Source organism: Caulobacter segnis, assembly GCF_029543125.1.
Lineage (GTDB): Bacteria > Pseudomonadota > Alphaproteobacteria > Caulobacterales > Caulobacteraceae > Caulobacter > Caulobacter segnis_D.
The window spans coordinates 110,057-220,561 of sequence record NZ_JARQWW010000003.1; the positions used below are offsets into that span (position 1 = coordinate 110,057).

Consider the following 110,505-nt stretch of genomic DNA (forward strand, 5'->3'; position numbering starts at 1 on the left):
GCTCGGTCCTGTTGGGCGAGAAGCTGGCGATCCACGACTTCGGCATGATCGCCGACCGCGCCTTTGTGCGGACGACCTCGGGCATCAACCCCATCGGCGCGCCGACGCTGGAGGTGGTGACGCCTGTCCGCGACGATACCCGGGCGACGCTGGTGCGCCTGCGCGACGCTGTGGCGGCCCGGCTCGACGCCCCGGTGGCCCTGGGCTCGCTGATCACCGCCGACTATTTCCTGAACTGTGCGGCGACCCGTGACGACCTGCACGCGGCGCTGGGCGCCGACGCCATCGACATGGAATCCGGCGCGGTGGCGCAGGTGGCCGCTGCCTGGGGCGCGCCGCTCTATGTGATCCGGACCCTGTCGGACCAGGCGGGCGATGACAGCCATCTGAGCTTCACCCAGATGGCCGACATGGCCTCCCGCAACAGCGCCCTCTGCGTGACGGCGCTGCTGGAGATTCTCGACTAAGCCTCGGCCGCCTTCTTCTTCGGGGCAGCTTTCTTGGCCGGAGCCTTCTTGGCGGCCGGCTTCTTGGCCGCCGCGGTCTTCGGCTTGGCTTCAGCCTTGGGCTTGGCCGCCTTCTTCGCCGGCTTCTTGCCGCCGCCCTTGGCCTCGCGCTCCGCCAGAAGCTGGACGGCCACTTCGAGCGTCAGCTCCTGAGGATCGGACCCGCGGGGCACGTTGGCGTTGGTGGAGCCGTGCTTGATGTACGGGCCAAAGCGGCCCGACAACACCCGCACCGGCGCGCCGTCCGCCGGGTGAGCGCCCAGCTCCTTCAGAGCCGCCGCCGCAGCGCGGCCACGTCCGCCGCCTGCGCGCTTTTCGGCCAGGACAGCCACGGCGCGGTTGATGCCCACCTCGAACACTTCATCGGCGTTCTCCAGGTTGGCGTAGGTGCCATCGTGCTGAACATAGGGGCCGAAGCGGCCAAGATTGGCGATGATCGGCTTTCCATCCTCGGGGTGCGTGCCGACCTCACGGGGAAGGGACAGCAGGCGCAGGGCCTTGTCGATGTCGATGCTAGCCGGGGCCCAGCCCTTGGGAATGCTGCCGCGCTTGGGTTTCTCGCCCTCGCCGGCCATCTCCTCAACATAGGGGCCGAAGCGGCCGACCTTCAGCCACACGGCCTGGCCGGTCGCCGGGTTGACGCCCAGCTCCTTGTCGGCGGCCTGCTCCTCGCCTTCGCCCTCGGAGGTGGCGATGGGGCGGGTGAAGCGGCATTCGGGATAGTTGGAGCAACCAATGAAGGCGCCGAACTTGCCAGTCTTCAGCGACAGGCGGCCGGTGCCGCAGGTCGGGCAGGCGCGCGGATCGGTCCCGTCGCCCTTGTCCGGGAAGATGTGCGGGCCGAGCGCGTCGTTCAGGGCGTCCAGCACCTGGGTGGTGCGCAGCTCGCTGATCTCGCCGACCTGCGCCTTGAAGTCCTTCCAGAACTCGCGAAGGAAGTCCTTCCAGTCCAGGTCGCCGGACGAGACGAGGTCGAGCTTCTCCTCCAGCGAGGCGGTGAAGTCGTACTCCACGTAGCGCTCGAAGAACTGCTCCAGGAAGGCGGTGACTAGGCGGCCCTTGTCCTCCGGGATGAAGCGCTGTTTCTCCATGCGGACATAGGCGCGGTCGCGCAGCACGGTCAGGACCGAGGCGTAGGTGGACGGACGCCCGATGCCGAGCTCCTCCATCTTCTTGACCAGGCTGGCTTCCGAATAGCGCGGCGGCGGTTCGGTGAAGTGCTGGTCGGCGCGCGCCTCGCGCACCTGGGCGGTGGAGCCCTCGTTGATGACGGGCAGGCGGCCGCCATCCTCATCGGCCCAATCACTTTCCTGACCGGATCCGCTCCGCGGATCCGGAGCGTCGCGGCCTTCTTCATAGACGGCGAGGTAGCCCGGGAACTGCACTACCTGGCCGGTGGCGCGCAGGCCGGTCTTGCCGTCGGCGCTGTCCAGATCGACGGTTGTGCGCTCGATGCGGGCGCTCTCCATCTGCGACGCGATCATCCGCTTCCAGATCAACTCGTACAGGCGGCCGAGATCGGCCTCCAGACGCAGGGAGCCGGGGTTGCGGGTCAGGGACGTCGGGCGGATCGCCTCGTGCGCTTCCTGGGCGTTCTTGGCCTTGGTCTTGTAGATGCGGGCGCTCTCGGGGACGTAGTCGGCCCCATAGACGTTGCCGATGACCTTGCGCGCTTCATCCAGCGCTTCGGGCGCGGCCTGCACGCCGTCGGTACGCATGTAGGTGATCAGGCCGACGGTCTCGCCGCCGATGTCGATGCCTTCGTACAGCTTCTGGGCCGCCTGCATGGTGCGCTGGGCCGAGAAGCCCAGCTTGCGGGCGGCTTCCTGCTGCAGGGTCGAGGTGGTGAAGGGCGGGGGCGGGGAGCGCTTGCCAGGCTTCTTCTCGACGGCGGTCACCTTGAACGAAGCGGCCTGCACGGCGGCCTTGGCCGTCGTGGCGGCGGCCTCGTTCGGCAGGTCGAACTTGGTGAGCTTCTTGCCGTCGTGCTTGACCAGACGGGCCAAGAACGGGTCGGCGCCGGCGCTCACATCGGCTTCGACGGTCCAGTATTCCTGGGTCTTGAAGCGCTCGATCTCCAGCTCGCGGTCCACGACCAGGCGCAGGGCCACCGACTGCACGCGGCCGGCCGAGCGCGAACCCGGCAGCTTGCGCCACAGCACCGGCGAAAGGGTGAAGCCCACCAGATAGTCCAGGGCGCGGCGGGCCAGATAGGCCTCCACCAGCTCCATGTCGATCTGGCGTGGATGGCGCATGGCCTCCGACACGGCGGACTTGGTGATGGCGTTGAAGGTGACGCGTTCGACCGCCTTATCCTTCAGCACCTTCTTCTTCTGGAGAACCTCCAGAACGTGCCAGCTGATCGCCTCGCCCTCGCGATCCGGGTCGGTGGCGAGGATCAGGCGGTCGGACTTCTTCACCGCCTCCGCGATGTCCGACAGGCGTTTGGCGGACTTGGCGTCCACGTCCCACAACATGGCGAAGTCGTGCTCGGGATCCACGGAGCCGTCCTTGGACGGCAGATCGCGGACGTGACCGTAGGACGCGAGGACCGTGTAGTCGGAGCCCAGGTACTTGTTGATGGTCTTGGCCTTGGCCGGGCTTTCGACGACGACGACGTTCATGCGGTGATGGCGACTTTCAAGGTGGCAAGGGCGGGAGGACCCGAGCGAGCCGGGAAAGTGGGGGCGTGGAACCCGTTCTGTCAACGCGTGCGACGTCGCGTCATGGTTTACAACCCTTGGGGGCGAATATAGCGTTTAACGTAGGGGTTGAGTGAGGAATCGGCATGGGGATGTCTACCGTGGGTCTTGATACGCCGCCGGGAAGCGTGGAGGCGTATATAGAAGAGATGCTCGGTGAACTCAGTGTCATGGCGGCCCGGCAGGGGCATCGTCACTTGGCTTCGCTCCTCCAGATCGCCGCTTTGGAAGCCGCCCGCATGGCGCCGGACATCGACGCCGAGTAGCCGCTATGAGCGGCTGACGAGCCCGCTGGCGGAGATTGACGCCCGTCCCGCCAGAACCAGCTCCACCAGCGCCGCCAGGACCAGAGGCGCGGGTTCGCCCACGGCGCGGATCAGATCATCCCGTGAGATTTCGGTAGGCGACAGCAACGCCTCCACCTTGCCGCGCAGCCGGTCCGCGGCCGCGTCCAGTGCGCGTTGGTCAGGCGGCGGTCCGGCATAGGCCGGCCGTTCGTTTTCGCTCAGAGACCGTATGCCTTCCAGGGTGCGCAGCACGTCCTCGGCGCTCTCGCACAGGGCGGCGCCCTGGCGAATCAGATCGTTGGTTCCCTTGGCTCTGGGGTCGAGCGGCGAGCCCGGCACGGCGAACACCTCGCGCCCCTGTTCCGCCGCCAGCCGCGCGGTGATCAGGGAGCCGGATTTCAGCTCCGCCTCGACCACCACCACACCCAGCGACAGGCCGGAGATTATCCGGTTGCGGCGGGGAAAGTCCTTGGCCTGCGCCCGATGACCCGGCCGGCTTTCAGAGACGATGCAGCCCTCCGCCGCGATGCGGGCATGCAGCTCGGCGTGCTCGGGGGGATAGATGTCGTCCATGCCGCCGCCCAGGACGGCGACTGTGCCGGTGGCGAGCGCGCCTTCATGGGCCGCGCCGTCGATGCCCCTGGCGAGGCCGGAGACGACGACCTGACCCGCCTTGCCTAGATCGACCGCCAGGGTGCGGGCGAAACGCTGGCCGGCGGCGGAGGCGATCCGCGCGCCGACGATGGCGATGTTGGGCCGGTTGAGCAGTTCGATGCGGCCCAAGGCCCAGATCAGGGGCGGCGGCGGGTCCAGCGCCGCCAATCGGCGTGGAAAAGCGGGTTCGCAAGCGGCCAGCAGGCGCGCGCCAAGCCGGTCGCCCGCCGCCAGCTCATCCTCGGCCTGAGCGACGGTGGGAATGGTCAGGGGATTGATGCGCCCGCCACGCCGGGCGAGGTCGGGGAGGGCGGATAGTGCCGCGCCGGCTGAGCCGAAGCGCATGACAAGCTGTTCAAAAGTGACGGGGCCGACGTTCTCGGTGCGCGACAGGCGCAGCCAGGCGACTCGTTCTCGGTCGCTTAGCGGCCCCGCCGTCATTCGGCCGGTTTGTCCTTCTTCGAGCCGATCTTCGGCTCCTGGCCCTTCATCAGGCGGCTGATGTTCTCGTGGTGGCGGATGAACACCAGCACCGCCATGAACAGGGTCAGGCCGACCATGGGCCAGCCGCTGTCGGTGGCGAGGGCGAACAGCGGGGCGAGGGCGGTGGCCGTCAGGGCCGCCAGGGACGAGATTCGGAAAATGGCGGCCATGGCCAGCCAGGTCACCGCCGCCATCACGCCGATGGGCCAGGCGGCGGCCAGAAGCACGCCGTAGAAGGTGGCTACGCCCTTGCCGCCCTTGAAGCCGAGCCAGACGGGGAACAGGTGGCCCAGGAAGGCCGCGCCGCCGGCCAGGGCGACCATGGCGGCGCTGTCGTTGGTGAGCCAGCGGGCGAGGAACACGGCCAGAACCCCTTTGCCCGCGTCGCCCATCAGGGTGATCGCCGCCAGGTCCTTGCGGCCCGAGCGCAGGACGTTGGTCGCCCCGATGTTGCCGGAGCCGATCTTGCGGATGTCGCCCGCGCCGCCCAAACGGGTGGCGATCAGGCCGAACGGGATCGAGCCCAGCAGATAACCGCCGACGACCACCAGTCCGAGGGTGAGCCACACGGCTCCGGCCAGGGATTCCACCTTACGTCTCTCCCGTAACGTCGTTCATGTGAGGGGCTTCGCGCCCTGTTGGCAAGGCTGAGCTTATTGCTGCGCCTGATGCACGATGCGCCCTTCGACCACCGTCGTCAGCACCCGTCCTTGCAGGCGACGCCCGTCAAAGGGTGAGTTCTTGGACTTGGACAGCAGCTTGTCGGCGTCGATGACCACCGGCGCGTTCAGGTCGGCCAGCAGCAGGTCGGCAGGAGCGCCGACGGCCAGCCGGCCGGCTTTCAGGCCGATCAGGTCGGCCGGCTTGACGGTGACCGCCGCGATCAAGTCGATTAGCGGGATGCGCCCGTCGTGATGCAGGGCCAGCAGCGCTGGCAGCAGCGTCTCCAGACCCACGGCGCCCGGCGCGGCCTCGTCATAGGGCAGGCGCTTGTCTTCGGCGGGGGCGGGGCTGTGAGCCGACACCACCACGTCGATCAGGCCCGAGGCGAGCGCCTCGATCAGGGCTTGGCGGTCGTCCTCGCCCCGCAGGGGCGGGTTCACCTTGGCGAAGGTGCGGTAGTCGCCGATGTCCAGCTCGTTGAAGGACAGGTGGTTGATCGACACCGTGGCGGCGACCTTCACGCCCTTGGCCTTGGCGCGCTTCAGGCTTTCCAGGGCGTCGGCGCAGGTGATCTGGTCCACCAGCAGCTTGGAGCCGGTGGCTTCGGCCAGGGCGAGATCGCGCTCCAGCATGATGCGCTCGGCATAGGGCGACACGGACGGCAGGCCCATGCGGCCGGCGAACTCGCCGCCGATCGCCGCGCCGCCCTTGGATAGCCACGGATCAATCGGGCGGTGCGCCACCCAAAGGTCGAAGGCCTTGGCGTAGGTCAGGACCCGCTGGAACACCTTGGAGTCAACGATCGGGCGATCCGCGTCGGTGACATAAACGCAACCGGCCTCGCGCATCAGGCCCAGTTCGGCCATCCGCTCGCCGCCCAGTCCGACGGTGGCGGCGCCGGCGGGATAGACATGCACCAGCTCCACGTCGCGGGCGCGGCGCAGGATGAAATCGACCATGGCCGGGTCGTCCACGGCCGGATCGGTGTCCGGCTGCACGACCATGGACGTGACGCCCCCGGCCGCGGCGGCGCGGGAGGCGGATTTCAGGGTCTCCTTGGGCTCCGAGCCGGGCTCGCCGGTCTTCACCCGCAGATCAACCAGGCCAGGGGCCAGCATGGCGCCGGAGGCGTCGATCACCTGCACGTCGTCGGGCAGGGAGAGCGCTTCGCCCTGAGCGACCTTGGCGATCAGCCCGTCCTTGGTCAGCAGGGCGCCGGGGCCGTCATAACCGCTGGCCGGATCGACCAGGCGCGCGTTGACGATGGCGAGGGGGCGGGTGGTCGTGGCCATCAGGCGTTCTCCAGCCGGGCGGCCAGCGAGGCGAGGACGGCCATGCGCATGGCCACGCCCATCTCCACCTGGTTCTGGATCAGGCTCACTTCGGGATCGTCGGCAACCTCGGAGTCGATCTCGACCCCACGGTTCATGGGGCCGGGGTGCATGACCCGCACGCCCGGGGCGGCGAAGGCCAGCTTCTCGCGGTCCAGGCCCCAGAAGCGGAAATACTCGCGGGTGGAGGGGACAAGCGCGCCCTGCATCCGCTCCAGCTGCAGGCGCAGCATCATCACCACCTCGGCCCCGGCGATCCCCTTTCGGAAATCGTGATGCACCTCGGCGCCCCAGCGGTCGGCGGCCGACGGCATCAGGGTCGGCGGGCCTACCAGGCGGACATGCGCGCCCAGGGTGTTGAGCAAAGCGACGTTCGAGCGGGCCACCCGGCTGTGCAGGATGTCGCCGCAGATCGCGACCGTCAGGCCGGAGACCCGGCCGAAGGCGCGGCGGATCGACAGAGCATCGAGCAGGGCCTGGGTCGGATGCTCATGCTGGCCGTCGCCGGCGTTGATCACGCTGCAGCCGACCTTCTGCGACAGCAGGGCCGCCGCACCGGAGGACGAATGGCGCACCACCAGCAGGTCCGGCCGCATGGCGTTCAGGGTCACGGCGGTGTCGATCAGGGTCTCGCCCTTGGCCACCGAGGACGTCTTGGCGTTCATGTTGACCACGTCCGCGCCCAGGCGCTTGCCGGCCAGCTCGAACGAGCTTTGCGTGCGGGTCGAGTTCTCGAAGAACAGGTTCATCAGCGTCCGACCCTTGAGCAGGTCGAGCGTCTTGTTGGTCTGCCGGTTCAAGGCCACGAACTGGTCGGCCAGATCGAGCAGATCCGCCGCTTGTACGGCGTTCAGGTCGCCGGCCGACAATAGGTGCCGACTGTGGAAGGGGAACATGCGATCCGTGATCGCCTCGATGCCTTGCGCGGTGGCCGTCATGAGCCCGCCTTCTAGGCGGGTTCGATGGAGAAGGGAAGTTGGCTGGGCCGTGCGTGCTTCGACTGGTCGCTGCGCTCCCGCTCAGCATGACGAGGTCTTTGCACTGAATCGTCACCCTGAGCTGTCCGCGCTAGCGGACAAGTCGAAGGACGCTAGGCCTTACAAGCCCCGCAACCGCTCCAGAGCCCCTTGCAGGATCCAGACGGCGGCCAGTTTGTCGACCACCTCGCCCCGGCGTTTGCGGGTCACGTCATGCTCGTCGATCAGCATGCGGTTGATGGCCATGGTCGACATCCGCTCGTCCCAGAAGGCGATCGGCAGGTCGCGGAAGCGGAACAGGTTCCGGGCGAAGGCGCGGTTGGACTGGCAGCGCGTTCCTTCGGTCCCGTCCATGTTCACCGGCAGGCCGATGACGATTCCCGCCGCGTTCCGACCGTCCATGATCTTGAACAGGGCGTTGGCGTCATCGGTGAACTTGCCCTTGTGGAGCGTCTGAACGGGGCTCGCGACAGTGCGTGTAGCGTCGCTGACGGCCACGCCGATGGTCTTCTCCCCCAGGTCCAGGCCGATGATCGGCGCGTAGGCGGGCAGGGCGGCGGGCAGGTTGATTAGGTCCAGAACGGGCATGTCTCTGTAATAGCGGCATCCGCACGCTTGAAACCAGCCGTTACCGCGAGTAACCCCTGCCGTTCGAATTCAAGGAGAGGCCCATGGCCATTGACGCCGCGACCGTCCGCAAGGTCGCCAGGCTCGCCCGCATCGCCGAACCCGAGGAGCGCGTCGAAGCGCTGGCCCAGGAACTGAACGGCATCATGCAGTGGATCGAGCAGCTGGCTGAAGTCGACACCGACGGTGTCGAGCCGATGACCTCGGTGGTGGCCCAGGCCCTGCCGCTGCGCGCCGACGTCGTGACCGACGGCGGCGACGCCGCTGTCGTGACCAAGAATGCTCCCAAGTCTGTGGACGGCTTCTTCGTCGTCCCGAAGGTGGTGGAATGACCGCGCTTACCTCCCTGACCCTCAAGGCCGCGCTCGACGGTCTGAAGGCCAAGCAATTCTCGTCCATGGAGCTGACCAAGGCGCACATCGCCGCCGTGGAGGCCGCGCGTCCGCTGAACGCCTACATCCTGGAGACTCCGGAGGCCGCCCTGGCCTCGGCCGAGGCCTCCGACGCCCGTCTCGCCAAGGGTGAGGCCGGCGCCCTGGAAGGCGCGCCGCTGGGCATCAAGGACCTGTTCTGCACCAAGGACGTGCGGGCCACGGCCTGCTCCAAGATCCTCGGCGACTTCCAGCCGCCGTATGAGAGTACGGTGACGTCCAACCTGTGGCGCGACGGCGCCCTGATGCTGGGCAAGCTGAACATGGACGAATTCGCCATGGGCTCGTCCAACGAGACGAGCGCGTTTGGTCCGGTGGTGAACCCCTGGCGTATTGCGGGCTCCAACAAGTCCCTGACCCCCGGCGGTTCGTCGGGCGGTTCGGCCTCGGCCGTGGCCGCCGACCTGTGCCTGGGCGCCACGGCGACCGACACCGGCGGCTCGATCCGCCAGCCGGCCGCCTTCACCGGCACGGTCGGCATCAAGCCGACCTACGGCCGCTGCTCGCGCTGGGGCGTCGTCGCCTTCGCCAGCTCGCTGGACCAGGCCGGCCCGATCGCCAAGACGGTCGAGGACGCGGCCATCCTGCTGAAGTCCATGTCGGGCCACGATCCAAAGGACTCCACCAGCCTCGACATCGAGGTGCCGGACTTCGCCAGCTTCGTCGGCAAGTCGGTGAAGGGCCTGCGCATCGGCGTGCCCAAGGAATACCGCGTCGACGGCATGCCGGCCGAGATCGAGAAGCTCTGGCAGGACGGCATCAACTGGCTGAAGGAGGCCGGCTGCGAGATCGTCGAGGTCTCCCTGCCGCACACCAAGTACGCCTTGCCGGCTTACTACATCGTGGCCCCGGCCGAGGCGTCCTCGAACCTCGCCCGCTATGACGGCATGCGCTACGGCCTCCGCGCCGAGGGCGGCAACCTGACCGAGATCTACGAGAACACCCGCGCCGAAGGCTTCGGCGCGGAGGTGAAGCGCCGCATCCTGATCGGCACGTACGTGCTGAGCGCGGGCTATTACGACGCCTACTATCTGAAGGCCCAAAAGGTCCGCCGGCGCATCGCCGACGACTTCGAACAGGCCTGGCAAAAGTGCGACGCCCTGCTGACCCCGACGGCCCCGTCGGCGGCCTTCGGCCTGGGTGAAAACAGCAACGATCCGATCGCCATGTACCTGAACGACGTCTTCACGGTGACGACGAACCTGGCCGGCCTGCCGTCCATGAGCGTCCCGGCCGGTCTGGACGCCCAGGGCCTGCCGCTCGGCCTGCAGATTATCGGCCGTCCCCTGGACGAAGGCACGGTGTTCAGCATCGGCGGCGCGATCGAGAAGGCGGCGGGCTTCGCCGGCAAGAAGGCGGAGCGTTGGTGGTAAGATGACTGAGACCTTCACACTCAAAGGCCGCACCGGTGACTGGGAGATCGTTCTCGGTCTCGAGGTCCACGCCCAAGTGGCGTCCAACTCCAAGCTGTTCAGCGGCGCGGCCGTCGGCTTCGGCGCGGGTCCGAACGAGCAGGTCTCGCTCGTGGACGCAGCCATGCCGGGCATGCTGCCGGTGCTGAACAAGTTCTGCGTCGAGCAGGCGGTCCGCACGGGCCTCGGCCTGAAGGCCCAGATCAACCTGAAGAGCCGCTTCGACCGGAAGAACTACTTCTATCCGGATCTGCCGCAGGGCTATCAGATCAGCCAGTTCGAGTTCCCGATCGTGGGTGAGGGCGAAGTGACTGTCGACCGCATCGACGGCACCAGCTTCACCGTGCGCATCGAGCGTCTCCACCTGGAGCAGGACGCCGGCAAGTCGATCCACGATCTCGATCCGAAGGCGACCTATGTCGACCTGAACCGTTCGGGCACGGCGCTGATGGAGATCGTCAGCAAGCCGGACATGCGCTCGCCGGAAGACGCCGCCGCCTACGTCAAGAAGCTGCGCGCCATCCTGGTCACCCTCGGCACCTGCGACGGCGACATGGAGAAGGGCAACCTTCGCGCCGATGTGAACGTCTCTGTCTGCCGTCCTGGCGACTACGAGAAGTTCCGCGAGACGGGCAGCTTCAAGCATCTCGGCACGCGCTGCGAGATCAAGAACGTCAACAGCTACCGCTTCATCCAGCAGGCCATCAACTACGAGGCCCGCCGCCAGATCGAGATCCTCGAGGACGGCGGCAAGGTCGATCAGGAGACCCGCCTGTTCGATCCGGGCAAGGGCGAGACCCGGTCGATGCGTTCGAAGGAAGAGGCGCACGACTACCGCTACTTCCCCGATCCCGACCTGTTGCCGCTGGAGATTGACGCGGCCTGGGTGAAAGAGATCGAGGCGGGCCTGCCGGAGCTTCCGGACGCCAAGAAGGCCCGCCTGATGGCCGACTACGGCTTGTCGGCCTACGACGCCTCGGTGCTGATCTCGGACGCCGACGTGGCCGCCTTCTTCGAGGAAGCCGCCAAGGGCCGCGACGCCAAGCTGGTCGCCAACTGGACCCTGAACGACCTGATGGGCCGTCTGGGCAAGGACGGGCTGGAGATCACCGCCTCGCCGATCAGCGCGGCCGACATCGGCGCCCTGGTGGCCCTGATCGAGGACGGCACCATCTCGGGCAAGATCGCCCGGACGGTGTTCGACCACATGTGGGCGGGCGAGGGGGCTCCAGCCGCCATCGTCGAGAAGCACGGCCTGGTCCAGATCACCGACACCGGCGCCATCGAGGCGGCGGTGGACAAGCTGATCGCCGCCAATCCCGACAAGGCGGAAGCCGTGAAGGAAAAGCCGCAGGCCATTGGCTGGTTCGTCGGCCAGGTCATGAAGGAAACCGGCGGCAAGGCCAACCCGGCCGCCGTCAACGACATCCTGAAGGCGAAGCTGGGCCTGTAGTGCGTGCTTCGACTGGTCGCTGCGCTCCCGCTCAGCATGACGAAGTCTTTGCATTGAACACGTCATCCTGAGCCGCGCGCAGCGCGAGTCGAAGGACGCAAACAAAACGCCCCGGAGAGCGATCTCCGGGGCGTTCTTTCTTGAGAGAATTCGACGACTAAATCGAAGCGAATTCAGAGACTAAACGGTGACTTCGACTATCGAGTGATGATGTCGAAGATCAGGCCCGAGGCGGCGGCGGCCATCAGATAGTCGTCGCCGGCGCGGTACCAGTAGTAGCCCCGCGGCGGCGGACGCAGGCCGTAGCGGCCGTAGTCGTAGACGCGGTAGTCACGATAGTACGGGGGCAGGTAGCCGCCCGGACGCCAGGACGAGTAGCCCACGCTGAAGCCCGGGCGGCCGTAATAGGCCTGGGGCGGCGGGCCGTAGAACCAGCGGTTGTTCCAGTAGTAGCCGTTGTGCCGGCCACGATCCCAGCGGCCGCTGTCGCGGTAGCCCTGGCGATAGCCGCGGTCGTAGTTGCGGCGGTCGTCGCGGTATTCACGACGCCATTCGCGACGGTCGCGGCGGTCATCCCAGCGGTCACGCTCCCAACGGGGTTGGGCGGCGGCCTGGGTCGCCGTGGCGGCGATCGGACCGGCGACGGCCGCGGCTGCGGCGAGGGTCAGCAGCAACTTTTTCATGGGTGACCTCTCCTTCTTGTTCAGCGGCGGGGCCGCGTCATTCGATGAAGCCACCATGACAAGGGCCGCCTGAACCCCACCTGAACATGATCGTCAGCAACCGCTCTTGCAGCGAAAGCAGGCATCGCCATGTTGAAGCGGCGCAAGAAGACGGAGGAGCGAACGCATGGCTGGCGAGATCGAACTGCACTACTGGCCCACCCCCAATGGCTGGAAAATCTCCATCGCCCTGGAGGAGATGGGCCTGCCGTACCGGATGATCCCGGTGAACATCGGCAAGGGCGATCAGTTCGAACCCGGCTTCCAGGCAATCAGCCCCAACGGCCGCATGCCGGCGATCGTCGATCCCGACGGCCCGGATGGAAAGCCGGTGTCGATCTTCGAATCCGGGGCGATCCTTCAGTACCTCGCCCGCAAGAGCGGCCAGTTCTATGGCGCTGGCGCCCGCGACCAGATCGAGATCGATCAGTGGCTGTTCTGGCAGGTCGGCGGCCTGGGCCCCATGGCCGGCCAGACGCATCACTTCCGCCAGTACGCCCCGGCCATGATCAAGGACCAGCGGCAGGTGGCCTACGGCGCCATCCGCTACACCAACGAGACGCACCGTCTCTATGGCGTCCTGAACAAGCGCCTGGCGGATCGAGATTTCATCGCCGGCGACTATTCCATTGCCGACATGGCGTCCTGGCCCTGGGTCGTGCCGTGGAAGAACCAGGGCATCCAGATCGAGGAGTTCCCGCATCTGAAGGCCTGGTTCGAGCGGGTGGGGGAGCGCGCCGCGGTCCAGACCGGCTTCAAGCTGGGCGCCGAACTGCGCAACGCCGCCCTGACCAATTCCAGCAAGGCCGGCGACCAGGCCCGCAGCGTTTTGTTCGGCCAGCGGGCTCGTTGAAGCCTGGCGCCCGGGATTCGTGACGATTCAGGGTGTCCGCCCATTAACCCTATGTTCAGCGACCCTCGTCTTTCCTTGAGTCTGACGGAGGCCAGAAGGGCGTCCTGAACAAGGGACCACGATCATGCTGGCAAGCATGGAAACGGAAATGGGCGGCGAAATTCCTCTGCCGACCGCGACTTCCTCCGGCGACGAGCTGTTCCGCATGGGCCTGCTCTACTCCACGGGTCAGGGCGGCGCGCCGCTCGACTACGTCTCGGCGCACATGCTGTTCAATCTGGCCGCCATGCGCGGTTCGATGGAAGCCAAGGTGTACCGCAAGGAACTGAGCGCCGAGATGGACACCGAAGAGGTGGCCGAGGCCCAGCGCGCCGCGCGCGAGTGGCTGCAGCGGGCCTGATCCCGCCGCCCGCCGACGGTTGAAGCCGCCCCGACAACGCCTTTGTCGGGGATAGGCGTATTATTCGTGTTCAGGCGCGTTGCAACGGCGCGGCGAACACGCTATCGGGACCATCCCCAAGCGGGGAGACGTGGCCGAGTGGCTGAAGGCACCGCTTTGCTAAAGCGGCATACCTCTAAAGGGTATCGAGGGTTCGAATCCCTCCGTCTCCGCCAGCATCTTCAGAAAATCACCCGATGATGGCGGGCTGCTCACAAGCACGGTGAGCATTCAGACCTCTAGGGTCCTGTCAGGCTTGGGCGGCCTTCTGCGTCCGCAAGCCGTCAGCCACCAAGTTCACCGCCAGCGCCGCCGTGAATCCCGCCGCCACGAAGCACGCGGGGCAATGGCCGGCGAAGGCGAACAGGTCGTTGTTCGAGGTGCAGATCGGGCCGGCCATCAGGCGGGGGAGGGACTGCCACAGGGCGACGCCCCAGCTGACCAGGGACGCGGCCGCAAGCCAGGGGGTGAGCTGGCGGTGAAGGGGGGCGGACATCGCCGGCATGAGGGACTCCCAGGGTGACGACTCACCATCTGCCCTTTGCCGGAGCTGGGCTTTGATGCGGATCAATGTGGTGAACGCCGCATCATGGGACTCGGCGGACAGGTTCGCTCAACGGAGTCCGAATGTCCGCCCCGCCTCTAAAGTCCGGCGCCCCACCCGAGGGTTCGGCGACGCTTCTCATCTTCTGCGTGATCGGCGCCTTTCTGGCGATCGTCGGCGCGGGCGTGAGCAGCGACCCCATCTTCCGCCTGCAGTTCGAGACCATCGCGATCGCCGGCGTCATCGCCGCCTTCGTGCTGAACGGAAAGCTGGCGGGCGGCACGCTGGTAGACCAGCCTGACCGCTATTCCGACAACGTCATCAAGGCGGGCGTGATCGCCACCATGTTCTGGGCGGCCGCCGGTCTCCTGGCCGGGGTGGTGGTCGCCGCACAGCTCGCCTGGCCGCGGATATTCTACTTCCCTGAGCTGGGCTTCCTGAACTTCGGACGGCTGCGTCCTCTGCACACCTCGGCGGTGATCTTCGCCTTCGGGGGCAACGCCCTGATCGCCACGTCCTTCTGGGTCGTGCAGCGCACCTGCAAGGCGCGGCTGGGTCTGGGGATCACCCCGTGGTTCGTGTTCTGGGGCTATCAGCTGTTCATCGTGCTGGCCGCCACCGGCTATCTGATGGGCGCGACCCAGGGCAAGGAATACGCCGAACCCCAGTGGTACACCGACCTGTGGCTGACCATCGTCTGGGTCGCCTACCTGCTGGTCTTCCTGGCCACGATCTGGAAGCGCAAGGAGCCGCATATCTATGTGGCCAACTGGTTCTACCTGGCGTTCATCGTCACCATCGCCCTGCTGCACCTGGTCAACAACGCCGGGGTGCCGGTCGGCCTGCTGAACCACCGGTCCTACGGCGTGTTCGCCGGGGTCCAGGATGCCCTGACCCAGTGGTGGTACGGCCACAACGCCGTCGGCTTCTTCCTGACCGCCGGCTTCCTGGCCATGATGTACTACTTCGTGCCCAAGCGCGTTGAGCGGCCGGTCTACAGCTACCGCCTGTCCATCGTTCACTTCTGGGCGTTGATCTTCATCTACATCTGGGCTGGCCCGCACCACCTGCACTACACGGCCCTGCCGCAGTGGGCGCAGACCCTGGGCATGACCTTCTCGATCATGCTGTGGATGCCGTCCTGGGGCGGCATGATCAACGGCCTGATGACCCTGTCGGGGGCGTGGGACAAGCTGCGCACCGACCCGGTGGTCCGGATGATGGTCGTCGCCATCGCCTTCTACGGCATGGCCACCTTCGAAGGTCCGGTGATGTCGATCCGCGCGGTCAACGCGCTGTCGCACTACACCGACTGGACCATCGGCCACGTCCATTCCGGCGCCCTGGGCTGGAACGGCTTCATCACCTTCGGCGCGATCTACTGCATGGTGCCGTGGCTGTGGAAGAAGCCGGCCATGTACTCGAACAAGCTGATCGAGTGGCACTTCTGGATCGCGACCACGGGCATCCTGCTCTACATCGCTGCGATGTGGGTGTCGGGCATCATGGAAGGCCTGATGTGGCGCGAATACACGCCGCAAGGGTTCCTGGCCTACAGCTTCATCGAGACGGTCTCGGCCAAGCACATCGAGAACATCATCCGCACCATCGGCGGCCTGATGTTCCTGACCGGCGCGCTGATCATGATCTTCAACATCTGGAAGACGATCACGATGCCCACCCCCGAAACGGCTGGGACCCAGTCGGCCGACGACATGCCGGCCGCTCCCGCCCACGCGATCGCCTGAGGTTCCGATGTCTCTCTGGAAACACCACGCCAATTTCGAGCGGCATTCGCTGCTGCTCATCATCGGCATCGTCGTGGTCGTCTCGATCGGCGGCCTCGTGGAGATCGCCCCGTTGTTCTGGCTGAAGAGCACGGTCGAGAAGGTGGAGGGCGTCCGTCCCTACACCCCGCTCGAACAGGCGGGCCGCGACATCTACATCCGCGAGGGCTGCTACGTCTGCCACTCGCAGATGGTCCGCCCCCTGCGTGACGAGGTCGAACGCTATGGCCACTACAGCCTGGCGGCCGAGAGCATGTACGACCACCCGTTCCAGTGGGGGTCCAAGCGCACCGGTCCCGACCTGGCCCGCGTGGGCGGCAAGTACTCGGACTCCTGGCACGTCGACCACATGATCGACCCGCGCTCGGTCGTGCCGGAATCCATCATGCCGCCGTACAAGTTCCTGGCGGAGAAGGAGCTGGACTTCCACGACATCGACGCCCGCATGAAGGCGCTGCGTGTCGTGGGCGTGCCCTACAGCGACGAGGACATCGCCAAGGCGAAACAGGATCTGGTCGCCCAGGCCGATCCGTACTCCACCGACGCCATCGACCTGCGCAAGCGCTACGGCGCCAAGGTGGTCAATCGCGACTTCGACGGCGATCCCAACAAGATCACCGAGATGGATGCGGTCATCGCCTACCTGCAGATGCTCGGCACGCTGGTCGACTTCGACTCCTACAAGGCCCAGGCCCCGGAGAACCGTCGATGAGCGATCTCTCCTACGAAACCGTGGCGCGGTTCGCCCAGCAGGGAGGGCTGATCTACTTCGGCCTGATCTTCCTCGCCGGATGCGTCTACGCCCTGCTGCCCTCCAAGAAGGCTGAATTCAAACACGCCGCGCGCATGCCGCTGGACGACGAGGAGCTGCTCTGATGGCGGTCGAACGTGAAACCGACGAAGCCACCGGCGTCGAGACGACCGGTCACGAATGGGACGGCATCCGCGAGCTGGACAACCCGCTGCCCCGCTGGTGGCTGTGGGTCTGGTACGGCAGCATCATCTGGGCGATCGCCTATTGGGTGGTGATGCCGGCCTGGCCGGGTCTGACCGGCTACACCAAGGGCCTGTGGAACCAGTCCGACCGGGCAAACGTGGCCAAGGAGCTGAGCGCGCTGGAAGTCCAGCGGGGCGAGAGCGCGGCCATGCTGCGCTCGGCCAGCCTCCAGCAGATCGAAAGCGACCCGAAGCTGCAGGCCTACGCCCAGCAGGTCGGGCAGTCGGTCTTCGGCGACAACTGCGCCACCTGCCATGGCATCGGCGGCACGGGCGGGAAGGGCTATCCCAACCTGCGCGACGACGTCTGGCTGTGGGGCGGTTCGCTGGAGGACATCCAGCACACCCTGACGGTGGGCATCCGCTCGGGTCACCCGGAGGCGCGCATGTCGCAGATGCCGGCCTTCGGCCGTGACGAGATGCTGCCCCCGGCGATGATCGACGACCTGACCGAGTATGTGGTCCGGCTGTCGGGCCGTCCGGCGGACAACGCCGCCGTGGCCCGCGCCGCGCCGGTCTTCGCCACCCAGTGCGTCGCCTGCCATGGCGCGGATGGTCGTGGGATGAAGGCGGTGGGCGGACCGGATCTGACCGACAGCGAATGGCTGTACGGCGCGGATCGCGAGTCCATCCACGAGCAGATCTTCTCGGGCAAGGGCGGCGTCATGCCGGCCTGGAGCGGCCGTCTCAGCCCCGAGACCATCAAGGCGCTGGCCGTCTACGTCCACGCGAACGCGGGTGGTCAGTAGGGGCCGTGCCCACGCTCATCGACAATACGCGTCCCAAGCCTGAAACCCGCCCGGCGATCTCGGTCGCCGCGCGGGCCAAGGGCAAAGGAGAGGTCAAGGGGCAGCTCTACAAGCCGCGCCAGCAGATCTACCCCAAGCTCGTCCACGGCCGCTGGCGGACCGTGAAATGGGCTCTGCTGATCCTCACCCTGGCGATCTACTACGTGACGCCATGGATTCGCTGGAACCGGCCGGGCGACCTGCCGGACCAGGCGGTGCTGGTGGATTTCACTGGTCGCCGCTTCTACTTCTTCGACATCCAGCTGTGGCCGCAGGAGGTGTACATCTTCACCGGCCTGCTGGTGGCCGCGGCCCTGGCGCTGTTCCTGGTGACGGCGCTGTTCGGGCGGCTGTGGTGCGGCTACGCCTGCCCGCAGACGGTGTGGACCGACCTCTACATCGTGGTCGAGCGCCTGTTCGAGGGCGACCGCAACGCCCGCATGCGCCTGGACGCCCAGCCCCTGTCCTTCAACAAGGCTTGGCGCAAGGGCGGCAAGCATCTCGTCTGGCTCGGCATCGCCTTCGGCACCGGTGGGGCCTGGATCTTCTACTTCCATGACGCGCCGACCCTGATCCGCACCTTCTGGATCGGGCAGGGGGCGGTCACCGCCTATGTGTCCTGCGCCCTGCTGACGGCGACCACCTACGTCTTCGCCGGCTGGATGCGCGAACAGGTCTGCACCTACATGTGCCCGTGGCCCCGCATCCAGGGCGCCATGCTGGACCAGCACTCCCTGCAGGTGACCTATCTGCGCGACCGCGGCGAAACCCGTGGCCCGCACAAGAAGGGCCAGAGCTGGGAAGGGCGCGGCGACTGCATCGACTGCCGCCAGTGCGTGGTCGTCTGCCCCATGGGCATCGACATCCGCGACGGCAGCCAGATGGAGTGCATCAACTGCGGCCTATGCGTCGACGCCTGCGACGACATCCTCAGCCGCATCGGCCGCCCCACGGGCCTGATCGCCTATGACACCGACGCCGCCGTGGCGGCCCGCGCCTGCGGCCAGAAGGTGGTCTACAAGCCGATCCGCTCGCGAACGATCTACTACACCCTGGCCCTGGCGCTTGTTTCGGGCCTGACCTTGTGGGCGCTGCTTGGCCGGCCCGACGCCGAGCTTCACGTGATCCGCGACCGCAATCCGATCTTCGTCCGAATGCACGATGGCGCGGTGCGCGACGGCTACACCCTGAAGATCGCCAACCGGACCTTCGAGGACCGCACTTTCGACATCGCGTTCGAAGGGGTGCCGGGTGTCCGCATCAGCCAGCCCGGCCATCCGGGTGAGAAGGTGCGGGTGACGGCCCCCGCCGACGAGGTCGTCTCCGTCCGCGTCTTCGTCACCGCGCCGCCGGACGCCGAGCGCCCCTCCAGCCTGGACGCGCGCGTCATCGCCCGCTCGGGCGACATCCAGACCGAAGCCAAGACCGTCTTCCTTTCAGGAGCCGCGAACCCGCAATGACCGTCGCCGCAACCCCGCCGTCCCCCAAGGGACAGATCACCGGCTGGCATGTGCTGGCCGCCATGGTGGCCTTCTTCGCCCTGATCATCGCCGTGGACGCGCTGTTCATCGTGAAGGCCTACCGCAGCTTCTCCGGCCAAGTGGCTTCCAACCCCTATGAGGCAGGGCTCGCCTTCAACCGCACCCTGGAGGAGCGGCGGCGGGAGGCGGCCCTGGGCTGGGCGGCCACGGTCGATACGCCCCGTCCGGGCGTGGTGGTCGTGCGGATGACGGACAAGGCCGGACAGCCCATGACGAGCCTGTCGCTCACCGGCACGCTGGAGCGGCCCGCCACCGAGGTCGGTCGCCAGACCCTGAACTTCAAACCGATCGGCGACGGGCGTTATGAGGCGTCCGCCCGCCTGGACGGCGCCTGGGACCTGAAGGCGGTCGCGCGCGACGCCAAGGACAAGTTCCAGGTCGAAACCCGTCTGGTGGCGCCATGACCGCCGCCGTCGCCGGACACAGGGACCTTGAGGCCTTCGTCCGCCGTGACGAAGCCGGGAAGGGCCGCCTGGAGCTGCTGGTCACCGGCGCCCGCTGCGCCGCCTGCATCGGCAAGATCGAGAAGGCCGTGCGCGAACTGCCGGGGGTTAATGGCGCACGCCTGAACCTCACCACCGGCAAGCTGGCCGTGGATCTGACCGGCCGGGCCGCCGATCCGGACCGTGTGGTCGAGACGGTCGAGGGCCTGGGCTATCGCGCCTGCCTGTTCGATCCTAGCGAAGCCGCCGCCGCCCAGGACCGCGAGGGTCGTGACCTAGCCATCGCCCTTGGTGTGGCCGGCTTCGGGGCCGGCAACGTCATGATGTTCACCGTGCCCGCCTGGGCCGGTCTGTTCGGGCAGGAGCTGAACGCCCCGACCCTGACGGTCATGTACTGGATGGCGGCCATCGTCGCGACGCCTTGCGCCCTGTTCGCCGGGCGGCCGTTCTTCCGCTCCGCCTGGGCGTCGGTGAAGCGCGGCAAGGCCAACATGGACGTGCCGATCTCCATCGGCGTGATCCTGACCCTGATCGTCAGCTTCTCCGAGACCATTCTGGGCGGGCAGCACGCCTATTTCGACGCGGCGGTGACGCTGCTGTTCCTGCTGCTGATCGGCCGCTACCTGGATCACCGCCTGCGGGCCAGCGCCCGGTCGGCGGCGCGGGACCTGTTGGCGCTCCAATCTCCAGTCGCCATGCGTCTGCAGGGTGACGTGGAGCGCGGCGTGCCGGTGGCCGAGGTCCGCGTGGGCGACCGCCTTGTCCTGGCGCCCGGCGACCGCGTTCCCGTGGACGGCAAGGTCGAGAGCGGCGTCTCCGAACTCGACAACGCCCTGATCACCGGCGAGACGGCGTTGGTCCCGGTCGAGGCCGGCGCGATGCTTCACGCCGGCGCCCTGAACCTCAGCGGCCGGCTGGTCATGACCGCCACGGCGCGGAGCGAGGACTCCACGCTGGCCGCCATCGCCCGCCTGATGGAGGCGGGAACCCAGAGCCGCTCGGCCTATGTTCGATTGGCCGACAAGGCGGCGGCGCTTTACGTGCCTATCGTCCACACGGCGGCGGCCCTGACCTTCGTGGGCGTCTGGGCCCTGGGCATGGGCCCGCGCGAGGCGCTGCTGCGCGCCGCGGCCGTGCTTATCGTCACCTGTCCGTGCGCCCTGGGCCTGGCGGTTCCGGCCGTGCAGGTTGCCGCCAGCAGCCGCCTTTTTCGCAGGGGTGTGCTGGTCAAGTCGGGCGCGGCGTTGGAGCGTCTGTCCGAGGTCGACCACATCGTCTTCGACAAGACCGGCGTGCTGACCCAGGGCCAGCCCCACCTGATCGACGCCCCCCGTCAGGTGATCGCCATGGCGGCGCCGCTGGCGCGGGCTTCGCGTCATCCCCTGGCGCGCGCCCTGGCGGCTGCAGCGGGCCGGGGACCCGTCGCCACCGACTGCGTGGAGACGCCGGGGCAAGGGGTGGAGGGCCTGATCGACGGCCGCCGCGCCCGGTTGGGCCGCGCGTCCTTCGTCGGGGTCCACGCCCACGCCTCGCACGAGACGGAGTTCTGGTTCGGCTTCGAGGGCGACACCAAGATCCGCTTCACCTTCGAGGACCAGCCCCGCGCCGACGCGGCCAAGGCCATCGCCGACCTGCGCCGTCTGGGCCTCAGCATCGAGGTGCTGTCCGGCGATCTCGAGGACCCCGTTGGCCGCATCGCCCGCGAGGTCGGCATCGACGACTGGCGCGCCGGTCTGACCCCCTTCGAGAAGTCGGAGATCATCGACGGCCTGAAAGCCCAGGGCCGCAAGGTGCTGATGGTCGGCGACGGCCTGAACGACGCCGCCGCCCTGGCCCGCGCCCACGCCTCCATGGCGCCCGGAGCGGCGGTGGACGCGGCCCAGAACGCGGCCGACCTGGTCTTCACCGGCGAGGATCTGGGCGCGGTGACCGAGGCGATCGCCGTGGCCCGCACTTCCCGCCGGCGGGCGTTGGAGAACTTCGGTTTCTCGGCGCTCTACAACCTCGTGGCCACGCCGGCCGCCATGTTCGGGCTGATCAATCCGTTCATCGCCGCCCTGGCCATGTCTGGCTCGTCGATCGTGGTGCTGCTCAACGCGGTTCGTCCGGGATGGAGGCGTCGATGAACATCCTGCTCTTCCTGGCTCCGGCCTCGGTGGCGCTGGGCGCCATGGGTCTGCTCGCGTTCCTGTGGACGATGAGGGCCGGTCAGTATGACGACCCGAAGGGCGCCGCCGAGCGCGTGCTCTACGACCATCTGGAGGACCTGCCGCTCTCCACAAAGGCGGAATGATCCCATGACGCGACCCTGGCTGCGCGCCGTGCCGATGTTCGCTCCGCTGGACGCGGAGGTGCTCGCGGCCCTTGAGGCGGCGGGCGAGACGCGGACCTTCGGCAAGAACCATCTGGTGGACATCCACTGTGAGGATGACCTGATTGTGCTGCTGTCCGGCGCCGTGGCGCTCAGTGTGGCGGAGGCGGGACGCCAGGCGGTGCTGTCCACGATCTCCGGGGCGAGCGCCCTGAACCTGGCCTGTGCGATGACCAAGGCGCGGTGCGAGGTGCGTTGGCGGACGCTCGGACCCTGCGCGGTGTTCATCCTGCCGGGCCATCTGTTCCGCGAGGCGCTGGCGGCGGACGCGGGCTTCGCCGCACGGGCCTATGAGGCTCTGGCCGTGGCCTATCACCAGCTGCTGTCCACGGCGGCTGATCAGCGGCTCCGTTCGGCGCAGGGCAGGGTGGTCAGCTACCTGCTGTCCTTGATCCCGGCGTCCAGCGGCGGCGCGCGGGTGCGTCTGCCTTATGAGAAGGGTCTGGTGGCGTCGCTGCTCGGCATGACGCCGGAGAACCTGTCTCGCGCCCTGGGGCGTCTGACGTCGCACGGCGTGTCGATCCGAGGGGCATCGGTGATCGTGGAGGAGGTGGCGCGTCTCCAGACATTGCAGGACGCCGAAACCGGCCCTCGTCGAGGCATGCGCGCCTCAGCGACCGAAGAAACGAACTGCAAAGCGTGACGGCTTGGTCCACTTAAGGCGGATAAGGAATCTGCTGGGTGGAGAAAGAGCCGATGACGAACGTGATAAACCGACGTGACGTGCTGGCCGGCGCGGCCGCTGTCGGACTGGCCTTGCCGTCGGTCGTCGCCGCCAAGCCCGCTCAACGTGTCTGGCGCTTCGACAATCTGAAGTCGGTCGGCGGAAACGCCCTGCGCATCGAGGGCGCTCCCACGCTCGTCGCCGGCCCGTCCGGCAAGGCCGTGAAGTTCGACGGCGTGGACGACGCCCTGTTCATCGGCGAGCATCCCCTGGCCGGGGCCAAGACCTTCACCTTCGAGGCGGTGTTCCGCCCGGACGGCGGCGCCTTCGAGCAGCGGTGGTTCCACCTGGAGTCAGACGAGAACCCGCCAGTGGAGCCGGGGCGCGGCACGACCCGCATCCTGTTCGAAATCCGCGTGCTGGAGGACAGGTGGTACCTCGACGCCTTCATGCGCGGGCCCGGCTACAACAAGCCGATGCTGGTCCCCGAAAAGCTGCATCCCATCGGCAAGTGGGCTCACGTGGCCCAGACCTATGACGGGGCCATGTACCGCTCCTACGTCAACGGCGTGCTGCAGATGGAGGCCCCGGTGACGTTCACGCCGCAGGGCCCCGGCTCGGCGTCGGTGGGGGTGCGGATGAATCGGGTGAATTACTTCAACGGCGCGGTGCATTCGGCGCGCTTCACCTACGCGGCGCTTCAGCCCTCGCAGTTCAAGGGCGTCATCAAGCGCTGAGGCGGATTCAGGCGTCCCGCGAACCGCGGCGCTTGCTGAAGGCCTGGATCAGCTCCTGCGCCTTCACCACGAACGCGTCGGCCCCGCCATCGCGGCCGAGCAGGGCGCTGAGCGTCGTGGCGGGGATTTCGTGGTGCTCGCACACCTCGTCGCCCCGCATAATGCTGAACACCCAGGTCAGATCCGCGGATCGCTGACCGATGTGGATCTCGTGCGCCACGTGATCGACGAAGAAGGTGATGACCCGATAGGGCAGCGTCGGCATCGAAGGTCCAGTCAGGCTCGAAGCTCCGCCCCTTACCGTGCAATTGTGACGGTTGTTCTGGGGGGCGGGTGAGTTCTAGGCCGCTCCGGCGCGGGCGAAGGAGTTTTCGGCCTCCAGCATGGCCATGATCTCGGCCGGGGCCTTGGGCGGGCTGATTAGGTAGCCCTGGATCTCGCGGCAGCCCTGGCGGCGCAGTTCGTCGAACTGTTCGGTGGTCTCCACGCCCTCGGCGGTGGTGACGATGCCCAGGCGCTCGCCCAGGTCCGCCACGGCCCGGATGATGGCCAGGGCGTCGGCGTCGCGCGGGATGTCGCGCACGAAGGTCTGGTCGATCTTGATCTTGTCGAAGGGGAAGCTGCGCAGATAGCTCAGCGACGAGTAGCCGGTCCCGAAGTCGTCCATGGAGATTCGGACGCCCAGCTTCCGCAGGTCGTGCAGCAGCTCCAGATTGGCGGCGTTGTCGGCCAGCAGCACGGACTCGGTGATCTCAAGCTGCAGCCGCTGCGGCGACAGTCCCGAGCCGTCCAGCGCACCCTTCACCGTGTCCAGCAGGCGGCGGTCGCGGAACTGGATCGGCGACAGGTTCACCGCCAGGCTGACGCTCTCCGGCCAGCGCGACGCCTCGGCGCAGGCCTGGCGCAGCACCCACTCGCCCATGGGCAGGATCAGGCCGATCTCCTCGGCCAGGGGGATGAAGTCGGCGGGCGACACCAGCCCACGCTCCGGGTGACGCCAGCGCAGCAGCGCCTCGCAGCCCGTCACCCGTTCATGCTCCAGATCGTAGAGCGGCTGATACAACAGCTCGAACTGGTTCAGCTCCAGCGCCTCGCGCAGGTCCAGCTCCAGGCGGCGGCGGTTCTGCAGCACCTCGTCCATGGCGCGCTCGAAGAAGCGGTAGCCGCGTCGGCCGTCGCCCTTCACCCGGTACATGGCCATGTCGGCCTTCATCAGCAGTTCGTCCGGCTCACGGCCGTCCATGGGCGCCACGGCCACCCCGACGCTGGCGCTGGCCACCACCGCGTGGCCGTGCAGGTCGAGCGGGGCGTTCATGGTCTCCACCACGCGCGCGGCCAGATGCTGGGCGTCGTCGGGGCTGGAGAGGCCGGTCTGCACGATGGCGAACTCGTCGCCGCCCATCCGGGCCACGGTGTCGCCTTCGCGCACGCAGGAGCGCAGACGTTGGGCCGCCGCGCGCAGCAGCTCGTCGCCCACGGCGTGGCCCAGGGTGTCGTTGACGGTCTTGAAGCGGTCCAGGTCGATATGCAGCACGGCGACCTCGCCGCCCCCCCGCGCGGCGCGGGCCAGGGCCTCGCGAAGCTGCTTGTGAAACAGCACCCGGTTGGGCAGGCCGGTGAGGGGGTCATAGTGCGCCAGCTGCACGAAAGCGCGGTTGGCGGCGTGCAGCAGGGCGATGACCGTGCCGACGCCGAGGTAGCGGCCGTTGTCATGGACGATGAAGCCGCGCAGCAGCTCCGACGGCTTGTCCGACAGGGCCTCGGTGGTGAACTGCGCCAGCGGCAGTTCGGCCTCGACCAGCAACGGGACGGTGTCCATCAGACGCTCGATGGGACGCTCGGCATAGATGGCGCGGCCATACTCGGCGGCCATCTTCAGGAAGAAGGCGTTGCGCTCCAGGATGCCGACCGGACGCTCGTCGGCGTCAACGACGGGCAAGATCAGCAGGTCAGGCTCGCTGCGGAAGCGGTCATAGACGTGCTTGCCGAGCTCCCCCGGGCTGACGGGAATGGCCGGTTCGGCGATGTCGCGCAGGGTCGGCATGAAGCAAGGCGGCTCTGGAAATACAACGCCGCGCAGGGAGCCGATTTTCGCCTAATGACTTGCTAATTGAATCGCGAAAATCCCTTGTTTCACAAAGGTTTCGCAATAACATCGCAATCATTGACCGAAGTTATCCATGACCTGTGCCAAAGCGGAGCGTAACGGCCTGTCCGCCCCGCTTTGACCGAACCCTAGGACCCCGCGGGCAGGGCGTAGGCGATCACCGCGTCGCCGATCGGCGTCTCCATGAAGTGGTGTCCGCCGGCCATGATGACCAGGTACTGACGGCCGCCGAACTCATAGGTCATGGGCGTGGCCTGGCCGCCGGCGGGAAGCACGTCCTTCCACACCGTCTTGCCGGTCTTCAGGTCTATGGCGCGAATCAGATCGTCGGTGGCGGCGGCGATGAAGATCAGGCCGCCTGCGGTGACCACCGCGCCGCCGTTGTTCGGCGTGCCGATCTCGAACGGCATGTGCGAGGCGATGCCGAACGGGCCGTTCTTGCGCGCTGTGCCGAACGGCCGGTCCCACAGGGTCTTCCCGCTGGCCAGGTCGATGGCGCGGATGCCGCCGTAAGGCGGCTCCTTGCACAGCAGGCCGGTCAGGGGCAGGCGCCAGCCGGCGTTGACGTCGATGGCGTAAGGCGTTCCAGCCTGCGGATCACCCGCACCCTCGGCGCCCGCCTTCATGCCGCCGCCGCGGGCCTGGCCGCGCGGGGCCCAGCCCTTGCGGTCAGCCTCGGCGCGGGGGACCAGGCGGTTGTAGTTCGGCATATCATTGTAATTGGCGACGATGATCCCGCGCTGGGCGTCCACCGCCACGCCGCCCCAGTCGGAGCCGCCGTTGTAGCCCGGATACTCCACCGAGCGCTGGGCGCTGGTCGGCGGGGTGTAGAAACCGTCGTACTTGGCGCGCTTGAACTGAATGCGGCAGATCATCTGGTCGATGGGCGACATGCCCCACATCGACCGTTCGGTCAGGTCGGCCTTGCGCAGGGTGTGGTACAGCGAGAACGGCTGGGTGCGAGAGCGCTGCTCCGGCTCCACGCCGCCCTGCGGAACGGGACGCTCCTGCACCGGCGTCAACGGACGGCCGGTGCGCCGATCCAGCACATAGATGTCGCCCTGCTTGCTGGGCAGTACGATGGCGGGGACCGGGCCGTTGGGCGTGGGGAAGTCCACCAGGGTGCCCTGGGAGCCCAGGTCATAGTCCCAGACATCCTTGCGGACGGTCTGGAACGACCAGGCCGGCTTGCCCGTGGTCACGTCCAAGGCGACCAGCGCGGTGGAGTACTGGTTCTCCGCCTCCGACCGCATGCCGCTCCAATAGTCGACCGCAGAGTTGCCCATGGGCAGATAGACCAGGCCCAGCGCCTCGTCGCCCGAGGCGGTGGTCCACATGTTCGGCGTTCCCTTGGTCCAGGTCTGGCCTGGCGGAGGATAGCCGGTCAGGTCAGGACGGGTCATGTCCCAGGCCCAGCGCAATGTTCCGGTCACGGCGTCGAAGCCCTGGATCACGCCGGACGGCGCCGCGCGCATCTGGCCGTCCAGCACCTGGTGTCCGGTGACGATGATCCCGCGCACGATGGTGGGCGGCGAGGTGATCGAGACCATGCCGGGGACGACCTCACCCATGCCGGCCTTGATGTCCACATGGCCGTTCTGGCCGAAGCCGGGGCAGGGGACGCCGGTCTTGGCGTCCACGGCGATCAGGCGGCCGTCCAGGGCGCCCTCGATGATGCGGGTGGAGCATTGGGTCGCCGGATCCGCCCCGGGGACGGCGTAATAGGTCACGCCTCGGCAGGCGGCGGTGTAGGGGATGGCCTCATCCGCGACCTTGGGGTCGTAGCGCCAACGCTGCTTGCCCGTCGCCGGATCCAGGGACATCAGGATGTTCTTGGCTGAGCACAGATAGAGGCTGTCGCCGATCTTCAGGGGCGTGGTCTCGGCGCCGTACTTGCCCTTCGCGGCCTCGCTGGGCATGTCGCCGGTATTGTAGGTCCAGACCCGCTCCAGCTTGCCGACGTTCTCGGCGTTGATCTGGGTGAGAGGCGAGAAGCGTCGTGCGCCGTGGGTGCCGCCATAGGCCGGCCAGTCCTGGCCGACGCTCATCAGGGACGGCTCGGTCATGGACATCCGGGCGTCCGGCAAGGCTTCGGGCCGCATCGGCCGATCCGTCACGCCGACCGCAATCCAGCCAATAGCGCCGATCACCACAAAGCCCGCGAACCCGCCCAAGGCCGTCCGCCGCGCCAGGCGCGAACGGGTCAGCAGCGGCGTGGCGGCCAGTGCGAGCACCAACAGCACGGCGGGCGCGATGACGCGCGGGACGAGGGGCCAGCCCCTGAGGCCGACTTCCCAAAGGGCCCAGATCACCGTGGCCACGAAGACCCCGGCATAGACCCAGACGCCGGTCACCCGTCGCAGGAACAGCAGCCCGCCGGAGACCAGCAATCCGATCCCGGCCAGCAGATAGTAGGGAGAACCGCCCAGCGTCAGAAGCCACAGGCCGCCCACCGCCAGCACCACGCCGATCAGCGCGAAGATGATCCCGAGCGCCTGCGCCGCCCACGGCGCAGGTCCCAGGTCGCTTCGTTCGAAAGCCATATCCAGCCCTCCCGTCGCCAAGCTTCAGGGAGGTAAACTGGAAAGCGGCCGTGCTTGTTCCGGGTCAGTCGGCCCGATGCACCCAGCCGTGCTTGTCTTCCGCCTTGCCGCGCTGGATGTCGCTGAGCTCCTGGCGCAGGCTTTCGGTTTGGGCCCCCGAGCCGCCGTTGCCGATGGTGAAGTCGCCGTTGGCCGACTTCACCTGGCCGATGGGCGTAAGCACCGCCGCCGTGCCGCAGGCGAAGGTCTCGCGCAGCTTGCCGCTGGCCGCGTCCGCGCGCCACTGGTCGATGGAGTAGGGCTCCTCGCGCACGGTCAGGCCGCGCTCCCGGGCCAGGGTGATCACCGAGTCGCGGGTGATGCCCTCCAGGATCGTGCCGCCCTTGGGCGGGGTGACCATGCTGCCGTCCTCGAACACGAAGAAGACGTTCATGCCGCCCAACTCCTCGATCCAGCGGCGCTCCGCCGCGTCGAGGAACACCACCTGGTCGCAGCCGTGCTCATAGGCCTCGGCCTGGGCGATCAGGCTGCCGGCGTAGTTGCCGCCGCACTTGGCCGCGCCGGTGCCGCCCGGCGCCGCGCGGGTGAAGTCCTGAGAAACCCAGACCGACACGGCAGGAGCCTTGTTCTTGAAGTACGCGCCCACGGACGAGGCGATGACCATGAACAGGTATTCGTGCGACGGGCGCACGCCGAGGAAGGTCTCGTTGGCGAACATGAAGGGACGAAGATAGAGGCTGCCTTCACCGTCCGGGATCCAGGCGCGGTCGATGTTCACGAGGCGGTCGATGGCTTCGATGAACAGGCTCTCCGGAAGCTCCGGCATGGCCATGCGCTTGGCCGACCGGTTGAACCGCTTGGCGTTCTCCTCCGGGCGGAACAGCACCGCGCCGCCGTCGGGCGCGCGATAGGCCTTCATGCCTTCGAAGATGGTCTGCGAGTAGTGCAGCACGGCCGCGGCGGGGTCGAGGCTGATGGCCGCGCGGGGCTCGAGCTTCGCGTCGTGCCAGCCTTTGTCCAGCGACCAGCGGATGGTCACCATGTGGTCGGTGAACACCTTGCCGAAGCCGGGGTCGGCCAGCAGGGCGGCGCGGTCGGCGTCAGAGATCGGATCGGCCCGGCGCTCAATGGTGAAAGCGGGCGTAGGGCGGTTCAACATGGTCGTCTCCGGATCGAAGGACTAGGCAATGGCGCCGACGCAGCCGTGCATCAAGCGTTGGCTTTGCATGAATGCCGTTTGGCGACGTCGGCGAACGTCGTGCGCCTGGCTCATCAGCAGCATTCCGCGGGCGTCGAAGGCCCGCATCTGCAGGGTTTCGGCCAGGGGTGAGTCCTGGGCGCTCTCATCGAAGATCAGGTCGCGCAGCGGGTGCATCGGCGCGCGGCCGTCCAGTCCGCGCAGCAGCGCCCTGGCCAGGCCTGAGTGCGGCGTCGAGAAAACAGTGGCCTCCAGACGGACGGCGTGACCGGCCAGGCCCTCGCGCGTCAGGGCTTCGGCGAAGGCGCTGGCCGCCCTGGCGGCGGCGGTAGTTGAGACGGGGTGGAGCAAGTTCATGGATCAGGTTCCTTCTTGGTTGGGAACCGACCGACCGCACGACAAAAAACCCCGCGGAGCGTGTGCTCTGCGGGGTTCCGGATCTTGCGATCTGGTCGGCGGTCTTAAGACGCGCTCGTTCGCCCCACAGGTGCAGGAATAATTACGACGGCGAGCGAAAGTACGGAGACGCGCGAAGACGCAACCTGGGCGGTGAAGCCAAGGGCGCGAGTTGCGGCGATGTCGAGCGCGTTGCGCATATCGACGGACGTCTCCGAAAGAGCGGACCCTCAATGGCCCTGTTTCGGGCCGCAGGCAACCCCCGCGGCCCGATTGGCGATCATTTCGCCTTGTTCTCCAGGACCGCGCCGCCGAAGCGGATAGGGCTGTTGTACTCCCGCGCCTTGACCGCGACGTAGTCGGCGAAGGCTTCCTGGGTCTTCAGAACTGCACCCTCGCTCCAGCCGGCGGCCAGCATGTACTCGTACCGGTCGTCCGCGGTGCGGGGCATCTTGTACAGGTGGTTGCCCTTGCGCTCCGGGCTGAAGATGTAGGTCGCCTTGGCCGCGTCCTTCACCACCAGGGCGGTGCCGGCGTAGTCCACCATCAGGTCGGTCTGGAAGCTTTCGCGATCGTCCGGATTGCGGATCGCTTCGGGGGCCGCCGAGACGACCGTTCCGCCTTTCTGCATGAGGAACTTCTCGTTGGGCCGCTTGCGGATGCCGACGCCGAAGGCGGCGCCGGGCGTCTTGCTGTCGAACTGGTCGAACTTCACCCGCGCGGTGGTGAAGTTCTCGCCGGCATAGGCGGTGTACTCCTGAGACAGGGCGTAGCGGCCGTGGCCGGTGTCCCAGTTCAGGGTCTTGATGCGGATGATGCTTCGCGCCGGGCCGTTGGTGACCACCTCGAAGGCGTAGCGGGTGTCCGCCGCCGGTCCGGCGTTGAAGTTGACCTTGCCGCCATGCCTGGGCGTGAAGCGCGGGCGGGCCACCTTGTTCGGATCGGCCGGGTCGTCGAACATCCCCACGCCGCCGCCGCCCATGGTGTCGGCCACATCCATGATGTCCGAACCCAGGCCCTGGTCGATCTGGCCGACGCCGTAGCCGTCCAGGTTCTCCATGTAGAGCCGGCGCGACATCAACTGCGGCGTGCGCTTGCCATAGACGTCGATGTCGGTGGGGTACCAGAGCTTCCAGCCCACGTTCTCGGACTCCCAGAACGGAACCTGGTGCCGCATGTAGCTGCCGATGGCCGCGTGGCTGCCATGGGCGTTCCAGCCTCGGTCCTGGTGGCCCAGATAGATGTAGACCGTCTTGGTCTCCTTGGCCTTCAGGTCGGTCATGAAGAACAGCTCGTCCCACAGGCCGTCCTTGTCCAGGTCGTCGAACTGGTAGTGGACCCAGCGGCCGTTGGTCTCGGCGCGGATCTCATGCCCGCCCTGAACCGCCAGCTGCGCCGTCGACGGCTGAGGGCGGCCCTGCATCGTCGGATCGACCACGGTGTAGGACAGCTCATGCAGGTCCGGCAGCACGCCTTCCAACTGCTGGCGGGTGATGATCACCGGGTTGTTCTTGCGGTCGCTGTCCAGGTCGTTGACCAGCTTGATCGCCACCCGCTGGACGGGGGACCAGTCACCCTGGGCGTACCAGGGGGATTGGGCGCTGGCGCCCTGGGCGGCGGCGAGGCTGGCGGTCAGGACGGCGAGGGACGGGAATATCTTCAACGGCTCGTCTCCAGGTGCTGGATGAGGATGCTCATGTTGCGGATGTAGGTCCCGGTCGAGATGCCCATGGGTCCGGTGGGCTCCGTGAAGGGCGACGTGTCCCAGGCGTCGCCCACCTGGCCGCGATCCTTGAACCCGGGCGGGGGCGCCGCCGGGCCGTCGCCGCGGTAAGGATGGCTGGTGGTCCGCAGCTCCGTGGGCCAGTAGCCCTCGGCGTTGAGGCCTGCGATCAGCTCGGCCGTGCGGCGGTCGTTGGCCGCTCGGCTGGTGGTGGTGTCCATGTTGAGGTCGGAGCCGACGATGTCGTCGATGACGAAGAAGCGGGGCAGGGGGCGCGGCCCCTTGGCCTTCAGGACCGAGTTCTTCGACGCCTCCGCCGGGGGCGTGGCGACCAGCTTGCGGTAGCGCGCCCACAGCGCCTTTGTGTTCGGATTGCGCTGGCCCATTTCGTCGCCCTTGGCCGGGCCGACATAGTACTCGCCGTTCTGGGCGTTGGACCCGCGCCGATGGACGTGGATCGGCTGGTTGGTCTCCGGGTCGTAGTGAGTGAAATGCGTCCGCCCGTCCTTGGTGTGCTTGGCCTTGGGCAGCTCGATGCTGTCCAGCCAGGTCAGGGCCTCGGGGATGCGGGCCAGGTACTTGGTGTCCCCGGTCAGCTCGTAGAAATCCATCAGGTTGGACAGGTTCGCCGCCGTGGTGTGGGTGGCGATGGAGCGGGGCTCATAGGTGCGCGCCCCGGCGGGCTGCAGGTCCTTGGTGTACTGCAGCGACCAGCCCGGCGTCGGCTGGCCATGCTGGCTGGCCACCACCACGTTCATGGCGCGGTTGATCGTGTCCAGCACCCGGCTGTCGCCCAGCGTCTGGTAGATCAGCAGCAGGAAGCCGACGTTCTCGGTCAGGACCTCATCATTGAAGGTCACGTATCCGGTGTAGTCGGGCTTGCCGTGGTTCTGGAATTCGCCCGCCCACGGATAGCGCTGCGGCCAGCCGCCGTTGGGATACTGGCTCTCGCGGATGAAGCTGACGGCCTTCTCCAGGGCCGGCCGCCACTTCGGATCGCGCTTCTCCAGATAGAGCCGCAGCAGGAGCTTGCCGGACTCCACCGTGGCGTGATCGTCGAAGGTGGCGTTGCCGTAGTAGTGCTGGAATTCCTCCAGCCGCCATCCGTTCTTGCCGATGGTCTCGTACCAGTCGCGCAGCGACGCTTCGCCCGCGAAGTCGATGATGTAGTTCCAGCCACCCGTGGGATGCTGGCCGAAGATCAACGCCTCGGCGGTCCGTTCGGCGGCCTGGTAATAGGTCTCGTCCCCGGTGGCGTGATAAGCGTCCAGGAACAGCTGGCCCATTTCCGGCGTGCCCGGCGCCTGGGTCCAGATCATGGTGGGCTTGGCCTCCATCTCGCCCCAGCGGCGCGAGAAGTCGGGCAGGTAGGACCAGACATAGCCCCCGTTGGTCGCCACCTTGTCCGTCATGAAGGCGGTGGCGCGCTTCATGGCGTCCGTCACCTCGGCGCGGGTAGGGGCCTTGGCGGGCGCTTGGGCCATCGCCGTTCCGGCCAGAATGAAGGCAAGCGCGGCCCCCGCCGCAAAGCTGCGTCGCAACATGGTCGTTCTCCTCCACGGCCGCGCTTTGCGCGGTCCCATCCGGCCTCTCGAAACCCTTCTGAACAAGGGAGCGGAGGCCGCTTGCGGTCAGAAAGCCCGTGATCGCGATCAACGGTCAAGCAAATAATGACACCGGTAACATTGCCTCACGAAAGGCGGCGTCATACGGTTGGTACCGGTACCTTTCCCATAACCGGGTTACAGGTCCAGAGTGACGCGACCGCGCCTATAGGCGGGCCGGTCGATGCGGAAGGCAGCCGTCAGAGCTGTCCGCCGTGGAGGAGCCTGAAGGACTGACCATGACCAAACTGACTCGCCGCGGCGCCCTGGGCGCGACTCTGCTGGGAGCCGGCGCAGCCGCTCTGCCGCCCGTGGCCGCGGAGGCGCAGACCGGCCTAGGACGGCTGCCGTCGAAGACCCCGGGCGGACCCCGCTGGGGCAAGACCTTCGAGGGGCAGCGCAAGGCCGATCTCGGGAACGGCACGTTCCTCAATCCGATCATGGCCGGCGACCACCCCGATCCTTCGATCCTGAAGGACGGCGCCGACTACTACATGACCTTCTCGTCGTTCGACGCCTATCCGGGCGTGCCGATCTGGCATAGCCGCGACCTGGTCAACTGGAAGCCGGTGACCACCGCCCTGACCAAAAATGTCGGCTCGATCTGGGCGCCGGAGCTGATCAAGCACCAGGGCCGGTTCTACATCTACCTGCCGGCCAAGTTCCCGGACAACAACACCAGCTACGTGATCTGGGCGGACAAGATCGAGGGGCCGTGGAGCGAGCCCATCGACCTGAAGCTGCCGCGTTATATCGACCCCGGCCACGCGGTGGACGCGGACGGCACGCGCTGGCTGTTCCTGTCGGGCGGCGACCGCATCAAGCTGGCGCCGGACGGCCTGTCGACCGTAGGCAAGCCCGAGCACGTCTATGACCCCTGGCGCTATCCGGAGGACTGGGAGGTCGAGGGTTTCTCGCCCGAAGGCCCCAAGATCACCAAGCACGGCGACTACTACTACCTGATCACCGCCGTGGGCGGCACGGCGGGTCCGCCGACCGGCCACATGGTCATCGTCGCGCGCTCCAAGTCCCTGGCCGGCCCGTGGGAGGATGATCCCAAGAACCCGGTGGTCCGCACCGAGGACAATTCGGAGATGTGGTGGTCGCGCGGCCATGCCACCCTGGTCCAGGGCCCGGCGGGCGACTGGTGGTGCGTGTATCACGGCTACGAAAACGGCTTCTACACCCTGGGCCGCCAGACCCTGCTGGCCCCGGTGACCTGGACCAAGGACGGCTGGTTCACCGTCGGCGGCGGCGATCTGTCCAAGCCCATGCCCAAGCCCAAGGGCGGCCAGGCCGTGCCGCACGGCATGGCCCTGTCGGACGACTTCTCCACCGACAAGTACGGCATGCAGTGGAACTTCTTCGATCCGGGCAAGGACGAGGGCAAGCGCATCAAGCGCGCCAACGGCGTGCTGGAGCTGACCGCCACGGGCGAGGCGCCGTCAACCTCATCGCCGCTGATCTTCATCAATGGCGACCAGGCCTATGAGATCGAGTGCGAGATCGAGATCGACCCCGGCGTCCGCGCCGGCCTGATCCTGTTCTACGACCGCAAGCTATATTGCGGCCTGGGCTTCGACCCCAAGAACTTCGTCACCCATCAGTACGGCATCGAGCGGGGCCGTCCGGCCAATCCGCACGGCCAGCGCATGATCATGCGCCTGCGCAACAACCGCCACATCGTCAGCTTCCACACCAGCGGCGACGGCGGAAAGACCTGGAAGCGGTTCGACCGGGGCATGGAGGTCAGCGGCTATCACCACAACGTCCGCGGCGGCTTCATGATGCTGAAGCCCGGCCTCTACGCCGCCGGCCAGGGCTCGGCCCGCTTCCGCAACTTCAAGTACCGGGCGCTCGACTGATGAAGCCGATGATCGCAAGCGCCGTCGCCAGCCTCGCCCTGGCCGGCTCCGCCATGGCTCAGGCCCCGGCCGCGCCGCCCCAGTTCCGGGCGGTGAAGATCGTGCTGGTGGGCGACTCCACCACCGCCGTGCAGGGCGGCTGGGGTCCCAGCTTCTGCGGCAAGCACGTGATGTCCGCCGTGGCCTGCGTGAACCTCGCCCGGGGCGGCCGCAGCAGCGGCAGCTACCGCACCGAGGGTTCGTGGAACGTGGCGCTGAGCGAGATGAAGTCGGGCGGCTTCGTCGCCACCTACGTCCTCATCCAGTTTGGCCACAACGACCAGCCGGGCAAGCCCGGCCGCTCCACCGACCTCGCCACCGAGTTCCCGGTCTTCCTGAAGCGCTATGTGGAGGAGGTCCGCGCCGCCGGGGCGACTCCCGTGCTGCTCACGCCCCTGACGCGTCGCCAGTTCAAGGACGGCAAGCTGATCCGTGATCTGGAGCTGTGGGCTGAGGCGACGCGCAAGGTGGCGGCCGAGACGGGAACCCCTCTGGTCGATCTGCACCAGGCCAGCGCCGATGCGGTGGACGCCATGGGCGCGGCGGCGGCGACCCGCTTCGCCCAGGCGCCGCCTTCGGCCGAGATCCTAGCCGCGGCCCGCGCGGGCACGACCATCTCGTCTCAGCCGGCGACGCCGGCCGCGGCCGTGGCCGCCGCCAACGCGCCCAACCCGCCGCAGCAGAACAACGCGGCGGTGGAGCCCATGGGCGCGGCCAAGCTGTCCTTCGACTACACCCACCTGGGTGTCGAGGGGGCGGACTACTTCGCCACCATGGTCACGGCGGGTCTGGCGCAGGCGGTTCCCGCCCTGCGGGGCGACCTGATCCCCTAGGCCTTCTTGAAGCCGCGCAGGATGTTCGCCTCGGTGCTGAGCTGCAGCTGTCCGTAGTCGATGCGGCGGCACTCGGCGAACATCAGGTAGTAGTACTTCATCTGCTCCGACCACCAGTAGCCGGGGCAGTTGTCGCACTGCTTCATGGGCCGGGTGGTGATGTCCTCCAGCGCTGTGTAGCCGAAGGGCGCGCGGCTGGTGGCCTTCATCTGGCGATAGTGGATGGCGGTCAGCTGGCGATACCGCTCATCCCGGTCGCCGAGCCACAGGTTCAGGCAGGCGTCGGGATATTCCGGGCGGAGGCCGGTGTGCTTGCGGCGCGGCTGGCGGGTGGCGACGTCGATGGACTCCGGAATAATCCCGTAGGTCGCCTGCATCTCGGTGAAGGAGGCGAGGTAGTCGTCGCCCTCCTTCTTCTTGCCGACTTGACCCAGCAGGCCGGCCAGATAGGCGGCCAGCTCGCTCTGGGCGGTGGAAGTCGTCTCGCCGGTCTCGAAATCCACCTGCGGGAACCACAGGCGCCCATCGAAGCGCTTGGCCTGGTGCTTCAGGATCGCTTCGGTGGTCTCCAGCGACCAGCGGCGGCAGTCCTCGTCCCCGAACAGCTCCCAGGCGTCCCACAAATATTCGTAGAAGCTGTCGGCATAGACATCGATGCTGGCGACGCGGCTTGTGAACTCGCCCGTCTCGGCATGGATATTCGCCGCCATCAGCCCGATCTTCGAGCGACGATCCAGGGCGTGCTTCATGGCCCGCTTGGCCATGTTGAAGTACTTCGGATCCCCCGTCAGGCGGCTCAGCACCCCGAACTCGGTGATGTAGGTGCCGATCTCCGCCAGATTGGTCATGGGATCGCGCACCGCTCCGGTGCGCAGGTTCACGTAGCGCCAGGGCAGGCCGTGCGGCGAGGCGTCGAACGCCTTGGCCAGCCGGTCCGCCAGATCCTTGGCCTTGGCGAGCAGCATCGGATCACCACAGGCCAGGTGGGCGGAGATCAGGCCGCCGACCAGACGGATGTTGGTCTCGAAGACCTGGGCGTCGCCGTCCACGTCGAAGTTCAGACTGGTCTTCACCCAGTCGAGGCCCTGCTGGAACTCCTCGTCCAGCTCCATGACCCACAGGGTGTCCAGCGCCTCGACGAGCGACAGGCCCAGGTCATGTCCCTTGATGAAGAAGGACTGCGAGGTCCCGCTGACCGGATTGATCTCGTCCTTGCCCCACGCCTTGGCGACGTAGTTGCGCCAGGCCCACTGGAACTCGCGCTTCACGTCGGCGCCGAGGGCGGCCCAGTCCTCGGACGGAGCGGCGAAGGCGGGCGCGGCGCTGGACGCGGCGAGCAGGGCGAGGGCGTGGCGGCGCGTGAGGGGACTCAGCTTCATGCGGCGACCTTAGGGGGCGATCCCGCTGCGCGCCAAGCTAGTCGCGTTGCTTCGGCCGACCACGCGTCCGAGGCGCCTCGCGTTCGATGGCGACCGCGCCGACCAAGCGGTGATCAGCGTCCATGATGGGATAGAAGGTGATGGCGCAGCGATAGGTCTCGCCGTTCTTGCGATAGTTCAGAATGGTCGTGTCGTGCGGCTTGCCGGCCCGCAGCGCCTTGCGGATGTCCGCTCGCGCGGCGGGGCTCGTCTGCGGGCCCTGGAACATCTTCGGCGACTGTCCCAGCATCTCGGCCAGGCTGTAGCCGGTCATGCGTTCAAAGGCGGGGTTGGCATAGGTGATGTACGGGCCATCGTCGTCGATGCGGCCGTCAGTGACGACCACGCCGTAGTCGGCGTCGTGGGCCAGGGCGGTGACAAGATCAGCAAACGACATGGTTTCGGCGGATACGACACTTTGGTTAATTAGGAAATTGGTAACTATACTTTTTAGGCTCTATTGGAGTGTTTTTCCCATCTAGAGTTGTGGATAACATTGATATTGGTCTCGAAGGCCCTGTAATTAGGGTCTTTTTAACAAACTTGACTGCACTAGCGGCTCCAATGAACGCCGGAAACCTACCGCGGCGGTTGCCAGGAGCTGACAATGGCGTTCTTCAAAACGAGCCGAGTCGATCGGGATCTCGCGGCGCGAGTTGCTGAGTTGGAGGCGTCCAACGCCGCTATCGACCGCTCGCAAGCCGTCATCGAGTTCAACCTCGACGGCGCCATCCTGACGGCGAACAAGAACTTCCTCGATACGATGGGCTACGCCCTGCCCGAGATTCAGGGCAAGCATCACCGTATGTTCGTCTCGAACGAATATGCCCTGACCGAGGAGTATCGCGGTTTCTGGACGCGTCTCGCCCAGGGCGAGTTCTTCTCCGGCAAGTTCCAGCGCGTGGGCAAGGGCGGTTCCGAGGTCTGGATCCAGGGCGCCTACAACCCGATCTTCGACGCCGACGGCAAGCCGTACAAGGTCATCAAGTTCGCCAACAACATCTCCGATGTCGAGGCCGAGCGCGCGCGTAATGACGCCGAGCGGAAGCGTTCGGAAGCGGAGCAGGAAGGCGTGGTCAACGCCATGGCCGACGGCCTGGCCCGCCTGGCGGCCGGTGACCTGCAGGCGCGGATCGACGTGGCCATGCAGGGCCGCTACCAGCGCATCAAGGACGACTTCAACAGCGCCGCCGCCAGTCTGCGCGAAGCCATGATGGGCATCGCCGTGGCCGCCGGCGGCCTGCGCCGCGGCTCCGACGAGATCGCCGAGGTTACGGACGACCTTGCCCGCCGCACCGAGCAGCAGGCCGCGCGTCTGGAAGAGACCGCCGCCACCCTCGACGAGATCACCGTCACCGTGAAACGCAGCGCCCAAGGCGCGGTCCAGGCCTCATCCGCCGCCACCGCCGCCCGCACCGACGCCGAGAACTCCGGCGCCGTCATGCGCGATGCGGTCAACGCTATGGGCGAGATCAAGCAGAGCTCGGGCCAGATCGGCAACATCATCGGCGTCATCGACGAGATCGCCTTCCAGACTAACCTGCTGGCCCTGAACGCCGGCGTCGAAGCCGCCCGTGCGGGTGAAGCCGGCAAAGGCTTTGCGGTCGTGGCGTCGGAAGTGCGGGCCCTGGCCCAGCGCTCCGCCGAAGCCGCCAAGGAGATCAAGACCCTGATCGCCAACAGCTCGGCCCAGGTCGAGCGCGGCGTGAAGCTGGTGGCCGACACCGGTCAGGCCTTGGGCGACATCGTCGGCAAGGTGGCCGAGATCGACGCCTTGATCTCCGAGATCGCCAGCTCCTCGCAGGAGCAATCCACCGGCCTGCACGAGGTGAACTCGGCGGTGAACCAGATGGACCAGGTCACCCAGCAGAACGCCGCCATGGTCGAGGAGGTCGCCGCTTCGGCCAGCAGCCTCAAGGCCGAAGCCGTTGAGCTGGCGGGTCTGGTGGGTCGGTTCGAGACCGGGCGTTCGGAGTTCGCAGACGCCGTCCCGGGTCGTCGCGCGGCCTAGGGTTGTCTTGATTTAATAGAGCAACTCTATTCTATCGACTACGAGTAGTGTTTGCAGTCAAGCTGTGATCCGTCAGGCATAAAGGGCGTTCAGTCCTTTGCGTCTCCACGGCGTTCCTTGAACTCAACAGCATACGGCGGACGCATGCGCTCCATACGCGCCACCTTCACCTACCTGTCGCTCAGCATCAGCGGGCTGATCGCCCTCGGCTTCATTCTGGGCGGTCTGTACATGGTCGCGCGCGCCATGCAGTTCATCACCACCGCAGGCGGCTTCTTCCTGATGATCGTCGGCCTGTGGGGGATGCTGGAGACGGTCCGCCAGTTGCTGATCACCTGGAAGTACGCCCACATGCCGCGCCATTTCTGGAAGCAGCGCGCGGACTGACCGCGTCTAGTGCTGGCTGGCCAGCACCACGCCCAGCAGCACCGCGACATAGTGCAGGCAGGCGCCGCCGATCACATGGCCGTGCCAGATCGCCCGGCGGAAGCGCAGCTTCTTCATCAGGTAGAAGACCACGCCCGTGGAATAGATCACGCCGCCCAGGGCCAGCATCAGCAGGGCGGGCCAGGACAGGCCCTGGATCATCGGCTTGATCGCCACCAGCACCAGCCAGCCCAGGGCGAGGTACAGCACCACCCAGAAGCGACGATCCAGCCCCGACAGGAACAGCTTTCCCAGCGCTCCGATCCCCGCGATGGTCCATACCGCCGCCGTCATGCCGATCGACCAGGCGCCGGTCAGGTTGTGCAGGGTGAAGGGCGTGTAGGAGCCGGCGATCATCAGGAAGATGCCCGCATGGTCCAGCCGGCGCAGGGTCGGGCGCCATTCCGGCTTGGCGAAGTTGTACGCCGTGGAGAAGCCCAGCATCGCCACCAGGCCGGCGGCGTAGATCGACACCGCCACGATCTGGTCCAGCGAGCCGCGGCCGACCGCCAGACCCAGCAAGGTCCCGCCGCCGAACAGCGCCAACACCAGGCCGGAGATGTGGACGATCAGGTCGGCGCACTTGGCGCCGGGCGTGGGATAGTGGCGGGGCGGAATGACGCTGGGCAGGGACATGGGAAGTGACTCGACTGGAAACGCTGTCGTTTCTAGTGGGCACTCTGGACCATTTTGCGACGCAGCACACCCCGGCTGCGACAAGATCAACCCTTCAGGGTCAGCGGCAGTCCTGCTGCGACGAAAATCACACGCTCGACCGCTTTGGCCAGACGCTGATGCAGCCGCCCGGCCCCGTCCCTGAACCGCCGCGCCAGGGCGTTCTCCGGCACGATGCCCAGGCCCACCTCGTTGGACACCAGCCACAGCGGGCAGGGAGCTTTGCCGACAGCGGCGACCAGGGCGTCCGCCGCTGTCTCCATATCCTGCTCCGCCAGCATCAGGTTGCTGAGCCACAGGGTCAGGCAGTCCACCACCACCACATCGTCCGCCGTCAGATTCTCCAGAGCGGCGGGCAGGTCATGAGTCGCCTCCACCGTGCGCCACAGGCCGCCGCGATCCTCGCGATGCCTGGCGATCCGCGCCGCCATCTCGTCGTCGAAGGGCTGGGCGGTGACGATCATCGCCAGCCGCCCGCCGTGCTCCCGCGCATGGCTTTCAGCTGCCGTTTGCGCGAGGGCGCTTTTGCCCGAACGGGCGCCGCCGAGAACAAGGGTGGTCGTCATGGCGTCACATTGACCGTTTGCGCCGCAGCATAGTAGGGCTTGTTCTGCGACAGGTTCCCCGAGCGATCGGGGATGAAAAGGGAACTCGGGTGAGAAACCCGGGCTGCCCCCGCAACTGTAAGCGGCGAGCCTGCGCGTCATAAGCCACTGGACCTCGGTCTGGGAAGGCGACGCGCAACAGGTGACGACCCGCGAAGCCAGGAGACCTGCCTGCCGCAGTCGTTCTTCGAGCCGCCGGGGTGCGCGGTCCGAACGGGTCTTCCCGCGTGACGACAACAAGAAAAACCTGCGCTGGGCGCGGGCGTTGTCGGCTGTCCGCCATCGTCCCGCGTCACGGCGCATCACGATGGGACTACCTGATGAACCGACTGATCTATTCCGTTTCCGCCGCCGCGCTTCTGTTCGCGGCCGCGCCCGCTTTCGCCGACCAGATCGCGCCCGAGGCCGACGTCGCCGGCCGCGCCGGCACCAACGCCACCGCCGTGGACCAGGTGGTGGTCACCGCCACCCGCTCGCCCGTGAAGGCCGAGAAGATCGGCTCCACCGTCACGGTGCTGGACGAAGAGTACATCGAAGACAGCCAGCGCCTGGCCGTGGTCGAGCTGCTGCAGGAGACGCCGGGCGTCACCTTCGTCCGCAACGGCGGTCCGGGCGCCACCACCAGCGTCTTCATCCGCGGCGCCGAAAGCCAGCACACCGTCGCCATCATCGACGGCGTGAAGCTGAACGACCCGTCGTCCACCCAGGGCGGCTTCAACTTCGGCAACCTGCTGATCGGGGACGTGTCGCGCATCGAAATCCTGCGCGGCGCCCAGTCGACCCTGTGGGGCAGCCAGGCCATCGGCGGCGTGGTCAACATCGTCACCCGCGAACCCTCCAAGCCGTTCGAGGCCTCGGCCGATGTCGAAGGCGGCGCCCGTGACACCGCCTCGGTGCGCGGCGGTCTGGGCGGCGCCGGTGAGCGGCTGAGCTGGCGCGTGGCCGGCAGCTACTTCACCACCGACGGTTTCTCGGCCTACGCCACGGGCAAGGAAGCCGACGGCTATCAGAACACCGGCCTGTCGGGCCGCGCCCGCCTGAAGATCACCGAGGATGTCTCGGCCGAGGTCCGCTCCGTCTGGTCCAAGGGCAAGAACGACTTCGACGCCTTCAACGGCGACTCCGCCGAGTTCGCGCGCACCGAAGAGCTGGTGGTCTACACCGGTCTGAACGTCGCCCTGCTGGAAGGCCGCCTGCAGAACCGCCTGGCCTTCGCCTACACCGACACCGACCGCGAGAACCTGAACCCGGGCCGACCGGTCCAGCCGCTGACCTTCGACGCGGCGGGCAAGAACAAGCGCTGGGAATACCAGGGCGTCTTCGCCATCACCGACGGCTTCAACGCCGTGTTCGGCGCCGAGACCGAAAGCTCGCGCATGCGCACCCGCTCGCCCACGGCGACCAACGCCAACACCCCGTTCGTGCGCGGCAAGGCGGGCATCGACAGCGTCTATGTCCAGCTTCAGGGCGAGGTCGCTCCGGGCCTGACCCTGACCGGCGGCCTGCGCTATGACGACCACGAAACCTATGGCGACAAGACCCTGGGTTCCGCCGCCGTCGCCTGGGCCCTGAACGAGGGGAACACGGTCCTGCGCGCCAGCTTCGGCCAGGGCTTCCGCGCCCCCGGGCTGTACGAGCTCTACAGCGAGTACGGCAATCTGGACCTGAGCCCGGAATCCTTCGACGCCTGGGACGCTGGCATCGAGCAGAAGCTGCTGGGCGGCGCGGCCACTGTGTCGGCCACCTACTTCCACCGCGAGGCGGACAACGAGATCCGCTACAACGGCTGCTCCACCGGCACAGCTGACGCCCTGTGCTTCGTGGGTGGGGTCCAGCGCTTCGGCTACTACAAGAATATCCAGAAGACCTCGGCGCAGGGCGTTGAATTCGCTGGCCGACTGGCTGTCGGCGAACGTCTGACCCTGAACGGCAACTACACCTGGACCGACGCCGAGAACCGCTCGGGCACGGCGGCAGGAAAGCAGCTGGTTCGTCGTCCGGAGAACCAGGGCTTCGCCTCGGCCACCTATCTGTGGCCCATCGGCCTGTCGACCACGGCGGCCGTCCGCTACGTCGGCAAGACCTGGAACAACGACGCCAACACCCAGGCGGTGAAGAGCTACACCGTCGTCGATTTCCGCGCCTCCTATCCGGTCAACGAGACCTATGAGGTCTTTGGCCGGGTCGAGAACGCCTTTGACGAAAACTATCAGACGGTCCTCAACTACGGCACGCCGGGACGCGGGGCCTTCGTGGGCGTCCGCGCCCGCTTCTAGGGGGACGAGGTGATCCGCGGCTTCAGTCGTCACGGCGGCAGGCTGGCCCAGGCTCGGGCCGCCTATCCCCATGCGCCGGGACCGTGGATCGACCTATCGACCGGGATCAATCCGCATCCGTGGACGGGGCGGCGGGCCATGTCCGCCGACCTGTCCCGCTTGCCGGACCCGGCGGCGGTGACGGCGCTGGAGGCTTCGGCCGCCCGCGCCTTCGGCCTGTCCGACCCTGAGCGCATCGCGGCGGTGGCGGGGGCGGAGACCGGCCTGCGCCTTCTGCCGATCCTGACCGGCGCGCGCCGTGTCGCCATCATCGGCCCGACCTATGGCGGCCACGCCGAGGCCTGGGCCGCCGCCGGGGCGGAGGTCGTCGAGGCCTCGCAAGGTGTCATTCCCGACGCCGAAGTGATCGTCATCGTCAATCCCAACAATCCCGATGGATCAATCGCTTCCATAGATTTCCTGCGCGATCTTCTCGACTATCAGAACGCTCGGAAGGGCTGGCTGATCGTCGATGAGTCCTTCATCGAGACCACCCCCGCCCACAGCATCTCCGCCCGGGCCGGCGACCGATTGGTGGTCCTTCGCTCCTTCGGCAAGTTCTACGGCCTGCCGGGCGTGCGCCTGGGCTTCATGCTCGGCGACCCGGAGCTCGTGGCGCGGCTGAAGCTGCTCACCGGCGACTGGCCCGTCAGCGCCGAGGCCATCGCCGCGGGCGCGGCCTATGACGACGCGGCCTGGGCCGACGACATGCGCGCCAAGCTGTCCCGCGACGCCCGCCGCCTCGACCGCACCCTGACCGAAGCGGGGATGGAGGTGATCGGCGGCACCGACCTGTTCCGTCTCGCCGCCGCGCCCAAGGCCGACAGGCTGTTCGACCATCTGTGCCAGGCGGGCATCCTGACCCGGCCCTTCGCCGACGCGCCGGACTTCCTGCGTTTCGGCCTTCCGCCCCTCGGCGCCTGGAAGCGCCTGGAGCAGGCCCTGGAGGCGGCATGAGCGACCTGACCCGCCGCGCCGCCGTCGCCGGACTGGCCGCCGCAACCGCGTCACCCGCGCTCGCCGCCGCGGCGCCGCGCCGCGTGGTCTCGATGAACGCTTGTCTGGACACCGTGCTTGTCCGGGTCGCCGACCGCAACCAGATCGCCGCGCTTAGCCACTACGCCCGCGACCCCTACGGCTCGACCATCGTCGACATCGCCCGCACCTTGCCCTTCACCTACGAGACGGCGGAGGAGGTGGTGTCCCTGAAGCCCGACCTCGTCATCTCCAGCGCCCATTCGTCGCTCGCCACCCGCAACGCGCTCAACCGCCTGGGCGTGCGGCAGGAGCGCTTCAGCGTCCCCGACACCCTGGCCGAAAGCCATCAGCAGGTCCGCGACGTGGCGCTTCTGGTCGGCCATCCCGAACGGGGCGAGGCGCTGATCGCCCGGATCAACGCGGCCATCAGCGCCGCCGCGCCGCGCCCGGGTCAGCCGCGCCTGACCGCCGCCATCTTCGAACCGAACGGCTTCGCGGCCGGCAAAGGCACGCTGGTCAGCGAGATGATGGAGCGCTGCGGCTTCGAGAACGTCGCCGCCCGATATGGCCTCAACAAGTGGGGCAACATCCGGCTTGAGGAGCTGATCGCCAATCCGCCGCAGGTCCTGCTGGCGGGCGAGACCTCGCCCAGCTCGGCGACCTGGGCCGAGCGGCTCGTTCATCATCCGGCGCTCGCGCGCATCGGCGGACGCATGCACCGCGCGGTCTTCCCCACGCGGCTCCTGTATTGCGGCGGCCCGGTCCTGATCCACACTGTCGCCGCCCTGTCCAAGGCCCGCGAAGACGCTTTCCGGAAGATCGCATGACCCTGAAGCAGCCGCTCGGCCAACTCTATGCCGGACTGGGGATCGCCGTGGCGGTCCTGTTTGTCGCCAGCCTGTTCGCGGGCAAGGTCTGGGTTCCGTGGAGCGCCTTCACCGACCGGGCCGATCCGCGCTGGCCGATCATCTTCGATCTGCGCTTGCCGCGCGCCATCCTGGGCGTGGCGGTCGGCGCCGCGCTCGGAGCCAGCGGCGCGGCGATGCAGGGCTACACCCGCAATCCCCTGGCGTCGCCGGATGTGCTCGGCGTCTCGTCCATGGCCTCGCTGTTCGCGGTGCTGACGCTCTACTTCAATCTGGCGGAGGCTTCGGCCTGGGTGCTGCCGACCGCCGCCATGCTGGGCGCCATGACCGGCGTGGTCCTGCTGCTGGTCCTGGCGGGAGCGACCTCCAGCATCGTCACATTCATCCTTGCCGGCGCGATCCTGCAGATCATCACCGCGGCGGGCGTCTCTCTGGCCCTGTCGCTGGCGCCGAACCCCTGGGCGGTTCAGGAGATCGTCAGCTGGATCCACGGCGCGCTCGCCGACCGCAGCATCGACGAGGTCCGCTTCGCCCTGCCGTTCATCCTCACGGGCCTGGTCCTGCTGATGACCCAGACCCGGACCTTCGACGCCCTGACCCTGGGCGACATTGGCGCGCGCTCTCTGGGCATAGACGTCAACCGCAGCCGTCTCTTCTTGGTCGTCGGCGTGGGCTTGGCGGTCGGGGCCAGCACGGCGGTCACGGGCATGATCGGCTTCGTCGGCCTGGTGACGCCGCACCTCCTGCGGCCGTTCGTGGCGTCCCGCCCCGGAGCGCTGATCCTGCCCAGCGCCATCGGCGGCGCGGCGATCGTCCTGGCCGCCGACATCCTGGTTCGCGTGATCCCCACCGCCACCGAGGTCAAGCTCAACGTGGCCATGGCCGCCATCGGCGGGCCGTTCTTCCTCGCCTTGCTCATCCGCCTGCGCCGGAGGATCGCATGACCCCCGAACTCGGCTTTTCCGACATCCATGTCCGCCTGGGCGACAAGCCGGTGCTGGAAGGCGTCTCCGCCGACCTGCACCCGGGCCAGGTGACCGCCATCGTCGGGCCCAACGGCGCCGGCAAGTCGACCTTGCTGGCTTGCTTGGCGGGCTTGCGCCGGCCTGACATGGGCTTGGCCCGTCTGAACGGCGTCGGCGTCCTCGAACTCGCCGCCCGCGAACGCGGCCGCCGCATCGGCTTCCTGCCTCAGTCGCATGAGATCGCCTGGTCGGTGGAGGCCCGCACCCTGGTCGGCCTGGGCCGCATTCCCTTCGCCGGCTCTTGGGGCCTGAGCGTCGAGGACGAGGCCGCCGTCGAGCGCGCCATGACCAAGGCCGACGTGACCCAGTTCGCCACGCGCACGGTCACCACCCTGTCGGGCGGGGAGCTGGCCCGCGTGCTGATCGCCCGCGCCCTGGCCGGCGATCCGCAATGGCTGCTGGCCGACGAGCCGCTGGCCGGCCTCGACCCGGGCCACCAACTGGACGCCGCCGCCCTGTTCCGCGCCCTGGCGGACGAGGGGAAGGGCGTCGTCGTCACCCTGCATGACCTGCCCATGGCCATGAAGCTGGCGGACCGGGTGATCGTTCTGGCCGACGGCAAGATTCTGGCCGACGGCCCGCCGGTGGAGGCTCTGGCCCCGCCGATCCTGTCCGCCGCCTATGGGGTGGAGGCGCGCTTCGCCGAGGGCGGCCACGGCCCGTTGATCGAGATCGTCGGCCGCCATGGCTGACCCGCTGCTGGTCCTCGGCGCGGCCCTTGTGGAGGGGCTGGTCGGCTATCCGGACCGGCTGCACAGGCGCCTGCCGCATCCCGTGGCCTGGCTGGGCGCCGGCGTCGGCTGGTGCGAGCGGCGCTGGAATGATCCGGCGCGGCCGGAGCGGATCCGCAGGCTGCTCGGCGTGCTCACCGTCCTGCTGGTGGCGGGCGGCGCGGCGCTCGTTGGCGGGCTGCTGCATCATCTGCTGGGCGAAAGCTATCTCGGCGTCCTGGTGCTGATGATCCTGGGCTCGCTCGGCCTGGCGGCGCGCAGCCTCTACGACCACGTGGCCGCCGTGGCCAAGGCGGCCGATCTCGACGCCGCCCGCGCCGCCGTCGGCCGCATCGTCGGCCGCGACACCGACAGGCTCGACGAGTCCGGCGTCGCCGCCGCTGCGCTGGAAAGCCTGGCCGAGAGCTTCTGCGACGGCGTGGTCGCCCCGGTCTTCTGGTTCCTGCTCGGCGGTCTGGGCGGTCTGTTCGCCTACAAGGCGGTCAACACCGCCGACAGCCTGATCGGCCACCGGGAGGAGCGTTGGCGCGCCTTCGGCTGGTTCGCCGCCCGCACCGACGACCTCATGAACTGGATCCCCGCCCGCATCGCCGGCGCCCTGGTCGCCCTGGCGGCGGGGGGAGGGTGGACCACCATGTTCCGCGACGCCCGCAAGCACGCCTCGCCCAACGCCGGCTGGCCTGAGGCCGCCATGGCCGGCGGCTTGCGCGTCCGTCTTGGCGGTCCAGCGACTTATGACGGCGTGGCGCACGACCGGCCCGTCTTCGGCGACGGTCCGGCGCCGACGACGGCAGACCTGAAACGCGGGCTTGGCGTCTACCTGCGCGCCTGTGCGATCCTGGCGGCGATGTTGCTGGTCGGAGGCCTCACTTGGCCGCGTTGATGATCCAAGGCTGCGGCTCGGACGTGGGGAAGTCGGTGCTGGTCGCCGGCCTCTGCCGCCTGTTCGCCAACCGGGGCCTAAGGGTGCGGCCATTCAAGCCGCAGAACATGTCCAACAACGCCGCCGTCACCGCCGACGGGGGCGAGATCGGCCGCGCCCAGGCCCTTCAGGCCATGGCCTGCCGCACGCCCCTGACCGTGGACATGAACCCCGTCCTCCTGAAGCCGCAGAGCGATGTGGGCGCCCAGGTGATCGTGCGCGGCAAGATCGCCGGCAACTGGCAGGCGCGCGGCTATCAGGAGAAGAAGGCCGCCCTGCTGGACGTGGTCCTCGACAGCTTCCGCCGGCTGGAGGCCGAAGCCGACCTCGTCATCGTCGAGGGGGCCGGCAGCCCGGCGGAGATCAACCTGCGGGCCAACGACATCGCGAACATGGGTTTCGCCATCGCCGCCGACGTGCCGGTGGTGCTGGTGGGCGACATCGACCGGGGCCATGTGATCGCCGCCCTGATCGGCGCCCACGCCGTGCTGGACGAGGCCGACCGGGCGATGATCCGCGGCTTCGTCATCAACAAGTTTCGGGGCGACCCGACCCTGTTCCAGGACGGCCGGACGGAGATCACCGCCCGCACTGGGTGGCCGGACCTGGGCATGGCGCCCTGGCTGGCGGCGGCCAAGGCTCTGCCGGCTGAGGACGCCGTGGTCCTGGACCGCGCGGCGACCGGCAAGGGCGGCAAGGTGCGCATCGTCGTTCCCATGCTGTCGCGCATCGCCAATTTCGACGACTTCGATCCCCTGCGGATGGAGCCCTCCGTGGACTTCGCCTTCGTGCCGCCGGGAACGCCGCTGCCGGGCGACGCCGACCTCGTCATCCTGCCGGGGACCAAGGCGACCTTGGCTGACCTGGCCTTCCTGCGGGCCCAGGGCTGGGACATAGATCTGGCCGCCCACGTGCGACGCGGCGGCCGGGTGTTGGGTGTCTGCGGCGGCTTCCAGATGTTGGGCCGCAAGGTCTCCGACCCCGATGGGATCGAAGGGGCGCCGGGTGAGGCCGAGGGTCTCGGCCTGCTGGATGTCGAAACCATCCTCACCGCCGACAAGGTTCTGCGACCCGTGTCCGGCCGCCTCGCCGGAGGCGATGCGCGGTTCGAGGGGTACGAGATGCACGTGGGCCGCACGGACGGTCCCGGCCTGCAACGCCCCTTGCTGGTCTTCGACGACGGCGCGGGCGAGGGGGCGGTCAGCGCCGACGGCCGCGTGGCCGGCGCTTATGTCCATGGCCTGTTCAATGCGGGCGAGGCGAGGGCGGCCTTCCTCGCCCAGCTCGGCGCGGCGTCCACGGGCGCGGATCAGGCCGCCGCCGTCGACGCGGCTCTGGACGGAATCGCGGAGGTGTTGGAACGGTCCCTCGACATTCCGGCCCTGGCGCGGCTGGCTGGCCTCAAGGACTTCGCCGCATGACCATCAAACCTCTCGACCTGTCGCGTGAGCCGGAGTTCCGCGCCCTGATCGACGGCAAGGCCAAGCCCCCTGGCTCCCTGGGCCGGATCGAGGACCTGGCCGTCCAACTGGCTCTGATCGCCGACCGCCCGAACCCGGACGGCGAATACGCCCTGCTGCTGGTCTTCGCCGGCGATCACGGCCTGACCGAGTCCGGAGTCTCGGCCTATCCGTCGGCGGTGACCACGGCCATGGTCGCCACCTTTCTCGCCGACCGGGCCAGCGCCAGCGCCTTCGCCCGCGCCGCCGGGGCCAAGGTGCGGGTGGTCGACGCCGGGGTGGCCAGCGACCTGCCGCCCCACGAGCGCCTGATCGACGCCAAGGTCCGCAAGGGAACCCGAAACGCCGCCGTCGAGCCGGCCCTGACCCCGCGGGAGGTGGAGCAGGCCCTGGAGCACGGCGCCCGCATCGCGCGTGACGTGGCGACGGAGGGGTTCGACATCCTGATGTTGGGCGAGATGGGCATCGGCAACACCGCCTCCGCCGCTCTGCTCATGCACCGCCTGGCGCCCGCGCCGCTGGAGGACTGCATCGGCCAGGGGACCGGCCACACCCCGGAGGGCATGGCCCGCAAGCGCGACGCCATCCAGCAGGCCGCCGACCGCTCCGCGGTCACTGAACCGCTCGACGTCCTGGCCGAATTCGGCGGGCTGGAGATCGTCATGATGGTCGGCGCGATCCTGGGCGCGGCCGAGGTGCGGCGTCCCGTGGTGGTCGACGGCTTCATCTGCACCGCGGCCGCCCTGGCGGCGGTGCGGATCGCGCCCGCCGTCCGCGACTATCTGATCTTCGCCCACCGTTCCGCCGAGCATGGCCACGCCCTGATGCTGGAGGCGCTGGAGGCCAAGCCGCTGCTCGACCTCGACCTGCGTCTGGGCGAGGGGACGGGCGCGCTTCTGGCCTTGCCGGTGATCCGCGCCGCCGCGCGCCTGCTGACTGACGTGGCCAGCCTGGACGACGTCATGGCGGGGCGGCTCTAGAGGATGCGCCGGCAGGTCGAGCTGTTCTTCTGCGCGGTGCAGTTCCTGACCCGCCTGCCGACGCCCGCCCTGTCGCGGTTCGAGCCCGACTGGACCACCCGCAGCGCCCGCTGGTTTCCCCTGGTGGGCCAACTGGTCGGCGGCCTGTCGGCCCTGGTCCTGCTGGGCGCGGCGCATTTCTGGAACAGCTGGATCGCCGCCTTGCTTGCGGTCGGCGCGGGCGTGCTGATCACCGGCGCTTTCCACGAGGACGGTCTGGCTGACACCGCCGACGGCCTGGGCGGCGGCCAGACGCCGAAGCGCCGGCTGGAGATCATGAAGGACAGCCGGGTGGGGACCTTTGGCGTGATCGCCCTGGTCCTCGTCCTCGGCCTGAAGATCGCCGCCCTGGCTTCGTTGGCTCCGGCCGCCGCCGCCGTCGCCCTGCTGGCCGCACACGGGGCGGGGCGGGGCGCCGCCGTCCTGACGATGCGCCTGTCGCCCTATGCCGGCGACGCCCTGGCCGCCAAGTGGAAGCCGGTCCCCGACGGCGTGCGCTGGGGCGAGGTGGTGCTGGCGCTCGCCATCGCCGTCTGGCCACTGTTTCTGTTGCCAACCCTCAATGTCGCCCTTGGCCTGGTCATCGGCGGCGCCCTGGTGCTGATCGTCGTCCTGCTCGCCCGCCGCCTGATCGGCGGCCACACGGGCGACATCCTTGGCGCCGTGGAACAGGTCTTCGAACTCGGCTTCCTGCTGGGTCTCGCCGCCGCGCTCTAGAACCGCGCCGGCGTCAGGGTGATGGGGATCGGCCGGTCCAGCGACTCCCAGCCCCGCTCAGCGATGACGTCGTTGCTCTCCACCGCCCGCCGTCCTTCCGCCAGGGACCAGGTGACGTGATAGAAGCCGCCGCCGGGCCGGTTGCTGGTCCCGTCGATGCGCATGACCATGGCTTGCACGCCGCGTCGGTCGTCCGTCTTGCCTACGATCTCGCCCTTCACCGCCGTCGGCAGCGGGCTGTCGGGCGACGCGTCGGCCTTCAGGGTCACATGGTCGGCCACCGGATGCTCATAGGCCGGCGGAAACCGCAGCAGCAGCGCCTCGCGCTCTTCCCTGTCCAGTTTCCAGCCCGTCACGGTGGTCTTGTCCGTCATCCTGGTCTCCTATGACGTGGCAAGTCATCGCGAGGCCGGATCGTTCCCGCCATCCTGATGACGGCTGCTGCCACTTTCTGGCGCGGCGGGGCGTAGCATCGTCCCTAACCAGGAGGCGAACCATGGACGGGGAAGCAACCGACGGCAGGCTTGGCCGTTCAAACCGCATGACCCCGCTCGACGACGCCGTCCGCCTCGCCGCCCATACGCCCGTGGGCGGAAGCGCGCTCGATCGCTACCTCAAGGTCCGCCGCGCCACCGAGGCTTTGGCCGCCCCGCTCACCGCCGAGGACCAGTCCGCCCAGTCCATGCCGGACGCCAGTCCCGCCAAGTGGCACCTGGCGCACACCACCTGGTTCTTCGAGACCTTCATTCTCGCTGAGAAGGTTCCCGGCTATCGACAGTTCGACGAGCTCTACGCCTACCTCTTCAACTCCTATTACGAGGCGCTCGGCCCCCGTCAGCCGCGGCCGCAGCGGGGGCTTCTGACCCGTCCGGCGGCGTCGGAGATCATCGACTACCGCCGCCACGTGGACGCGGCCATGACGCGGCTTCTGCAGGATTTCGATCCCGCGCTCGAGCCGCTTCTGGCCCTCGGCTTGGCCCACGAGGAGCAGCATCAGGAACTGATGCTCATGGACGTGCTGCACCTGTTCTCCAACTCGCCCCTGGACCCCGCCTATGCGCGCGGCAAGCTCGTGGGCGAGGGGGCGGCCGCGCCCCTGGACTTCGTCGCCTTCGAAGGCGGTCTGGTGGAGATCGGCCACGACGGCCGGGGCTTCGCCTTCGACAACGAGGGCCCGCGCCACAAGGTCTATCTGGAGCCCTTCGAGCTGGCCGACCGCGCCGTCACCAACGGCGAATGGCTGGCCTTCATGGACGACGGCGGCTACCGGCGGCCGGAGTTCTGGCTGTCCGACGGCTGGGCCAAGGTGCAGGCCGAGGATTGGACCGCGCCGCTCTACTGGCGTCAGTCCGACGGCGGCTGGAAGGCCATGACCCTGCGCGGTCTCGCGCCCCTCGATCCCGCCGCGCCGGTGGTCCATGTCAGCTTCTACGAGGCCGCCGCCTACGCCGCCTGGGCCGGCGCACGCCTGCCCACCGAGGCGGAGTGGGAGCACGCCGCCGCCTCCGCCGGCCTCAACGGCGAGTTCCTTTCCTCCGGCGCCCTGAACCCGCGCCCGGCGCCGACGGGCCCGGGCCTGCGCCAGATGTTCGGCGATGTCTGGGAATGGACCGCCAGCGCCTATACGCCCTATCCCGGCTTCCAGCCCGGCCCCGGCGCGGTGGGCGAGTACAACGGCAAGTTCATGTCGGGCCAGATGGTCCTGCGCGGCGGCGCCTGCGTCACGCCGGACGGGCACGCCCGCGCCAGCTACCGCAACTTCTACTATCCGCATCAGCGCTGGATGTTCTCCGGCCTGCGCCTGGCTCGCGACCCGCGTCGCAAGACCGCCCCGGCGCCGGAGCTGACCATCTTCGAACGCGACGTGATCGCCGGCCTGTCCGCCTACCCGAAGACCCTGCCGCCGAAGTACTTCTACGACGCCGAGGGCTCCCGCCTGTTCGAGGAGATCTGCGAGACGCCGGAATACTATCCGACCCGCACCGAGACGGCGCTGCTGAAGCAGATCGCGCCTGAACTGGCCGCCGCCGTTCCTGACCGGGCGGCCCTGGTGGAGTTCGGCAGCGGAGCCAGCCTGAAGACCCGGCTGCTGCTCGACGCCGCGCCCCACGTCGCCGCCTACGCGCCCATCGACATCAGCCCCACCGCCTTGGCCGACGCGGCCGAGGCGATCCGCGCCGACTATCCGAACCTGCTGGTCGCGCCGCTGATGGACGACTTCACCACCGCCCTGCGTCTGCCGCCGTCCCTGGGCGACCGGCCGCGCGTGGGCTTCTTCCCCGGCTCGACCATCGGCAATTTCACGCCGGACGAGGCGGCGGCCTTCCTGCGCGCCGCCCGCCGCCTGCTGGGCGACGGCTCGGCCTTCATCCTAGGCGCGGATCAGGTGAAGGACGAGGCGACCCTGGTGGCCGCCTATGACGACAGCGCCGGGGTCACCGCCGCCTTCAACAAGAACGTTCTGGCCCGCATCAACCGCGAGGCTGACGGCGACTTCGACCTCGACGCCTTCGAACATCTGGCCCTCTGGAACGCCTTGGAGCAGCGCATGGAGATGCATCTGCTCAGCACGGGAAGCCAGGTCGCCCACGCCGCCGGCCGCGCCTTCCGCTTCGCCGCCGGCGAGACCATCCACACCGAAAACGCCTACAAGTTCACCCCCGAACGCGTCGCCGACCTGGCGGCCCAAGGCGGCTGGCGCGTGGAACGCGAGTGGATCAGCCCGGCCCCGGCCTTCGGGGTGTTTCTGCTGACGGCGGTCTGAGGCGCTGGCCTCAGACCATCTCGCCCAGCAACTCGTCCAGCTTGATCAGGGCGAAGCCTACCGAGCTGTCGGCCACGCCGTAAGGCATGAACAGCATGCCGTTATTGGCCAGCGCGCCGCAGGTGTAGACCACGTTCGGCACATAGCCCTCGCGGTCCTCGTCGGCGGGCGACAGCAGGGGGCCGGGCAGGCGGCCGATGATCTTGCTGGGGTCCTTCTTGTCCAGCAGCACCGCCCCGATGGCGTACTTGCGCATGGCCCCGACCCCGTGGGTCAGCAGCAGCCAGCCCTCGTCCAGCTCGATGGGCGAGCCGCAGTTGCCGATCTGGACCAGCTCCCACGGATCGCGGGGCTTCATCAGCAGCTCGCCTTCGCCCCACTCCAGCAGGTCTTCGGACCTCAGCAGGAAGACGTTCTCGCCGTCCTGCCGGCCGATCATCATGTACTGGCCGTCCACCTTGCGCGGGAACAGGGCCATGCCCTTGTTGCGTGACGCCGGGCCGCGCATGGGCTCCATGCGGAAGGTGCGGAAGTCGTCCGTGCTCATCAGCTCCGAGCCGATGGCCTTACCGCTATAGGCCGTATAGGTGCCCAGGTAGCGCGCCGTGCTGGCGTCGTCGTCCAGGAAGCGGACCAGGCGCATGTCCTCCAGCCCGCCGGCCTGGGCCGGGGTGAAGGGGAAGATCACCGTGCCGGAAAGCGAGGCGTCGGGATGCCGCTCGGCCGTGACCGGGCAGGACTCCACATCGGGACCGCACGGCTTGTCCCAGCTCACGGCCGTGGCGAACGGCGGCTCGGGCATCAGGTCCATGCGCCCGTCGTGAGTCAGGATGCCTTCGCGGAAGGCGATGGACGAGATGTGCCCTTCGCCCACCGCCCGCAGGGACATGATGAAACGCACGCTGCCCGGCGTCAGGCCGGACTGGTCCACGTGCGCGACCACCGACGGGTTCATCAGCGCCGCCGCCGAGTAGGAGTACTCGTGGCAGAAATAGGCGCCGACCAACTGGCGCTGCTGGTCCGACAGGCCGTTCTTGATCCCCAGCTCCGCCGCCACCTGTTCATAGCGTTTCAGGAAGATGCGGCGGGTCTGCCAGTGGCGGGACTCGAAGTCCCGGCCGACGATGGCCAGCTCGGCCTGGCAGGTGCGCATGTCCATGGCCTGCACGGCGGTGAAGATGCGCTGCATCCGGCCGCTGGCCGAAGGCAGTTGGAAGGGACGGATCACGACGCGCGTCGCGTCCGCCTGCAGCCTGTGAGGCAGGTGATGAATCTTCGGCATTTACTGAAGCTAACGCGCCTTGCGGGTCAGTGTCGAACGGCCAGCGGGGTGGAGACGCTGTGGCGGGCGAGAAGGCTGTGCATGGCGCAGGTCGACATCTGGAAGGCCAGCACCGATTCAGCGCCCTGGTTCAGGTTCGGCCCTTGAGGGCTGAGGCCGTCCAGGCACGAGCCGTCCTCATCCCGGGCCATCCGCACGCCCAGGTCGTTGGCGCCGAGGTACCAGTCATAGGCCCGGCGCGCCTCGTTGACCCAGCGCTGCTCCCCCGCCGCCTCGAAGGCCGCGGCGCAGGCGTCGATGGTGGCGGCGGCCTCCAGCGGCTGCTGGTCGAAAGCCGACGGGCGGGCGTGATGGACGCCGAAGCTGTGGGTGCCCACCGGGCGGAAACAGCCGTCCGGCGCCGACTGGATCTCGCAAAGCCAAGCCAGACCCTTGAGGCCGATCTGGATATAGCGGTCCTCCTCCAGCGCCATGCCGGCGCGCAGCAGGGCCTCAGGCAGGCGGGCGTTGTCATAGGATAGGAAAGGCTCGAACCACGTCCAGTCCGCGGTGGCATGGGTTTCGAACAGCTCGGCCAGATGGTCGGCGTGCTTGCGCAGCAGCCGCTCCGCCGTCGCGCTCTCGACGCCGCATCGGACCAGCGAGGCCAGGCCGAGGATCGCGAAGGCCGAGGTGCGGGCCGCCAGGATGCCCTCGAACGACGGCAGGACATTGCGGACCAATCCTTCCGCCCAATGGCGCAGGTCGGGGATCGGCGCGTTCTCCGCCGTGGCCCCGATGGCCCATAGCGCGCGGGCCCCGCTGTCCGACGATCCCTCGGCCTCCAGCCAGGTGCGCTCATAGGACATGAAGTTGCGGAACCGCCCCACATCGGCGTTCCAGGCGTACTGGACGAACGAGGCGTACACCCAGGCCAAGCGCTGCGGACGCTCGTCGCGCGGGCTCAGCGCCTTCAACTGGGTCGCCAGGATCAGGCCGCGGGCATTGTCGTCGATGCAGTAGCCATGGCGGCGGTCCGGCACGCCGTACAGGCTGTGCTGGAAGATGCCGCAGGCGTCGGTCAGGCGCTCCACCGCGTCCAGCTTCGGCGCCGGCAGGCGGGCGCGGCTTTCCTGGCTCATGTCGATCACCCGGGCGGTCTGCGCATCCTTGAAGGTCGATACATAGTCCTTGGCCACGGCCGACCAGATGGTCCGCCGTCCCTTGGCGTAGGCGCGGGCCTGCAGCCCGGCTTGGCGCTCGGGATCATCCAGCAGCCCGTTCACCGCCGCCGCCAGCGCTTCGACGTCTCCGAACGGAGCCAGCACGCCCGTCCCGTCATTCAGCAGCTCATGCGCGTGCCAGTAGGGGGTGGAGACCACCGCCTTGCCCATGGCCACGGCGTAGGACAGCGTGCCCGAGGTGATCTGCGCCTCGGCCAGATAGGGCGTCACATAGATGTCCGCCGCCTGCAGCCGGTCCAGCAGGGCTGGGGTGTCCATGTACTCATTGATGAAGGCCAGGTTCCGCCGCACGCCGAGCGAGGTGGCCAGCTCCGCCAACTGCTCACGATAGGCCTCGCCTTCGCGGGCGATCAGGTGCGGATGGGTGGCCCCGATGATGGTGTAGATGACGTCCGGGTGCCGCTCGACGATGGCGGGCAGGGCGCGGATCATCACCTCCAACCCCTTGTTCGGCGACAGCAGGCCGAAGGTCATCAGCACCTTGCGTCCCTCCAGCCCGAAGGCGGCCTTGCCGGTGTCCGGCTCGACCAGCGGGCGGTCCGGCGCGCCGTGAGGAATGACGGCGATCTTGTCGCCCGGCACGCTGTACACCCGGCGCAGGATCTCCTTGCCCTTCTCGGCCATGACCAGCAGGCGCGAGGCGCGCTGGATAAGGCCGCGCATCACCCGGCGCTGGTCGGCGTTGGGGTTGGTCAGGACGGTGTGCAGGGTGACGACCACCGGCGCGCGCACGGCCGACAGCACGCGCAGGATGTCCTCGCCGGCCGGGCCGCCGAAGATGCCGAACTCATGCTGCAGGTTGATCAGGTCCGCGCCGCTCTCGTTGATGCGGCGCGCGGCTTCGGCGTAATCGCCGAACTGCTGCTGACGGATGGAGAACTTGACGGGACCGCCGAAGTCATACGGCCCGTTGCCGTCGTCCATCGCATAGACGTCGCAGGCGAGGTCAGGGAAGGACGCCGTCAGGGCGTCGTGGACGTCGGCTGTGAAGGTTGCGATGCCGCATCGGCGTGGGGGGAAGTTGCCGATCAGCGCCACGCGCTTCAGGTCGGCGCCAGCCGACACGGGAGTGGACAGTTCGGTCGCATCGCTTTGATCGACCTGGCCGAGTGAAGCCAACGTCAAGTCCATGATAATCCGCCCTAGAGGTGCTGCCGGTCATGCCGGTTCGATTGCTGCAACGCGCAAAAGGCGGTTTGGGATGCGGCCGAAAATAAGCCGATCTCGCTTCCGGGACAGGCGCCGCTTTCTGCGGCGCCGGCGCCCGGTTCACGGCAGCTAGATTTCGCCCGACCGATTTGGACGGCCGCCGCCGCGCGATGAGGAGCCGCCCTTGCGGCCGGCGTTGGCCGCCAGATCGCGATCCTTGGCGAAGCTGCGCTTTTCGCTGGGAACGCTGGCGCCGCCCTTGCGGGCGATTTCACGGCGGCGTTCGGGATCCATGGCGGCGAAGCCACGGCGGCCGCGGGTGGTCGTCCGGTTGGAGTCGAGGTCCATGGTCTGCTCCTTCAGTAAAGCCTCGAGATGACCGATCCGGCGAAAGGCGTGCCGTCTCCGGGCGGGTTCGGCGTCGGATCGAGAGGCGGAGCCTCGTCCGGAACCTGACCCGGCTCGTACTCGGGAGCCGGCGGCTCGGGAGTCGGAGGCGGGCTGTTCGGGTCGGTCATCACGGTTTCAGTCCAGTTGGTCTGTGGAGCTAAACCGGTGAAGTCGGATTGGGTTCACCCGAAAACGCAACAAAGCGCGCCGGATCAAGCAGACCGGCGCGCTTTGTCAGTAGTTCCCATGATGTCGGCCGGTTAGGGAACTCTATTCACGCCGCAAAGCAGCCATATTCTCACGCATCTGCTGAACGGGCGTCTGGGGCAGGGCGTCGAGGATGAGGAACCCGTCGCCATCCGTGTCGAGGATGGTGAAGCGCTTGCGCGCGGTGGTTTCGAACTCCGCCTTGGTGATGCGGAAATTGAAGTCGGCGTCCGCCCCTCGCACCGGTTGGGGCTCGTTGAGCAGGCTGTAGGGCGCGGCGCCTTGCAGACTCATGCCCGCCATGACGCGGCGGTTCTTCAGCTTCTTGTCGCCGGGGCGCGGGCCGCCCTTGCGCGCGCCGCCGGGAGGCGGGCCGCCGAGGCCGCTACGGTCCGCGGTAGGCAGGATCTCCGGCGCGACCTTGTTTTCGTAGGCGGTGTTCTCCAGGGACGAGATGATCCCGTCCTTGTCCGTGTCCAGGGTGTCGAAGAACACCAGCGCGTCGGCCGTGAACTCCTTGCGGTCCAGCTTGCCGTCCTTGTCGGCGTCGGCCCGGGCGAACCAAGCGGCGACGGGATAGGGCGCGTCCGGCGCGGCGCGGAACGGCTCACCCGCCGGGCTGATGAACACCTGTTGCCGGGGGCCGCGAGGACCCTCGCGTGGCGGCCCCTCGCGCGGCACCTCGGGCGGCTGGGCGTGGGCGACGGCGGCGAAGGCGGCCAGGGGAAGCGTGACGGAGACGAGGAGGGAGCGGATCATGACTTCACAAACACCATGGCCGTTGCCGGCCGATTGCAGGTGCGCGCCCAAGCTTTGCCGGAGCGCAACAATCACGCCCAGATAAGGCCAAGCTTGGGCGAATGTCAGAGGGGCAGCCGGACCCGCGCGGTCATTCCGCCTTCGCGGTTGTGCAGGGTGACGTCGCCGCCGTGGGAGCGGGCGATGGAGCGGACCACCGCCAGGCCCAGCCCGATGCCCCCGGTCTCGCGATTGCGCGAAGGCTCGCCGCGATAGAAGGGGTCGAAGACCCGGTCCATCTCCCGGTCCGACACGCCGGGACCGTCGTCCTCGATCTCGATGATCGCGAAGCCGTCCTCGGCGAAGACACGCCCGCGCGCCGCGCCGCCGTATTTGAGCGCATTGTCCACGAGGTTGGACACCAGTCTCCGCAGGCCCAGGGGATCGCCGTCGATGACGATGCGGTCACACCGCTCGACGCTGGCCTTCCCACCCATCTCGGCGGCGTCGTCGATGACGCTCTCCAGCAGGGAGGCCAGCTCCAGCTTGGTCCGCTCACCTTCCCGCGTGGCGTCGCGGACGAAGGTGATGGCGGCGGAGATCATCTCGTCCATCTGATCGATTTCGGCGGCCAGCTTGCCCCGCAGCTCCTCCGGCGCACCCTCGATGCGAAAGCGCAGGCGGGTGAGGGGAGTGCGCATGTCGTGGGCAATGGCCCCGATCATGGCGGTGCGGTCCTCCACATAGCTGCGCAGGCGCTGCTGCATGCCGTTGAAGGCGGTGGCGGCGGCCTTCACCTCCGCCGAGCCTTTCAGCTCCAGCGGCGGCGCCCCGGGATCGCGGCCCAGGCGCTCGGCTGCATCCGCGAAGGCGCTGATCGGCGCGGCCAGGCGGCGGGCGAACAACCACACCAGCGGCGTCACCGCCAGGATCGACAGGCCCAGCACCAGCAGCAGGCGCGCCTGCCATTCGTCGGGACGCAGGGACGGCTTGGGTTCGACCACGATCCAGTGGCCGTCGGCCTGCTGCACGGCCAGTTTGAACCGGCCGACCAGAAAGTCTTCGTGGCGAAGCTCGGGCGGCGGGCCGCCCTTCTGCTCCAGCAGGGCGCGGCGGATGCCGGGCGGCGGGGGGCCGGGGCGCAGCAGCAGGCGGCGCTGCATGCTGATCTTGAGGACGATGCGCGACGGATCGACATCGATCGCCCGGCCGATCACGGCCTTCAGCTCATTGCGGCGGCGGCTCAGCCGCTGGTCGTCGAAATTCAGCTTGTTGCGCGCACGAACCGCCAAGGGCCGCCCGTCGCGGGTGTCGGTCTCCACGCCCGTCTTTACCGCCTGGGCGATCTCGGTGACGCGATAGAACTCCGGCGTCGGCGGCGGCGACAGCAGGATCACCGCCACGCTGATCACCTGGGCGGCAATGAGGGTGAAGATCACCAGGCCGATGGTCTGGAGGAACAGCGGCGTGGCGGAGATGCGGCGGCTCATGCGGTCCGCGTGACCTTGGGCGTGAACACGTAGCCTTCCGAGCGGATGGTGCGGATGATCTCGCCGGCGCTGTCGTCCAGCTTGCGGCGCAGGCGGCTGATCTGCACGTCGATGGCGCGGTCATAGGCGTCGGAATCACGCCCTCGGGCCAGGTCGAGAAGCTGGTCGCGGTTCAGAACGCGCTGCGGCCGGTCGATGAAGGCGCGAAGCAGGGTGAACTCGCCGCTCGACAGGTTGATCACCACCCCGTCGGGCGAGCGCAGGTCGCGCCGCACCAGATCCAACCGCCAGCCGGCGAACTCGCAGGTCGCGCCCAGGGCGGTGTCTTCGGCGGGGCGGGGCTCCTGGCGGCGGCGCAGGACCGCGCGGACGCGGGCGAGAAGTTCGCGCGGATTGCACGGCTTGGGCAGATAGTCGTCGGCCCCCAGCTCCAGGCCCACGATGCGGTCCGTCTCTTCGCCCATGGCGCTGAGCATGATGATCGACGGGCCGTCCGGCTGAGCCGCCAGCTTGCGGCAAAGGGCCAGGCCGTCGTCGCCGGGCAGCATGACGTCAAGGATGATGAGGTCGGGCTTCTGGCGCGAAAGGGCGCGCTCCATCTCCGTCCCGTCGCCGGCCGTCTCCACGAGATAGCCATGCTTGCCGAGGAAGTCGGACACCAGGTCACGGATGCCCGGATCGTCGTCGACCACGAGAATCCGGGGGGATGGATCGGTTCGGCTCATATCCATTCCGCCTTCATGCCACGCCCCTGTCACGTTCCGATTTCAGCGCGGACATAGAAGCGAAACGTGGCCGGAACGCCAAGTTCAGGCGCCCGCCAGCACCCGGTCGGCCACATAGGGGTTGGATCGCCGCTCCGCCCCGAAGGTGGACATGGGGCCATGACCGGGCACGAACCGCACGTCGTCGCCCAGGGGCCACAGCTTCTGGGTGATGGAGGCGATCAGGTCCGCATGGTTGCCACGCGGGAAGTCCGTCCGCCCGATCGAGCCCTGGAAGAGCACGTCGCCCACCTGGGCGAACTTCGCCTCGCGATGGAAGAAGATCACGTGCCCCGGCGTGTGCCCGGGGCAGTGGATCACCTCGAACTCCGTTTCACCCACCGTGACCACGTCGCCGTCGCCCAGCCAGCGGTCTGGCACGAAGGCTCGCGCCTCGGGCATGCCCCAGCGGTCGCCGTTGGTGCTGATGTCGTCGATCCAGAACTGGTCGTCGGGGTGCGGCCCTTCGATCGGCACGCCCGTCTCCAGCTTCAGCGCCGCCGCGCCGCCGGCGTGATCAAGGTGCCCGTGGGTGATCCAGATCTTCTCCAGGGTCAGCCCCTGGTCCTCGATCGCCTTCAGCAGGCGCGGGACCTCGCCGCCGGGATCGATGATCGCCGCCTTCTTGGTCTTGGCGCACCAGACGATGGTGCAGTTCTGCTGAAGCGGCGTGACCGGCGCGATCACCGCGCGGATGGGGGGCTCGGAGCTCATGGCCCCAACATGGTGTGATGCGCCCAAAAGAAAAGGCCCGGACGATGCCCGGGCCGATCCTTGAAGCCTGTGAAGGACGCTTAGTCCTTCGGCGCGCCGATGGCTTGCGCCTCGGTCGGCGGGGCGTCGGGGGCCGTCTCAGGAACCTCGACGATGCCGCGGCCCACGTGGCTGTTGCGGAAGCCGTACGCGAAGTACAGCAGCAGACCGATGCCCGACCACACCGGGAACACCAGCTTGGCGGCCGGCGGCAGGAACATGAACAGCACGATGCAGCCGATGCCGGCCACCGGGGCCACGATCCAGACCAGCGGAGCGCGGAACGGACGGTGGCGGTTCGGCTCGCGGATGCGCAGCAGCACCACCGTGATGGACACCGCCAGGAAGGCGAACAGCGTGCCGGAGTTCGAGATGTCCGCCAGCGAGCCGACCGGGAAGAAGGCCGCCGCGACCATCACGCCCACGCCGGTGACCATGGTCACCACGTGCGGCGTCTTGAACTTCGGATGCACCTTGCTCAGCACGGCCGGCAGCAGGCCGTCGCGCGACATCACGAAGAACAGGCGGGTCTGGCCATAGACCATCATCAGGATGACCGAGGGCAGGGCCAGGAAGGCCGCCAAGCCCAGCAGGTTGCCGACCGACGGATAGCCGATCTCGCGCAGGACATGCGCCAGGGCTTCCTTCGAGCAGACCAGCGGCTGCTGGGCGCCGGCGGCGATGTTGGCGCACTGATCGGCCAAGGCGCGAGAGCCCGGAGCCAGGTGCGTGACGCCGTCCGCCGCGAACAGCGGTTGAGCGCCATAGGCGCCGATCGCGCCGCTGGCGACCAGGATGTAGAAGATGGTGCAGATGACCAGCGAGCCGATCAGGGCCAGCGGGACGTTGCGCTGCGGGTTCTTGGTTTCCTCGGCGGCCGTCGAGACGGCGTCGAAGCCCACATAGGCGAAGAAGATCGAGGCAGCCGCCCCGATAATCCCGGGCGTGCCCAGCGGCGCGAACGGCGCGAAGTTTTCCTGCTTCATCAGCGGCAGGGCCAGCACGATGAACAGGGTCAGGGCCGTCACCTTGATGGCGACCAGGACGGCGTTGACCGTGGCGCTCTCGGTGGTGCCGACGACCAGCAGGCCGGTCACGGCGGCGGCGATGACGACCGCCGGCAGGTTGATGACGCCGCCGGCATAGGGGCCGTTGGCCAAGGCGGCGGGTATGACCACGCCGATGGAGTTCTCAAGCAGACCGACCAGATAGCCGGACCAGCCCACGGCCACGGCGCTGGCCGCCACGGCGTATTCGAGGATCAGGGCCCAGCCCACCAGCCAGGCGATGAACTCGCCCATGACCGCGTAGGAGTAGGTGTAGGCGGAGCCGGAGACCGGCACCATCGAGGCCAGTTCGGAATAGCAGAGCGCGGCGACCGCGCAGACGAAACCGGCGATGATGAAAGAGATCAGCATGCCCGGGCCGGCCTTTTGGGCCGCTTCGGCGGTCAGCACGAAGATGCCGGTGCCGATGATCCCGCCGATGCCGAGCAGGGTAAGCTGGAACAGACCCAGCGAGCGATGAAGCGACTTCTTCTGTGCGGTCGCCAGAATCGCGTCGAGCGGCTTAACGCGCCACATATTTCCTCCAGAGGTCCCACGGCTCCCCCAGAGCCGCTTCGTGAAAGTCTGGCCCGGATCTCGAGCTCAGCGTGGCGCGACCGTGGCGACTTGCCTGCCCCCGGTCAAGCGGCAAGCACGACGGCGCCCCGCTTGGCGCGGAGGCGGGGGGCGTTTACAGGGCCTGCATGCTTCCGATTGAAGAGGTATTGCCGAGATTGCAGGCGACGCTGCTCGATGCGTGCGCCGCCGTGCTGGTGGCGCCGCCGGGCGCGGGCAAGACCACGCGCGTTCCCTTGGCCCTTCTGGGGCAGCCGTGGGTGGGCGACGGGAAAATCATCCTGCTGGAGCCGCGCCGACTCGCCGCCCGCGCCGCCGCCGAACGCATGGCCCAGAGCCTGAACGAACCGGTGGGCGAGACCGTCGGTTATCGCGTCCGCCTGCAATCCAAGGTCAGCGCCCGCACCCGGATCGAGGTGGTGACCGAGGGCGTCTTCACCCGGATGATTCTGGACGACCCGGGCCTGGACGGCGTCGCCGCCGTGCTGTTCGACGAATTCCACGAACGCAGCCTGGACGCCGATCTCGGCCTCGCCCTGGCGCGCGACTCGCAAGGCCTGCTGCGCGACGACCTGAGGGTGCTGGTCATGTCCGCCACCCTCGACGGCGCCCGCATCGCCGCCCACCTGGGCGACGCCCCGATCGTGGAGAGCGAGGGCCGGATGTTCCCGGTCGACACCCGCTATCTCGGCCGCGACGACCGCCTCCGTCTGGAGGAGCGCGTGGCCCGCGCGGTTGAGCGCGCGCTGCAGGAGGAGGGCGGCTCCGTCCTCGTCTTCCTGCCGGGGCAGGGGGAGATCCGCCGCACCGAGACCCTGCTGAAGGAGCGCCTGCGTCGGCCCGATGTGGACGTGGCCCCGCTCTACGGAGCCCTCGATCCCGCCGTGCAGGACCGCGCCATCGCCGCCGCCGCACCGGGGCGGCGCAAGGTGGTGCTGGCCACCTCCATCGCCGAGACCTCCCTGACCATCCAGGGCGTGCGCGTGGTCATTGATTGCGGCCTGGCCCGCGTGCCGCGCTTCGACCCGGCCAGCGGCCTGACCCGCCTCGACACCGTGCGCGTCAGCCGCGCCGCCGCCGACCAGCGCCGGGGCCGCGCCGGCCGCACCGAGCCCGGCGTCTGCTATCGCCTGTGGGACGAGGCGGAGACCCGCGCTCTGCCCGCCTTCGGCCGGCCGGAGATTCTGGAGGCGGACCTCTCCAGCCTCGCCCTCGATCTCGCCCGCTGGGGCGCCCGCAATGCGGAGGGGCTGACCTTCCTCGATCCGCCGCCCGCCGCCGCCTTCAACGAGGCGCGGGGTCTGCTGCGTCGCCTGAACGCCCTGACCGACGACGGCGCGCTCACCACCCACGGGGAGCGTCTGGGCGACCTGCCGCTGGCCCCGCGTCTGGCCCACATGATCCTGCGCGCCGCCGCCTCGGGCCAGGCTGACCGCGCCGCCCTGATCGCCGCCGTGCTCAGCGAACAGGCCCTGGGCGGGCGCGATGTGGACCTGCGCCACCGGCTGGAGGCCGTGGGCCGCGACGGCTCGCCCCGCGCCCGCGACGCCAAGACCCTGGCCGGCCGCTGGGCTCGGGCGGCGGGCAAGGCCTCGAACGCCGAACCTCTCGACGACGCCCTGCTGCTGGCCGAGGCCTATCCTGAGCGCGTGGCCCGCGCCCGCGGTCCGGCGGGGGAGTTTCAGCTCGCCAACGGACGCGGCGTCTATCTGGAGGCCACCGACGCCCTGGCGCGCGAGAAGTGGCTCGCGGTGGGCGAACTCGGCGGCGGCGACGCCCGCGACCGGATCCTGCTGGCCGCCCCCTTGGACGAGGCCGCCCTGCGCGAGGCCTTCGCCGACCGTCTGGTCGCCGAGGACCGCCTGGAGCCCGACGCCAAGGGCCGCGTCCGCGCCCGCCGTCTGCTGCGCCTGGGCAAGCTGGTGGTGGAGGAGCGGCTGATCGAAAAGCCCGACCCCGCCATGATCACCAAGGCCCTGATGGACAAGGTTCGGGCCGAGGGGCTGTCGGCCCTCAAATTCGGCGAGGCGTCCGACGGCTTCCGCGCCCAGGCCGCCTTCCTGCGCGAGCTCGACGACAGTTGGCCCGACCTGTCCGACGCGGCGCTGATCGCCCAGCTCGACGATTGGCTGGCTCCGCTGCTGACCGGAAAGTCGTCCCTGGCGGACCTCTCCGACCACGCCCTGGCCGACGCCCTGAAGACGCTCGTGCCTTGGGACCTGCAGCGGAAGATGGACGCCGCCGCCCCGTCCCGTTGGACCGCGCCCACCGGCAACGCCTTCCGCATCGACTACGCCGCCGAGGGCAGCCCCCGCGTCGACGTCCGGGTGCAGGAGCTGTTCGGGCTGTCGACCCATCCGTCGGTGGGAGGAGGGCGCGTGCCCCTGACCCTGGCCCTGCTGTCACCCGCCCATCGCCCGATCCAGATCACCAAGGACCTGCCGGGCTTCTGGGCCGGCTCATGGAAGGCGGTCAAAAGCGAGATGAAGGGCCGCTATCCCCGGCACGTCTGGCCCGACGACCCGGCCAACACGGCGCCGACCGCCAGGGCGAAACCCCGAGGGACGTGAGCCTTCTTCTCCCCGCACGCTTCGCTACGAGGGAGGAGAAGCGGATGCTTATCCCCCTCCTCAGAACCTCCCGTAAGCTTTGCTCATCCCGTCGCAGGGGAGGGTGCGTGGCCACGCGCTGACGTCGCGGCGGGATCGGCTCCCCCTGGAGGCCGACCGACGCCGGGAACAGCCATACGAAGGCGTCGATCGCAGCGTTCACGACAAGGACCCGCGCGGAGCGCCGGACTTCTTTCCAGCCACTCCAACCCAAATCGAGCGAAGACCAGTGCTCCGCTGCCCTCCCATCACCTTCGCGCAACCGCGCGAGGCGGCGAAGCCGTGCGTCCTTCGACAGGCTCAGGATGACGAACTCAGAGCCAATCCACCTTCGTCATGCTGAGCGGTCGCGAAAGCGGCCAGTCGAAGCACGCAATGCACCTCAAGCCGCCTCGGCCGCCTTCTTGTCGAACTCCAAGCGGGCCAAGTCCATCTGCAGCTGGTTGGCGTGGGCCCATTGGCCGAGCGCCGCCACCGGCGCCTTCAGCGATTTCCCAAGCGCCGTCAGTTCATACTCCACGCGCGGCGGCACGGTGGGGAACACCGTGCGGTTCACCAGGCCCTCGCGCTCCAGATTGCGCAGGGTCAGGGTCAGCATCCGCTGGGAGATGCCGTTCACCATCCGCTTCAGCTCGTTGAACCGGCGCGGCCCGTCAGCCAGCAGCATGACGATCAGCACCGTCCACTTGTCGCCGATCAAGGACAGGACATCCGTCACCGGGCGGCAGGCGGAGGGGGTGTAGGCGAGATTTTCTTGCGACATGAAACGACGTTCTTCGGGTGGGCTGAAAAAGTAACTTAGGAACAAATCCAGCCTACTCAAGGGCTTGGCGCATCCCCAGCAGGCACATCCATGTGACCAGGGCTAACCCATGTGTCTCGGCACCAAATTTGTGCGTTCTTGAGTTACGAATTCCGGCGCACTTAATCGGCAGCAGGCTCGGTTACCGATCCGATGAAAAGGAAGGTTTCTCCAATGACTCTGCTGCATATCGACTCCTCGATCCTGGGCGACAACTCCGTCAGCCGTCAGGTCTCGGCCGCCATCGCGACCGCCATCACCAACGACGCTCCGGCCACCAAGGTGGTCTACCGCGACCTCGCCGCCGACCCGCTGCCGCACCTGAGCGGCGCGCATCTGGGCGGCGTGGCCCCGCAGGCCGAACTCGACGCCGGCGCAGAGGCGCTGGAGCAGTTCCTGGCCGCCGACATCATCGTCATCGGCGCCCCCATGTACAACTTCACCATCTCCAGCCAGCTCAAGGCCTGGATCGACCGCATCCTCGCGGCGGGCAAGACCTTCCGCTACGGCCCCAACGGCGTCGAAGGCCTGGCGGGCGGCAAGCGGGTGATCGTCGCCCTGTCCAAGGGCGGCTACTACGGCGACGGCCAGCCGGCCGCCGGCATGGACTTTCAGGAGCCCTATCTGAAGGCGATCTTCGGCTTCATCGGCATCCACGACGTGGAGTTCGTCCGCGCTGAGGGCATCGCCGTCGGTCCCGAGCAGCGCGAACAAGGCATCGCCTCCGCCCTGGCCTCGGTCACTGAACTGAAGCGCGCGGCGTAAGCCTTGAGACCTTCCTGAACCAGCCTAGGTGGCGGCGTAGATCATGATCCCCGTCGCCACCGACAGGTTCAGGCTGTCGGCGCGTCCGCGCATGGGGATCTTGACGTTCACGTCGCAGGCGGCGGCCAGCTCGGGCGGCAGCCCCTGCTGCTCGTTGCCCATCAGGATCAGGGACGGCTTGCGGTACTCGGCCGTGCGGTGATCCACCTCGGCGGTCAGCAGAGTGCCGACCACCGATCCCGGCCAGGTTTCGCGGAAGGCGAGGAACTGCTCGACGCTGGCCTTGGCGATCTTCACCGCAAAGATTGAGCCCATGGTCGCCCGCACAGCTTCGACAGAGAACGGATCGCAGCAGTCGCCCACCAGGATCACCCCGCCGCAGCCGGCGGCGTCCGCCGTGCGCACGATGGTGCCCAGGTTGCCCGGATCGCGCACCGCCTGCAGCGCCACCCAGCAGGGCGCGCTCTGCGGCTCCAAAGCGTCCAGCTCGGCGAAGGTCTGCTTGAACACCGCCACCACCGCCTGCGGATTGTCGCGGCGGCTGACCTTCTCCAGGATTTCGCGGTTGACCTCGATCACCTCGCCGCCGGCCTTGCGGGTGGCCTCGGCCGCCTTCTGCAGCATCGGATGATCAGCCGCGTCGCGCCCGAACAGCAGGATGCGCGGCGCGTGGCCCAGGTCCACCGCCTCGATGATGATCTTCAGGCCCTCGGCCAGGAACAGGCCGGTCTCCTCGCGCTCCTTGCGCATGTGCAGGGCGCGGACGGCCTTCACCGTGGCGTTGGTGACGGAGGTGACGACCTTGGGGTTCACGACGCGTACCTCGCGAAGAACGACAGGCCGATCTGGCGGTCCAGCTTCTCCTCCACCAGGGCCAACTCGCCCCAGTCGATGCGGCCCGGCCGCCCGGCCAGCTTTTCCGCCAGCAGGCCCGACAGCGCCGCCCCGCTGATCCGCGCGGCATAGGCGTTGAGGATCAGGAAGTTGGCGTCCGGCGACAGCAGCTCGGCGCACAGCTCGGCGAACTCCGGCAGACCCTCGAACAGGCGCCAGACCTCGTTGTTGGGGCCCCGCCCGAACTTCGGCGGGTCCAGGATGATGCCGTCATAACGGCTGCCGCGCCGGATCTCGCGCTGGACGAACTTGCGTGCGTCCTCGCAGATCCAGCGGATCGGCTTGTCCTCCATCTTCGACAGGGCGGCGTTCTCCCGCGCCCAGCCGATGGCCTTCTTGGAGGCGTCCACATGCGTGACCTCGCCCCCCGCCGCCGCGCAGACCAGGGACGCCACCCCGGTGTAGCCGAACAGGTTCAGCACCTTCAGCGGCCGCTTGGCCGCGCGGATGCGCTCGTCCATCCACGCCCAGTTCGCCGCCTGCTCGGGGAAGAAGGCAAGGTGGCGGAAATTGGTGAAACGGCCGTGGAAGCGGACCTCGCCCCAGCCCAGGGGCCAGGTCTCGGCCGGCGGCTTGGAGAACCGCCAGCGGCCGGCTTCCTCTTCGTCCGAAGGATCGAACACCGCGTCGGCCTTGTCCCACACGCTGGCGTCCAGGCGCGGGCGCCACAGGCACTGGGGTTCGGGCCTTACGACCGTGTACTTGCCGTAGCGCTCCAGCTTGCGTCCGTCGCCGCTGTCGATGAGGGCGTAATCACCCCAGGCGGTGGTTCGCATGACGAGGGGCGTGTCCGCCACCGCGGGTTTCTGGCTGTCCATTTCCCGGCTGATACGCGCTGCGGGGAGGGGACGTCCACCCTCGCTTCGGCCTGAACCGGCGAATGGCGCGTCTTGTCCCAGTGATAGGGCGCGGTGATCAGCTGCCGCACCGCATGAACGGCGGCCATGGACAGCATCGGCCAGTACAGCGGCGCAAGGGCGAAGTCCCTCAGCCGCAGGGGCAACCCCGCGTTGCGCAGGCCCGCCGCGCCGCAAGCCGCCGTCACCGCCCATCCGCTCAGCAGCAGAGCCAGGTCCTGCGCCGCGATGGGCAGGGGCACGCCCGCCATCCACCCGCTCAGCATCGTCGCCAGCACCCAGGCCGCCGCCGGCCCATGCAACAGCACCGACAGGCTCGACAGCCCCAGCGTCGCCAGCAGCGCGGCGTTGAAGCCGAACGGCTGTCGCCAGAACCGCCGTGAATGCACGCCGAACGACTGCATGTGCCCCTTCACCCACCGGGTCCGCTGCGGCAGCCAATCGACCAGCGCCGTCGGCGCGGGCTCGAAGGTCGGCGCGGACAGCATCCCCATCCGCCACCCGCGCGCCGCCAGCCGGAACCCCAGGTCCGCGTCTTCGGTGACGTTGAAGGCGTCCCAACCGCCGACGCCGCGCAGGACGCCGGTCTGGAAGTGGTTGCTGGTCCCGCCCAGGGGAAACGGCAGGCCCAGGCGGGCGAGGGCGGGCAGCATCACCTCGAACTGCACCGCGTATTCCAGGCCGAACTGGGCGGGGATAAATCGCCGGTCCGGATCGATCCGCAACGGCGCCTGCAGACAGGCCAGTTCGCGCGGTCCCGCCGCGAACCGCGCCGCCGCCTCGCGAAGCTGGCCGGGATGGAGGCGGTCCTCCGCGTCGAACACCACCACCAGTTCGCCCCGCGCCCGGCGCAGGGCGATGTTGCAGGCGCGGGGCTTTGTCTTCGGATGGCCCGGCGGCGCGACCATCACCTCGATGAAGCGGGGCAGGCGCATCCGCGCCAGGACCGCCGCCGTCTCCATGTCGTCGTCCTCAATGACGATGATCACCTGCAGCCGGTCGCGCGGATAGTCGATGGCCTGCATCGCCCGCACGACGCCCGGGGCCATCCCGGCTTCCTGATAGAGCGGCACGATGACGCTGTAGCGGGGCAGGACTGCGTCCGGCAGGGGCGGACCGGCTGCGGCGGGCGGGCGATCAGCAGGGCGGCCAGCCTCATCAGCGTCGCCCCGCCGAAACCGGCGAACAGCAGGAGATAGAGCGCCGTCCAGCCCGGCCTCCAGTCCGTCGCCGCCAATCCCGGCAGGATCAGCAAGGCCGTTGCCAGCAAGGCGATCTGCATCCGGGTCAGGCCCGTGGCCGCGCTGTCGAACAGGATCGTGCGCTCGACGCTTGGCGCGCCGCCGTCCCGCTCCTCCCGCGCCATGTCCACAACCCCTGGTGGCCGATGGGCCGTATAAGAGGGGCAGGGGTTTCAGGCGCGGAAGCGACCGGAAGTTGTCGTTAAGATTTTGCAAACCATAAGGCGGTGCTCGCCCGCTTCTTGCGAACGCGGGTAGATTCCCTGTTAAGTGACCGCCCTATGACGTTCCGGGGATCGTTGTGACCGCCACCTTGAAGAAGCCGCAGAAATCCGCCCGCAAGGCCAAGGGCGACGGGCATATGCGCCGGGGCGAGATTCTGACCGCCGCCGAACGCATCTTCGTGGCCGAGGGCTATCACGGCGCCACCATCCGCAAGATCGCGGATGAAGTGGGGGTGTCCTCCACCGCGCTCTACATGCACTTCCGGGACAAGGACCAGATTCTGCTGGAGATCAGCGACTGCGCCATCTCCCGCCTGCTGGAGATCAACAGCCAGATCTCGGCCGAGCCGATCGACGCCGTGGCCCGCGTCCGCCGGATGCTGGAAGCCTATATGCGCTTCGCCTTCGACAACCCGAACGCCTACGAGCTGGTGTTCTGCTCCTCCGCCCGCGGCATCCGCAGCGAGAAGCAGCAGGCGGTGCTGGAGCTGGGCGACCGCTGCTTCGAGAAGTATCTCGGCGTCATCAAGGAAGTCGCCGCCCAGGGCCGCCTGCGCACCGGCACCGCTGAGACGGCCGCCGAGGCCCTATGGGCCGCCTGCCATGGCCTGGTGTCGCTGATGATCACCAAGCCGGACCGTGATTGGTCGAGCGCCGAGGACCTGATGAAGGTCATGCTCGACGGCCTTCTGTACGGCCTCGTTACGGACTGACCGAGGCCGTCGTGGTGGCGGTGGTGTAAGTGTAGCCGCCGCGCTTCAGATCCGCCGACAGCATCAGCGGCGCCGTGCCGCCGTTCAGCCGGGCGCGATAGACCTGCATCGTCTCCAGGGTCCGCATCACGTAGTTGCGAGTCTCGCTGAACGGGATGCACTCGATAAAGTCGAGCGGGTCCGTAGCCCCGCCGCGCGGGTCGCCGCAGAAGGTCACCCACTGGGGCGGACGGCCGGGACCGGCGTTATAGGCCGCGGCGGCCATGATGTAGCTGCCGCTGAAGCGGTCAACCATCTGGCCCAGATAGCGCGAGCCCAGGCGCAGGTTGTACTCCGCCTCGTGCAGGCGCTGCAGGGAATAGCTCTCGCCCAGCTTGCGGGCGGTGTCCGACGCCGTCCCCGGCATCAATTGCATCAGGCCCCGCGCGCCCGGCGCCGAGACGGCCGAGGTGTCGAAGTTGCTTTCCTGCCGCGCGATGGAGAAGACGAAGGCGTTCTCCGCCGAACCGGCCGGCAGCTCCGGCAGGTTGATCATCGGATAGCCCCGCTCCGGCAGGACGAAGCCGCGCTGCGCCGCCGCGCGGGCCGCACGCATGGCCAGGTCCTGGTCGCCGGTGGCGCGGGCCATGTCGACTAGCAGGGCGCTTTCCTCGGCGTTGGGCAGGATGTCGTCGATATAGAGCACGAAGCCCCGGAAGCTGTCGCGCGCCCCGGCCGACAGCATCAGCCGCGCGGCGCGGACCAGTTCGCGGCTTTCGAACCGCGCCTTGTCGGCGGCGGTGGGGATGGGGTCCTTGCCCAGGACAAGGTGCTGAAGGCCGGCGCGCTCGGCGGCCAGCTGGCCATAGAAGGCGGTCTGGTACTGCGCGCCCTCGCCATAGGCGGACTGGGCGCCGATCATGTCGCCCGACGCCTCGGCCGCCCGGCCCTGCCAGTAGAAGCCGCGCGAGCGGGTGATCGGCGACTGGCCGATGCCGGTGATCTGGGCGAAGTGGCGGCCGGCCAGCTCCGGGTTCTTCAGCCGCGTCAGGGCCAGCCAGCCGGCGTAGAACTCCGCCTCGGCCGCATCGGCGCCATCGGTCAGGCCGGCGTTGGCGGCGGCGTTGTAGGCCCCGGCCGCGTCGCCGTTCCGCAGGGACGAGACGATCAGCATCTTCCGTTCGGTCCACACGCGGCTCTCGGCCTCGGGCGTCGGCGGAATCGGGAAGTAGCGGACAAGGCCAAGAGCAGCCTGGTCCAGGCCTTTCTTGCGCAGGAAGGCGGCCCGCTCGAACGCGACGCCGGGCTGGACCTGCTGCTCCGGCGTCAGGGCGGCCAGCAGGTCGTTGGCGTTCGACGCCCCGTTGCGGAAGGCCATCCGCACGCCGGCCGCGGCCTGTTCGGACGCCGGCAGCATGGCGACCATGTCCCGCGTGGCCGGCCCTTGCTGGCCGTACAGCAGGATGTCGGCCCGGCGGATGTGGTCGTCCATGCTCAGGACGTCGCTGAACTGGGCCAGCATGCTGCGCTGGACGTCGGCCTCGAACACCCGCTCGCGCCAGAAGCGCTTGATCAGCGTCGTGGCCTCGGCCTGCCGACCTTGGGCGCGATAGGCGTTGGCCAGGGTCACGGCGCCCTGCGCCGTGGTCGGCTCCGCCCCGCCGAACCAGGCGATGGTGCGGGCCGGATCAAGGCCCGCTGTGCCCAGCAGCTTCTCGGTGGCGGCCTGGCGCTTGGCGGCGCGGGGCCACCCGTCCAGGTCGCGGCGGGCGTTGTCCAGCTCGTAGAAGCCCAGTTGCTCCGGCGCGGCGTCGGCCAGGGCCCAGGTGATGATTTTGCGGGTCAGCGGGTCCTGCGCCGCCAGCCGCGCGCTGCGCAGGGTGGCGGTGTCGCCCCGGCGCAGGGCGTCCAGCGCGGACTTCAGCAGAGCGGAATCCGTGGCCGAGGGCGTGGCGTAGGTCGAATCAGTCAGTGTCGGCTGGGCGGAATTCATGGCCGTCTGGGCGTCGGCGACGCCGTTCACGAGCACCACAGCGCCCGTCGCCACAAGGATTCTACGCAACAATGAAGCCAAGCCGACGTACTCCAGTTTAAAACCTTGCCGGACGGCTGTTGCCGCACCCCCGTCCGCAGACATATTGTCCGCGCCACAAACGGTGGTCGCAAGCTTAGCCGCCGTCACTCACGGCAATTTGCTCGAAAATCCTGCAAGACATGGTCCACATTCCCTTCAAGGGCGTCTTCACCGCCCTCATTACCCCGTTCAGCGGCGGCTCGGTCGACGAGGACGCCTTCGTCAAGCTGGTGGAGCGTCAGATCGCCGCCGGCGTGCATGGCCTGGTTCCGGTCGGCACCACGGGCGAGACCTCGACCCTCAGCCATGACGAGCACCGCCGCGTGGTCGAGCTTTGCGTGAAGACCGCCGCCGGCCGCGTGCCGGTGATCGCCGGCGCCGGCTCCAACGCCACCGACGAGGCGATCGAACTGGCCCGCCATGCCAAGACCATCGGCGCCGACGCGGCCCTGATGGTGGCCCCGTACTACAACCGCCCCAGCCAGGAAGGCCTGTTCCGCCACTATGAGGCGGTCAACAACGCCGTGCAGATTCCGCTGGTGGTGTACAATGTGCCGGGGCGGACGGTGTCGGACCTGTCCAACGACACCCTGGTCCGCCTGTCCAAGCTGCCCAACATCATCGGCATCAAGGACGCCACCGGCGACCTGACCCGCATCAGCCACCAGCGCATCACCTGCGGCGAGAACTGGGTCATGCTGTCGGGCGATGATCCCACGGCCCTGGGCTATGTGGCCCATGGCGGCCACGGTTGCATCTCGGTGACGTCCAACGTCGCGCCGGAAGCCATGGCCTCGTTCTTCAACGCCGCCCTGGCGGGCGACTACGAGACCGCCCGCTATTGGCAGGATCGCCTGATCCGCCTGCACAAGGCGCTGTTCCTGGATTCCTCGCCGTCTCCTACCAAGTTCGCCCTGGCCCAGCTTGGCCTGTGCGGCGAAGAGGTGCGCTTGCCGCTCGTGCCCTGCAACGACGCCGTGAAGCCCCAGATCCTGGAAGCCATGCGCGAGGCCGGCGTCCTCTGATGGCCGGCCCGACGATCGCCGAAAACCGCCGCGCGCGCTTCGACTACTTCCTCGAGGAGACCTTCGAGGCGGGCCTCGCCCTGACCGGGACCGAGGTGAAGTCGCTGCGCACCGGGCGGGCCAACATCGCCGAATCCTACGCGTCGGTGGAAGGCCGGGAGATCGTCCTGATCAATGCGGACATCCCGCCCTATGGTCACGCCAACCGATTCAACCACGAGCCGCGCCGGCCGCGTAAGCTGCTGCTTCACCGCAAGCAGATCGACAAGCTGATCGGTGCGGTCCAGCGCGACGGCCGGACCATCATCCCGACCCGCCTCTATTGGAACGAGAAGGGCCTGGCCAAGCTGGAGCTCTCGGTCGCCAAGGGCAAGAAGCTGCACGACAAGCGCGAGACCTCGGCCGAGCGCGACTGGCAGCGCGACAAGGCCCGCCTGCTGCGCGACAAGGGTTAGCGCGGGTCGACCCGGCCGTCCGCCGGAGTGTTCTTCGGCGTTTGGTTGGTCGTTCCGGCGCGCGTGCCCGCCGCGCGATTGGCTTCGGCGCTGTCCGCATTGAAGGGCACAACCGGGGTCGCCTGCGTCATGCCGCCGGCCGCGCCGCCGGTGGTCGCCTGCGGGTTCGGCGCGCCGGGGTTTTCCGGAATCGTGCCCGCCCGAAGAGAGCCCGGCGCCGCGTCGGCCTGCTTCGTCGTGTGCGTCGTCGTGGAATAAGCCGCGCCTTCGCCGGCCGTGGCGCTCTTGGCGTCGTCGCTCTTCTGACCGCAGGCGGTCACGCCGAAGGCGAGCGCCAAGGCGCAGGCGGTGATGGAAACTTCCCGCATGATCTCGATCTCCGATGAGGTTCGATTTCCGAACCATCGGAGGAGGGGGCAGTTCCTACGCCTCAGCTATCGATATGCGCCTTCGCCTGGCGGAAGATGTCCTCGAACATGGCACGCGTCAGCCGCCCCGTGTTCGTGTTCAGCCGCGAGCAGTGGTAGCTGTTGATCAGCCGGATCGGTCCCGCGTCGAAGATCGAGCCGTGGCCCGGCGCGCCGGCCGAGGCCTTGTAGCCCAGCGCCTTCAGCACATTGCGCCGTGACACGTCACCCAGGGTGACGATCACCTTCAGGTTCGGCATGTCCGCCAGCCGCTTGGCCAGGAATTGGCGGCAGGTGTTCTCTTCCGAGGTCTCCGGCTTGTTCCCCGGCGGGGCGCAGCGCACCGCGTTCGAGACCATGCAGTCCACCAGCTCCAGGCTGTCATCAGGCCGCGCCTCGTACTTGCCCTTGGCGAAGCCCAGCTTCAGCAGGGTGTCGTAGAGCAGCCAGCCGGCGTGGTCGCCGGTGAAGGGGCGGGCGGTGCGGTTGGCGCCCATGCGGCCGGGCGCCAGGCCCGCCACCAGCAGGCGGCCGTTCGGATCGCCGAAGGACGGGGCCGGCCCGTTCCACCAGTCCGGATGCTGGGCGCGGTTCTCCTCGCGATAGGCGACCAGGCGCGGGCACAGGGGGCAGTCGCGCGGCGGCTCCGCCCCCCAGGCCTTGATCTGGGTCTCAATATTCATCGTCGGCGTCCCGCTCGGCGGGGGTGCGGCCTTCGGACACGAAGCGGGGCAGGGGGCTGCGCTGCGGACGGCCCACCATGTCGGCCAGATCCGCCAGCTCCACGAAGGTGTCGGCCTGGCGGCGCAGGTCGTCCGACGCCATGGGCGGCTGCGACTTCATGGTCGAGACCACGGTCACCCGCTTGCCCTTGCGCTGCACCGCCTCGATCAGGGCCCGGAAGTCGCCGTTGCCGCTGAGCAGGACCAGATGGTCGGCGTGGTCGGCCATGGTCAGCATGTCGACGGTAAGCTCCACGTCCATGCTGCCGCGCCAGCGCTTGCGGCCCTGGGCGTCGGTGTATTCCTTGGCCGACTTGGTCACCATGGTGAAGCCATTGTAGTCGAGCCAATCCACCAGCGGGCGGATCGGCGAATAGTCGTCGTTCTCGGCGATGGCGGTGTAGTAGTAGGCGCGGATCAGCACGCCCCGGCGGCTGAACTCCGTCAGCAGCTTCTTGTAGTCGATGTCGAAGCCGAGGGCCTTGCTGGCCGAGTAGAAGTTCGCTCCATCGATGAACAGGGCGAGGCGGTCGGTGGGATAAAAGGTCACGATCAAATCCAGTGAATCAATCCGCTGAACATACCGATCTGGACGACGCCGTCATCGTCGCTTTGGGCAGCGACCTGCCCGGCGCCTATCCGTCCTGCGTCGACCTGCTGGAGGCGGCGCGGGAGCGGTTCGCGGACCACGGCCTGGCGATCCTTGCCCGATCCGGCTGGTGGCGTTCGGCCGCCTGGCCCGATCCGTCCAAGCCGCCCTATGTGAACGGCGTGGTCTTCGTCCGCACCGATCTCGACGCCAAGGGGACTCACCGCGCCTTGCAGGCCCTGGAGACCGCCTTCGGGCGGAAACGGGGGGAGGCCAACGCCCCGCGCACCCTGGATCTCGATCTGATCGCCTTCGGGCGGCAGGTGATCGAGACCCCCGACCTGACCCTGCCGCACCCGCGGGCGCACGAGCGTCTGTTCGTCATGGGTCCGCTGTCACAGGTGGCGCCGGGCTGGCGGCACCCCATATCAGGGGCGGCCGCCGACCATCTGGCGGCTGCTGCGACGGTCGGCCGCGACGCAAAGCCGATCTGAGCGGCTCTTGACATTGCCGGTGAGGTTGAACAAACAGCCGCGCCTCTATATTTTAGATCGTTCTATTCCCGTTCCGAGGACTCCATGGCCCGCGTCACCGTCGAAGATTGCGTCGAGAAGGTTCCCAACCGCTTCAGCCTCGTGCTGCTGGCGGCCCACCGCGCGCGCGCCATCTCTGCGGGTTCGGCCCTGCTGATCGACCGCGACAACGACAAGAACCCGGTCTGCGCCCTGCGCGAGATCGCCGACGACGTCGTGGACGCTGAAGGCCTGAAGGAAAACCTGATCGGCACGCTGCAACGCGTCGACGAGCACTCGGAAGCCGAGGAAGAGGCCGAAACCCTCGCCCTGCTGGCCGATCCGACGCACCAGCAGATGAGCGAGGCCGAACTGGTCCGCGCTCTGCAAAGCGACCGTGACGGCGGCCAGGAGGAGCGGTACTGAGCCCCGAAGGCTCAGAACCCCTCATTCTAGAGGCGGCCGAGCCGGCCGCCCCACCCGCGAACATGCCGAAAACAGAAGCCGGACAAGCGCCGGCTTCTGCTGACTCGAAGAAGGCCGTGCGGCCCAAGTTCCTTCGCCAGTACGAGTTGATCGAGCGGGTCCTGTCCTATGACCCGACCGCCGACGAGGCGCTGCTGAACCGCGCCTATGTCTACGCTATGCGTATGCATGGTTCGCAGACCCGGGCCTCCGGCGATCCCTATTACGCCCACCCCATCGAGGTGGCGGGCATCCTCACCGAATACCGCCTCGACACGGCCAGCATCGTCACCGCGCTGCTGCATGACGTGATCGAGGACACCGCCGTCACCCGCGAGGACATTGAGACTCTGTTCGGGGCCGAGGTCGGCGAGTTGGTCGAGGGCGTCACCAAGCTGTCCAAGCTGGAGCTCCAGGCCGAGCACCTCCGTCAGGCCGAGAACCTGCGCAAGTTCATCCTGGCCATCTCCAAGGACGTCCGCGTCCTGATGGTCAAGCTGGCCGACCGTCTGCACAACATGCGGACGCTGCACTTCATCAAGAGCCCGGCCAAGCGCGAACGGATCGCCCGCGAGACCCTGGACATCTACGCCCCCCTGGCTCGCAGCATCGGCGTCCACCGCATCTGCACCGAGCTGGAGGAGCTGTCCTTCGAGCACCTGAACCCGGTGGCGCGGAACGCGATCATCCGCCGCCTGGAGGTGCTGCGCGAAGAGCAGGGCGGGGCGGTGTCCCTGGTCAGCCAAGCCATCGCCGCGCGGCTGGACGACGCCGGCATCCCCGCCCGGGTCTATGGCCGCGAGAAGCAGCCCTATTCGATCTGGCGCAAGCTGCAGCGCAAGTCGGTCGGCTTCGCCCAGCTGTCGGACATCTACGCCTTCCGCGTTCTGGTGGACACCACGGACGACTGCTACCGCGCCCTGGGCGTGGTCCACCGCGCCTGGCCGTCGGTGCCGGAGCGGTTCAAGGACTACATCTCCACGCCCAAGCGGAACAACTACCGCTCGATCCACACCACGGTGGTGGGGTCCAAGGGCATGCGGATCGAGATGCAGATCCGCACCGCCGCCATGGACCGCGTGGCCGAAGAGGGCGTGGCCGCCCACTGGCGCTACAAGGACACCTCCTACGGCTTCGACGCCGAGGCCATGGAGCAGGACGGCGGCCGCGACCCGCTGGCCAACCTGCGCCAGCTGGTCCAGGTGCTGGAGCATGGCGGCGACGCCGAGGATCTGATCGAACACGCCAAGCTCGAGATGTTCCTCGACCAGGTGTTCGTCTTCACCCCCAAGGGGAAGCTGGTCAGCCTGCCGCGCGGGGCCATGCCGCTGGACTTCGCTTACGCTGTCCACACCGACGTGGGCGACACCTGCATCGGGGTGAAGGTCAACGGCGAGCTGAAGCCGATGCGCACCGTGCTGAACAACGGCGACGTGGTCGAGGTGGTGCGCGGGTCCAAGCCGGTCGTGCCGCCGGACTGGCGCTCCCTGACCGTGACGGGCCGGGCCCGTTCTGCCATCCGCCGCCACATCCGCCAGACCGAGAAGGAAGAGTTCCTGCGCCTCGGCCGCAGCGCCATCGACCAGGGGTTCGAGCGGGCCGGCAAGAAGCGCGCAGGGGTCTCCCTGCGCCCGGTTCTGGAGCGCTTCGCCGTCTCCGCCGAGGACGATCTGTACGACGCTGTCGGCCGCGGCCGCATCAGCGTCAATCAGGTGCTGGAGGTGCTGTTCCCCGGCCTGAAGGACAGCCAGAAGGCCCCCACCGGCGCCAAGCGGATCGAGGACGGCGCGGCGGCCCGCACCTATGTTCGCGGCAGCGGCCTGACCCCCGGCGTGAGCCTTCATTTCGGGACCTGCTGCAATCCGGTGCCGGGCGACCGCATCGTCGGCATCCTGGAACCCGAGAAGGGGCTGGTGGTCCATACCATCGACTGCAAGCGCCTGGCCGAGTTCGAGGACCGCGAGGACCTGTGGCGCGACCTCAGCTGGACCGCCGAGGCCGAGCGCGAGACCATCGCCCAGGCCCGCCTGACCGCCACAATCACCGACGCCCCGGGCGTTCTGGGCCAGGCCTGCACCATCGTCGGCGAGGCGGGCGGCAACATCGTCGGCCTGGTGATGAACCACCGCCATTCCGAGTTCTTCGACGTGGTCATGGATATCGAGGTCAAGGACGCCAAGCACCTGACCCACATCGCCGCCGCCCTTCGGACCTGCCCGAACGTCGAGACGGTGGAGCGCGCCCGCGGCTAAGCCAACACTTGGCTAGGCTGGCGTCAGCATCCCCGGCGCGGCGCGAAACCGGGCCGCGTCCCGCAGCGGCGGGGCGCCGAACACCCGGCTGTATTCCCGACTGAACTGCGAGGGGCTGTCATAGCCGACCGCGTGCCCGGCCGAGGCGGCGTCCATGTTCTGGGCGACGATCAGGCGGCGAGCCTCCTGAAGGCGAAGCTGCTTCTGGTACTGCAGCGGGCTCATGGCCGTGACGGTCTTGAAGTGCTGATGCAGGGCCGAGGCGCTCATGCCGGCTTCCGATGCGACGCTATCGACGCTGAACGGCCGGCTGTAGTTCTGCTTGATCCAGGAAATGGCGCGATTGACCTGCTGCAGGCGGTTGTCGGCCATGGCGATCTGGGCCATGCGCGCGCCCTGGTCGCCGGTCAGCAGGCGATAGAGGATCTCCCGCTCCACCAGCGGCGCCAGAATGGCGGCGTCATCCGGGGAGTCGAGCAGGGCGACCAGCCGCAGGGCGGCGTCCAGCAGGCCGGGCGTCACCGGGCTGACCGCCACCCCGCCGACGGGCTCCCGCCGGGCCTTGGCCAGACCCGCATCCATCACCAGGGCCCCGGCCATGGCCGGGTCGATATCCAGCCGCAGGCACAGGTATGGCGCCTCGGGCGTCGCCTCGATCACTTGGCCGATCACCGGCACGTCCACCGAGACGATCAGGTATTTCTCGCGGTCGTAGATGTGGACCGCGTCGCCCACCAGGACCTGCTTGCGGCCCTGGACGATCAGGCACACGGCGGGCTCGTGCAGGGCCAGCAGAGGCTCGGTGGGGGTGGAGGCGCGGATCAGGCCGACCCGGGCCAGGGCGGTCTCGTGCATACCGTCGCTGCCGGTGAATCGTTCAATGAGGGCGGCGAGTTCGGTTCGAGCGTCCATGGGGTTCATCCTTCAGGCCTTGGACGAAGTCCTACGCGCGTGGCCTGGGTCTATCCAGCAGTCGGACGCGATCATGGAGGATCGTGCAATCCTTGGCCAGTATCGATCTACCGCTTCAAGCCGCCGCGGGCGGAAGCTGACCTCACCCGGCCAAGACGGCCGATCCCCAAAGAACGAGGTCTGAAATGTCCAGCGTCCAATCCCTTCAAGACAAGGTCGTCGTCATCACCGGCGCCAGCAGCGGCATCGGCGAGGGCGTGGCCCGCCTGCTGGCCGAGCGCGGCGCCCATGTGGTCGTCGGCGCCCGCCGCACTGACCGTCTGGCCGTCCTGGTCGACGAGATCGCCAAGGCCGGCGGCTCCGCCCGCTTCCACGCCGTCGATGTGACGGACCGGGCCAGCGTCGAGGCCTTCGTGGCGGCCGCCGTCGTCGAGTTCGGCAAGATCGACGTGCTGGTGAACAACGCCGGCGTCATGCCGCTGTCGGCGCTCAACGCCCTGAAGGTGGATGAGTGGGACCGGATGATCGACGTGAACATCCGCGGAGTCCTGCACGGCATCGCCGCCGCCCTGCCGCGCATGGAGGCGCAAGGATCCGGCCACATCATCAACATCGCCTCGATCGGCGCGCACTATGTGGTGCCCACCGGCGCGGTCTATTGCGCCACCAAGTTCGCGGTGCGGGCCATCTCCGACGGCCTGCGTCAGGAGACCGACAAGCTGCGGGTCACCGTGGTGTCGCCGGGCGTGGTGGAGTCCGAACTGGCCGACACCATCTCCGACGAGGCGTCGCGTGAGGGGATGAAGGAGTTCCGCCGCATCGCCATCCAGCCGGACGCCATCGCCCGCGCCATCGTCTATGCGGTAGAGCAGCCGCAGGAGGTGGACGTCAGCGAGCTGATCGTCCGTCCGACCGCCAGCCCGTACTGAGCTTAAAGCTCGGCCTCACCCTTCAGGACCGGCACACAGCCGCCGCCGACGGTCGCACGGATGCCGTCGGCGGTTCGGCGTGCGGTGGTGCTGAGCAGGGAGGGACGGCCCATCTCGACGCCCTGGACGATCTCCCAGGCGCCTTCCTCGGCGTCGGTGAAGGACAGCAGAAGGGCGGCCAGGGTGACATTGGCGCTGCCGGTGGCCGGGTCCTCCCAGGTGCCGGCCAGCGGGGCGAACATCCGGGTGCGGATGCGGCCCTTGTCCCTGGCGTAGAGGTGCAGAGCCAGGCGTTGGGTGTCCAACTGGTCCGAATGGGCGGCGAGGGCGGCCTGGAACGCCGCCAGGCTCGGCGCCGCGCGGGTTAGGGCCTCCGGCGTCGCCTCGGCGAAGAAGAACGGGTTGCCGGTGCTGGCCAGGATCGGCGGATGGGTGTCGGTCACCAGATCGGCCACATGCAGGCCCGCGCAGGCCGCCGTGTGGTCGGCGGGCAGGATCATGCCGGTGGACAGGGGCTGGGGCGCGGCGATGACGCCGCCCGTGGGCTGACCGTCCGGCCCGCGCTGGATCGATACCTCGACGATGCCGGCCGGAACCTCCAGCCGCAGGGCGTCGCCGCCGCGCATCTTGGACAGGACATAGCCGGTGCCGACGCTGGGATGGCCGGCGAAGGGCATTTCGGCCGTGGGGTTGAAGATGCGGACCTTGGCCGTGTTGGCCGGGTCTTCCGGCGGCAGGATGAAGGTCGTCTCGCTGAGATTGAACTCCGTGGCCAGGGCCTGCATCTGCTCGCCCGTCAGGCCGCGCGCGTCGGTGAACACCGCCAGCGGGTTGCCGCCGAAGCGGGTGTCGGTGAAGACGTCGAGAGTGACGAAGGCGTAGGTCGGCATGGACGGGTTCCGGCATCAGGGGGAGGCATGCTTGACATGGAATTAGTCGATTGGCAAATTCCCGAAATGGACCTCGCCGAAATTTTCCGCGCCCTGGCCAATGAGAAGCGCCTCCAGGTGCTTGAGTGGCTGAAGGACCCGGTCGCGCATTTCCCGCCCCAGGTGGACGGGGACCTTGTGGAGGACGGGGTCTGCGGCGTGTTCATCGCGGACAAGCTGGGCGTCTCGGCCCCGACCTTGAGCGAACACATGAAGGTGCTGGTCGGCGCCGGGCTGGTGACGCCCAAGCGGATCAAGCAATGGACCTTCTACAAGCGTGACGAGGACGCCCTGGCGGCCGCCAAGCGTGCGATCGAGGCGCAGGTCTAGGGATAGCCGTTAAGCCAAGCCAGCAAAGGCTTGGAGGGTGAAGCTGAACCACCATAAGCTGTATTGGTGACTCGCAAGACCCTGGGGATCCAATGCGGCGCTTCCTGCACGTTCTCGTCTTCACGCTCGCGGCCATGGCGGCGTCGAGCGCTTCGGCGCAGCGGCCCTCCGGAGGCATCTGCCCGACGGCCCTGGCCCGCCAGGGCGACACGCTTCAGGCCTGCGGCATTCTCACGGGCGGCTTTGTGGATCAGGTCATCGCCGCCATCACGCCGGAGACCCGCACATTGGTGCTGACCAGCGTGGGCGGCTTCTCGCGGGACGCCATCCGCCTGGCTGACGCGGCCAATCAACGCGAGCTCAGCGTCGAGATCGACCGCGTATGCCTTTCGGCCTGCGCCCATTTCGTCCTCACCGGGGCCGAGAAGGTTACGGTGCGTCCGGATACAGTGGTTGGGTTTCATCGCACGGACACGGTGATGTCGCGGGCGATGGAGGCGCGGGGCCTCAAGGACAGCGAGGACCTGGCGGCGGGGGCGCTGCTGGAGCAGGACTTCTTCCAGCGGCGCAAGATGCCGCTCTCTGCCTTGAGCGAGCCGCAAGCCCTGCTGGAGCCGCAATGCATCGGCCTGTCGCCGCGGGACGGCAGTGTCTATGTCCGGAACAACTTCGACTACTACGTGCCGACGCGCGAGGTTCTGGAAGTCTATCGCGGGCAGCGACCGATCGAGGGGTACTGGCCGAAATCGGCGGGTGAGGTGACCAAGGGGTTCACCAAGCTCAGCCCGCCTGGAGCGCCTCGCCGGACCTTCAGGTTCGGCAACTCCCGGCTGACCAGCGCCCAGATGCAGCACTACCGACTGCCGCCGAAGTGCGCGACTGAACTTGCCGTCGAGCGCTCGTGACGACCGCCCTCAGCGCGTCGCCAGAAGCCTGATCCAGGCCGGCGAATGGGCCGCGGCCATGAGGGCGTACATGGTCGCCATGCCGTCGAGACCCGCCACGGGTGACGGCGTGCAGAGGGCGGCGAGGCCGTCGGAGCGCAGGGCGGCGTCGGCGGCCATGACGCCGAAGACGGGCGAGGCCGCCAGGCCGATCCAGCGCGATAGCCAGATCATCGGACTTGCGGCGCCTAGCGCGGTTTGCGGACAGCGCGGACCATGCCGCTGGCGCCGCCGCCGCAGTAGAACTGATCGCCCCCGTCGCTCTCAAGACCGGAGACCCCGACGCCGGAGGGCATGATCACCGCCTCCAGCACCTGGCCCGACGCGGGATCGAGCCGACGCAGGCCGCTTTCCTCATTCTCCCAGAAGCCGTGCCACAGCTCGCCGTCGACCCAGGTGACCCCGGTCACGAAGCGGTCGCTTTCGATGGTGCGCAGGATGCGGCCGTCGGCGGGGTCAATCTCGTAGATCTTGCGGCCGACATACTGGCCCACCCACAAGGACCCGTCCGACCAGGCGAGGCCGGAATCCTCGCCGCCGCCCGGCGCTGGGATCGATCCGACCACCGCGCCGGTCTTCGGATCGATCTTCAGGATGCGGTCTTCCGCGATCTGGAAGAGGTGCTCTCCGTCAAAGGCCGAGCCCGCGTGGGCGGCGACGTCGATGGAGGCGACGACCGACCCGCTGTCGCTGTCCAGGGCGTTCAGCTTGGGTCCGCTGGCGAACCAGACGTGCGCGCCGTCGAAGGTCACGCCATGAACGCTGTCGATCCCGTCGAAGGGGCCATACTCGCGAATGATCTCTGCATCGGACTGTTTCATGAGACGGAGGCTACACGGAGCCGGCGTGGGGCATGAGTAACAAGGCTGTCGGGAAACCCGGGACGGGTGGGGCGACCCAGCGCAGGGTGCGGCCGGCGCCATGGGCCTGAACCTTCCCCACCCGGGCCAGAGCCTCCAGCCCCCGCTGAACCGAGCGCTGGCCTTTCCCCAGCACCAGGGCCAGGCCGGAGCTCGACCAAGCTTCACCGTCGGAGAGGACCGCCATCAAGGAGGCGTGCGGGCCGTCCTGCGGCGGATCGAGCAGAACCGCCTCGCGACCGCCGGAGGGGGCCAAGGCGTAGCCCCCGGGGGTGGCGACGATTTCGCAGAGCCCGGAAAGCTCCGCGCGCAGGCGTCCGATCTCCACACGCAGGCGGGCCCGGTGGCTGTCGTCCGCCTGCCGCGCCCCGAAGGCGGTGATCAGGAGTTCGCTGCGGGTCGCCTCCCGAGGCCAGGCCTTGGCGAGCCCGCGCGCCAGCGCCATGAGGACCGGCCGCGCCGCGAGCGATACGGAGGCTCCGCCGCCCTGGACGACCCGCCGGCAGGCATCGACCACGATCGCGTCGGTGGTCAGCAGCGCCTCCACCTCCTCCAGCGTCGCGGCGCGTCCCTGGCCATGGCGGACGAGATTCGCGGCCGGCCGCAGCAGGCCTTCGCGGGCGTGTTCGGCCTCGGCGAGGAGCACGCTGGACCGCGCCTGACGGGCGGCGGCTTCGGCGCGTGCGACGGCCTCCAGCGCGGCGCGCGCCCGGAGCCGGCGGACCTCGAGCGCCGCGACGACCAGTTCATGAGCGGCGCGGTAGGGCAGGGGAAGATGGGCCGGGTTCAGGTCGCCGAGGATCGCCTCGGCCTCCTTGAGCCGCCCGATCAACACCAGGCGGCGGACCTGCAGGTGGCCGGCGTGGGCCGCGTTCACCCCGTCGCCGCCGCGCTCCAGCACCGCCCGCGCCTGGTCCAGGTCCTTGGCCGACGCCGCCAGATCGCGGGCGGCCAGATCGATCTCCGCCAGGGCGACGGCGCACCGGGCGCGCGAAATGGCCTGAGCGGGGCCGAAGCCGGCCTGGGCGGCTTTCAGATGCGCCCTGGCGCGGGTGAAGTCGCCCAGCCGCGCCATGGCGATCCCGCGCAACGCCAGAGCGGCCGGGTCCTCGCGCAAGGCGACGCGTTTCAAGGCGCCAAGAACATCTCCCGCCGCCATGGCGCGGGCGGCGGCCGTGATCAGGGAATCCAATTCCGGGGCGATTCCGGTTGTGAGCGGAGACGCATAGGGCGGCGCCGGACGCCCTCGGCGCAAGCGGAGAAGCGCGGACCGGGGCGATCCCGCCAGACTTGTTACTCCCGCCGCTCCGGACGTGGCGACTAGGGTCCGTATGCCGCCGGATGGGGCGGTGTGAAAGGAGATGGCCATGTCGACTCACCCGGTGACGACCAAGGCGGATTGGCTGGAGGCCAGGCTGGCGCTTCTGGAGGCCGAGAAGGATTTGACACGGCGAAGTGACGCCGTGGCGCGCCTGCGGCAAGCCCTGCCCTGGACGGTGGTGGATAAGAACTATCGCTTCGACACCGAGGCCGGCGAGGTCGGACTGAAGGACCTTTTCGGCGGGCGGTCGCAGCTGCTCGTCTATCACTTCATGTTTGGGCCGGACTACAAGGCCGGGTGCCCGTCCTGCTCGGCCATCGCCGACAGCTTCGACAACATCGTCGAGCACCTGCAGAACCATGACGTGGCCTTTGTGGCGGTGTCGCGCGCGCCGCTGGACAAGCTGCTGGCCTATCGGCGGCGCATGGGCTGGTCGTTCGAGTGGGCGTCCTCGGCCGACAGCGACTTCAACTTCGACTACGCCGTGTCGTTCACCGAGGCGGAACAGGCGCGGGGCGCCTTCGCCAATTACCGGCAGGAGCCGCCCCTGGGCGAGGCGGCCACGGCCATGCCCACCGAAACGATCCTGGAGGGGCCGGGCAAGGGGGCGGCCCTGAGCGGGACCGACCTGGCGACCTACGCTCGCGAACGGCCGGGCATGAGCAGTTTCGCCATCCAGGACGGCCTCGTGCATCACGCCTATTCCAGCTACTCGCGCGGGGTGGACGCGCTTTGGACGGCCTATGCCTGGCTGGACCGGGCGCCGAAGGGGCGTAACGAGCAAGGCTACTGGTGGCGTCGGCGCGGCGAGTACGGCGGCGCCTGATCCGGATCAGGCCGGCTGCGGGCTCCATTGTTCGACCATCCTCTCCAGCACCTTGGTGGGCAGGGGGCCGGAGGCAAGGATCAGGTCGTTGAAAGCGCGCAGGTCGAAGCGGCCCCCGAGCCGACGGCGGGCCGCCTCGCGTGCGGCGACGATCTGCTGCTTGCCGACCATGAAGCTGCACGCCTGGCCGGGATAGACGCAGTAGCGGTCGATCTCCCGCTCGGCGGCGTCGCGCTGCTCGCCAGCGTTGGCGACCATCCAGTCGATGGCTTGTTCGCGGGGCCAGCGGGCGTGGTGCAGGCCGGTGTCGATCACCACCCGGCAGGCCCGGAACAGCTGGCCCTGCAGATAGCCGATCCGGCCCACGGGGTTGTCGTCATAGGCGCCGATCTCGTCGGCCAGTTGCTCGGCATAGAGCGCCCAGCCCTCGGTCCAGGCGGAGAAACGCACCGTCCGGCGGAAGTCTGACAGGGCGCCGGCGCGCTTGAGCACGCTGGCCTGGAAGTGGTGGCCGGGAACACCCTCGTGGTGCAGCAGGGTGGGCAGGCGCCACAGGGCGTTCTCCTTCACCGAGCGCAGATTGATGGTGATAGCCGGCAGGCGGGCGGGATCGTCGCTGCCGGAATAGGACGCGCCGGGGGAGCCGTTCTCGATGGCCGGCGGCACGCGCCGCACCTCCACCGGGTCATTGGGGATCAGGTTGAAGGCGCGGGGCAGGAGGGCCTGGACCTTGGTCAGGCAGGTTCGGGCGTAAGCGAGAATCTGCTCGCGTCCCGCGTCGCTGTCGGGGACCAGAAACCTGGGGTCCTCGTCCAGTTGGCTCATGCGCTCGGCGATGGAGCCGGTGGTCAGGCCCTGCTGGCGGAGCAGGGCGTCGATGCGGGCGGTCAGGTCGGCGACCCAGGCCTTGCCCTGTTCATGCAGTTCCCCCGGGGCGAGGGCGGCCGTGGTGTTCGATCCCAAGGCTGAAGCGTAATAGGCGGCCCCGTCCGGCTTGGCCCAGACGCCGGCATGGTCGTCGGCGCGGGGACGCAGGGTCTTCAGCGCCTCGATCTGGCGGGTGAGGGCGGGTTTGACCTGACCATCGAAGGCCGAGGCGATGCGCTGGGCGGCGTCATTGAGGCCGGCGGCGCGGGCGCGGCTGATCGGGCCGCCGGTCAGGGGATTGTCCGCCGCCGGGGCGTCGCGCAGGCGGGAGAGCTGGGCCAGGGTCTTGTCGAGGATGAAGCCGGGGGCGATCACGCCCAGGCCGGCGTCGTGGACGGTCTGCTCCGTCTCCTGGTCCAGGGCGGCGGCGAACTGGGACAGGCGGTCGAGATGGCGCTGCGCGTCCTGCTCGCTGGCGACGGCGGCGCGCCCGATCCCGTCCGGCAGCCAGTAGTAGGCGCCGTTCATCTGGCTGACGACGTACGGGCTGGGCCGCAGGTTGATGTCGGAGAAGCCGTAGCGGCCGTACTGGTCGACCATGGCCTCATGCACGAAGCGGGCGGTGTCGTAGTCGATGGCCGAGGACGGGCTGAGCTGTGTCCGGTCGATCCTGAGCAGTTGCGCCAGGCGGTCGGCGCTGGCGGCGCGGGCTTTGGCGCGTCCGGCCAGGGAATAGTCGCGCAGCCGGCCCTGTCCGCCGGCCTCGTCCCGCAGAGCGCGAGCCTGCTGATCCAGCAGGGCGGCGAGCTTGGCGTCAGCGCCGGCGTCAGCCAGGGCAGGGCCGCTGGCGACGGCGCCGGCCGCCGTGGCGGTCATCATAAAACGGCGTCTGTCCATGGTCCGAGGCCCCTGTCTTCGCGGCGGCGGCGATTGGGCGAGGATTCCGTTGATCGGGAAAGGCTGGAGCAAAGTTTTGAGGGCGGATTGGACCTTGCCCGGCGGCGGTGTATGCAGCGGCCCATGACCAACGAAGACGTTCTCGCCGAATTCCGTGGCGCCGGCGCCCTGCGCGAAGGCCACTTTGTGTTGTCGAGCGGGCTGCACAGCCCCGTGTTCCTGCAGAAGAACCTGGTGTTCATGGACACCACGCGCTGCGAACGCCTGTGCAAGGCCCTGGCCGCCAAGATCACCGCCCAGGTGGGCAAGGTGGACGTGGCGATCTCGCCCGCCGTGGGCGGCATCATCCCCGGCTATGAGACGGCCCGCCATCTGGGCGTCCGCTCGCTGTACGTCGAGCGCGCCGACGGCGAGTTCAAGCTGCGTCGCGGCTTCACCGTCGAGCCGGGCGAGAAGGTCGTCATGGTCGAGGACATCGTCACCACCGGCCTGTCGTCGCGCGAGTGCATCGCCGCGATCAAGGCGGCGGGCGGCGAGGTCGTGGCCGCGGCCTGCATCGTCGACCGCTCCGGCGGGCGCGCCGATGTGGGCGTGCCGCTGATCGCCCTGGCCACCCTGGACGTGCCGGCCTATCCCGCCGACGCCCTGCCGCCGGAGCTGGCGGCCATCCCGGTTCAGGATCCGGGCAGCCGGAGGCTGAAGGCGTGACGCTGCGGCTCGGGGTCAATATCGACCACGTGGCGACCATCCGGAACGCGCGCGGCGAGACCTATCCCGAACCCACCCGCGCGGCGGAACTGGCCCTGGCGGCCGGCGCCGACGGGATCACGGCGCACCTGCGCGAGGATCGCCGCCACATCTCCGACCGCGACATCGAGGAGCTGTCGGACCTGTGCCGCCGGCGCGGCAAGCCGCTGAACCTGGAGATCGCGGTCACCGAGGAGATGCTGGGCATCGCGCTTCGGCATCACCCGCACGCCGCCTGCCTGGTGCCCGAGCGGCGCGAGGAAGTGACCACCGAGGGCGGGCTGGACGTGGTCAAGGGCCGCAACAGCATCGGCCCGACCGTGGCGGCCTTGCGCGAGGCCGGCAGCCGCGTCAGCCTGTTCATCGAGGCCGATCCGGCCCAGATCGAGATGTCCCACAAGCTGGGCGCCCATGTGGTCGAGCTGCACACCGGCGCCTTCTGCGACGCCATGCGGGCGGGGGAGGCGGACCGCTCCGCCGTCATCCTGCAGCGGCTGAAGGACGGCGCGGCCCTGGCGGACAGCCTGGGGCTGGAGGTTCATGCCGGCCACGGCATCGACTACGCCACGGTCAAACCCGTCGCCGCGATCCCGCAGGTGATGGAGCTGAACATCGGCCACTTCCTGATCGGCGAGGCGATCTTCGTCGGTCTGGCGGAGGCCATGCGGCGGATGCGCACGCTGATGAACGAGGCGCGCGCCGTCGAGGTGAGGGCATGATCATCGGCCTGGGCTCGGACCTCTGCGACATCCGCCGGATCCAGAAGTCCCTGGACCGGTTCGATCAGCGTTTCACCCACCGCATCTTCACCGAGGTCGAGCGGACCCGGTCGGAGCGCAAGCCTGACCGCGCCTCCAGCTACGCCAAGCGGTTCGCGGCCAAGGAGGCCTGCGCCAAGGCCCTGGGCACCGGCGTGCCGCGCCGGGGCGTCCACTGGGCGGACATGGGGGTGGTCAACCTGCGCTCCGGCCAGCCCACCATGGCCCTGACCGGCGGGGCGGCCGAACGGCTCGCCGAGCTGATTCCCGAGGGCATGGTTCCGGTGATCCACCTGACCCTGACGGACGATCATCCCTACGCCCAGGCCTTCGTGATCATCGAGGCGCTGCCGGCCCCGCAGGGTTCCTGAGCGGCTTCTAACAGCGAAGTAACGGGCGGGACGCTTGCCGGACCCGTATGCAGCGTCTAGCTAGGCGCAATCATCGCGCGTGCGCGTACAAAGGACCTTTCCGGCATGACCGAAGCCGCCGAGCAGAAACCCAGCGCCGTCAGCGAGATCGTGGAGATCGTCAAGACGGTCGTCTACGCGCTGCTGATCGCCCTCGTCCTGCGGGTCCTGCTGTTCCAGCCGTTCACGATCCCCTCGGCCTCCATGGAGCCGACGGTTCTGGAAGGCGACTACATCATCGTCTCCAAGTTCTCGTACGGGTACAGCCGTCACTCGATCCCGTTCAGCCCGCCGCTGTTCGAGGGCCGCATCTTCGCCAGCACGCCCAAGCGCGGCGACGTGATCGTCTTCAAGCTGCCCCGCGACGACCGGACCGACTACATCAAGCGCCTGATCGGCCTGCCGGGCGACCGCATCCAGGTGCGCGGCGGCGTGGTGCTGATCAACGGCAAGGAGCTGCCGCGCGAAATGCTGCCGCCGGTCGAGGTGGACACCGGCTACGGCTTCAGCCGCGCCGTCCAGCAGTTCATCGAGACCAATCCGGAAGGCCGCAAGTACACGACCTACGACTTCGGTCCTGATGGCGAGCTGGACGACACCGGCGTCTATGTCGTGCCGGAAGGCCACTACTTCTTCATGGGCGACAACCGCGACAACTCCATCGACAGCCGCGTGCCGATGGAAGTGGGCGTGGGCATGGTCCCGGCCGAGAACCTGGTCGGCAAGGCCCAGATCATCCTGCTGTCCTGGAACAAGGGCGCGGCGCTGTTCAAGCCGTGGACCTGGGTGCTCGACGCCCGTCCGAGCCGGTTCGCCAAAGTCATTCGATGAATGCCCGCGTCGAAGCTGTAGAGCGGCTGGAAGCGCGGATCGGCTACGTCTTCAAGGATCGCGCCCTGCTCGAGCGCGCCCTGACCCACGCCAGCGTCGGCGACGGGGCCAAGAAGACAGAGGACAACGAGGTTCTGGAGTTCGTGGGCGACCGGGTCCTGGGCCTGGTCGTCGCCGAGGCCCTGGCGGAGCGTCATCCCAAGGCCAAGGAAGGCGAGCTCGCCCCCCTGCTGAACGGGCTGGTCAGCCGCGAGACCTGCGCCAAGGTGGCGCGGGAGATCGACCTGGGCTCGGCCCTGCGCATGTCGGCCTCGGCCACCAAGATCGGCGTACGCGAGCGCGGCTCGGTCCTGGCCGGCGGCTGCGAGGCGCTGATCGCCGCCTTGTACAAGGATGGCGGCCTGGCCGCGGCGCAGGCTGTGATCCTGAACCTGTGGGCCGAAGCCTTTGAGACCGGACCCAAGAGCCGCCGGGATTCCAAGACCCAGCTTCAGGAATGGGCGCAGGGCGGCGGACGGCCGCTGCCCGCCTATGAGGTGGTCAACCGGACCGGACCCGATCATGCGCCGACCTTCACCGTGCAGGTGAGCGTCAAGGGCGTCGAACCCGTGACCGCCGAAGGGCGTTCGCGACAGGAAGCAGAAAAGGCGGCCGCGCGAGCCATGCTCGACCGCGAGGGCCAGAAATGACTGAACAACACAACACCCGGGCCGGTTTCGCGGCCATCATCGGCGCGCCGAACGCCGGCAAGTCCACCTTGGTCAACCGGCTGGTGGGGGCCAAGGTCTCCATCGTCACCCAGAAGGTGCAGACCACGCGCTTCCCCGTGCGGGGCGTGGCCATTGAGGGCGACGCACAGATCGTGCTGGTCGACACCCCCGGCATCTTCAAGCCGCGCCGCCGACTGGACCGCGCCATGGTCCGCTCCGCCTGGAGCGGGGCCGAGGACGCCGAGACGGTGGTCCACCTCGTGGACGTGCAGGCCGAGCTGGCCGTGCGTGAAAGCGGCGCCAAGGCGGGCGACCATCGCTCCGCCGAGGACGTGCAGACCATCATCAGCGGCCTGAAGGATTCCGGCCGTCAGGTGATCCTGGCCCTGAACAAGATCGACGGCATCAAGCGTGACACCCTGCTGGCGGTGACCCAGGATCTGTTCGACACCGGCGTCTATTCCGAGGTCTTCATGATCTCCGCCTCGCAGGGCGACGGCGTGCCGGACCTGAAGAAGCGTCTGGCCGAGCTGATGCCCGAGGGGCCGTGGCTCTATCCGGAAGACCAGACCGCCGACCTGCCGGTGCGCCTGCTGGCCGCCGAGATCACCCGCGAGAAGGTCTATCTGCGCGTCCATGAGGAGCTGCCCTACGCCGCCAGCGTGGAAACAACGGCCTTCGAGGAGCGCCAGGACGGTTCGGTCCGCATTGAGCAGACCATCCTGGTCGAGCGTGACGGCCAGCGCGCCATCATCATCGGCAAGGGCGGTCAGACCCTGAAGTGGATCGGCGAGGCCTCGCGCACGGAGCTGACCGACATCCTCGACCGCAAGGTCCACCTGTTCCTGCACGTGAAGGTGAAGGAGAACTGGGCCGAGGAGCGGGGGACGTACTCGGACCTGGGCCTGGACTTCGACGTCTGATCCGATGGAGTGGGAGGACGACGCCTTCGTGCTGTCCGCCCGCGCCCATGGCGAGAGCGGCGCCATCGTCGAGCTGCTGACCGCCGAGCGGGGCAAGTTCGCCGCCCACATCGCCGGCGGGACCTCGCGTCGGATGAAGCCGATCCTGCAGGCGGGCAGCCGCGTGGTCGCCCGCTATCGCGCCCGCGTGTCGGACCAGCTCGGCTCCGCCCATGTGGAGCCGGTGGGCGAGGGGGTCGGGGCGCTGTTCGACGATCCGCTGGCCCTGGCCGGGCTGGCCTCCGCAGCCGCCGTGGCCGCCGCCGCCCTGCCGGAGCGGGAGCCGCATCCCGGCGCGTTCATGGCGTTCGAGGCCCTGGTCTCCGCCCTGGTCTGGCCGGAGATCTGGCCGGCGGTCTATGTGCGGTTCGAGGCGGGACTGCTGGCGGAGCTGGGCTTCGGCCTGGACCTGTCCAAGTGCGCCGCGACCGGCGCGCTGGACGATCTGATCTATGTGAGCCCGCGCACCGGCCGGGCGGTGAGCCGCAAGGCGGGCGAGCCGTACAAGGACAAGCTGTTCCCCCTGCCGATGTTCATGCTGAGCGCCCAGGGCGGACTTGGCCCTGGGGACGTGAAGGCCGGCCTCGACATCACCGGGCACTTCCTGGAGCAGTTCGTGTTCGGCCCCCTCAACCGGCCGTTGCCGCCGGCCCGAGTGTGGCTGACCGACAAGCTGGCGGACAGCGACCGGCTTTAGGCGCCGAGGGCGGTCGACGCCATCGAACCCTGTTCCATGTTGCGCCCGGGCGGATTCACTCTGCAGCATGCCTTCCTGAGTTTCGATTTGGGGGAATGGCATGTTGAAGCGTTTGGCGGCCGCGAGTGCGGCTCTGGTCTTGGCGAGCGGCGCAGCGGCCGCGCAGGAGCAGGGGGCCAAGCCCGCCGCCCATGCGCCCAAAGCCATGGCCTCGTCCGGCCACCCCCTGGTCACCCAGGCGATGCTGGAGGTCTTGAAGAAGGGCGGCAACGCCATGGACGCGGCCCTGACCGGCGCGATCATGCAGAGCGTGGTCGAGCCGCAGATGGTCACCCTGGCCGGGGCCCTGTCGGCGCTCTACTACGACGCCAAGACGGGCCAGTATCACTATCTCGACGCTGAGCTGGACCACACCGCCAAGGGCGCGCCGACCGTGGCCGGCTGGGCCCAGGTGACCGGCGGCGGCCCGCCGGTGGAGGTGACCTCCGGCAGCCTGGTGGCGGTTCCCGGCGAGGTGGCGGGCCTGAAGGCCGCCGCCGACCGGTTCGGCACCCTGAAGTGGAGCCAGTACTGGGAGCCGTCCATCCGTCTCGCGGAGACCGGCTTCCCCATGTACTCCTTCCTGTACGGCGAGATGGCCGACGCGGCGCTGAGCCGGTTGTCGGCCTATCCGTCCGGGCGCGAGGAGTTCCTGCCGAACGGCTACGTCCCGCCGGTGGGCAGCAACGTGACCCGTCCGCGCCTGGCCGCCACCATGCGCCGCCTGGCGGCCGAGGGGCCGGACTACTTCTACAAGGGCGAGTTCAGCCACAAGTTCGTGGCCGAGGTCCAGAAGACCGGCGGCTCGCTGACCGTGGAGGAGATGGCGGGCTACAAGGTGCGCTGGGAGCAGCCCCTGCGGTCCAGCTACAAAGGGCATGAGATCATCTCGTCGCCGCCGCCGGGCACGGCGGGATCGCTGATCGCCATGGTGCTGAACATCGCCGAGCCCTGGGACCTGAAGGCCATGGGTCACTACACTCAGTCGGCCGAGACCCTCTACCGCCTGCGCCAGGCCTTCGCCTTCGCCGAGGACCTGACGGACGGCTACATCCAGGACCCGGCGTCCTTCAACGTGCCCAGCGACATCCTGCTGTCCAAGAGCTTCGCCGCGCAGCTCACCGGCCTGATCGACGGGGCGATGCCCAAGGGCTCGGTCACTGGCAGGACAGCGCAGGCCGGCGGCTTCAGCCTGGCCGGCGGGTTCGACCACAGTGACCCGCACGCCTCGGACACCGACCACATCGTGGTGGCGGACAAGGACGGCAACGTCGTCTCCCTGACCCACAGCGTCAAAGGCACGACCTTCGCCACCGGCCTCGTCGTGGACGGGGTGGTGGTCAACAGCGGCAACTACTTCCCGGGCAAGAACCTGGGCGAGGGGCGGCGGGTGGTCGGCGGCTTCCCGCCCACCATGGTGGCCAAGGGCGGCGCGCCGACCCTGGCGCTTGGTTCGCCGGGCCTGACCTCGCGGGCGGTGGCCCTGACCCTGATCAACCACATCGGCTACGGCATGTCGCTGGAGCAGGCGGTGGACGCGCCGCGCTTCCAGGGCGCGCAGGCGTCGCGGCCGCTGACCATCGAAGGGCGGCTTTCCGACCAGGCCCGCGCCGACATGAAGGCGCACTACGGCGTCTCGGTGAAGGTGACCACGCCCTACAACTGGCACTTCGGTTCGATCCACGCGGTGGCGCGCGAGCCGGACGGTTCGCTGACCGGCATCGCCGACCCGCGTCGCGGGGGGCTGGCGGCCGGTTACTGATGCGGATCGGGCGTTTTGCGGGCTACGGCTCGCTCTTCCTGTTGGTCGGAGCTTATCTGGCCGCGACCTCGGCGCTCGCCGTCGCGCCGCCGAAGAGCGGGCCGGCGCTCTGGCACCTGACCGCCGGCCTGGCGCTGTTGGCGGCGCTATGGCGCGGATGGCGGGGCGTGGGGACCGGCGACCTGAAGCTGGCCTTTTCGGGGCTGGCGGTGGTGCTGGCGGCGGACGCCGTGCTGATCGCCTTGGGGCTGCTCTACCTGACGGGGTTCGAGCGGGGCGTCGCTTCGATCATCCTGTTCTGCCTTTCCCTGGCGCAGGGGGAGGGGGCGGGGCGGCGTGTTTCGGCAGGAGGTCTTCTGCTGATCGGGCTGGGGATGATCGCGGTGTTTCTGGCCCTGCCGTGGTTAGTGGCTTGGCCGAGAGGTGCGGCGTTGAGCCTGTGGCGCGCGATCCTGATCAACGGCCTCGGGCTGTATGTCGGCCTGGCGCTGGTTGCCGCCGCGCTCACCGGCGGCTTGCGAACGGCGCTATCTCGGCTATGACCACGGTCATGCTTCGTCACGCGAAACAACGGACCCAGCAGCAGCAACGTCGCCAGACCGGCGGCGCGGCGGCGCTTGGGCGTGGGCGAAGCAGGAGGCGGGACGGCCGCTAGAGGCCGCGAGCTCCGAAACTCCACGAAAACCCGAAAGCCCCGCGACCCCGTCGCGGGGCTTTTCGCTTTTTACGCAAAGGATTGAAAATCGATGTCGCTTCTGTTCCTGAAGGCCATGGGGATCGGCCTGGCCGTGGCCGCGCCCGTGGGGCCGATGAGCCTGCTCTGCATGAGGCGCACCCTGACCGACGGCTGGCGGCCGGGCCTGGCCACCGGGGCGGGGATCGCCCTGGGCGACGGGGTCTATGCGGCGGTGGCGGCCCTGGGCTTCGCCGGGATCTCGGCTTTCATGCTGGAGTACGAGAGGCCGCTGCACCTGGCGGCCGGGCTGTTCCTGATCTGGCTGGGCCTGAAGTCCTTCTGGCGCAAGACCGACGATGCGGCCGCGCCCGGGCTGCACGCCGCCTGGCCCAAGGCGTTGGGTTCGGCCCTGCTGCTGACCCTGACGAACCCGCCGACCATCATCATGTTCGCGGCCATCTTCGCGGCCCTGGCGCCCAGGGGCGGCTTCAGCCCCTCGGCGGCGGCGATGACGACCCTGGGGGTTCTGGCCGGCTCTATGCTGTGGTGGTGCGTGATCGTCGGGGGCGTTTCGGTGTTCCGCCACGCCATCGGCGAGACCGCGCGCCGCTGGATCGACCGGATTTCCGGCGCCGTGCTGGTGCTTTGCGGCGGTCTGGAGCTGCGGAGGGCGATTTGACGCCCCGTGGCCGCCGTCATTGGGGGACAAGGTGGTCCGGCCCGATTAAATAGGGGGTTCGTACGGACCACGATTCGAAATGAACAAGCCTTTCCTCCCCCCTGGCGGTGACGGCGGCGACGACCGCATCATCGAAGAGCCGCTAAGCGAAGCGCTGTCCAAGCGCTATCTCGCCTACGCCCTGTCGACCATCAGTTCGCGGGCCTTGCCGGACGTGCGTGACGGGTTGAAGCCCGTCCACCGGCGCGTGCTCTACGCCATGCACAACATGCGCCTGAACCCCGAGGCCGCCGCGCGCAAGTGCGCCAAGGTGGTCGGCGAGGTGATGGGTAACTTCCACCCGCACGGCGACCAGTCGATCTATGACGCCCTGGTGCGTCTGGCCCAGGAGTTCGCCCAGCGGATTCCGCTGGTCGAGGGGCAGGGCAACTTCGGCAATATCGACGGCGATAACGCCGCGGCCATGCGCTACACCGAATGCCGGATGACGGAAGCCTCGATGCTTCTGCTCGACGGCATCAACGAGAACGCAGTCGATTTCCGTCCCACCTATGACGGCCAGGACGAGGAGCCGACGGTTCTTCCGGCGGGCTTCCCGAACCTGCTGGCCAACGGCTCGTCGGGCATCGCGGTCGGCATGGCCACCTCGATCCCGCCGCACAACGCGGCCGAGCTGATCGACGCCTGCCTGGTGCTGCTGCAGCGGCCGGACGCCACCACCGCGGACCTGATGGAGCGCGTGCTGGGTCCGGACTTCCCGACCGGCGGCGTCATCGTCGAGCCGAAGTCGAGCCTGCTGGAGACCTACGAGACCGGCCGCGGCGGCATTCGCGTCCGCGCCAAGTGGGAGAAAGAGGAGACCGGTCGGGGCACGTACCAGATCGTCGTCACCGAGATCCCGTATCAGGTGAAGAAGTCCGATCTGGTCGAGCAGCTCGCCGACCTGATCGACAGCAAGAAGGCTGCCCTGCTGGGCGACGTGCGCGACGAGAGCGCCGAGGACGTGCGTCTGGTCCTCGAGCCCAAGAACCGCAACGTCGAGCCCGAAGTGCTGATGGAGAGCCTGTTCAAGCTTTCCGCCCTGGAGCAGCGCTTCCCGGTCAACATGAACGTTCTGGACGCGCGGGGCACCCCGGGCGTCATGGGCCTGAAGCCGGCGCTGAAGGCGTTCCTGGATCACCGCCGCCAGGTGCTGGTCCGCCGGGCGCGCTTCCGCCTCGACAAGATCGAGGCCCGCCTGCACATCCTGGCCGGCCTGCTGATCGCGTATCTGAACCTCGACGAGGTGATCCGCATCGTCCGTTACGAGGACGAGCCGAAGCAGAAGCTGATCGCGTCCTTCGACCTGACCGACATCCAGGCCGACGCCATCCTCAACACCCGCCTGCGCCAACTGGCCAAGCTGGAGGAGATGGAGATCCGCCGCGAACACGCCGAGCTGACGGAAGAGCGCGACGGCATCCTGGCCATGCTGGGTTCGGACGAGGCGCAGTGGAAGCTGGTGGGCGTGGGCCTGCGCGACGTTCGCGAGAAGCTTGGCCCGGGCACCGCTCTCGGCAAGCGCCGCACGAACTTCGGCGAAGCCCCGCAGGTGGACGCCGACGCCGCCATCGAGGCCATGATCCCGCGCGAGCCGATCACGGTCATCCTGTCCGAAAAGGGCTGGATTCGGGCCGCCAAGGGCAAGGTGGACGATCCGTCGGAGCTGAAGTTCAAGGAAGGCGACAAGCTGGGCTTCGTCGTGCCGGCGGAGACCACGGACAAGCTGCTGATCTTCGCGTCCGACGGGCGGTTCTTCACTATCGGGTGCGACAAGCTGCCGAGCGCGCGGGGCCATGGCGAGCCGCTGCGCCTGATGATCGACCTGGACGACAAGGTGAAGATCATCGACGTCTTCCCGCACAAGCCGGGCCGCAAGCGCTTCATGGCGTCGAAGGCCGGCTATGGATTCCTGATGCCGGAGGAGGAGGCCCTGGCCAACCGCCGCGCCGGCAAGCAGGTCATGACCGTCGACGACAAGGGCGCCCTGAGCTGCGCCGAGGTCGTGGGCGACCAGGTGGCGGTGATCGGCGACAACGCCAAGATCCTGATCTTCCCGCTGGAAGAGCTGCCGGAAATGCCGCGCGGCAAGGGCGTGAAGCTGCAGAGCTACCGCGAGGGCGGTCTGCGCGACACGCTGGTCTTCAACCAGGAGACCGGCCCGGCCTGGATCGACACCGCCGGCCGCCGTCGGGAGTGGGCGGAATGGCGCGAATGGATCGGCAAGCGCGCGGGGGCCGGCAAGCTGGCGCCCAAGGGCTTCCCGACCAGCAAGCGGTTCCGGCCAAAATGAACCGTCGGGCGGTCATGCTCCGCGCCCTGGCCGGGATGCTCGGCCTGGGCGGCGGCAGAGCCTTGGCCGCCCGCCAGCCTGCGGGGCTGAGCTATGGCCGGCCCGAGGACGTGGGGTTCGACAGCCTGCGTCTGGGACGGCTGGACGACGCCATGCGGCGCACAGTCACTAACCGCCAGATCGCCGGCGGGGTGACCCTGCTGGCGCGTCGGGGGAAGATCGTCCAGCTGCGCGCCTATGGGCAGCGGGACATCAATCTCGGCGACCCGATGACCACGGATGCGATCTTCCGCATCCGGTCGGAGACCAAGCCCATCACGGCCCTGGCCATGATGGTCCTGTACGAGCAGGGGCTGTGGGGGCTGGATGATCCGGTCACCTATTTCATCCCCGAGTTCAACGACCTGAAGGTGTTCAAGGCGGCGGACGCCAACGGCGCCATCACCGAGGTCGAGCCGCTGACCCGCCCGCCGACCATGCGGGAGCTTCTGACCCACACCGCCGGCTTCGCCTATGGCCTGGCCGGCGACAGCCCACCGGACCGCGCCTATCTGGAGGCGGGGGTGCTGACCTCCGACAACCTGTCGGACATGATCCGGCGCATCTCCGAACAGCCGATGTTCTGCCAGCCGGGAGTGATGTGGCGCTACAGCATCGCCACCGACATCCAGGGCCACATCATCGAACGCCTGTCGGGGATGAGCCTGCCGGACTTCTTCCGGACGAAGATCTTCGAGCCGCTGGGCATGAGCGACACCGGCTTCTACGTCCCGCCGGAGAAGCGCCGCCGCCTGGCGACGCTGTACGATATCGACTACGCCACCAATCGCCTGGCCGAGCCGGTCATGCCGCGCTGGCGCGACGTGCTGCAGCCGCCCGCGGCGCCGTCCGCCGGTGGGGGGCTGGTCTCCACCGCGCGGGACTATGCGCGGTTCTGCCAGATGATCCTGAATGGCGGCGAGCTGGACGGGGTCCAACTGGTGCGGCCCACCAGCATCGCCATCATGGGCAGCAACCACTTGCCGCCGAGCTTCTCCGTCACCTCCGACGGCATCCGGCCGTTCCCGTTCGGCCCGGGCCTGGGCTTCGGGCTGAACATGGCGGTGTCGGTGGACCCGGCCCTGGGCAACGCGCCGGTGGGCAAGGGGACGGTCAGTTGGGGCGGTTCGGCCGGCACCTGGTTTTGGGCGGACCCCACCAACGATCTGTTGTTCGTGGGCATGATCCAGCGTCTGGGCGGGGTCGGATCGGGCCTCGATGCCGAGACCCGCAGCCTTGTCTATCAGGCCCTGGTGGACCGCTCGAAATAGCTGGCGGGTTGTCTTACCGTCGTTAAGCTGCGCCGCTAAAGCTTGTGCGACCGATCAAGGGACAGCCATGACGCGACGTTTCAACTGGGCGGCCGCGGCCGTCGCCGCCATCCTCGCCTCCGCGCCGGCCTGCCAGGCCCAGACGACCTCCGCGCCGGCGTCGGCCGCGTCGAAGGACGCCGCTTTCCAGTCGCTGGACGCCTCCATGCACGCCCTGGTGGACCAGGGGCGGCTGCCGGGCGTCGCGACCTATGTGGTCAAGGGCGGCAAGGTCATCCACCAGGACATCTATGGCAAGGCGGACCTGACCACCGGCGCGCCGCTGAAGGCCGACACGATCTACCGCATCTATTCCCAGACCAAGCCGGTGACCGGCGTGGCGATGATGATGCTGTACGAAGAGGGCAAGTGGTCGCTGGACGATCCGATCACCAAGTTCCTGCCGGAGCTGGCGAACCTGAAGGTGTTCAAGGGCGTCGGCGCGGATGGCAAGACCATCACCGAGCCGGCCAAGCGCCCGGCCACCATGCGCGAGCTGATGAGCCACCAGGCCGGATTCGCCTATGGCCTGCAGGTCGACAACCCGGTGGACAAGGCCTACCGCGACAGCGGCCTGCTGGGCTCGCCGACCCCCGAGGCCTTCCTGAAAACCCTGGCGGCGCTGCCGCTGATGGGCCAGCCGGGCGAGCAGTGGAAATACAGCGTCGCGGTGGACCTGCAGGGGCTGATCGTCGAGCGCCTGTCGGGCAAGAAGCTCGGCGCCTTCATGCAGGAGCGCATCTTCGCGCCCCTTGGCATGGTCGACACCGGGTTCTGGCTGCCGGCCGAGAAGCAGGGCCGCCTGGCCTCGCTCTATCTAGTCAATCCCGCCGACAAGAAAGTGGTCCCGGCCCAGGGCTTCATGGTGCTGGACGTGACCAAACAGCCGGCCGTTGAATCCGGCGGCGGCGGTCTGGTCTCGACCACCGCCGACTACGCCAAATTCTCCCAGATGCTGCTGAACGGCGGCGAGCTGGGCGGCAAGCGCCTGCTGAAGCCCGAGACGGTGAAGCTGATGCGGACCAACCACCTGACCGAGGCGTCGCTGGCCAAGCTGCCGCTTGGCCCCGGCGTCGGCTTCGGTCTCGACTTCGCCACGGTCATGGACCCGGCCAAGGCCGGCACGCCCATGGGCAAGGACACCTATAGCTGGGGCGGCGCGGCCGGCACCTGGTTCTGGATCGACCCGACCAACGACCTGTTCGTTCTGGGCATGATCCAGGTGCTGGGGCGTCCGGACAGCGACCCCAGGATGGACGCGCTTTCGGCGCCCAGCGTCTATCGGGCGATCCACGCTCACTAGAGGCGGGAACCAGCGGGGTTCGGCCACGTAGTCCTTCCGGCCATTTGAAGGACGTCCGCCATGAACTGTCGCACCTTGTCGCCTGGCGCGCCTGCCGCGGCGACGCTGTTCCTCTTCGCCTGCTCCGCGCCTGAGGAGAGGCCCGCCGTCCCGCCGCCCGCGCCTGTCGCCCAGGAAGCGACCGTCGGCGGGGATGGATCGGCGATCCAGCTCAATGGGCTGTCGTCCGCCGATGTGGAGGCGAACCGGCTGTCCGGCGAGCTGGGCTGCAGCTTCGCCGCCACGGGGGCGTCGCAGCCGCTGCTGCTGGCCATGGGCGACGTGGCGTCGAAGGAGGCGGCCCAGGGCCTGGTGAAGGTCGGCGACTATGTGGAGCGCGTCGCCGTGCCCGGCGGTTTCGACGGCATGCTGAAGGGCGCTGTGTTCAGCGGCGCGGGCAAGACCATCCGCGTCACCCTGACCGGTCCCGCCAGCGGCGGAGGCGAGTCGCCGCCAAGTCCCGCCACCCTGACCTACGACCGCGCCGACGGCGCCAGCCGAACCTGGGTGGGAAGCTGGACCTGCGGGCCTTAGGCGTTATGACATGACGTCGAAAATGATCGTCCGCTTCGACCAACCTCCGGCTTGGCGGGTGCGGATCGTAGCCGTGACCCCTCCGCAAAGCCCGGAGCAGTGATAGCGCTGCGAATTGATGATGTAGCGCCCGTCGCGACTGATAAACGGGGCCATAATTCCCGTGATGAAGAGTGAAGAAGCGGGCCGGCCCTTTCTGACGGCGGCGAAGTCTTCAGCGGTCGCCGCCCGAACCGTCTTTGGAAGGCTCGGCTTCAATTCAGGGCAAGCGGTGAAGAGATTGGTCGGACCCTTGCGCCTCCATTCGGCTATCGCCTGTTCGGCGCCTTTGGGGACTCGGCCCTCTGGCGGCGGCTCGATGGGGGCGAGATCGACCAATGTGTCTGCGGACATGTGCTCCACGATTAGGGCAGACTCGGCGCAGGCTTCGGCTTGACGTCGCGCCTCAAGCGGCGTGGCTGAGGGGGCTCCCGGGGCAAGAAGCGCGGCGGCGGCAGCGATGATTGGCGTAAGCATGGTGACGAACCGACGGCAGGTGTTTGATCCATCTTGGTTGCGTGGTCGGCTTTGAGCAATTCATGATTGCTGGCTTGTCCATCGGAGTCTCTGTTGATGCGCGCACTCTTCTGGTCCGCCGTCGCGGCTGCCTTCACGCTCCTCGCCACCTCATCGACGGCTCAGACCAACAGTCTCGATCAGACGCTCGTTGAGCCGAACCTCGTCGATATCGGCGGCGGGCATCGGCTGCACTGGCGCTGCGTTGGCTCAGGCTCGCCCACGGTGGTCTTCAATCAGGGCGGGGAGGGATCGATCGCCAACTGGCGGCGCGTGCAATCGGCGATCTCAGCCAAGACCAGAACCTGCTTCTATGACCGCTCAGGCTTTGGTTGGAGCGATCCGCCCAAGGGCGCGATCGACGCTCTTAGCGTCACGGACGAACTGCACGCCTTACTCGCCAAAACCCGGACCAAGGGGCCGCTGGTGCTTGTCGGGCATTCCATCGGCGGGTTCTACGCCACCGTCTATGCTGACCGGTTCCCCCGTCGGGTCGCGGGCATGGTGCTGGTCGACGCGGGTTTCGCCGATCAGGTCGATTTCGCCGATGACGCCGAATGGACGGCTTGGCTCGCCGTCAACGCCAAGGGCGAACAGCAGCTGCTCGACTGCGCGGCCAAGGCGCGGGCCGGCGAGTTGAGCGCCGATGATCTCAAGGGCTGCTTTCGGGTCCCTAAGGACCTGACGCCGGTGGAGCGGGCCTATGTCCTCAACCCGCTGCTGAAGCCGCATTGGTATGAGGCCGAGGCTGAGCAGTCCCGCACCTTCCTGCCGCGCAGCAAGGGGCGCAGCCTGAGCTCAATCCAGGAGGAGAAGGTGCGCCGGAATTTCGGCGACATGCCGCTGGTGGTCCTCACCGCCGGTCACCCGACCAAGTGGCCGGATCGCACCGAAGCCTCGCTCGAACGCGAGAACAGGCTTTGGACTCAGGGGCACGTGGACTTGGCCAAGCGCTCGACCATCGGCTCGCACCGTGTCGTCGCCGATGCACGGCATTTCATCCAGCTGGACAATCCGCAGGCGGTGATCGACGCGGTCAGCTGCGTCGTCGATAGCGTCCGCGCGCCGAGGCAGGAGCCCTGTTGAGGCCCTAAGGCTCCACCACCTCGCCGCGTTTCACCACGCCGAGGGCGGCGGCTCCGGCGATGAGGGCGCAGGGGACGGCGGCGATCAGGACGCCGGCCGGGGCCGTTCCCAGGGCCAGCAGCTTGCCGGCCGCCAGGGGACCGGCGATGCCGCCGAGGCGGCCCACCGAGACCGCCGCCCCGACGCCTGTCGAGCGCAGCAGGGTGGGGTAGTAGGCCGGGGCGAGGGTGTAGAGAATCAGTTGGCCGCCGATGGCGAAGAAGCCGACGATGATCCCGGCGCCGACAACCGGCCAGAAGCCCTGGGCCGCCCCGAGGCCTGCGAGGCCCACGGCGATCGCCAAGTAGGCGACGGCGAGCACGCGTCCGCGGCCGCCTCGATCGGCCAGCACCGCGAGCGCCACGCAACCGGCGGCGGCGCCCATGTTCTCGAAGGCCGAGATCAGGCCCGCCTGCTGGACCGTGAAACCCTTGGCGACCATCAGGGTCGGGAGCCAGTTGTTGATCAGATAGACGATCACCTGGGTGAAGCCGTAGCTGGCCCAGAGCAGAAGCGTGACGAGGGCGCGGCCCTGTCCGAAGAGGGCGGTCGCGACGGGCGAACGGGGCGCGGCTTCCTGGTCCGCCTTCGCCTCGCGGAAGGCGGCGGACTCCGGCAGGGCGAGGATCAGGACGGGCAGAAGCATCAGCGGCAGGATGCCGCCGAGATAGAAGATCATCCGCCAGTCGAGCCCGGCGCCCTGGCTGGCCACGAAGAGGGCCAGCAGCGTGCCGCCGATGGGCTGGCCGCAGAACATCAGGCCGACCCCGGTGGCGCGCCGCCCGGGCGCCGACGCCTCCGCCGCCAGGGAGATCAGGTTGGGGAACGCCGCGCCGAGACCCAGGCCGCAGAGCAGCCTCACGAGGATGAACTGCTCAAGGTCCGCGGCATGGGCGGTGGCCAGCGAGGAGACGCCAAGGGCCGCGAAGGCCACGAGAAGGATGCGCTTGCGGCCGAAGCGGTCGCCCAGCCGCCCGCCCACGGCGGCGCCGGTCATCATGCCGACGATGGTGGCGGTCAGGATGTAGGAGACCTGGCTGGGGGAGAAGCCCATGGTCTTGGCCACGGACGGGGCGGCCAGCCCCATGGAGACGATGTCGGCGCCTTCAAGCAGGGCGGCCAGGAAGCACAGGAAGATCGTCACGAGTCGCCTTCGGTCGGCCGGCGATCGAGGATGTCCCGTCGCGGGGGATTAGGGAAGGGTCAGCCGCCCTCGGGCTCCGGCGCGCCGGCGGCGCGGTCGCGGGCGCTCATCAGCGCCCAGCCGCCGGGCTTGAGGATCTCCAGCGGGGAGAAGCGGGCCTTGTAGGCCATCTTGTCGCTGCCCGGGACCCAGTAGCCCAGATAGACGTAGGGCAGGTTGGTCAGGCAGGCCTGGACGATGTGGTCGAGGATCACGAAGGAGCCCAGGCTGCGCTTGGGCATGTCCGGTTCGTAGAAGCTGTAGACCAGCGACAGGCCGTCGGCGAGGACGTCCACCAGCACGCAGGCGATCAGGTCGCCGGGGCCGCGGTCCTCCGACTTGCGCCGGTACTCGATCATGTGGGTGCGGACGGCGGTGTCCTCGACCATGGCGACATAGTCGGGCCAGGTCATGTCGGCCATGCCGCCCTCGGCGTGACGGGCGTTCAGGTAGCGGCGGAGCAGGTCGAACTGCTCCATGGTCGCCTCGGCCTCGACCAGATGGCGTTCCAGGTCCTCGTTGCGGTTGATGACCTTCCGCTCGGAGCGGGAGAAGACGTACTCGCGGGCGCAGGCTCGGGCCGAGACGCAGGCGCGGCAGGATTCGCAGGCCGGGCGATAGGCGATGTTCTGCGAACGGCGGAAGCCGACCTGGGTGAGGCCGTCGTTGACGGTCGGGCCGTCGGTCAGCGGCAGGTGCGCGAACACCTTGCGCTCAAGGCGGCCGGGCAGGTACGGGCACGGGTTCGGCGCCGTCAGAAAGAACCGAAGCTGTCGCGTCGGAAAATGTTGCGTCACTGCCCGTCGGCGCCCTTCACGCACCACCCCTCAAGGGGATTAGGAGGCAAGTCGGGACGACACGCAAGACGCGAGAATTGTCGCAGGTGAACCGGGTTTAGAAACTGCTGTCCGCTGGAAGCACGGGCTTGTCGCGCAGCAGGATGATGGAGATCCGGCGGTTGCCCGCCAGGGTCGGATCATCGGGGTAGAGCGGCTCGGAATTGGCCTTGCCGGACACCTGGTAGATGCGGTCGCTGCTGACGCCGGCGCCTTGCAGGATCTGGCGGGCGACGTTGGCGCGGTTGGCCGACAGGGGCCAGTCGGCGTCGGACTGACGGCCGTTGGCGTTGGCGCTCGTGTGGCCGGAGATGGTCAGGCGGTTCGGCAGCTCGTTGACGATCTTGGCGATGGCGCGAAGCAAGATGCGGGCGCGCTCGTTGGGCTGGGCCGCGTTCTCCTTGAACATGGAGCGGCCTTCCTGGTCGACCAGCTGGATGCGCATGCCTTCCGGGGTCTGGTCGATGAAGATCTGCTTCGACAGTTCGGCCAGCTCCGGCATTTCCTGCAGCGCCTGGCGCAGGGACTGGGCGGCGGAGGCGAAGCTGTCGTTCTCCTTCTTCATCAAGGCCTGACGAAGGGCGTCCTCGGTGGCGTTGTCGAGGACGGCCCCGGTGCGGGCGCTCTGGCCTTGTTCGATGGCGTCCGGCGGAGCCTGGGGGGCGGTGGCCTCGACCACGGCCTGCGAGCCGCGGGACTGGTCGCCTTCCTCACCCAGGGCGGTGCCGCCCAGGATGCCGCCCGAACCGCTGGTGGAGTCGGTGACGCTGGCCGGGGCGAAATAGTCGGCGATGCCCTGGCGCTGCTCCTCGGTGGTGGAGGACAGCAGCCACATGAGCAGGAAGAACGCCATCATGGCGGTCACGAAGTCGGCGTAAGCCACCTTCCAGGCGCCGCCATGGTGACCATGGCCGCCGCCTTTCTTGACCTTCTTGATGATGATCGGAGCGTCGTTGCCGATCGCCATGGCGCGTCCTTAACCTTGATAAGGCCTTCAACATGACTGCCGCCCGTTAAGATGGGGTTGCTGGAAAGCCCGGCTGGGCCTAACCGCAGGCAGCGTCCGTGGTTGGGAGTTTCGTGCATGAAAGTCGCGTTCATCGGTCTCGGGGTCATGGGTTTCCCCATGGCGGGGCACCTGGCCAAGGCCGGGCACGAGGTCGCCGTCTTCAACCGCAGCCCTGAAAAGGCCAAGCGCTGGGTGCAAACCCATGGCGGCCGGGCGGGCGGGACCATCGGCGAGGCGGCGGCCGGGGCTGAGATCGTATTCCTGTGCGTCGGCAATGACGACGACGTGCGCGGCGTGGTCCCGCAGGCCCTGGCGACCATGGTGGAAGGCGGTGTCATCGTGGACCACACCACCACCAGCGCCAAGCTGGCCCGCGAGATGGACGAGCTGTGCGCCAAGGCCGGCCGCAGCTTTGCCGACGCGCCGGTGTCGGGCGGGCAGGCGGGGGCCGAGAACGGTCAGCTGACCATCATGGTCGGGGCCGACAAGGCCGCGTTCGACCGTGCGCAGCCGGTGATGGACGCCTTCGCCAAGGCGATCACCCACATGGGCGAGACTGGCGCCGGGCAGTTGACCAAGATGTGCAACCAGATCGCCATCGCCGGCGTGGTGCAGGGTGTGGCCGAGGCGGTTCACTTCGCCACCCAGGCGGGGCTGGACACCGAGCTGGTGCTGGCCGCCATCTCCAAGGGCGCGGCCCAGAGCTGGCAGATGGAGAACCGCTGGCCGACCATGGCCCAAGGCAAGTTCGACTTCGGCTTCGCCGTGGACTGGATGCGCAAGGACCTGGGCATCGCCCTGGATGAGGCGCGGACCAATGGCGCGCGGCTGGAGGGCACGGCCCTGATCGACCAATTCTACGCCGAGGTGCAGGGCCTGGGCGGCCGCCGCTGGGACACGTCCAGCTTGGTCGCGCGCCTGAACAAGAAGAACTAGGGGGGAAGTGATGAAATTCAAAGCCTTGTGCCTGGCGGCTGCCGCCGCTCTCAGCCTAGTGACGGGCGCTGTCGCCCAGACCAATTGGCCGATCAAGGAAGGCGATTACGTCGCCAAGGACTTCAAGTTCGGCACGGGCGAGACCCTGCCGGAGCTGCGCCTGCATTACACGACGCTGGGCGAGCCGAAGCGCGATGCGAAGGGCAAGATCACCAACGCGGTGATGGTGCTGCACGGCACGGGCGGGACCGGGAAGCAGTTTCTGAGCCCGCAGTTCGCGGAGGCGCTGTTCAAGCCGGGCGGCGTGCTCGATCCGGCCAAGTATTACATCATCATGCCGGACAACATCGGCCATGGGAAAAGCGCCAAGCCCAGTGACGGGCTGAAGGCCAAGTTCCCGCAGTACGACTATGACGACATGGTCGCGGCCCAGCACCTGCTGCTGACCAAGGGCCTGGGCGTGGACCACCTGCGCCTGCTGTTCGGCACGTCCATGGGCTGCATGCACGGCTTCGTCTGGGCCGAGACCTATCCGACCTTCGCCCAGGCCATGATGCCCATGGCCTGCCTGCCGACCGAGATCGCAGGCCGCAACCGCCTGTGGCGCAAGATGACCATCGACGGGATCACCAGCGACCCGGCCTGGAACGGCGGGAACTACACCACCCAGCCGCAGCAAGGGCTGCGCATCGCCGCGAACTTCCTGATCCTGGCGGGCTCGTCGACCATTCCCATGCAGAAGGCGCTGCCGACCCGCGAGGCGACCGACAAGTTCGTGAAGGCTGACGTGGCGCGCCGCATGGCGAGCATCGACGCCAACGACTTCCTGTACCAGGTGGCCTCGTCGCGGAACTATAACCCGTGGCCCAAGCTGGACGCCGTGAAGGTCCCGATGACGTGGATCAACTCGGCGGACGACTTCATCAACCCGCCGGAGCTGGGCATCGATCTGGAGGCGGCCAAGCGCCTGCCGACGGCGAAGTACATCCTGATCCCGGCCAGCGAGAACACCAAGGGCCACGGCAGCCACACCTGGGCCGTGCTCTGGCAGGACGAGATGAAGGCGCTGCTGCAGCGGACGGAGAAGTAGGCTTTTCTCCTCTCCCCACGCGTGGGGAGAGGGTGGGGCGAGGGGCTTCGGCGCTTCGCTGGTTGAAGCTCAGCGCCCCCTCACCCTAACCCTCTCCCCCGCGAGCGGGGGCGAGGGGATGGTGCTTCACCGCCGGCAGAACCTGCTCCGTCAGCAGCCGCGCCAGCTTCCGTTCGCCCGATGCTTCGACGTTCAGCCACAGAACTTCCTCGATCTCGGCCTGGGCGACAGGTTCGCCGTCGACGGCGGCCAGATAGACCACGGCCCGCACGGTCGTGTCGGGTTCATTGGCGGCCGGAGCCTCGAAGGTGCCCAGCAGGACGGGATCGACGATCCCGCAGGCCAGCTCCTCGCGCACCTCCCGGGCCAGGGCGGTCAGGTCGTCCTCGCCGGGCTCGCGCTTGCCGCCCGGTTTCATGAAGATCGAAGAGCCGCGCTTGCGGACCACCAGCCACCGGCCGTCCGCATCGCGGACGACGGCGGTGACGATCTCGATCAGCTTGCTCACGCGCCCAGAAGGCGGGCGGCGGTGGGGGCGAAGTAGGTGATCGTCCCGGCGCAACCGGCGCGCTTGAAGGCGCCCAGGGTCTCCAGCATGGCGCGCTCCTCGTCGATCCAGCCGTTGGCGGCGGCGGCCTTGATCTGGGCGTACTCGCCGCTGACCTGGAAGGCGAAGGTCGGCATGGAGAAGGTCTCGACCAGGCGGCGGGCGATGTCGAGATAGGGCAGGCCCGGCTTGACCATGATCATGTCGGCGCCCTCGGCGATGTCGAGTGCGACCTCGCGGATGGCTTCCTCGGTGTTGGCCGGGTCCATCTGATAGGTCTTTTTGTCACCCTGGCCAGCCGACAGCTTGGCCGAGCCGATGGCGTCGCGGTACGGGCCGTAGAAGGCCGAGGCGTACTTCGCCGCATAAGACATGATCATAACGTCTTGATGTGAATGACTTTCCAGCGCCGCGCGTAGGGCCCCGATGCGGCCGTCCATCATGTCGGAGGGGGCCAGGATGTCGGCTCCGGCCTCGGCCTGCATCAGGCCCTGTTCGACGAGACGTTCGATGGTGGGGTCGTTGAGGATCTTGCCGCTCTCGACCACGCCGTCGTGGCCGTGGTTGGTGAAGGGGTCCAGGGCCACGTCGCACATGATGCCGACTTCCGGCGCGGCGTCCTTCATGGCCTTGACCGCACGGGGGATGACGCCGTCCGGATCGGCGGCGATGGAGCCGCTGGCGTCCTTACGGGCGCCGTCGATGTGCGGGAAGATGGCGATGGCGG

General features: G+C 68.4%; 109 protein-coding genes, 1 tRNA gene, 1 pseudogene and 1 riboswitch (2 of these 112 only partly in view). Of the genes and pseudogenes, 61 read left to right on the top strand and 50 right to left on the bottom strand.

Translation table 11 applies throughout. From position 1 onward, the window contains the following. Positions 1-467, top strand: the 3' portion of a protein-coding gene (gene mtnN, locus P7B02_RS09625; protein WP_277786129.1) for a 5'-methylthioadenosine/S-adenosylhomocysteine nucleosidase. It extends 259 nt beyond the left edge of the window; 467 of the gene's 726 nt are visible here — the last part of the coding sequence; its start codon lies beyond the left edge, outside the window; its stop codon occupies positions 465-467. On the opposite strand, the gene topA is transcribed toward mtnN, so the two are convergent. Further along, complete coding sequence (gene topA / locus P7B02_RS09630) at positions 464-3,130, bottom strand: type I DNA topoisomerase (RefSeq protein WP_277786130.1); 2,667 nt, start codon at positions 3,128-3,130, stop codon at positions 464-466. The genes mtnN and topA overlap by 4 nt on opposite strands. 179 nt (positions 3,131-3,309) lie before the next feature. On the opposite strand from topA, the gene P7B02_RS09635 reads away from it, so the two are divergent. Then, positions 3,310-3,474 carry a hypothetical protein gene (locus tag P7B02_RS09635; protein WP_277786131.1) on the top strand — a complete coding sequence of 55 codons (165 nt, stop codon included), beginning with the start codon at positions 3,310-3,312 and terminating at the stop codon, positions 3,472-3,474. Positions 3,475-3,477: 3 nt separating this feature from the next. Here the strand turns inward: P7B02_RS09635 and dprA are convergent, their stop codons facing one another. The 5 genes from dprA to ruvX all read right to left on the bottom strand — a co-directional run bounded on the left by dprA (position 3,478) and on the right by ruvX (position 8,191). Next, complete coding sequence (gene dprA, locus P7B02_RS09640; protein ID WP_277786132.1) at positions 3,478-4,590, bottom strand: DNA-processing protein DprA; 1,113 nt, start codon at positions 4,588-4,590, stop codon at positions 3,478-3,480. Further along, positions 4,587-5,222 carry a glycerol-3-phosphate 1-O-acyltransferase PlsY gene (plsY, locus tag P7B02_RS09645; protein WP_277786133.1) on the bottom strand — a complete coding sequence of 212 codons (636 nt, stop codon included), beginning with the start codon at positions 5,220-5,222 and terminating at the stop codon, positions 4,587-4,589. The genes dprA and plsY overlap by 4 nt, the downstream gene beginning before the upstream one ends. A gap of 63 nt (positions 5,223-5,285) precedes the next feature. Then, positions 5,286-6,587, bottom strand: a complete 1,302-nt coding sequence (pyrC, locus tag P7B02_RS09650) for a dihydroorotase (RefSeq protein ID WP_277786134.1) — start codon at positions 6,585-6,587, stop codon at positions 5,286-5,288. Next, on the bottom strand, positions 6,587-7,564 hold the full coding sequence (locus P7B02_RS09655) for an aspartate carbamoyltransferase catalytic subunit (protein WP_277786135.1): 978 nt from the start codon (positions 7,562-7,564) through the stop codon (positions 6,587-6,589). The genes pyrC and P7B02_RS09655 overlap by 1 nt, the downstream gene beginning before the upstream one ends. Positions 7,565-7,723: 159 nt before the next feature. Then, positions 7,724-8,191, bottom strand: coding sequence for a Holliday junction resolvase RuvX (gene ruvX, locus P7B02_RS09660; protein ID WP_277786136.1), 468 nt, complete (start codon positions 8,189-8,191; stop codon positions 7,724-7,726). A gap of 83 nt (positions 8,192-8,274) precedes the next feature. Between ruvX and gatC the strand changes: the two genes are divergently transcribed. From gatC to gatB, 3 genes are read left to right on the top strand one after another with little or no spacing between them, the layout of a single operon-like run. Next, positions 8,275-8,562, top strand: a complete 288-nt coding sequence (gatC, locus tag P7B02_RS09665; RefSeq protein WP_277786137.1) for an Asp-tRNA(Asn)/Glu-tRNA(Gln) amidotransferase subunit GatC — start codon at positions 8,275-8,277, stop codon at positions 8,560-8,562. After that, positions 8,559-10,034 carry an Asp-tRNA(Asn)/Glu-tRNA(Gln) amidotransferase subunit GatA gene (gene gatA / locus P7B02_RS09670; RefSeq protein ID WP_277786138.1) on the top strand — a complete coding sequence of 492 codons (1,476 nt, stop codon included), beginning with the start codon at positions 8,559-8,561 and terminating at the stop codon, positions 10,032-10,034. Before gatC ends, gatA begins: the two co-directional genes overlap by 4 nt. A gap of 1 nt (position 10,035) precedes the next feature. Further along, on the top strand, positions 10,036-11,526 hold the full coding sequence (gene gatB / locus P7B02_RS09675; RefSeq protein ID WP_277786139.1) for an Asp-tRNA(Asn)/Glu-tRNA(Gln) amidotransferase subunit GatB: 1,491 nt from the start codon (positions 10,036-10,038) through the stop codon (positions 11,524-11,526). A gap of 197 nt (positions 11,527-11,723) precedes the next feature. Here gatB and P7B02_RS09680 read toward each other — a convergent pair whose 3' ends face one another. After that, complete coding sequence (locus P7B02_RS09680; protein ID WP_277786140.1) at positions 11,724-12,209, bottom strand: RcnB family protein; 486 nt, start codon at positions 12,207-12,209, stop codon at positions 11,724-11,726. A gap of 166 nt (positions 12,210-12,375) precedes the next feature. On the opposite strand from P7B02_RS09680, the gene P7B02_RS09685 reads away from it, so the two are divergent. From P7B02_RS09685 to P7B02_RS09695, 3 genes are all read left to right on the top strand, one after another. Beyond that, complete coding sequence (locus P7B02_RS09685) at positions 12,376-13,101, top strand: glutathione S-transferase N-terminal domain-containing protein (protein ID WP_277786141.1); 726 nt, start codon at positions 12,376-12,378, stop codon at positions 13,099-13,101. 124 nt (positions 13,102-13,225) lie between these two features. Then, positions 13,226-13,501: a sel1 repeat family protein gene (locus P7B02_RS09690; protein WP_277786142.1), complete on the top strand. Its 276-nt coding sequence runs from the start codon at positions 13,226-13,228 to the stop codon at positions 13,499-13,501. A gap of 124 nt (positions 13,502-13,625) precedes the next feature. Continuing rightward, positions 13,626-13,716 (top strand) — tRNA-Ser (locus tag P7B02_RS09695). A 74-nt stretch (positions 13,717-13,790) separates the two neighbouring features. Here P7B02_RS09695 and P7B02_RS09700 read toward each other — a convergent pair. Beyond that, positions 13,791-14,036: a hypothetical protein gene (locus P7B02_RS09700; RefSeq protein ID WP_277786143.1), complete on the bottom strand. Its 246-nt coding sequence runs from the start codon at positions 14,034-14,036 to the stop codon at positions 13,791-13,793. A gap of 131 nt (positions 14,037-14,167) precedes the next feature. Between P7B02_RS09700 and ccoN the strand changes: the two genes are divergently transcribed. Genes ccoN through P7B02_RS09750 form a run of 10 tightly spaced genes read left to right on the top strand, consistent with a single transcriptional unit; the run spans position 14,168 to position 23,411 of the window. Beyond that, the gene (ccoN, locus tag P7B02_RS09705; RefSeq protein WP_277786144.1) at positions 14,168-15,832 is read left to right on the top strand and encodes a cytochrome-c oxidase, cbb3-type subunit I; all 1,665 of its coding nucleotides are present in this window, start codon (positions 14,168-14,170) and stop codon (positions 15,830-15,832) included. A 7-nt stretch (positions 15,833-15,839) separates the two neighbouring features. Continuing rightward, positions 15,840-16,583 (top strand): cytochrome-c oxidase, cbb3-type subunit II, encoded by a 744-nt coding sequence (gene ccoO, locus P7B02_RS09710; RefSeq protein ID WP_277786145.1) that lies wholly within the window; start codon positions 15,840-15,842, stop codon positions 16,581-16,583. Further along, complete coding sequence (locus P7B02_RS09715; RefSeq protein WP_277786146.1) at positions 16,580-16,747, top strand: cbb3-type cytochrome c oxidase subunit 3; 168 nt, start codon at positions 16,580-16,582, stop codon at positions 16,745-16,747. Before ccoO ends, P7B02_RS09715 begins: the two co-directional genes overlap by 4 nt. Continuing rightward, complete coding sequence (gene ccoP / locus P7B02_RS09720) at positions 16,747-17,616, top strand: cytochrome-c oxidase, cbb3-type subunit III (protein WP_277786147.1); 870 nt, start codon at positions 16,747-16,749, stop codon at positions 17,614-17,616. The genes P7B02_RS09715 and ccoP overlap by 1 nt, the downstream gene beginning before the upstream one ends. 5 nt (positions 17,617-17,621) lie before the next feature. Further along, entirely contained in the window at positions 17,622-19,115 is a 1,494-nt protein-coding gene (gene ccoG / locus P7B02_RS09725; RefSeq protein ID WP_277786148.1) for a cytochrome c oxidase accessory protein CcoG, read from the top strand. Continuing rightward, a complete protein-coding gene (locus P7B02_RS09730) occupies positions 19,112-19,600 on the top strand; it encodes a FixH family protein (RefSeq protein ID WP_277786149.1) in 489 nt (162 codons plus the stop codon). Before ccoG ends, P7B02_RS09730 begins: the two co-directional genes overlap by 4 nt. Further along, positions 19,597-21,765, top strand: a complete 2,169-nt coding sequence (locus P7B02_RS09735) for a heavy metal translocating P-type ATPase (RefSeq protein ID WP_277786150.1) — start codon at positions 19,597-19,599, stop codon at positions 21,763-21,765. The genes P7B02_RS09730 and P7B02_RS09735 overlap by 4 nt, the downstream gene beginning before the upstream one ends. Beyond that, positions 21,762-21,932: a cbb3-type cytochrome oxidase assembly protein CcoS gene (ccoS, locus tag P7B02_RS09740; protein WP_277786151.1), complete on the top strand. Its 171-nt coding sequence runs from the start codon at positions 21,762-21,764 to the stop codon at positions 21,930-21,932. The genes P7B02_RS09735 and ccoS overlap by 4 nt, the downstream gene beginning before the upstream one ends. A 4-nt stretch (positions 21,933-21,936) precedes the next feature. Continuing rightward, complete coding sequence (locus P7B02_RS09745) at positions 21,937-22,653, top strand: helix-turn-helix domain-containing protein (RefSeq protein WP_277786152.1); 717 nt, start codon at positions 21,937-21,939, stop codon at positions 22,651-22,653. 53 nt (positions 22,654-22,706) lie between these two features. Then, positions 22,707-23,411: a LamG domain-containing protein gene (locus P7B02_RS09750; protein WP_277786153.1), complete on the top strand. Its 705-nt coding sequence runs from the start codon at positions 22,707-22,709 to the stop codon at positions 23,409-23,411. Between the two features lie 7 nt (positions 23,412-23,418). Here P7B02_RS09750 and P7B02_RS09755 read toward each other — a convergent pair whose 3' ends face one another. The 7 genes from P7B02_RS09755 to P7B02_RS09785 form a co-directional block, all read right to left on the bottom strand. Beyond that, positions 23,419-23,676, bottom strand: a complete 258-nt coding sequence (locus P7B02_RS09755; protein WP_277786154.1) for a hypothetical protein — start codon at positions 23,674-23,676, stop codon at positions 23,419-23,421. 75 nt (positions 23,677-23,751) lie between these two features. Continuing rightward, entirely contained in the window at positions 23,752-25,455 is a 1,704-nt protein-coding gene (locus P7B02_RS09760) for an EAL domain-containing protein (protein WP_277786155.1), read from the bottom strand. A gap of 191 nt (positions 25,456-25,646) precedes the next feature. After that, on the bottom strand, positions 25,647-28,061 hold the full coding sequence (locus tag P7B02_RS09765; RefSeq protein ID WP_277786156.1) for a membrane-bound PQQ-dependent dehydrogenase, glucose/quinate/shikimate family: 2,415 nt from the start codon (positions 28,059-28,061) through the stop codon (positions 25,647-25,649). Between the two features lie 64 nt (positions 28,062-28,125). Continuing rightward, positions 28,126-29,220 carry a branched-chain amino acid aminotransferase gene (locus tag P7B02_RS09770; RefSeq protein ID WP_277786157.1) on the bottom strand — a complete coding sequence of 365 codons (1,095 nt, stop codon included), beginning with the start codon at positions 29,218-29,220 and terminating at the stop codon, positions 28,126-28,128. A 21-nt stretch (positions 29,221-29,241) separates the two neighbouring features. Next, positions 29,242-29,616, bottom strand: coding sequence for a hypothetical protein (locus P7B02_RS09775; protein WP_277786158.1), 375 nt, complete (start codon positions 29,614-29,616; stop codon positions 29,242-29,244). Positions 29,617-29,935: 319 nt separating this feature from the next. Then, positions 29,936-31,318: a DUF4861 family protein gene (locus P7B02_RS09780; protein ID WP_277786159.1), complete on the bottom strand. Its 1,383-nt coding sequence runs from the start codon at positions 31,316-31,318 to the stop codon at positions 29,936-29,938. Next, positions 31,315-32,922 (bottom strand): pectate lyase, encoded by a 1,608-nt coding sequence (locus tag P7B02_RS09785; protein WP_277786160.1) that lies wholly within the window; start codon positions 32,920-32,922, stop codon positions 31,315-31,317. Before P7B02_RS09785 ends, P7B02_RS09780 begins: the two co-directional genes overlap by 4 nt. 299 nt (positions 32,923-33,221) lie before the next feature. Here P7B02_RS09785 and P7B02_RS09790 point away from each other — a divergent pair, with 299 nt between their 5' ends. Together P7B02_RS09790 and P7B02_RS09795 are read left to right on the top strand one after the other, a co-directional pair. After that, entirely contained in the window at positions 33,222-34,847 is a 1,626-nt protein-coding gene (locus P7B02_RS09790; protein WP_277786161.1) for a family 43 glycosylhydrolase, read from the top strand. Further along, positions 34,847-35,719 (top strand): rhamnogalacturonan acetylesterase, encoded by an 873-nt coding sequence (locus tag P7B02_RS09795; protein WP_277786162.1) that lies wholly within the window; start codon positions 34,847-34,849, stop codon positions 35,717-35,719. The genes P7B02_RS09790 and P7B02_RS09795 overlap by 1 nt, the downstream gene beginning before the upstream one ends. Here P7B02_RS09795 and P7B02_RS09800 read toward each other — a convergent pair. Both P7B02_RS09800 and P7B02_RS09805 read right to left on the bottom strand, forming a co-directional pair. After that, the gene (locus P7B02_RS09800) at positions 35,716-37,098 is read right to left on the bottom strand and encodes a glycoside hydrolase family 47 protein (RefSeq protein ID WP_277786163.1); all 1,383 of its coding nucleotides are present in this window, start codon (positions 37,096-37,098) and stop codon (positions 35,716-35,718) included. The genes P7B02_RS09795 and P7B02_RS09800 overlap by 4 nt on opposite strands. Before the next feature lie 37 nt (positions 37,099-37,135). Continuing rightward, positions 37,136-37,534 carry a PAS domain-containing protein gene (locus P7B02_RS09805; protein WP_277786164.1) on the bottom strand — a complete coding sequence of 133 codons (399 nt, stop codon included), beginning with the start codon at positions 37,532-37,534 and terminating at the stop codon, positions 37,136-37,138. A 210-nt stretch (positions 37,535-37,744) separates the two neighbouring features. Between P7B02_RS09805 and P7B02_RS09810 the strand changes: the two genes are divergently transcribed. Next, positions 37,745-39,148: a methyl-accepting chemotaxis protein gene (locus tag P7B02_RS09810; RefSeq protein ID WP_277786165.1), complete on the top strand. Its 1,404-nt coding sequence runs from the start codon at positions 37,745-37,747 to the stop codon at positions 39,146-39,148. Between the two features lie 144 nt (positions 39,149-39,292). Beyond that, positions 39,293-39,535, top strand: coding sequence for a hypothetical protein (locus P7B02_RS09815; RefSeq protein WP_277786166.1), 243 nt, complete (start codon positions 39,293-39,295; stop codon positions 39,533-39,535). A gap of 6 nt (positions 39,536-39,541) precedes the next feature. Here the strand turns inward: P7B02_RS09815 and trhA are convergent, their stop codons facing one another. Beyond that, complete coding sequence (trhA, locus tag P7B02_RS09820) at positions 39,542-40,210, bottom strand: PAQR family membrane homeostasis protein TrhA (protein WP_277786167.1); 669 nt, start codon at positions 40,208-40,210, stop codon at positions 39,542-39,544. Between the two features lie 86 nt (positions 40,211-40,296). Next, the gene (gene cobU, locus P7B02_RS09825) at positions 40,297-40,815 is read right to left on the bottom strand and encodes a bifunctional adenosylcobinamide kinase/adenosylcobinamide-phosphate guanylyltransferase (protein ID WP_277786168.1); all 519 of its coding nucleotides are present in this window, start codon (positions 40,813-40,815) and stop codon (positions 40,297-40,299) included. Between the two features lie 34 nt (positions 40,816-40,849). Next, a riboswitch (cobalamin riboswitch) is annotated at positions 40,850-41,043 on the top strand. Positions 41,044-41,174: 131 nt separating this feature from the next. Between cobU and P7B02_RS09830 the strand changes: the two genes are divergently transcribed. Genes P7B02_RS09830 through cobS form a run of 9 tightly spaced genes read left to right on the top strand, consistent with a single transcriptional unit; the run spans position 41,175 to position 50,887 of the window. Then, the gene (locus P7B02_RS09830; protein ID WP_277786169.1) at positions 41,175-43,130 is read left to right on the top strand and encodes a TonB-dependent receptor plug domain-containing protein; all 1,956 of its coding nucleotides are present in this window, start codon (positions 41,175-41,177) and stop codon (positions 43,128-43,130) included. 9 nt (positions 43,131-43,139) lie between these two features. Next, positions 43,140-44,126 (top strand): threonine-phosphate decarboxylase CobD, encoded by a 987-nt coding sequence (cobD, locus tag P7B02_RS09835; RefSeq protein ID WP_277786170.1) that lies wholly within the window; start codon positions 43,140-43,142, stop codon positions 44,124-44,126. Then, entirely contained in the window at positions 44,123-44,974 is an 852-nt protein-coding gene (locus P7B02_RS09840) for an ABC transporter substrate-binding protein (protein ID WP_277786171.1), read from the top strand. The genes cobD and P7B02_RS09840 overlap by 4 nt, the downstream gene beginning before the upstream one ends. Continuing rightward, on the top strand, positions 44,971-45,957 hold the full coding sequence (locus P7B02_RS09845) for a FecCD family ABC transporter permease (protein WP_277786172.1): 987 nt from the start codon (positions 44,971-44,973) through the stop codon (positions 45,955-45,957). The genes P7B02_RS09840 and P7B02_RS09845 overlap by 4 nt, the downstream gene beginning before the upstream one ends. Then, positions 45,954-46,730: an ABC transporter ATP-binding protein gene (locus P7B02_RS09850; RefSeq protein WP_277786173.1), complete on the top strand. Its 777-nt coding sequence runs from the start codon at positions 45,954-45,956 to the stop codon at positions 46,728-46,730. The genes P7B02_RS09845 and P7B02_RS09850 overlap by 4 nt, the downstream gene beginning before the upstream one ends. After that, positions 46,723-47,652 (top strand): adenosylcobinamide-phosphate synthase CbiB, encoded by a 930-nt coding sequence (cbiB, locus tag P7B02_RS09855; protein WP_277786174.1) that lies wholly within the window; start codon positions 46,723-46,725, stop codon positions 47,650-47,652. The genes P7B02_RS09850 and cbiB overlap by 8 nt, the downstream gene beginning before the upstream one ends. Beyond that, positions 47,640-49,112: a cobyric acid synthase gene (locus P7B02_RS09860; RefSeq protein ID WP_277786175.1), complete on the top strand. Its 1,473-nt coding sequence runs from the start codon at positions 47,640-47,642 to the stop codon at positions 49,110-49,112. Before cbiB ends, P7B02_RS09860 begins: the two co-directional genes overlap by 13 nt. Further along, positions 49,109-50,131 (top strand): nicotinate-nucleotide--dimethylbenzimidazole phosphoribosyltransferase, encoded by a 1,023-nt coding sequence (gene cobT, locus P7B02_RS09865; protein WP_277786176.1) that lies wholly within the window; start codon positions 49,109-49,111, stop codon positions 50,129-50,131. The genes P7B02_RS09860 and cobT overlap by 4 nt, the downstream gene beginning before the upstream one ends. A gap of 3 nt (positions 50,132-50,134) precedes the next feature. After that, positions 50,135-50,887, top strand: a complete 753-nt coding sequence (cobS, locus tag P7B02_RS09870) for an adenosylcobinamide-GDP ribazoletransferase (protein ID WP_277786177.1) — start codon at positions 50,135-50,137, stop codon at positions 50,885-50,887. On the opposite strand, the gene P7B02_RS09875 is transcribed toward cobS, so the two are convergent. Then, positions 50,884-51,261, bottom strand: a complete 378-nt coding sequence (locus tag P7B02_RS09875) for a hypothetical protein (protein ID WP_277786178.1) — start codon at positions 51,259-51,261, stop codon at positions 50,884-50,886. The two genes, cobS and P7B02_RS09875, sit on opposite strands and share 4 nt — an antisense overlap. 167 nt (positions 51,262-51,428) lie before the next feature. Between P7B02_RS09875 and egtB the strand changes: the two genes are divergently transcribed. Beyond that, positions 51,429-53,651, top strand: a complete 2,223-nt coding sequence (egtB, locus tag P7B02_RS09880; protein WP_277786695.1) for an ergothioneine biosynthesis protein EgtB — start codon at positions 51,429-51,431, stop codon at positions 53,649-53,651. Between the two features lie 10 nt (positions 53,652-53,661). Here the strand turns inward: egtB and P7B02_RS09885 are convergent, their stop codons facing one another. The 9 genes from P7B02_RS09885 to P7B02_RS09925 all read right to left on the bottom strand — a co-directional run bounded on the left by P7B02_RS09885 (position 53,662) and on the right by P7B02_RS09925 (position 63,230). Next, on the bottom strand, positions 53,662-54,933 hold the full coding sequence (locus tag P7B02_RS09885) for a glycoside hydrolase family 130 protein (RefSeq protein ID WP_277786179.1): 1,272 nt from the start codon (positions 54,931-54,933) through the stop codon (positions 53,662-53,664). 26 nt (positions 54,934-54,959) lie between these two features. After that, entirely contained in the window at positions 54,960-57,287 is a 2,328-nt protein-coding gene (locus P7B02_RS09890) for a glycosyltransferase family 4 protein (RefSeq protein ID WP_277786180.1), read from the bottom strand. 147 nt (positions 57,288-57,434) lie between these two features. Then, a complete protein-coding gene (locus tag P7B02_RS09895) occupies positions 57,435-57,653 on the bottom strand; it encodes a KGG domain-containing protein (RefSeq protein WP_277786181.1) in 219 nt (72 codons plus the stop codon). Between the two features lie 11 nt (positions 57,654-57,664). Beyond that, positions 57,665-57,823: a hypothetical protein gene (locus P7B02_RS09900; protein WP_277786182.1), complete on the bottom strand. Its 159-nt coding sequence runs from the start codon at positions 57,821-57,823 to the stop codon at positions 57,665-57,667. A gap of 142 nt (positions 57,824-57,965) precedes the next feature. Continuing rightward, positions 57,966-58,661 carry a hypothetical protein gene (locus P7B02_RS09905; protein ID WP_277786183.1) on the bottom strand — a complete coding sequence of 232 codons (696 nt, stop codon included), beginning with the start codon at positions 58,659-58,661 and terminating at the stop codon, positions 57,966-57,968. 104 nt (positions 58,662-58,765) lie between these two features. After that, a complete protein-coding gene (locus P7B02_RS09910) occupies positions 58,766-60,130 on the bottom strand; it encodes an ATP-binding protein (protein WP_277786184.1) in 1,365 nt (454 codons plus the stop codon). Continuing rightward, positions 60,127-60,861, bottom strand: coding sequence for a response regulator (locus P7B02_RS09915; protein ID WP_277786185.1), 735 nt, complete (start codon positions 60,859-60,861; stop codon positions 60,127-60,129). The genes P7B02_RS09910 and P7B02_RS09915 overlap by 4 nt, the downstream gene beginning before the upstream one ends. A 78-nt stretch (positions 60,862-60,939) precedes the next feature. Beyond that, positions 60,940-61,608 carry an MBL fold metallo-hydrolase gene (locus P7B02_RS09920; RefSeq protein WP_277786186.1) on the bottom strand — a complete coding sequence of 223 codons (669 nt, stop codon included), beginning with the start codon at positions 61,606-61,608 and terminating at the stop codon, positions 60,940-60,942. 80 nt (positions 61,609-61,688) lie between these two features. Then, the gene (locus tag P7B02_RS09925) at positions 61,689-63,230 is read right to left on the bottom strand and encodes an amino acid permease (protein ID WP_277786187.1); all 1,542 of its coding nucleotides are present in this window, start codon (positions 63,228-63,230) and stop codon (positions 61,689-61,691) included. A 167-nt stretch (positions 63,231-63,397) separates the two neighbouring features. Between P7B02_RS09925 and hrpB the strand changes: the two genes are divergently transcribed. Then, on the top strand, positions 63,398-65,839 hold the full coding sequence (hrpB, locus tag P7B02_RS09930) for an ATP-dependent helicase HrpB (RefSeq protein ID WP_277786188.1): 2,442 nt from the start codon (positions 63,398-63,400) through the stop codon (positions 65,837-65,839). Positions 65,840-66,260: 421 nt separating this feature from the next. Here hrpB and P7B02_RS09935 read toward each other — a convergent pair whose 3' ends face one another. After that, positions 66,261-66,641 (bottom strand): winged helix-turn-helix transcriptional regulator, encoded by a 381-nt coding sequence (locus P7B02_RS09935; RefSeq protein WP_277786189.1) that lies wholly within the window; start codon positions 66,639-66,641, stop codon positions 66,261-66,263. 213 nt (positions 66,642-66,854) lie between these two features. Between P7B02_RS09935 and P7B02_RS09940 the strand changes: the two genes are divergently transcribed. Then, a complete protein-coding gene (locus P7B02_RS09940) occupies positions 66,855-67,445 on the top strand; it encodes an FMN-dependent NADH-azoreductase (RefSeq protein ID WP_277786190.1) in 591 nt (196 codons plus the stop codon). A gap of 24 nt (positions 67,446-67,469) precedes the next feature. On the opposite strand, the gene P7B02_RS09945 is transcribed toward P7B02_RS09940, so the two are convergent. The 4 genes from P7B02_RS09945 to P7B02_RS09960 are packed head-to-tail and all read right to left on the bottom strand — an operon-like array spanning position 67,470 to position 70,562. Beyond that, positions 67,470-68,258: a TrmH family RNA methyltransferase gene (locus tag P7B02_RS09945; protein ID WP_277786191.1), complete on the bottom strand. Its 789-nt coding sequence runs from the start codon at positions 68,256-68,258 to the stop codon at positions 67,470-67,472. Continuing rightward, entirely contained in the window at positions 68,255-69,115 is an 861-nt protein-coding gene (locus P7B02_RS09950) for a class I SAM-dependent methyltransferase (protein WP_277786192.1), read from the bottom strand. Before P7B02_RS09950 ends, P7B02_RS09945 begins: the two co-directional genes overlap by 4 nt. Then, entirely contained in the window at positions 69,028-70,245 is a 1,218-nt protein-coding gene (locus tag P7B02_RS09955; RefSeq protein ID WP_277786193.1) for a glycosyltransferase family 2 protein, read from the bottom strand. The genes P7B02_RS09950 and P7B02_RS09955 overlap by 88 nt, the downstream gene beginning before the upstream one ends. Then, entirely contained in the window at positions 70,182-70,562 is a 381-nt protein-coding gene (locus P7B02_RS09960; RefSeq protein WP_277786194.1) for a hypothetical protein, read from the bottom strand. Before P7B02_RS09960 ends, P7B02_RS09955 begins: the two co-directional genes overlap by 64 nt. A gap of 176 nt (positions 70,563-70,738) precedes the next feature. Between P7B02_RS09960 and P7B02_RS09965 the strand changes: the two genes are divergently transcribed. Continuing rightward, positions 70,739-71,374, top strand: a complete 636-nt coding sequence (locus tag P7B02_RS09965) for a TetR/AcrR family transcriptional regulator (RefSeq protein WP_277786195.1) — start codon at positions 70,739-70,741, stop codon at positions 71,372-71,374. On the opposite strand, the gene P7B02_RS09970 is transcribed toward P7B02_RS09965, so the two are convergent. Further along, complete coding sequence (locus tag P7B02_RS09970) at positions 71,364-73,415, bottom strand: lytic transglycosylase domain-containing protein (RefSeq protein ID WP_347276645.1); 2,052 nt, start codon at positions 73,413-73,415, stop codon at positions 71,364-71,366. The two genes, P7B02_RS09965 and P7B02_RS09970, sit on opposite strands and share 11 nt — an antisense overlap. 152 nt (positions 73,416-73,567) lie before the next feature. On the opposite strand from P7B02_RS09970, the gene dapA reads away from it, so the two are divergent. Both dapA and smpB read left to right on the top strand, forming a co-directional pair. After that, positions 73,568-74,452: a 4-hydroxy-tetrahydrodipicolinate synthase gene (gene dapA, locus P7B02_RS09975; protein WP_277786196.1), complete on the top strand. Its 885-nt coding sequence runs from the start codon at positions 73,568-73,570 to the stop codon at positions 74,450-74,452. Beyond that, positions 74,452-74,907, top strand: a complete 456-nt coding sequence (gene smpB, locus P7B02_RS09980) for an SsrA-binding protein SmpB (RefSeq protein ID WP_277786197.1) — start codon at positions 74,452-74,454, stop codon at positions 74,905-74,907. Before dapA ends, smpB begins: the two co-directional genes overlap by 1 nt. Here smpB and P7B02_RS09985 read toward each other — a convergent pair. From P7B02_RS09985 to P7B02_RS09995, 3 genes are all read right to left on the bottom strand, one after another. Then, positions 74,904-75,275, bottom strand: a complete 372-nt coding sequence (locus P7B02_RS09985; protein WP_277786198.1) for a hypothetical protein — start codon at positions 75,273-75,275, stop codon at positions 74,904-74,906. The two genes, smpB and P7B02_RS09985, sit on opposite strands and share 4 nt — an antisense overlap. 62 nt (positions 75,276-75,337) lie before the next feature. Further along, positions 75,338-75,997 (bottom strand): uracil-DNA glycosylase, encoded by a 660-nt coding sequence (locus P7B02_RS09990; protein WP_277786199.1) that lies wholly within the window; start codon positions 75,995-75,997, stop codon positions 75,338-75,340. Next, a complete protein-coding gene (locus P7B02_RS09995) occupies positions 75,987-76,586 on the bottom strand; it encodes an NYN domain-containing protein (RefSeq protein ID WP_277786200.1) in 600 nt (199 codons plus the stop codon). The genes P7B02_RS09990 and P7B02_RS09995 overlap by 11 nt, the downstream gene beginning before the upstream one ends. Before the next feature lie 11 nt (positions 76,587-76,597). On the opposite strand from P7B02_RS09995, the gene folK reads away from it, so the two are divergent. The 3 genes from folK (at position 76,598) to P7B02_RS10010 (ending at position 79,854) form a co-directional block, all read left to right on the top strand. Further along, positions 76,598-77,119, top strand: a complete 522-nt coding sequence (gene folK / locus P7B02_RS10000; protein ID WP_277786201.1) for a 2-amino-4-hydroxy-6-hydroxymethyldihydropteridine diphosphokinase — start codon at positions 76,598-76,600, stop codon at positions 77,117-77,119. Positions 77,120-77,203: 84 nt separating this feature from the next. Further along, a complete protein-coding gene (gene rpoZ / locus P7B02_RS10005) occupies positions 77,204-77,563 on the top strand; it encodes a DNA-directed RNA polymerase subunit omega (RefSeq protein ID WP_277786202.1) in 360 nt (119 codons plus the stop codon). A gap of 62 nt (positions 77,564-77,625) precedes the next feature. Beyond that, the gene (locus P7B02_RS10010; RefSeq protein ID WP_277786203.1) at positions 77,626-79,854 is read left to right on the top strand and encodes a RelA/SpoT family protein; all 2,229 of its coding nucleotides are present in this window, start codon (positions 77,626-77,628) and stop codon (positions 79,852-79,854) included. Between the two features lie 12 nt (positions 79,855-79,866). On the opposite strand, the gene P7B02_RS10015 is transcribed toward P7B02_RS10010, so the two are convergent. Continuing rightward, positions 79,867-80,766: an AraC family transcriptional regulator gene (locus P7B02_RS10015; protein ID WP_277786204.1), complete on the bottom strand. Its 900-nt coding sequence runs from the start codon at positions 80,764-80,766 to the stop codon at positions 79,867-79,869. Positions 80,767-80,951: 185 nt separating this feature from the next. On the opposite strand from P7B02_RS10015, the gene P7B02_RS10020 reads away from it, so the two are divergent. Beyond that, positions 80,952-81,695, top strand: a complete 744-nt coding sequence (locus tag P7B02_RS10020; protein ID WP_277786205.1) for an SDR family oxidoreductase — start codon at positions 80,952-80,954, stop codon at positions 81,693-81,695. A 2-nt stretch (positions 81,696-81,697) separates the two neighbouring features. Here P7B02_RS10020 and P7B02_RS10025 read toward each other — a convergent pair whose 3' ends face one another. Next, a complete protein-coding gene (locus P7B02_RS10025; RefSeq protein WP_277786206.1) occupies positions 81,698-82,585 on the bottom strand; it encodes a PhzF family phenazine biosynthesis protein in 888 nt (295 codons plus the stop codon). Positions 82,586-82,621: 36 nt separating this feature from the next. On the opposite strand from P7B02_RS10025, the gene P7B02_RS10030 reads away from it, so the two are divergent. Both P7B02_RS10030 and P7B02_RS10035 read left to right on the top strand, forming a co-directional pair. Beyond that, positions 82,622-82,954: an ArsR/SmtB family transcription factor gene (locus tag P7B02_RS10030; RefSeq protein WP_277786207.1), complete on the top strand. Its 333-nt coding sequence runs from the start codon at positions 82,622-82,624 to the stop codon at positions 82,952-82,954. 92 nt (positions 82,955-83,046) lie between these two features. Beyond that, positions 83,047-83,859 (top strand): hypothetical protein, encoded by an 813-nt coding sequence (locus tag P7B02_RS10035; RefSeq protein ID WP_277786208.1) that lies wholly within the window; start codon positions 83,047-83,049, stop codon positions 83,857-83,859. 9 nt (positions 83,860-83,868) lie between these two features. Here P7B02_RS10035 and P7B02_RS10040 read toward each other — a convergent pair whose 3' ends face one another. Genes P7B02_RS10040 through P7B02_RS10050 form a run of 3 tightly spaced genes read right to left on the bottom strand, consistent with a single transcriptional unit; the run spans position 83,869 to position 85,950 of the window. Next, positions 83,869-84,072, bottom strand: a complete 204-nt coding sequence (locus P7B02_RS10040; RefSeq protein ID WP_277786209.1) for a hypothetical protein — start codon at positions 84,070-84,072, stop codon at positions 83,869-83,871. A gap of 14 nt (positions 84,073-84,086) precedes the next feature. Continuing rightward, a complete protein-coding gene (locus P7B02_RS10045; RefSeq protein ID WP_277786210.1) occupies positions 84,087-84,719 on the bottom strand; it encodes a Vgb family protein in 633 nt (210 codons plus the stop codon). Positions 84,720-84,729: 10 nt separating this feature from the next. Next, on the bottom strand, positions 84,730-85,950 hold the full coding sequence (locus P7B02_RS10050; RefSeq protein WP_277786211.1) for a helix-turn-helix domain-containing protein: 1,221 nt from the start codon (positions 85,948-85,950) through the stop codon (positions 84,730-84,732). A gap of 175 nt (positions 85,951-86,125) precedes the next feature. Here P7B02_RS10050 and P7B02_RS10055 point away from each other — a divergent pair, with 175 nt between their 5' ends. Beyond that, positions 86,126-86,905, top strand: coding sequence for a DUF899 domain-containing protein (locus P7B02_RS10055; protein ID WP_277786212.1), 780 nt, complete (start codon positions 86,126-86,128; stop codon positions 86,903-86,905). 6 nt (positions 86,906-86,911) lie between these two features. Here the strand turns inward: P7B02_RS10055 and P7B02_RS10060 are convergent, their stop codons facing one another. Then, positions 86,912-88,669, bottom strand: coding sequence for a DUF885 domain-containing protein (locus P7B02_RS10060; protein ID WP_277786213.1), 1,758 nt, complete (start codon positions 88,667-88,669; stop codon positions 86,912-86,914). 123 nt (positions 88,670-88,792) lie between these two features. On the opposite strand from P7B02_RS10060, the gene pyrE reads away from it, so the two are divergent. The 14 genes from pyrE (at position 88,793) to P7B02_RS10130 (ending at position 102,497) form a co-directional block, all read left to right on the top strand. After that, positions 88,793-89,377 (top strand): orotate phosphoribosyltransferase, encoded by a 585-nt coding sequence (gene pyrE, locus P7B02_RS10065; protein ID WP_277786214.1) that lies wholly within the window; start codon positions 88,793-88,795, stop codon positions 89,375-89,377. Then, entirely contained in the window at positions 89,374-90,135 is a 762-nt protein-coding gene (locus P7B02_RS10070) for a pyridoxine 5'-phosphate synthase (RefSeq protein WP_277786215.1), read from the top strand. The genes pyrE and P7B02_RS10070 overlap by 4 nt, the downstream gene beginning before the upstream one ends. Further along, complete coding sequence (gene acpS, locus P7B02_RS10075; RefSeq protein WP_277786216.1) at positions 90,132-90,545, top strand: holo-ACP synthase; 414 nt, start codon at positions 90,132-90,134, stop codon at positions 90,543-90,545. Before P7B02_RS10070 ends, acpS begins: the two co-directional genes overlap by 4 nt. Positions 90,546-90,650: 105 nt before the next feature. Continuing rightward, positions 90,651-91,415 (top strand): signal peptidase I, encoded by a 765-nt coding sequence (lepB, locus tag P7B02_RS10080; protein WP_277786217.1) that lies wholly within the window; start codon positions 90,651-90,653, stop codon positions 91,413-91,415. Next, entirely contained in the window at positions 91,412-92,104 is a 693-nt protein-coding gene (gene rnc / locus P7B02_RS10085) for a ribonuclease III (protein WP_277786218.1), read from the top strand. Before lepB ends, rnc begins: the two co-directional genes overlap by 4 nt. After that, entirely contained in the window at positions 92,101-93,048 is a 948-nt protein-coding gene (era, locus tag P7B02_RS10090; protein WP_277786219.1) for a GTPase Era, read from the top strand. The genes rnc and era overlap by 4 nt, the downstream gene beginning before the upstream one ends. Positions 93,049-93,052: 4 nt before the next feature. Then, positions 93,053-93,784, top strand: coding sequence for a DNA repair protein RecO (recO, locus tag P7B02_RS10095; RefSeq protein WP_277786220.1), 732 nt, complete (start codon positions 93,053-93,055; stop codon positions 93,782-93,784). 100 nt (positions 93,785-93,884) lie between these two features. Further along, the gene (locus P7B02_RS10100; protein ID WP_277786221.1) at positions 93,885-95,585 is read left to right on the top strand and encodes a gamma-glutamyltransferase family protein; all 1,701 of its coding nucleotides are present in this window, start codon (positions 93,885-93,887) and stop codon (positions 95,583-95,585) included. Beyond that, positions 95,585-96,127, top strand: coding sequence for a hypothetical protein (locus P7B02_RS10105; RefSeq protein ID WP_277786222.1), 543 nt, complete (start codon positions 95,585-95,587; stop codon positions 96,125-96,127). Before P7B02_RS10100 ends, P7B02_RS10105 begins: the two co-directional genes overlap by 1 nt. Positions 96,128-96,331: 204 nt before the next feature. Beyond that, positions 96,332-96,940 (top strand): LysE family translocator, encoded by a 609-nt coding sequence (locus tag P7B02_RS10110; protein ID WP_277786223.1) that lies wholly within the window; start codon positions 96,332-96,334, stop codon positions 96,938-96,940. A 79-nt stretch (positions 96,941-97,019) separates the two neighbouring features. After that, positions 97,020-99,272, top strand: coding sequence for a DNA topoisomerase IV subunit A (gene parC / locus P7B02_RS10115; RefSeq protein ID WP_277786224.1), 2,253 nt, complete (start codon positions 97,020-97,022; stop codon positions 99,270-99,272). 14 nt (positions 99,273-99,286) lie between these two features. Further along, positions 99,287-100,582, top strand: coding sequence for a serine hydrolase domain-containing protein (locus tag P7B02_RS10120; RefSeq protein ID WP_277786225.1), 1,296 nt, complete (start codon positions 99,287-99,289; stop codon positions 100,580-100,582). Positions 100,583-100,649: 67 nt separating this feature from the next. Continuing rightward, positions 100,650-101,924, top strand: coding sequence for a serine hydrolase domain-containing protein (locus P7B02_RS10125; protein ID WP_277786226.1), 1,275 nt, complete (start codon positions 100,650-100,652; stop codon positions 101,922-101,924). 60 nt (positions 101,925-101,984) lie between these two features. After that, complete coding sequence (locus P7B02_RS10130) at positions 101,985-102,497, top strand: hypothetical protein (RefSeq protein WP_277786227.1); 513 nt, start codon at positions 101,985-101,987, stop codon at positions 102,495-102,497. A 3-nt stretch (positions 102,498-102,500) separates the two neighbouring features. Here P7B02_RS10130 and P7B02_RS10135 read toward each other — a convergent pair whose 3' ends face one another. Then, entirely contained in the window at positions 102,501-102,890 is a 390-nt protein-coding gene (locus P7B02_RS10135) for a hypothetical protein (protein ID WP_277786228.1), read from the bottom strand. A gap of 219 nt (positions 102,891-103,109) precedes the next feature. Between P7B02_RS10135 and P7B02_RS10140 the strand changes: the two genes are divergently transcribed. Further along, on the top strand, positions 103,110-104,138 hold the full coding sequence (locus P7B02_RS10140) for an alpha/beta fold hydrolase (protein ID WP_277786229.1): 1,029 nt from the start codon (positions 103,110-103,112) through the stop codon (positions 104,136-104,138). Between the two features lie 4 nt (positions 104,139-104,142). Here the strand turns inward: P7B02_RS10140 and mhpT are convergent. From mhpT to P7B02_RS10155, 3 genes and pseudogenes are all read right to left on the bottom strand, one after another. After that, positions 104,143-105,327: pseudogene (gene mhpT / locus P7B02_RS10145) on the bottom strand (3-(3-hydroxy-phenyl)propionate transporter MhpT); the annotation flags it as partial. A 53-nt stretch (positions 105,328-105,380) separates the two neighbouring features. After that, the gene (locus tag P7B02_RS10150) at positions 105,381-106,157 is read right to left on the bottom strand and encodes an arginyltransferase (protein WP_277786230.1); all 777 of its coding nucleotides are present in this window, start codon (positions 106,155-106,157) and stop codon (positions 105,381-105,383) included. A 97-nt stretch (positions 106,158-106,254) separates the two neighbouring features. Continuing rightward, positions 106,255-107,163 carry a flagellar motor protein MotB gene (locus P7B02_RS10155; protein ID WP_277786231.1) on the bottom strand — a complete coding sequence of 303 codons (909 nt, stop codon included), beginning with the start codon at positions 107,161-107,163 and terminating at the stop codon, positions 106,255-106,257. Positions 107,164-107,280: 117 nt separating this feature from the next. Here P7B02_RS10155 and P7B02_RS10160 point away from each other — a divergent pair, with 117 nt between their 5' ends. Both P7B02_RS10160 and P7B02_RS10165 read left to right on the top strand, forming a co-directional pair. Continuing rightward, on the top strand, positions 107,281-108,141 hold the full coding sequence (locus tag P7B02_RS10160) for an NAD(P)-dependent oxidoreductase (protein WP_277786232.1): 861 nt from the start codon (positions 107,281-107,283) through the stop codon (positions 108,139-108,141). 10 nt (positions 108,142-108,151) lie between these two features. Beyond that, complete coding sequence (locus P7B02_RS10165; RefSeq protein ID WP_277786233.1) at positions 108,152-109,231, top strand: alpha/beta fold hydrolase; 1,080 nt, start codon at positions 108,152-108,154, stop codon at positions 109,229-109,231. 85 nt (positions 109,232-109,316) lie between these two features. Here P7B02_RS10165 and P7B02_RS10170 read toward each other — a convergent pair whose 3' ends face one another. Continuing rightward, positions 109,317-109,739, bottom strand: coding sequence for an NUDIX hydrolase (locus tag P7B02_RS10170; RefSeq protein WP_277786234.1), 423 nt, complete (start codon positions 109,737-109,739; stop codon positions 109,317-109,319). Continuing rightward, positions 109,736-110,505: the 3' portion of a porphobilinogen synthase gene (gene hemB, locus P7B02_RS10175; RefSeq protein ID WP_277786235.1), read on the bottom strand. The gene runs 235 nt beyond the window's last position; only the last 770 of its 1,005 coding nucleotides appear in the window; its start codon lies beyond the right edge, outside the window; it ends in the stop codon at positions 109,736-109,738. The genes P7B02_RS10170 and hemB overlap by 4 nt, the downstream gene beginning before the upstream one ends.

Bases quoted from the DNA above. Each gene is read 5' to 3' on its own strand.
- P7B02_RS09885 (WP_277786179.1), bottom strand. From the start codon at position 54,933: ATGCCGAAGATTCATCACCTGCCTCACAGGCTGCAGGCGGACGCGACG.
- P7B02_RS09715 (WP_277786146.1), top strand. From the start codon at position 16,580: ATGAGCGATCTCTCCTACGAAACCGTGGCGCGGTTCGCCCAGCAGGGA.
- P7B02_RS09655 (WP_277786135.1), bottom strand. From the start codon at position 7,564: ATGACGGCCACCGCGCAAGGCATCGAGGCGATCACGGATCGCATGTTC.
- cobT (WP_277786176.1), top strand. From the start codon at position 49,109: ATGACCATCAAACCTCTCGACCTGTCGCGTGAGCCGGAGTTCCGCGCC.
- pyrE (WP_277786214.1), top strand. From the start codon at position 88,793: ATGACCAACGAAGACGTTCTCGCCGAATTCCGTGGCGCCGGCGCCCTG.
- P7B02_RS09925 (WP_277786187.1), bottom strand. From the start codon at position 63,230: ATGTGGCGCGTTAAGCCGCTCGACGCGATTCTGGCGACCGCACAGAAG.
- P7B02_RS09990 (WP_277786199.1), bottom strand. From the start codon at position 75,997: ATGAATATTGAGACCCAGATCAAGGCCTGGGGGGCGGAGCCGCCGCGC.
- dprA (WP_277786132.1), bottom strand. From the start codon at position 4,590: ATGACGGCGGGGCCGCTAAGCGACCGAGAACGAGTCGCCTGGCTGCGC.
- P7B02_RS09745 (WP_277786152.1), top strand. From the start codon at position 21,937: ATGACGCGACCCTGGCTGCGCGCCGTGCCGATGTTCGCTCCGCTGGAC.
- P7B02_RS10025 (WP_277786206.1), bottom strand. From the start codon at position 82,585: ATGCCGACCTACGCCTTCGTCACTCTCGACGTCTTCACCGACACCCGC.
- P7B02_RS09890 (WP_277786180.1), bottom strand. From the start codon at position 57,287: ATGGACTTGACGTTGGCTTCACTCGGCCAGGTCGATCAAAGCGATGCG.
- gatC (WP_277786137.1), top strand. From the start codon at position 8,275: ATGGCCATTGACGCCGCGACCGTCCGCAAGGTCGCCAGGCTCGCCCGC.
- acpS (WP_277786216.1), top strand. From the start codon at position 90,132: ATGATCATCGGCCTGGGCTCGGACCTCTGCGACATCCGCCGGATCCAG.
- ccoN (WP_277786144.1), top strand. From the start codon at position 14,168: ATGTCCGCCCCGCCTCTAAAGTCCGGCGCCCCACCCGAGGGTTCGGCG.
- P7B02_RS09790 (WP_277786161.1), top strand. From the start codon at position 33,222: ATGACCAAACTGACTCGCCGCGGCGCCCTGGGCGCGACTCTGCTGGGA.
- P7B02_RS10030 (WP_277786207.1), top strand. From the start codon at position 82,622: ATGGAATTAGTCGATTGGCAAATTCCCGAAATGGACCTCGCCGAAATT.
- P7B02_RS09795 (WP_277786162.1), top strand. From the start codon at position 34,847: ATGAAGCCGATGATCGCAAGCGCCGTCGCCAGCCTCGCCCTGGCCGGC.
- P7B02_RS09915 (WP_277786185.1), bottom strand. From the start codon at position 60,861: ATGGATATGAGCCGAACCGATCCATCCCCCCGGATTCTCGTGGTCGAC.
- pyrC (WP_277786134.1), bottom strand. From the start codon at position 6,587: ATGGCCACGACCACCCGCCCCCTCGCCATCGTCAACGCGCGCCTGGTC.
- P7B02_RS10120 (WP_277786225.1), top strand. From the start codon at position 99,287: ATGCTCCGCGCCCTGGCCGGGATGCTCGGCCTGGGCGGCGGCAGAGCC.
- rnc (WP_277786218.1), top strand. From the start codon at position 91,412: ATGAATGCCCGCGTCGAAGCTGTAGAGCGGCTGGAAGCGCGGATCGGC.
- ccoS (WP_277786151.1), top strand. From the start codon at position 21,762: ATGAACATCCTGCTCTTCCTGGCTCCGGCCTCGGTGGCGCTGGGCGCC.
- cobU (WP_277786168.1), bottom strand. From the start codon at position 40,815: ATGACGACCACCCTTGTTCTCGGCGGCGCCCGTTCGGGCAAAAGCGCC.
- P7B02_RS10010 (WP_277786203.1), top strand. From the start codon at position 77,626: ATGCCGAAAACAGAAGCCGGACAAGCGCCGGCTTCTGCTGACTCGAAG.
- P7B02_RS09850 (WP_277786173.1), top strand. From the start codon at position 45,954: ATGACCCCCGAACTCGGCTTTTCCGACATCCATGTCCGCCTGGGCGAC.
- P7B02_RS10100 (WP_277786221.1), top strand. From the start codon at position 93,885: ATGTTGAAGCGTTTGGCGGCCGCGAGTGCGGCTCTGGTCTTGGCGAGC.
- ruvX (WP_277786136.1), bottom strand. From the start codon at position 8,191: ATGCCCGTTCTGGACCTAATCAACCTGCCCGCCGCCCTGCCCGCCTAC.
- P7B02_RS09910 (WP_277786184.1), bottom strand. From the start codon at position 60,130: ATGAGCCGCCGCATCTCCGCCACGCCGCTGTTCCTCCAGACCATCGGC.
- P7B02_RS10140 (WP_277786229.1), top strand. From the start codon at position 103,110: ATGCGCGCACTCTTCTGGTCCGCCGTCGCGGCTGCCTTCACGCTCCTC.
- P7B02_RS09900 (WP_277786182.1), bottom strand. From the start codon at position 57,823: ATGACCGACCCGAACAGCCCGCCTCCGACTCCCGAGCCGCCGGCTCCC.
- P7B02_RS09815 (WP_277786166.1), top strand. From the start codon at position 39,293: ATGCGCTCCATACGCGCCACCTTCACCTACCTGTCGCTCAGCATCAGC.
- P7B02_RS09690 (WP_277786142.1), top strand. From the start codon at position 13,226: ATGCTGGCAAGCATGGAAACGGAAATGGGCGGCGAAATTCCTCTGCCG.
- P7B02_RS10155 (WP_277786231.1), bottom strand. From the start codon at position 107,163: ATGGCGATCGGCAACGACGCTCCGATCATCATCAAGAAGGTCAAGAAA.
- cobS (WP_277786177.1), top strand. From the start codon at position 50,135: ATGCGCCGGCAGGTCGAGCTGTTCTTCTGCGCGGTGCAGTTCCTGACC.
- P7B02_RS09940 (WP_277786190.1), top strand. From the start codon at position 66,855: ATGACTCTGCTGCATATCGACTCCTCGATCCTGGGCGACAACTCCGTC.
- parC (WP_277786224.1), top strand. From the start codon at position 97,020: ATGAACAAGCCTTTCCTCCCCCCTGGCGGTGACGGCGGCGACGACCGC.
- ccoO (WP_277786145.1), top strand. From the start codon at position 15,840: ATGTCTCTCTGGAAACACCACGCCAATTTCGAGCGGCATTCGCTGCTG.
- dapA (WP_277786196.1), top strand. From the start codon at position 73,568: ATGGTCCACATTCCCTTCAAGGGCGTCTTCACCGCCCTCATTACCCCG.
- P7B02_RS09700 (WP_277786143.1), bottom strand. From the start codon at position 14,036: ATGTCCGCCCCCCTTCACCGCCAGCTCACCCCCTGGCTTGCGGCCGCG.
- P7B02_RS10035 (WP_277786208.1), top strand. From the start codon at position 83,047: ATGCGGCGCTTCCTGCACGTTCTCGTCTTCACGCTCGCGGCCATGGCG.
- P7B02_RS10045 (WP_277786210.1), bottom strand. From the start codon at position 84,719: ATGAAACAGTCCGATGCAGAGATCATTCGCGAGTATGGCCCCTTCGAC.
- P7B02_RS09935 (WP_277786189.1), bottom strand. From the start codon at position 66,641: ATGTCGCAAGAAAATCTCGCCTACACCCCCTCCGCCTGCCGCCCGGTG.
- P7B02_RS10040 (WP_277786209.1), bottom strand. From the start codon at position 84,072: ATGATCTGGCTATCGCGCTGGATCGGCCTGGCGGCCTCGCCCGTCTTC.
- hrpB (WP_277786188.1), top strand. From the start codon at position 63,398: ATGCTTCCGATTGAAGAGGTATTGCCGAGATTGCAGGCGACGCTGCTC.
- egtB (WP_277786695.1), top strand. From the start codon at position 51,429: ATGACCCCGCTCGACGACGCCGTCCGCCTCGCCGCCCATACGCCCGTG.
- P7B02_RS09955 (WP_277786193.1), bottom strand. From the start codon at position 70,245: ATGGCCCCGGGCGTCGTGCGGGCGATGCAGGCCATCGACTATCCGCGC.
- P7B02_RS10135 (WP_277786228.1), bottom strand. From the start codon at position 102,890: ATGTCCGCAGACACATTGGTCGATCTCGCCCCCATCGAGCCGCCGCCA.
- P7B02_RS09685 (WP_277786141.1), top strand. From the start codon at position 12,376: ATGGCTGGCGAGATCGAACTGCACTACTGGCCCACCCCCAATGGCTGG.
- P7B02_RS09730 (WP_277786149.1), top strand. From the start codon at position 19,112: ATGACCGTCGCCGCAACCCCGCCGTCCCCCAAGGGACAGATCACCGGC.
- P7B02_RS09810 (WP_277786165.1), top strand. From the start codon at position 37,745: ATGGCGTTCTTCAAAACGAGCCGAGTCGATCGGGATCTCGCGGCGCGA.
- P7B02_RS10105 (WP_277786222.1), top strand. From the start codon at position 95,585: ATGCGGATCGGGCGTTTTGCGGGCTACGGCTCGCTCTTCCTGTTGGTC.
- P7B02_RS09735 (WP_277786150.1), top strand. From the start codon at position 19,597: ATGACCGCCGCCGTCGCCGGACACAGGGACCTTGAGGCCTTCGTCCGC.
- P7B02_RS10015 (WP_277786204.1), bottom strand. From the start codon at position 80,766: ATGGACGCTCGAACCGAACTCGCCGCCCTCATTGAACGATTCACCGGC.
- P7B02_RS09805 (WP_277786164.1), bottom strand. From the start codon at position 37,534: ATGTCGTTTGCTGATCTTGTCACCGCCCTGGCCCACGACGCCGACTAC.
- P7B02_RS09830 (WP_277786169.1), top strand. From the start codon at position 41,175: ATGAACCGACTGATCTATTCCGTTTCCGCCGCCGCGCTTCTGTTCGCG.
- P7B02_RS09905 (WP_277786183.1), bottom strand. From the start codon at position 58,661: ATGATCCGCTCCCTCCTCGTCTCCGTCACGCTTCCCCTGGCCGCCTTC.
- ccoP (WP_277786147.1), top strand. From the start codon at position 16,747: ATGGCGGTCGAACGTGAAACCGACGAAGCCACCGGCGTCGAGACGACC.
- P7B02_RS10165 (WP_277786233.1), top strand. From the start codon at position 108,152: ATGAAATTCAAAGCCTTGTGCCTGGCGGCTGCCGCCGCTCTCAGCCTA.
- P7B02_RS09755 (WP_277786154.1), bottom strand. From the start codon at position 23,676: ATGCCGACGCTGCCCTATCGGGTCATCACCTTCTTCGTCGATCACGTG.
- gatB (WP_277786139.1), top strand. From the start codon at position 10,036: ATGACTGAGACCTTCACACTCAAAGGCCGCACCGGTGACTGGGAGATC.
- smpB (WP_277786197.1), top strand. From the start codon at position 74,452: ATGGCCGGCCCGACGATCGCCGAAAACCGCCGCGCGCGCTTCGACTAC.
- P7B02_RS09785 (WP_277786160.1), bottom strand. From the start codon at position 32,922: ATGTTGCGACGCAGCTTTGCGGCGGGGGCCGCGCTTGCCTTCATTCTG.
- P7B02_RS10060 (WP_277786213.1), bottom strand. From the start codon at position 88,669: ATGGACAGACGCCGTTTTATGATGACCGCCACGGCGGCCGGCGCCGTC.
- recO (WP_277786220.1), top strand. From the start codon at position 93,053: ATGGAGTGGGAGGACGACGCCTTCGTGCTGTCCGCCCGCGCCCATGGC.
- trhA (WP_277786167.1), bottom strand. From the start codon at position 40,210: ATGTCCCTGCCCAGCGTCATTCCGCCCCGCCACTATCCCACGCCCGGC.
- gatA (WP_277786138.1), top strand. From the start codon at position 8,559: ATGACCGCGCTTACCTCCCTGACCCTCAAGGCCGCGCTCGACGGTCTG.
- P7B02_RS09845 (WP_277786172.1), top strand. From the start codon at position 44,971: ATGACCCTGAAGCAGCCGCTCGGCCAACTCTATGCCGGACTGGGGATC.
- P7B02_RS10130 (WP_277786227.1), top strand. From the start codon at position 101,985: ATGAACTGTCGCACCTTGTCGCCTGGCGCGCCTGCCGCGGCGACGCTG.
- lepB (WP_277786217.1), top strand. From the start codon at position 90,651: ATGACCGAAGCCGCCGAGCAGAAACCCAGCGCCGTCAGCGAGATCGTG.
- P7B02_RS09750 (WP_277786153.1), top strand. From the start codon at position 22,707: ATGACGAACGTGATAAACCGACGTGACGTGCTGGCCGGCGCGGCCGCT.
- era (WP_277786219.1), top strand. From the start codon at position 92,101: ATGACTGAACAACACAACACCCGGGCCGGTTTCGCGGCCATCATCGGC.
- P7B02_RS09770 (WP_277786157.1), bottom strand. From the start codon at position 29,220: ATGTTGAACCGCCCTACGCCCGCTTTCACCATTGAGCGCCGGGCCGAT.
- P7B02_RS09680 (WP_277786140.1), bottom strand. From the start codon at position 12,209: ATGAAAAAGTTGCTGCTGACCCTCGCCGCAGCCGCGGCCGTCGCCGGT.
- P7B02_RS09920 (WP_277786186.1), bottom strand. From the start codon at position 61,608: ATGAGCTCCGAGCCCCCCATCCGCGCGGTGATCGCGCCGGTCACGCCG.
- rpoZ (WP_277786202.1), top strand. From the start codon at position 77,204: ATGGCCCGCGTCACCGTCGAAGATTGCGTCGAGAAGGTTCCCAACCGC.
- cbiB (WP_277786174.1), top strand. From the start codon at position 46,723: ATGGCTGACCCGCTGCTGGTCCTCGGCGCGGCCCTTGTGGAGGGGCTG.
- P7B02_RS10125 (WP_277786226.1), top strand. From the start codon at position 100,650: ATGACGCGACGTTTCAACTGGGCGGCCGCGGCCGTCGCCGCCATCCTC.
- topA (WP_277786130.1), bottom strand. From the start codon at position 3,130: ATGAACGTCGTCGTCGTCGAAAGCCCGGCCAAGGCCAAGACCATCAAC.
- P7B02_RS10110 (WP_277786223.1), top strand. From the start codon at position 96,332: ATGTCGCTTCTGTTCCTGAAGGCCATGGGGATCGGCCTGGCCGTGGCC.
- P7B02_RS09950 (WP_277786192.1), bottom strand. From the start codon at position 69,115: ATGCGAACCACCGCCTGGGGTGATTACGCCCTCATCGACAGCGGCGAC.
- P7B02_RS09765 (WP_277786156.1), bottom strand. From the start codon at position 28,061: ATGGCTTTCGAACGAAGCGACCTGGGACCTGCGCCGTGGGCGGCGCAG.
- P7B02_RS09875 (WP_277786178.1), bottom strand. From the start codon at position 51,261: ATGACGGACAAGACCACCGTGACGGGCTGGAAACTGGACAGGGAAGAG.
- P7B02_RS10020 (WP_277786205.1), top strand. From the start codon at position 80,952: ATGTCCAGCGTCCAATCCCTTCAAGACAAGGTCGTCGTCATCACCGGC.
- P7B02_RS09895 (WP_277786181.1), bottom strand. From the start codon at position 57,653: ATGGACCTCGACTCCAACCGGACGACCACCCGCGGCCGCCGTGGCTTC.
- P7B02_RS09760 (WP_277786155.1), bottom strand. From the start codon at position 25,455: ATGCCGACCCTGCGCGACATCGCCGAACCGGCCATTCCCGTCAGCCCG.
- P7B02_RS10055 (WP_277786212.1), top strand. From the start codon at position 86,126: ATGTCGACTCACCCGGTGACGACCAAGGCGGATTGGCTGGAGGCCAGG.
- P7B02_RS09800 (WP_277786163.1), bottom strand. From the start codon at position 37,098: ATGAAGCTGAGTCCCCTCACGCGCCGCCACGCCCTCGCCCTGCTCGCC.
- P7B02_RS09960 (WP_277786194.1), bottom strand. From the start codon at position 70,562: ATGGCGCGGGAGGAGCGGGACGGCGGCGCGCCAAGCGTCGAGCGCACG.
- P7B02_RS09840 (WP_277786171.1), top strand. From the start codon at position 44,123: ATGAGCGACCTGACCCGCCGCGCCGCCGTCGCCGGACTGGCCGCCGCA.
- P7B02_RS09985 (WP_277786198.1), bottom strand. From the start codon at position 75,275: ATGCGGGAAGTTTCCATCACCGCCTGCGCCTTGGCGCTCGCCTTCGGC.
- P7B02_RS09775 (WP_277786158.1), bottom strand. From the start codon at position 29,616: ATGAACTTGCTCCACCCCGTCTCAACTACCGCCGCCGCCAGGGCGGCC.
- P7B02_RS10160 (WP_277786232.1), top strand. From the start codon at position 107,281: ATGAAAGTCGCGTTCATCGGTCTCGGGGTCATGGGTTTCCCCATGGCG.